Source organism: Streptomyces herbicida (assembly GCF_032656585.1).
GTDB classification, from domain to species: Bacteria; Actinomycetota; Actinomycetes; order Streptomycetales; family Streptomycetaceae; genus Streptomyces; species Streptomyces herbicida.
In genome coordinates this window covers 1-113,883 of record NZ_JAUYWJ010000011.1, presented here as the reverse complement: position 1 = coordinate 113,883, position 113,883 = coordinate 1, and the positions used below count along the sequence as shown (strand labels likewise).

Genomic DNA, 113,883 nt, shown 5'->3' with positions numbered 1-113,883 from the left:
TGACCCTGTCGCTGCTGCCGCTGTTCGGACCGCAGCTGATCTCGGTCGAGGGCGTGAAGATGGGCGTGAACTACGGGACGAACAAGGTCCGCTTCCCCTCGCCCGTCCCGGTCGGCTCCCGGCTGCGCGCCACCGCGAAGATCACCGGCGTCGAGGACGTCACCGGCGGCGTCCAGGTGACCGTCGCCTTCAGTGTGGAACGCGAGGGCGGTGACAAGCCGGTCTGCGTCGCGGAGTCGGTCGCCCGCTACTACGTCTGACCCCGGGCGCCCGGCGGGCCGGGGCCTACTTCGCCCCGACCATCCGCAGGACGAGGTCGGCGTAGAGCGCGCCGACCTCCTCGGGCGTCCGGGGGCCGTCCACGTTGAACCAGCGGGCCACGTCGATGCACAGCGACAGCACCGCGAGGGTGGTGCCGTGGATGTCCAGCACCTCGAACTCGCCGGACTCGACGCCCTCGTTGATGATGCCGCGCACCTCGGCGTCGACCTGGCGGCGCAGCGCGAGGATCTCGGCGCGGGCGTCCGGCCCGAGCGCCTCCAGCTCGTACTGCACCACACGGGCGGTGGTGCGGCGCCCGGCGTGCCAGCGGACGAAGGAGCTCACGGCGTCGGCGAGCCGCTCCGTCGCAGTGCCCTCGCGCTGGGCCGCCGTACGGAGGATGTCCAGGGCCTTGTCGTGGCCGATCCGGCTGATCCGGTGGAGCAGCTCCTCCTTGGTCTTGTAATGGATGTAGAGCGCGGCCGGGCTCATGCCGGCGCGGCCCGCGATGTCCCGGGTCGTCGTCGCGTGGTAGCCGCGCTCGGCGAAGGCCTCCACGGCGGCGACGAGCAGCCGCCGGGCCGCGTCAGGGGTGACCTCTTCCCACGGCTCGACCTCGCCGCCGGTCGTCTCCTCCGCCGTACTCATCGCTCGTTCGCCCCTCTCGCCGACAGGAGCTACACCATACCGCCGAAGGTGAGCGGTCGCTTAGAGTGCCTGCTCAGATCTTCTCGAAGGGGTCGTGCTCGGCGAGGAGCTTCTCCAGCCGCGCCTGGTCGACCCGGCTCACGATCTGCCCGGCCTCCTGGCGGTCCCTGATCACCTTGGCCAGGGTGAAGGCGGAGGTCACGAGGTACAGGACCGCGATGGCCAGGAAGGCCCGGACCCAGGCGTCGGTGTCCAGCCGGTAGATGCCGATGGACGTGGCCGCCATCGCGATGGCGAAGGAGGCGACGGCCTGCCCGTAGAACGCGGCCGTACTCTGCTGCTTGACCGGTGTGTCACTCATGGGGAGAGCCTCGTCGGGCGTGGGCCCCGGCACATCCGCCGACGTACTCAGAGACGTACTCAGAAGGCCGAAACCCCGGTCAGCGCCCGCCCGATGAGCAGCTTCTGGATCTGACTGGTGCCCTCGTAGAGGGTCATCACCCGGGCGTCGCGCAGCAGTTTGCCCGCCGGGTACTCGTCGATGTAGCCATAGCCGCCGAAGACCTGGAGGGCGTTGTTCGCGGCGCGGACAGCCGCCTCGGAGGCGAAGAGCTTGGCCTTGGAGGACTCCACGGCGAAGGGCAGACCGCGGTCGATCAGATCGGCGACCCGCCAGGTCAGCAGCCGCGCCGCGTCCACGTCGACCGCGATGTCGCTGATCAGCTCCTGCACCAGCTGATGACGGGCGATGGGCTTGCCGAACTGCTCGCGCTCGCCGGCGTACCGCACGGCCGCGTCGAGGGCGGCCTGCGCTATGCCGACGCTGCCCGCGGCGACCGACATACGCCCCTTGGCGAGCGCGGACATGGCGACCGTGAAGCCCTTGCCCTCCTCGCCCAGCATCGCCGAGGCCGGGACCCGTACGTCCGACAGGACCAGTTCCGCGGTGGTCTGGCCGCGCAGGCCGAGCTTGCCATGGATGGTGTGCCGGGTCAGGCCCGGCGTGTCGGTGGGCACCAGGAAGGCCGAGACGCCCTTGTGGCCGGGGGCGTCCGTGGAGCGGGCGAAGAGCAGCACGACGTCGGCCCAGGTGCCGTTCGTGATGAACATCTTGGTGCCGTTGATGACGTATTCCTCGCCGTCGCGGACGGCCCGGGTGGAGAGGTTGCCCGCGTCGGATCCGGTGCCGGGTTCGGTCAGGCCGAAGCAGCCGACGTACTCGCCGGACGTCAGGCCGGGCAGCCAGCGGCGCTTCTGCTCCTCGCTCCCCCAGGCCGCCACGGACTTCGCGACGAGGCCGAGGGAGACGGACACGATCCCCCGCGCCGAGGAGTCGCCCCGGCCCAGCTCCTCCGTGACCAGGCAGTACGCCAGGTGGTCGCCGCCCGAGCCACCGTACTCCTCGTCGATGGTCAGCCCGAGGAAGCCGACCTCGCCGAGCTTCTTCACGATGCCCCGGTCGACCTCCTCGGCCCGGTCCCAGGCCACCACATGGGGGGCGATCTCCCGCTCGACGAAGTCCCGGGCGAGCTGCCGGACGGCGGTCTGCTCCTCGCTGAGTTCCAGGTTCACGACGAGATCACCCCACGGTTGAAGGAACGCACGGCGACCTTGAAAGCCGTACATTTAAATTAGCACTGCTAGTTTCCAGCTGCAGCCCTACTATGTGCGCCATGGCCCGACCGCGCAAGCCCCTCCTCAGCCCCGACCGGATCATCGAGACGGCACGCGAGCTCGTGGACGCGGAGGGCCTGGCGGCCGTCTCCACGCGCCGGCTCGCCGCCGAGCTGGGGGTGAGCGGGCCCTCGCTCTACAACCACTTCCGCACGAAGGACGAGATCCTGGAGGCAGTCGCGGACTCGGTGAGCTCCCAGGTCGATCTGTCGATGTTCGAGGACGGCCGGGACTGGCGGACCGCGCTGCACGACTGGGCCGTCTCCTACCGGTCCGCCCTGCGCGACCACCCGAACATCGTCCCGGTCCTCGCCACCGGGCCCGGCCGCCGCCCCGCCGGGCTGCGGCTCGCCGACGCCGTCTACGGCGGGATGGTCGGCGCCGGCTGGCCGCCCGCGCAGGCCACCTCCATCGGCGCGCTGATGCGGTACTTCATCATGGGCTCGGCGCTCGGCTCGTTCGCCGGGGGCTTCGTGGACGACGAGAGCGCCTACGACCCCGCCGACTACCCCCACCTCGGGCAGGCCCACCTCCTCGCCGAGCAGCAGGAGAAGATCGACGAGCGCGCCTTCGAGACGGGGCTGACGGCACTGCTGGACGGGCTGGCCCAGCAGTACGCGCAGGTCGGACCGGCCTCGTAAGGACACTTCGGCGGCTGCCGAAGTGTCGGTGCCGCATCCTGGGGCGCATGACCACCAAGGACCCCCGGGCGCGCGGACTCGCGGCGCTGGCCGCGCTCATCGCGGACGAGACGCGGGCGGCGTGTCTGCTGGCGCTGCTGGACGGGCGGGCCTGGACGGCCGGTGAGCTGGCCCGGCACGCGGGCGTCGCCGCGTCCACGCTGAGCGAGCACCTGGGCAGGCTGGTCGCGGGCGGACTGCTCGCCGAGGAGCGGCAGGGGCGGCACCGGTACGTACGGCTGGCCGACGCCCGGGCCGCGCAGCTGATCGAGGACTTGGCCGCGCATGTCGCGCCCGTGGCCCGGCGCCCGCGCACGTTGCGGGAGTCCACCGCGGGGTCCGCCATGGCCCGTGGCCGCACCTGCTACGACCACCTCGCCGGGCGGCTGGGCATCGCGCTCACGGACGCGCTGACCGAGCGCGGGCTGCTCCGGCAGGACACGGGGTTCGCGCTCACGGAAGCCGGCCTCGACTGGTTCGGCTCGGCGGGTATCGCCCTCGACCGCGCCGGGCGACGCCCCCTGGCCCGGGCCTGCCTCGACTGGACGGAACGCCGGCCCCACCTCGCGGGGGTCGCGGGCGCGGCCCTGTGCCGCCATGCCCTGGACGCGGGGTGGTGCGTACGGATCGGCTCCGAGCGGGCGGTGAAGGTGACTCCGTCGGGGGAGCGGGCGATGGCCGAGTTGCTGGGGATCGAGCGGGGGGCGTTGTGCTGAGTCCGGCTACGGGGGTGGGGATTGTGTGGTGTGCCGGGTGCGGCTCCGTTCTGGCCGGTCGCGCCCACGCGGCGGAGCCGCATATCGGACGGCCCCGCGCCCCTGGGGGATTGGCCGTCCGAAATTCGCGAGCCCCCGACTCACCCCCCTCCTAGCCTCTGGAGCATGATGAACGCCTCCTCAACCCGCCCCCAGCTGCTCGCCACCGGTGCGGCAACCGTCAGCGTCGTGCTGTGGGCCTCCGCGTTCGTGTCGATCCGCAGCGCGGGGGACGCGTACTCGCCGGGCGCCCTGGCGCTCGGGCGGCTGCTCGCCGGGGCGCTGGCGCTCGGCGTGTTCTGCCTCGTACGGCGGGAGGGGTGGCCGCCGAGATCGGCCTGGCGCGGGATCGCGATATCCGGGCTGCTGTGGTTCGGCTTCTACATGGTGGTCCTGAACTGGGGCGAGCAGCAGGTGGACGCCGGCACCGCGGCCCTGGTGGTGAACGTCGGCCCGCTGCTCATCGCCCTGCTCGGGGCCCGGCTGCTCGGCGATCCGATGCCGCCGCGGCTGCTGGCGGGGATGGCCGTGTCGTTCGGCGGCGCGGTGACGGTGGGGCTGTCGATGTCGGGCGGCGACGGTTCCTCGCTGCTGGGCGTGGTGCTGTGCCTGCTCGCGGCGGTGGCGTACGCCGCCGGTGTGGTCGCCCAGAAGCCCTCCCTCGCCCGGGCGAGCGCGCTCCAGGTGACGGCCTTCGGGTGTCTGGTCGGAGCCCTGGTGTGCCTGCCGTTCGCCGGGCAGCTGGTGCACGACGCCACCGACGCACCGCTCTCCGCGACGCTCAACATGGTGTATCTGGGCGTCTTTCCGACCGCGCTGGCCTTCACCACCTGGGCCTACGCCCTCGCCCGGACGACCGCCAGCCGGATGGGCGCGACCACCTACGCCGTTCCCGCAGTGGTCGTGCTGATGTCCTGGCTGGCGCTCGGCGAGGTGCCGGGGCTGCTCACCCTGGCGGGCGGTGTGCTGTGTCTGGCGGGTGTGGCCGTGTCGCGGTCCCGGCCTCGCGCCCGGACGTCCCGGGCCGCGGCCGCGGAGCCACGGCCCGAGAGCGTCTCCTGACCGCCTCGTCGGAACACGGCCGGCCGGCCGCCCCGTCAGAACACGACCAGCGCCCGTCCGCCCTTCCCGGCCAGCATGTTCTCGAACGCGGCCGGGATTCCCTCCAGCCCGATCCGCTCCGTCACGAGCGCACCCAGGTCCAGACGGCCCGCCCGTACGTGCTCGGCGAGCACGGGGAGGTCCCGGGCCGGGTCGGAGTTGCCGTACACACAGCCGGACAGGGTCCGGCCCCAGTGGAAGATCTCCAGGGCGTTGAAGGTGACCTGCTGGTCCTTGCCGCCGATGCCGACGACGGTCGTGCGGCCGCCGCGGCGTGTGGAATCCCAGGCGGCCCGGATGCTGACCGCGCGGCCCACGCACTCCACGGAGACGTCGACGCCCTGCTTGCCGGTGAGGGCACGGACCTCGCGGGGCGTGTTCTCGGAGGCGAGAACGAAGTCGGTGGCACCGGCCGCGCGGGCCAGTTCCTCCTTCGCCGGGGAGACGTCGACCGCGACGATCCTCGTGGCACCCGCGATCCGGGCCGCCTGGAGAGTGGCGAGGCCGACTCCGCCCACGCCGAACACCGCGACCGTCTCGCCGGGCTGGACCCGCGCCGAGTGGTGGACGGCGCCGTAGCCGGTGAGGACGGCGCAGCCGAGGAGGGCGGCGTCCGCGAGCGGCACGCCCTCCGGCAGGGGCAGCACGCAGGAGGCGGCGACCACCGTCTCCTCGGCGAACGCGGCGACGTTGAGGCCGGGGTGGAGGTCCATGCCGTCGACGGTGCGGGCGTAGACGTCGGCGGCCCCGCCCAGCGCATTCCCGCACAGCCAGACCTCACCGAGCGAGCAGGCGTGACAACTGCCGCAGGATGGAGCCCAGTTGAGGACGACCGGGGAGCCGGGCGTCACATGGGTGACCCCTTCGCCCACGGCGACGACGGTGCCCGCGCCCTCGTGCCCGAGGACGGCCGGGACCGGCACCCGCATGGTGCCGTCGGACAGGGACAGGTCGGAGTGGCAGACCCCGGCGGCGGCCAGGCGGACCTGGACCTGTCCGGGGCCCGGGTCGGGCAGCTCGACCTCGGTGATCTCCAGCGGGGCGCCGATGGCGGGCAGGACGGCGGCACGTACGGCCATGACTCGGGACTCCCTTAGAACTGGAGGGACTTGGTCTGGAGGTACTCGGCGAGGCCGTGCGCGCCGAGTTCCCGGCCCACACCGGACTGCTTGTAGCCGCCGAAGGGGGCGGAGGGGTTGAAGCGGCCGCCGTTGATGTCGACCTGGCCGGTGTCCATGCGGCGCGCAAAGGCCACCGCCTCCGCCTCCTCACCGGCCCAGACGGCCCCCGCGAGGCCGTAGACCGTGCCGTTGGCGATCCGCAGGGCGTCCTCCTCGTCCTCGTAGCGGAGGATCGTGAGGACCGGGCCGAAGATCTCCTCCTGCGCGATCGTCATCTCCGGGGTGACGTCCGCGAACACGGTGGGGCTGACGAAGTAGCCGGTCTCGCGCGGGGACTCGGCGCCGCCCGCGACCAGACGCGCACCCTCGGCCAGGCCCTGCCCGATGTACCCGCGCACCCGGGCCCGCTGCTTGTCGCTGACGACCGGGCCGATGCGGTCGCCGTACTTGGCGGCGGCCGCCGCGGCGAGCTCCACCGCCTCCTCGTACCGGTCGGTGTGCACCAGCATGCGCGTCCAGGCGCTGCACGTCTGGCCGGAGTTGGACATGACGTTGGCGACGCCGACGTTCACCGCCTTGGCGAGGTCGGCGCTGGGCAGGATGACGTTGGCGGACTTGCCGCCGAGTTCCAGCGCGACCTTCTTGACGGCGGCGCCCGCCACCGCGCCGATCTTCCGGCCGACCGCCGTGGAGCCGGTGAAGGAGACCAGGTCGACGTCCGGGTGCTCGGCGAGGGCCTGTCCGGCGACCGGGCCGAGGCCGGTGACCAGGTTGAACACCCCCGCGGGGAGGCCCGCTTCATCGACCGCCTCCGCGAAGAGCTGGGCGGTGAGCGGGGTGTCCTCGGCCGGCTTCAGCACAATGGTGCAGCCCGCGGCCAGGGCCGGGGCGACCTTGGCGACGATCTGGTGGAGGGGGTAGTTCCAGGGGGTGATCGCGCCGACCACGCCGATGGGTTCGTGGTGGACGGTCGAGTTGCCGACCTTCTCCTCGAAGGCGTGGGTCGCGGCGAGTTCGGCGTAGGAGCCCGCGACCGCGATCGGCACGCCCGCGTGGACCATCTGCGAGAACGGGAGCGGTGAGCCCAGCTCCGCGGTGACCGTCTCGGCGATCTCGTCCTTGCGGGCCACGAGCACGTCCCGCAGGGCGGTCAGCCGTGCGGCCCGCTCGGCCGGCGCGGTCGCGGCCCAGGCCGGGAGGGCGGCGCGGGCGGCCCGTACGGCGGTGTCGACGTCCTCGGCGGTACCGGCCGGGACCCGGCCGATGACCTGCTCGTCGACCGGGTTCACGACCTCGATCACGTCCCGGCCGGCGGCGGGGCGCCAGGCGCCGTCGATGTACAGGCCGTCGTGTGACTTCATGCTGCTTCCTCCCGGCGGGGCTGCGTCGTCCGACCCACAAACTAGCGATGTTAGTTTTCCCGCGCCAGAGGGGACCGGACGTTCCGGAGTGGCGGACGCTCCGGAACATCAGAAGTCGGCCTGGGCCTCTTCGTCCACCCGGCCCACCGACTCCTGACCGAAAGCCTTCTCGTAGGCCCGCCGGATCTCCTCGATGCTCCGGTCGTTCGCGTCGGCCCGCCCCACCGGATACAGCAGAACCAGTTCGTACGACCGCTCCCGCTCGATCGTGCCGTGCGCGTCCCGCCACTGCCCGCGCACGTCCCGCACGGTGAGCCCGTCCGGGAAGTCCGGGGTGACCTCCTTGTCCACGAAGGCCATGAACTGCTGGTCGGTGACGGCCGGGCCGCCGTCCGGGCGCACGGTGCCGAAGAGGAGCCGGGACTCGACGTACGGCTTTCCGCGCACCGGAGCGGGGGCATCGGCTTCGGCGAGGGTGGCGTAGGCGGTCGGGGCGGCGGCCAGCAGAAGGCCGGCCGTGGCGAGGGCGGCCCGGGTGGGGGTGAATCGCTTGCGCATCCCCCATCCCTAGTGGGCCCACTCCTCCAGGTCGGGCAGCCGCGCCGGGGACGGGCAGATGCGTTCGCCGTGCTGGTCGAAGACGAAGAGGTGGGCGATGTCGACGAGGAGGGGGACCTGCATGCCGTGGCGGAGCCTGATGTCGGGGGTGGTGCGCACGACGAGGTCGCCGGGCAGCCGGCCCTCCGCGGGCGCCGGTTCGGGTTCGGCGTCCGCCGGGTGTTCCAGGACCACCACCGGCCCGGCGCGCAGCGCGCCGGCCCGCTCCCTGAGCCGTTCCAGAACCGTCGGGCCCTCACGACGGCGGCGCCGCGAAGGACGGGCGGCCGGGCGCGGGGCCTCCAACTCCGGTACGACGGCCGGGCGCGAACCGGTGCTGAAGTGGACGAGGACCTCGTGCCCCTGGAACTCCACGTGCTCCACCAGCCCGCTGATGGGCACCTCGCCGGGCCGGGCGGAGGCGGGCTTGGCGATGCGGACGGCCTCCGAACGCAGGCCCACGATCACCTCGCGGCCCTGCTGCACCCGCAGCAACCGGTGGTCCGCGCTGAGCGGTTCGGGCAGCCGCAGGGCCTGCTTGCCGAGGCTGATCGTCATCGCCCCGTCCAGCGGCGCTCGGACGAGTCCCTGCAGCAGATTGATGCGCGGGATGCCGATGAAGGCGGCGACGAAGACATTGCGCGGAAGCGCGTACACCGAGCGCGGGTCGCCGACCTGCTGAAGCACTCCGCCGCGCAGTACGGCGACCCGGTCGCCGAGCGACATGGCCTCGGCCTGGTCGTGCGTGACGTACACCGTGGTGACCCCCAGCTCCCGGGTGAGCTGGGAGATTTCGGCCCTCAGATGGTTGCGGAGCTTGGCGTCGATGTTGGACAGCGGCTCGTCCATCAGAAAGGCGGAAGGATGGCGGGCGATGGCCCGGCCCATGGCGACCCGCTGCCGTTCGCCGCCCGAGAGCTGGCTGGGGTAGCGGTCGAGGAGGTCCTCGATGCCCAGCAGCCGGGCGGTGGCGTCCACCCGGGGGCGCGGGTCCGCGCCGGGGGCCTCGATGCGCAGCGGGAAGCCGATGTTGTCCCGGCTGGTCATGCTGGGGTAGAGGGCGAAGTTCTGGAAGACCATCGCGATGTCCCGGGCGGACGGCTGCAGATCGTTGGCGTACTCGCCGTCCAGCAGCAGTTCGCCCTCGTCGATCTCCTCCAGTCCGGCGATCATGCGCAGGACGGTGGACTTGCCGCAGCCGGAGGGTCCGAGCAGGACGAGGAACTCCCCCGGCGCGATGTCCAGCGACAGCCGGTCGACGACGCGGACGCCCCGCGTGTAGGACTTGCTCACGTCGTGCAGGGAGATGGCGCGTGTCATGGCTGCTGCCCCCGGGGGCTGTCCAGAGCGCTGGTGCCGGTGCTCCGTGGTGGAAGGCCTCGTGCGGGTCGAACGGGGCCTGTGAGTCACGGAAGTTAACGGAATGTGTGCGGCCGGGGGAAGACACGTACCCGAATACCCGGATTGCAGCCAGGTGGGGAGGAAAACGGATGGTGCGATTCAGCGGGTGCCGGCCGTCGAGTGCGGCTCACGGGCGCGGCGACGGAGCCTGAACCAGGCCACCCCGCCGACCGCGGCCAGCCCCACGGCGGCGGAACCCGCGACCGGGCTGAAGGCGTTGTCGCGGGCCGGTCCGGAGCCGTCGGCGGGCGAGCCGCCGTTCGAGCCGCCGTCGCCGCCCCCCGGTCCGCCACCGCCCGATGCGGCGTTCGGGCTGCCGCTGGGAGCGCCGCCGGGCTCGTTGGGGCAGTCGACCTCGAAGACCTTGTGCTCGCCCGCACCCTTGTCATGGACGACGGTCCAGCTCACCTTGTACCGCGCGGCGGGCAGCAGCAGGTTGTCCGAGGTTGCGGCACCGTCGACGAGTGCCAGGGAACTGGAGAGCGTGACGGCCCCCCGCCGCGCGGGCTGTGGCTCGATGGTCCAGTCGATCCCCTGGGCACGGTCGAAGCCGACCGCGTCGAGATAGAGGCTGCAGATCTTCGGCCCGTCGAGGTGCGGGGCGACGGCCGTGCCCATCACATGGATCTCGACGTCCCCGCCGTCACCGGGAGCGGCGTCGGCCGGCGCGCCGAGGAGGAAGGTCGCCGCAACGGTGAGCACTGTCCATGCGGCGGCTCTGCGGGGCAGGGACGAAGTCGACATGGCCGGCCCTCCGTCAGATGCTTTCCTACACCTCTCGTCATCCGATTCCCTTTCACATCCGCCCCGGGCCGCACGGGAACGGCGCCGCACACCTCCTCGGACATCACCCCGCCGGCTCAAGGAGCGCCGGGACCGCCGCCCTGCCGCGGAGGTCTCCGGGTGGTTGCCGGTCAGCCGCAGGGCGAGCGCGGTGGAGCGGGCGTGAGAGGACGACCGCAGCAGAGCCGACGCCGTCGAGCGACACGATCGGGTCGACGCTCCGAACGGCCTCAACAAGACGTTGACGCGCCAGCAATGAGCGCAAAGCTCCAGATCACGGCGTTGCGGTGAGTTCGACCGGTACTCCGTTGAGGACCGCGTTGCCCGACAGCGGATCCAGCAGGCTGCCGTCGAGGAGCTGGTTGACGTTGACTCCGGGCGCCAGGACCGCGTGGTTCATCCGGGTGCCGGGACGGTCGTGGCCCCAGCCGTGCGGCAGGCTCACCACGCCCGGCCGCACGCCGTCGGTTACCTCGGCGGGGGCGACCACCTCTCCCCCGGCCCCCTTCACCCGTACGTCCGCCCCGTCGCGCACGCCCAGGCGGTCCGCGTCCTCGGGGTGGATGTGCAGGGTGCAGCGGTTGGTGCCGCCGGTGAGGGCGGGCACGTTGTGCATCCAGCTGTTGTTGGAGCGGAGGTGACGGCGGCCGACGAGGACGAGCCCGTCGGGGCGCCGAGCCAGCGCCTCCCGCAGCCGGGGCAGGTCGTCCGCGATCGGCTGCGCCAGCAGCTCGACCTTCCCGCTCCGGGTCTTCAGCGGCTGCGGCAGCCGCGGACGCAGCGGGCCCAGGTCGATGCCGTGCGGGTGGTCGAGCAGCTTCTGCAGCGTCAGCCCGTCGGGCCGTACGCCGAAGCCGTCGCCGTAGGGGCCGAGGCGCAGCATCATGTCGAGCCGCCGCTCGGGGCCGGTCTCTCCGGTGAGTTGGGCGGCGAGCTCCTTCGGGTCCCGGCCGTGCACGGGCGAGTGCTCCTCGCGGACCGCCTTGCCGAGGGTCTGGTCGATCACCATCGCGTCGACGGCGGACGGGTCGGCGCCGCTCATACCGCTCGCGGCCAGGATCAGCCGGGCCAGGATCTCGGACTCGGCCATCCGGCCCGGCTCCAGCGGGACGGCGGGGCGGGTGTAGCGGACCTGGTTGCGCACGGCGAGGGTGTTGAAGGCGAAGTCGTGGTGCGGGCTCTGCGAGGGCGGCGGCGGGGGCAGCACGACGTGTGCGTGGCGCGAGGTCTCGTTCAGATACGGGTCGACGCTCACCATGAAGTCGAGGGAGTCCAGGGCCTTGTCGAGCCGGTCGCCGTCGGGGGCGGAGAGGACGGGGTTGGCGGCGACCGCGATGAGGGCGCGGACCGGCTCGCCCTCCTCGGTGGCGGTGTCGATCTCCTCGGCGAGCGCGGAGAGCGGCAACTCGCCCTTCGCCTCGGGGTGCCGGCGCACCCGGGAGTGCCAGCGGCCCAGGGCGAAGCCGTGTCCGGGTCCGGCGGGCCGGGGGGTCCTGTCGGTGGCGGCCTGCGGGAAGAGGGCGCCACCGGGCCGGTCGAGGTTTCCGGTGAGGATGTTGAGGACGTCGACGAGCCAGCTGGCGAGGGTGCCGTGCGGGACCGTGCAGCTGCCTATGCGGGCGTACACGGCGGCGGTGGGCGCGGCGGCTAGTTCGCGGGCGAGGGCGCGGATCGTGTCCGCGTCGACGTCACAGGCCTCCGCCGCGGCCTCGGGGGTGAAGTCCCGCATCGCGTCCCGGAGTTCGTCCAGCCCTTGCAGGTGCGGGGCCAACGCGCCGAGCTCGACGAGTCCTTCCTCGAAGAGCACGTACGCCATTGCCGCGAGGAGCAGCGCGTCGGTGCCGGGGCGGATCGCGATGTGCCGGTCGGCGAGTTTGGCGGTGCGGGTGCGGCGCGGGTCGATGACGGTGAGCGTGCCGCCGCGGGCCCTGAGCGCCTTGAGCCTGCCCGGGAAGTCGGGGGCGGTGCACAGACTCCCGTTGGACTCCAGGGGGTTGGCGCCGATGAGGAGCAGATGGTCGGTGTGGTCCAGGTCGGGCACCGGGATGGCGTTGGCGTCGCCGTACAGGAGCCCGCTGGAGACGTGCTTGGGCATCTGGTCGACGGTGGAGGCGGTGAACAGGCTGCGGGTGCGCAGGGCGCCGAGCAGGACCGTCGGGTAGAGGGCGCCGGCCATGGTGTGCACATTGGGGTTGCCCAGGACGACTCCCACCGCGTCGGGCCCGTACCGCTCGACGACCGGCCGCAGGCCCGCGGCCACCGCGTCGAAGGCCTCCTCCCAGGTGGCCTCGCGCAGCTCGCCGTCCTTGCGGACGAGGGGTGCGCGCAGCCGGTCGGGGTCGCCGTCGACGGCACCGAAGGAGGCACCCTTGGGGCAGATGAACCCCTTGCTGAAGACGTCGTCGCGGTCGCCGCGGGCCCCGGTGACACGGGTGCCCTCGACGGTGAGCGTCAGCCCGCAGGTGGCCTCGCACAGGGGGCAGATTCGCAGGGCGGTGCGGGACACGGGTCCTCCCGGGGACGGCGGCGCGGCTGCGGTGCCGCACGGACAGGCCGAGCATACCGACCGGTATGCCCAATGGGGAGGCCTCCCGGGAAGGGGTCCGGAATGGGACGGTTCAGTCCAGCACGCGCGCCAAATAGGCCCGCAGCAGCTCCCGGGTCTCCGCGATGATCGTCTCGTCCCCCTGCGGGTCCACCCGGAAGGCGAGGTGGACGAGCGTGTCGGCGGTCTCCACGGCGATCAGGAAGGTGCGGCGCAGATCGTCGTCGGGGGTGCGGCCGAGATAGCCGGAGAGCAGGTCGGTGAGGCGGTCGGCGACACGGTGGTTGGGCTCGGCGTGCCGGGCGCCGACCGGGATCTGATTGCCGAAGTCGACGAGGGAGAAGCCGGGTGCGGTGCGCTTCATGGCCAGGTACTCGTCGAGCACGGCGTCCATTGCCGCCCGCCAGTCACCGTTCCCCGCGCCCCCGAGTCGCTGGGTGACGCGCTCGGTGTACCGCTCCAGGTTGCGCTGGGCGAGCGCGTCCGCCATCTGCCGTTTGTTGCCGAAGAAGCGGTAGACGGAGCCGATGGGCACGCCTGCGCGCAGCGCCACGGCCCGGGTGCTCAGGGCGTCGTAGCCGACCTCGTCGAGGAGGTCGGCGCAGGCGTCGAGGATCCTGGTCAGCCGTTCGGCACTGCGCCGCTGGACGGGCGCTCGGCGAAGCGATGTCGCATGGGGCACGGACTTCATGATGCCTTTCCGCCGGGGTCCGGTGAACCTCGCCCCTGAGTACGGAGGAAGGTGGCCGTTGCACTCATCGCGCCGGCGTCCCGGTGCCGGCCGGGGTGCCCGCGCCGACCGGCGTGCCCGCCCCGACCGGGGTGCCGGTCGCACCGCTCGCGGTCGGCGTCGTCTCCGTCTCCGTCTCCGCCCCCGACGCCGTGATGTCGGCCGTACTCTCCACCGGCTTGCCGCGCACGGCCCACACCGTGCCGTCGTCGGCGTAGAGGCGGGCCGTGACGTGGTGGGTGCCGTGCGGGACGAGGCGCGGGGCAAGGCGGTACTCGGGGGCGTGCAGCCGGGTGACCAGGCCGCCGTCCACGAAGAGGTAGGCGAGGCCGCGTCCGGCCGCCGGCTCGGCCTTCGTGCCGACCGGTGAGAAGCGGAAGTGCCGGACGGTCAGCCGGACGTCCCAGTTGCCGGCGGCGTCGGGGGCCACCTCGACGTCGACGTCGGGCGCCCCTTTCTTGCCGACCTCGCGGTAGTGCCGCCCTGCGTCGTCCGTCTCGTCGAGAAGTCTGCCCACCGGTGAGGGCGACCCCCCACCCTTCCGTTCGTGCGCCTCGCCCGTTCCGCAACCCGCCGTTCCGACTAGCAGCAGGACGCAGACCGCGAGGGCGGCCCAAAGTCCACGCGTCCATGACATGCCCGGGAGACTAGAACACCGTTCGGGCCACCGGATCCCCCTGAGGTCTGGTTCCGGTCGGTCCCAGGGTGGAGGACCAAGACCCTCTTGCGCCGACGAAATCGCAATCCTACGGTGTTGCATAGGAATCGGGTTCGCAAGGGAGCGATCATGAGCGGGGACGCACGGAAAATCGCCGAGGGACTGACCTACCTCTCCGGATTCGGCAACGAGCACGCCTCGGAGGCGGTGCCGGGCGCCCTGCCGGAGGGCCGAAACTCGCCACAGCGGGCACCGCTCGGGCTGTACGCGGAACAGCTCAGCGGTACGGCGTTCACCGAGCCCAGGGCGCACAACCGCCGCTCCTGGCTGTACCGCATCCGCCCCTCGGCCGCGCACCCCGCGTTCACCCGCACCGACAACGGCGCGATCCGCACGGGCCCCTTCGCGGAGACCGAGCCGGACCCGAACCGCCTGCGCTGGAACCCGCTGCCCGAGCCGCCGGCCGGGACGGACTTCCTCGCGGGCCTGTGGACCCTGGGCGGCAACGGCGACGCGACCCAGCGCGCCGGCATGGCCGTGCACCTGTTCCACGCCAACGCCTCGATGGAGCGCGTCTTCAGCAACGCCGACGGGGAGCTGCTCATCGTCCCGGAGCGCGGCGGGCTGCTGCTGCACACGGAGTTCGGGCTGCTGCACGCGGAACCGGGGCATGTGGCACTGATCCCGCGCGGGGTGCGCTTCCGTGTGGAGCTGCTCGACACTGCATCCGACGGCGGGCAGAGCCCGACCGCCCGGGGGTATGTGTGCGAGAACTACGGCGCGGCCTTCCGGCTGCCCGACCTCGGCCCGATCGGCGCCAACGGGCTCGCCAACGCCCGGGACTTCCGGGCACCGGTGGCCGCCTACGAGGACGTCGAGGGCCCGGTGGAGGTGGTGAACAAGTTCTGCGGCAACCTCTGGACGGCCACCTACGACCACTCGCCGCTCGACGTGGTCGCCTGGCACGGGAACTACGTCCCGTACGTGTACGACCTGCGCCGTTTCAATGTGATCGGAACGATCTCGTACGACCACCCCGACCCGTCCATCTTCACGGTCCTCACGTCCCCGTCCGACACCCCGGGCCTGGCCGGCGTCGACTTCGTGGTCTTCGCGCCGCGCTGGCTGGTGGGCGAGGACACCTTCCGGCCGCCGTACTTCCACCGGAACGTGATGAGCGAGTACATGGGGCTCATCGAGGGCGCGTACGACGCGAAGACGGCCGGAGAGGGCGGTTTCGTCCCGGGCGGGGGCTCGCTGCACAACATGATGTCCGCGCACGGTCCGGACCGGGAGACCTTCGACCGGGCGAGCGCGGCCGAGCTGCGTCCGCAGAAGGTCGACGACGGGCTCGCGTTCATGTTCGAGACGCGCTGGCCGGTGACGCTCACGCCCCACGCGGCACGGGCGGACCACCTCCAGCAGCGGTACGACGACGTGTGGCAGGGCCTCGAGCGGCACTTCCGCCCCTTGCACTGAAGATTCCCTCCAGGTACGGATGACCCCGTGACCTCCTTCGCTCCGGACTCGATCGTCCTGAACCGCAAGCTGCCGCTCTGGTATCAGGTGTCGCAGTCGCTGCGCGCCTCGATACTCGGCCGCTCGCCCCGGGACCCGCTGCGCCTGCCCACCGAGGAGCAGTTGGCGGAGCACTACGGCGTCAGCGTGCTGACCATGCGGCAGGCGCTGAAGGAGCTGGAGGACGAGGGGCTGATCAGCCGCCACCGGCGGCGCGGCACGTTCATCGAGCCCGGTGTCCAGCGGGGCGCACCCGTGCGGCTGCTGGGCTCGGTGGACGCGATCGTGGCCCAGCAGTCCGGTATGACGACCGAGCTGCTGGAGCACGGAAAGGCACCCGTGCCGGCCGAACTCGCCGAGTACTTCCCGGACCTGGCCGAGGTGGCGACGTACCACCGGCTGCGCAGCGACGAGAAGACCGGCGAGCCGACCAACCACGCCCGCAACCACATCCGTCCCGAACTGGCCGCGCACATCGATCTGGACGACCTGGTCCGCTGGCCGATGACCAAGGTGCTGCGGGATGTCGTCGGGGTGGACATCAGCCGCATCACGGACACGGTCGAGGCCCGCCTTGCCGACCCGGACACCGCGCGGCTGCTCCAAGTCCCGCTGCTCAGCCCGATCCTGCACTACACGGGTGTGACGTACGACACCGACGGCCGGGTCCTCGACGTGGCGGTCATCCACTACCGGGGAGACCGCTTCTCCTTCACGGTGACCTTGGACGCCACCTGACCCGCCCCGGGTCGGCAAGTCGTACCATGCCCAGCGTGACGCACGACGACGCTCCGCTGCTCGCGGACCTCATGCCGTGGTCCGTCGCACCCCTGCGGCCGGGCCGCGCCTGGCCGACGGCGCCCGACGCGGCCTGTCTGAAGGCCCGCTGGGACGCCCTGCTCAAGGCCGACGGCCCCGACCGGGAAGCCCTGTTCGAGCCCACGCGCTCGCGCACGCTCCACTCGGCGGTGGGTCAGCTGCCGGGTCAGTCCAGCGGCACGGAGAAGCTGGTGCGGGCGACGGGGCCGTCCCCGGAGCCGGTACGCGTCCTTGCGGCCCCCTTCGACGAGCAGTGGTTGATCCCGGACCACCGGCTGCTGGACACGGCCCGCCCGGAGCTGTGGCGGGTCGCGGACGAGCACCAGGTGTTCATCGTGGAGTCGCCCGCCGACACCCCGGGCCCGCCGCTGCTGGCGACGTCGCTGCTGCCCGTCCTGCGCCCCGGCCGCATCCGCCCGCTGTACCGCCGCCCCGGCGGCACCGAACCCAATCTCGCGCCGGGCCTGCTGGACCAGCTGGGATCCCGGCTCGGCCTGTCCCCGACCCCGCTGGACTTCCTCGCGTGGATCATGGCGACGGTACGCGCGGACCTCACGGTCCCCCTCACCGAGGACGCCGGACTCTGGGCGCGGGGAGTGGAGTCGGGCCGACGACTGCTCTGGCTGATGCGGCGGGACGGCGAGCGCCCCAAACTCCCCGGCGGCCGCCGCCCGTACGTCCGCGCACCGCTCCCCTCCCTCCCCCTCGCCCTGCACTACGACCGCGACGAGGAGACCCTCCACCTCGACGAGGGCCGCATCTCCCCCGTGCCGCCCGAGGCCTGGGACTTCGAGGCGGCCGGGGTCCGGGTCCTGGAACAGTGGTTCACCACCCGCACCACGGCCCCCGAACCGGGCACCCTGGCCGCGATCCGCCCGGCGACCTGGCCACAGACGTGGACGTCGGAACTGCTGGAGCTCATCACGGTCCTGGCACTGCTCGCGGAACACCGCTCCCAACAGGCCGAACTGCGCATGACGGCCCCGCTCACCGCCACGGAGCTGCACAAGGCGGGCATACTCCCGGTCCCGGCGACCTCCCGCGGACCCGCCTCGGTCCTGGACCACCACGAGGAGGGCCCGGAGGGCCAGTTCGCGCTGCTCTAGTCGCCGGGTCGCTCGCCCGGTGTGCCGTGCCGACCGTGGGTCTCCTGCCGCTCGCGGTCCGTCGCCGCGCGCGGCGGGCACTGAGCACCAGGTCACATGCGGTGGACGCCTACTGACAAAGGCCTCGCGGCCGGGTCATGATCCACCTCATGGACCGACTCCCCCTGCCCTTGGAGGGCATCACCGTCGTCGCCGTCGAACAGGCCGTGGCCGCGCCCTTCGCGACCCGGCAGCTCGCCGACCTGGGCGCCCGCGTCATCAAGGTCGAGCGGATCGACGGGGGCGACTTCGCGCGCGGCTACGACACCGCCGCCGGCGGTCTCGCCTCGCACTTCGTGTGGTGCAACCGGGGCAAGGAGTCCATCGCCCTCGACCTCAAGGACCCGCGCGGCCTGGACGTCGTACGGCGGCTGGTCGCGGACGCGGACGTGTTCGTGCAGAACCTCGCGCAGGGGGCCGCCGCCCGGCTCGGGCTCGACGCGGCCACGCTGTGCGCCGCGCACCCGCGGCTGATCGCCGTGGACATCTCGGGGTACGGGGCGTCCGGGCCGTACGCGGACAAGCGGGCCTACGACATGCTCGTGCAGTGCGAGGCGGGGCTGGTCTCGGTGACCGGGACGCCGGAGCAACCGGTCAAGGCGGGGATCCCGGCGGCGGACATCGCGGCGGCCATGTACGCCTTCTCCGGCGTACTGGCCGCGCTGGTGCGGCGCGGGACGACCGGGCGGGGCGGGCCGGTCGAGGTGTCGATGCTGGAGTCCCTCGCCGAGTGGATGGGCCACCCCCTGCACCATGCGATGCACGGGGGAACTCCCCCGGCGCGCACCGGCCTCGCGCACGCCGTCATCGCGCCGTACGACGCCTATCCGACGGCGGACGGCGGGCGGGTGCTGCTGTCGGTGCAGAACGACCGCGAGTGGCGGCGGCTGGCGGAGCAAGTCATGCGCCGGCCCGAGCTGGGGACGGACCCGGCGTTCGCGACGAACGCGGCGCGGGTCGAGAACCGGCAGCGCACCGACGAACTGGTCGCGAAGGCGCTGGGTGTGCTGGACACCGACGAGGCGCTGGCCCGGCTGGAGGGCGCGGGCATCGCCTGCGCGCGGCTGCGGGATCTGCACGAGGTGGCGGAGCATCCGCAGCTGGCGGCCCGGGAGCGGTGGCGGCAGGTGGGATCGCCGGTGGGGCCGCTGCGTGCGCTGCTGCCCCCCATCACCATGCCGGGCGGGGACGAGGCACGGATGGGGGACGTGCCCGCGCTCGGTCAGCACACCGAGGCGCTGCTGCGTGCCGTGGGGATGACGGACGACCAGATCGCAGCCCTGCGCCGGGACGGTGTGACGGCCTGAGCGCGGGCCCTCAGTGCCTGTTGCCGCCGAACAGCGAGCGACGCAGCCGACGCAGCGGCGCGAACAGGGAGACGTGGCGCATCCGCGCGCCCCGGTCACTGCGCTGTGCGGGTTCACGTGCGGTCAGCTCAAGCATCAGCGAGGTCGCCTCGGCCGTCTTCTGCTGCGGTATGGCGGGACCCGCCAGTACCGAGAGATGGCGGTCGAGGCGCGAACTGGTCGCGCTGCTCCCGCAGGTGATCGCAGGGACCCTCGCCCTGCTGCGCACTGTTATCTGCTCCATGTCACTCCCCACCCGTACGAGTCCACCCGGCCCGGGCAGGCTAACCCTATCGCTCCATCCGGGCACGCGTGTATCGCGGTCACAGGATTCACCTTCCCTGTAAAGGGGTTGACGATTACTCTCCGAATCCAACTGATTTCAGGGCGAGTTGGACAACTGGCTGAGTTGTGGGCTGAGCTGACCCTCCGTCGGGTTCGACGGTTACGGCGAGTGACGTCGAGGACTTGCCGAGGCCGGCCGCCACCAAGGGCGTGTCACCCTCGAAGAGCCCGAGGGAGCGCGGTTGCACATGGGGGCGCATGAGCCAGAGCTGGTGCACATGTCCGCCGGGCGGCTCTCCGTATCCGCTGAGCGTGACGACGGCCCGCCCCTCGGATGCGGAGGCAATCACTCCGATACTTCGGCCCTGCGCATCCTTGCTGGTGGCCGCGCGGGCGTCGGAGGCCGCCAGAACGTGGGCGATCTCACGCGCCTGGGCCCGCTCGGCGTCGAGCTTGCCCTGGGTCCGGTCGGCCTGGACCGCGAACAGCCCGGCGACGACGAGGGCCGCCGCGGCGGTCGCCGTGGCGAACGGAACGAAGAAGGGGCGCGCCCTGGGCGTACGGGAGCGTGCCGGCGGGGGCTGCGTGCCCCAGACGTGCGGCGGCAGTTGAGGGGCGCGCTCGCGCGCGGGGCCGGGCTCCTGCGGAGTCGTCCGTACGGCGGCCAGGACCCGGTCGCGCATGGCCGGCGGCGGCGGCGCGGCGGTGGACCAGGCGAGGCGCACGGCGTCCTCGGACAGGGCCCGTACCTCGGCGGCACAGCGGTCGCAGTCCGCGAGATGTTTCTCGAAGCGGCGCCGCTCCCCGGGTTCGAGGGCGTCCAGCGCATAGGGGGCGGCGAGCGAGTGCAGATCCTCGCGGTGGAAAAGCTTGTCGAGGACGCTCATGCGACACCTCCCAGGCACTTGCGCAGCTGGGTGAGTCCGTCGCGCATACGGGTCTTGACCGTGCCCAGCGGCAGGGAGAGCCGCTCGGCCACTTCGCGGTACGTATAGCCGTCGTAATAGGCGAGGGTGACGGACTGACGCTGGAGTGCGGTGAGCCGGTCCAGGCAGCGGCGCACCCACTCGCGCTCCAGTCCGGCCTCGACCTCCTCGGTCACCTGGTCGAAGGCGGGGAACCCCGCGCGCATCGCCTCGCGCTGCTCCCGCTCGCCCGCGGCGCGGGCGCTGCGGACCCGGTCGACCGCGCGGCGGTGGGCGAGGGTGAGGATCCAGGAGAGAGCGCTGCCCCGGCCGGGGTCGAACCGGGCGGCGGAGCGCCAGAGTTCGAGCAGCACCTCCTGCGCCACCTCCTCCGACTGGGCGGGGTCGCGCACCACACGGCGTACGAGCCCGAACACCGGCCCGGACACCAGTCCGTACAGGTCCTCGAATGCCTTCTGGTCGCCGCCTGCCACGAGCACCAGTAGCTCGTCAGCCTCCACTCGGGCCCCCTCTCCCCCGCCGCACCCGGATCGTCCTTTCACCCCAGGCATTCGCAACGAACGCACCTCCGGATGGGGTACGGATGAGAGGGCCGAAAACGCGGGTCGGACAAGAAGAAAAGATTTTTTGCGTCGGACCAATCCGATCCGGGTCCTCGCTCCGTATACCCGTCCGTCAAGCAAGTTGGGACTGAGGACGGACGGCATGACACCTCTATTCTCCAGGAGCGGCACGGGACGCAAGGGCCTCGTCACGCTCATCTGTGGTGCGCTGGCCGCCGGGGGGCTCGCAGCCGCCGGCGTGGCCACGCTGGAACCGGGGGCGGCCTCCGCCTCCTCCCACAGGGAGGCCCCGCTCATCTCGGGCACCCCGCAGTACGACAACACCGACCTGTACGCGTTCGTCAGCCCGGACAAGCCGGACACGACGACGATCGTGGCGAACTGGATCCCGTTCGAGGAACCGGCCGGCGGCCCGAACTTCTACACGTTCGCGGACGACGCGCAGTACGACATCCACATCGACAACAACGGTGACGCGCAGGGCGAGTTGCTCTTCCGCTACACGTTCAAGACGCACACCAAGAACAAGAACACCTTCCTCTACAACACGGGCCCGGTCACCAGCCTCGACGACCCGGACCTCAACATCACGCAGACGTACGACATCGACCTCATCAAGCTGAAGAACCAGCACGTGGTGTCGAAGACCAAGCTGGCGGACGACGTGCCGGTGGCGCCGTCGAACGTCGGCAAGGCGTCGATGCCGGACTACGGCAAGCTGCGCTCGCAGGCCGTCTACAAGACGGCGGGCGGGGCCGCGACCTTCGCCGGCCAGGCCGACGACCCCTTCTTCGCGGACCTGCGGGTCTTCGACCTGCTCTACGGCGGCAACCTGACCGAGGTCGGCCGGGACACGCTCAAGGGCTACAACGTCAACACCATCGCGCTCCAGGTCCCGAACGACGTGATCCGCGAGTCGTCGAAGCAGCCGATCGTCGGCATCTGGTCGACGACGGAGCGCAGGAACGCGCAGGGCTACTACTCGCAGGTCTCGCGCCTCGGCAACCCGCTGGTCAACGAGGTCGTCAACCCGCAGAAGGACAAGGACAAGTTCAACGCGTCCGCGCCGTGGGACGACGCGCAGTTCCTGAAGAACGTGACCAACCCCGAGCTGCCGAAGCTCATCGAGGGGATCTACAAGATCAAGGCGCCGGCCGAGCCGCGCAACGACCTGGTCGACGTGTTCCTCAAGGGCGTCAAGGGCCTCAACCAGCCCCCGTATGTGAAGCCCTCGGAGGAGCTGCGCCTGAACACCTCCATCAAGCCGAGCATGCACCCCAAGCGTCTGGGTGTCCTCGACGGCGACAACGCGGGCTTCCCCAACGGCCGCCGGCTGACGGACGACGTGATCGACGCCTCCCTGCAGGTGGTCGAGGGTGAACTGGTCGGTTCCAAGAACGACCTGGGTGACGCGGTCGACAAGAACGACAAGAACTTCGAGAAGTACTTCCCGTACGTGGCCCAGCCGACCTCCGGTTCGCGCGGTGCGCTCGCCAAGGGCACGACCAGCGGCACGGACGTGAAGAGCCAGCTCGGAGACGCGCTGCAGCCGGCGGGTTCGTCGTCCGGCGGCTCCGGCAACACGACGCTGATCGCCGCCTCCGCGGCCTCGGGCGCGGCCGGGATCCTGCTGATCGGCACCGCCCTCGCGTGGTGGCGCCGGCGTATGCAGCGCCCGTACTGATCGATCCGCACCCCACCGACTGGCGCGGCCCGCGTACCACATCCCCCACGGCGCGGGCCGCGCCACCCCACGACCTCCACCAGCAGTGACCAGGCGACCTAGGAGAGGGCATGTCCCCGCGTACGAACGACAACGAGCCCGCCGCGCGGCCGGACGCCGACGACGACACGGGGGACGCCGAAGCGGCGCGGACCACGGGCGGGGACGAGGCGCCGGGCACCGGAGCGAGGGGTGCTGCCGAGGGCGAGGCGGCCGCCGAGGCACAGACCGACGAGCGGGTCGCGGCCGTGCGGCGGGTCGGGGCTGCCGGGCGTCGCCGGCGGGCCGCTCGACTCGCCACATGCGCCGCCCTGTTGGCCGTGGCCATGACCGGTGGGGCGATCGCCCTCGGGACCGCCCGGGACGGGGCGCCGGCATCCGTGGCGGCCGCCTCCAGTGCCGTGGACCCCGCGTTGCTGACCAGCGGGAGCCTCGACGCGAGCATTGCCGCCCTGCAGAACCATCTCCGGTCGCAGCCGAAGGACTACGGCAGCTGGGCCACCCTCGGCCTCGCCTATGTCGAACAGGCGCGGACCAAGGGTGACCCGTCCCGCTATCCGCAGGCGGACAAGGCACTGCGGCGCTCCCTGACACTGTCGCCCGACAACGAACAGGCCCTCTGCGGCCGCGCCGCCCTTGCCGCCGCGCGGCACGACTTCAAGGGCGCACTGACCTACGCGGACAAGGTTCTCAAGGAGAACCCCTACAGCGAACGCGCCCTGTCCTCCCGTATCGACGCCCTCGTCGAACTCGGCCGGTACGACGACGCCTCGAAGGCCGCCGACACCGCCGACGAGCGCCGCCCGGGAGTCCCCGTCTTCACGCGCTACGCCTATGTGCGCGAACTGCGCGGCGAAGTCGGAGCGGCCCGGCAGGTACTGGAGCAGGCCCTGGCCGGCTCCACCTCGAAGGGCGACATCGCCTACGTCGCCGCCCAGCTCGGCCAGCTCGCCTGGAACCAGGGCGACTACAAGACGGCGCTCACCTACTACGCCCGGGCCCTTGCCGCCGACGAGAACTACCTCCCCGCCCTCGAGGGCCGCGCCCGCGCGCAGGCCGCGAGCGGCGACCGGGCCGACGCCGTCAAGGGCATGGAGGTCGTCGTCTCCCGCTATCCGCTGCCCGGCCCCCTCGTCGAACTCGGCGAGCTGTACGAGGCCCGCGGCGCCGAAGGAGACAAGGCCAAGGCCGGCGACCAGTACGCCCTGGTCGACGCCTGGATCGCGCTCGCCCGTGCCAACGGCGTCAACGCGGACCTCGACACCGCCCTGGCCGCAGCCGACCACGGCGACAAGGCCGAGTCCCTGCGCGCCGCACGCGCGGAATGGGCCCGCCGCCACACCGTGCACACCGCGGACGCCCTGGCCTGGGCCCTGCACGTCAACGGCCACGACCAGCAGGCCCTCCCGTACGCCCGCCGGGCCACCGCCACCGGCTATCGCAACGCCTCCTTCCTCTACCACCGCGGCATGATCGAACTCGCCACGGGCCACAAGAAGGACGCCCGCGCCACTCTCGCGGCGGCCCTGAGGCTGAACCCCGGCTTCTCCCCCTTGGGCGCGGCCAAGGCCCGTGCGGCACTGCAGAGCCTGGAGGCGGCCAAGTGAAGCCCCGTCGCCGACTGTTCGCCTCCGCCACGGCCGTGCTCACGGCCGCCTGCGCGCTCGCGCTCGCCCCTTCCACGAGCGCGAGCGCGCACCCCCTCGGCAACTTCACCGTCAACCGCTACGACGGTCTGGTCGCCGCACCCGGCCGGCTCCGCGTCGACCATGTCGAGGACCTCGCCGAGATCCCGGCCACCCAGGCCAAGCCCGACATCAAGCGGCTGGGCATGACCGAGTGGGCCCGGCAGCGGTGCGCCAAGGCGGCCGAGGACAGCAAGGTCACCGTCGACGGTCGTACCACCGCACTGTCCGCCGACAGCAGCCGCGCCCGGCTGCGGCCCGGGCAGGCCGGGCTCAACACCCTGCGCGTGGAGTGCCGGCTCACCGCCCGGCTCCCCAAAGGCGGCACGGTCACCCTCGGCTTCCACAGCGCGGGGGCGTCCACCGGACCTGGCTGGCGGGAGATCACCGCGCGCGGCGACCGGATGACCCTCGCCGCGTCGGACGTTCCGAAGAAGTCCGTCTCGCACGAACTCACCAACTATCCCAAGGAGTTGCTCTCCTCCCCCGCCGACACCGCCACCGCCTCGCTGCGGGTGCGCCCCGGCGGGCCCGCCCTCACCGAGGAGCGGCAGGACGCACCGGCCGCCTCCGTACTGCCCCGCGGCGCCGACCGCTGGACCCGGGCCCTGGACAATCTGGTCGCCCGTCACGATCTCACCGTCGGCTTCGCCTCCCTCGCCCTGCTCATCGCGATCGGCCTCGGCGCGATGCACGCCCTGGCCCCGGGCCACGGCAAGACCCTGATGGCCGCAACGGCCGCGGCCCGCGGCGGCCGGGCCCGGCTGAAGGACGTCCTGCCCCTGGCCGCCTCGGTCACGGTGACCCACACCCTCGGCGTCGTTGCCCTGGGCCTGCTCGTCACCGCCGGGTCGGCCGCCACCCCCTCGGTGATCGCCTGGCTGGGCATCGCCAGCGGCGTCCTGGTGACCCTGGCGGGCGTGAACCTCGTACGACGCGCCTGGCGCACCCGCGCCCGCGCGCACCACCACGATGCGCACGGGCACACCCACACGCACAGCCACGAGGAGGCGCCGGAGCGCCCGTTGGCACTGGTCGGCGCACACGACGAAGCGACGTCCACCGCGCACGCCCACGGACACGATCACGGGCACACGCACGACCACGATCATGAACACGGGCACACCCACGGGCACACGCACGACGACGGGCACGCTGAGGATCACGGGCACCACCATCAACACGATCACGACCACGACCACGGCCACGCCCACCCCCACGCGGTGGAACACACCCACGGCGGCTTCACCCACACGCACCCCACCGCCCCCACCCTGCGCGGCACGATCCTGCTCGGCTTCGCGGGCGGGCTCGTGCCCAGTCCGTCCGCCGTGGTGGTTCTCGTCGGCGCGGCGGCCCTCGGCCAGGCCTGGTTCGGTCTGCTGCTCGTCGTCGCTTACGGGGTCGGGCTCGCCCTGACCCTCACCGCGGCCGGGTTCGCGGTCGTCAAGCTGGGTACGGGAATCAACCGGGTGATGGACGGGCGCCCCCGCTGGACCACCCACCCGCTGACCGCCCTGGTGCGCCGGACCATGCCCTTGGCGTCGGCGTTCGTCGTCCTGGCTCTCGGGGCCGGATTGGTGCTCAAGGGGGCGGCATCCGCACTCGGCTGAGCTACTTTTGTGGAGATATCACGCGAGATGCCGTGGGGGGCGCCGGTGTCCGAAGAACCGGGCAGTGAACGTGTCATCGCGGGCCGCTACCGGCTCCTGTCCCCGCTCGGCGAGGGCGGCATGGGAACCGTGTGGCGGGCCCGCGACGAGGTGCTGTACCGCGAGGTCGCCGTCAAGGAGGTGCGGGCCCCGGCCGGGCTGCCCGGCCCCGACGTCGAGCGGATGTACGCCCGGCTGGAGCGCGAGGCATGGGCGGCGGCCAGGGTCGCGAACCGCAACGTGGTGACGGTGTACGACGTGGCGATGGAGGGCGGCCGGCCCTGGATCGTCATGGAGCTGATCCGCGGTGTGTCGCTCGCCGACCAGTTGGAGGCACAGGGCCCGCTGTCCCCGCAGAGTGCCGCGCACATCGGCGCGGAGGTGCTGGCCGCGCTGCGCGCCGCGCACGACGCCGGAGTGCTGCACCGGGACGTGAAGCCGGGCAATGTGCTGATGGCGAACGACGGCCGCGTGGTGCTGACCGACTTCGGCATCGCCACGGTGGAGGGCAGCTCCGCGCTGACCATGACCGGCGAGGTGATCGGCTCACCCGAGTTCCTCGCTCCGGAGCGGGCGTTGGGCCGTACGCCCGGCCCCGAGTCCGATCTGTGGTCCCTCGGCGTGCTGTTGTACTCGGCCGTCGAGGGCAGCTCGCCGTTCCGCCAGGACACCCCGCTCAGCACTCTGCGGGCCGTCGTCGACGAGGAGCTGCCGCCGGCCCGGAGAGCGGGGCCGCTCGCCCCCGTCATCGAGGGCCTGCTGCGCAAGGATCCCGCCGACCGGTTGCCGGCCGATGTCGCCGAGCGGGATCTGCGGCTGATCGCGGCGGGCGGCACCCTGCGCACCGACACGGTGCCCGTGTCGCCGTATCCGCAGACTGTCGCGGCCCAGCCGCAACGGCAGTTCCCCACACCACCGATGCCGGTGCCGACCCGGCCCGCGCCGACCGAGACGACCACGGCCACGCGGCCCGACCGCAACCGGCGGGCCGCGGTCTTCCTGGTCGCGGGGCTGGTCGCCGTCGTGCTGGCGCTGGCGGGGCTGACGTATGCACTGCTCAACCGCGACAACGGCGGTGACAAGGGGAACACCGGAGGGAGCACCAGCCGGTCGGGCAGCAACCTCAGCTCCCCCGCCCCGAGTCGCACCACCGACTCTGACACGGGTGCCCCGCCGCCCTCCCCGAGCAGCACCCCGCCCAGCAGTCGGCCGGCCCAGTCCGTGCACGTCACGGTGAGCGGTGCGAACACGGACTACTCCGGGGCCTGTCCGCCCCCGACCGAGCAGGCGCCCGCCTTCACGGCGACGTTCACGGTGGGGCGGCTGCCGGCGCAGGTGGAATACCGGTGGGTGCTCAAGGACGGATCGGTCTCCGACCCGGGGTGGAAGACGCTGTCGTTCCCCTCGGGCGGCGGGAAGTCCCAGCAGGACAAGGTGATCGTGACGACGTATTCCGAGAGCGGGACGATCCGGAACGCGATCAGCGTCGAGGTGCGCGGTCCGGTGCGTACGACGTCGAATTCGGTGCCGTTCTCGGTGACCTGCGCGACGACGGAGACCCCGACGGACGGGGCCTCCTCGCCTTCGGCCTCGCCCTGACGGGTCAGGCCACGCTGGTCAGCACGGGCAGATAGCCGCCCGACTGGCCGGCGGCGGTGGGGTGGTAGGACACGCCGATGTCGAACCATTCGAGGCTGTGCAGCCAGGAGTTGGCGGAGCAGATCTCATGGCCGCTGAAGGTGGTGCGGACGTCGGCGAACGCGAAGCCGTGGTCGGCGGCGCGCTTGGCGATCGCGGCGTCCAGGTAGTCGGCCGCGTTGTTGATCGCGGCGCGCTTGGTCTCGGAGAGGCCGATGCACGACGTGCCCAGCTTGTAGAAGCGGGGATAGCCGAGCACGACCACACGGGCGGACGGGGCTCTGGCACTGATCGCGTTGTAGACGTTGTCGAGCTTGCCCGGCAGCGTCGAGTCGACGTAGGCCTTCGCGGTGTTGATCCGGGACAGGCAGGTGCTGTCGGAGTTGAGCACACAGGTCGTCATGACATCGGCGAAGCCTGCGTCGTTGCCGCCGATGGTGAGGGAGACGAGAGCGGTCGAGGAGTTGAGCGAGCCGAGCTGATTGGCGAGCACGTCGTCCGTCCGGGCGCCCGAGCAGGCGTTGAAGGCGAACGACGACGGGGCGTGGGCTGCGTTCCACAGATACGGATACGCCTTGGTGCTGCGGTCGCAGCTCCCACTCGAACTGATGTAGCTGCCCGCTCCGACTCCGGAGGAGTAGGAGTCACCGAGCGCCACATAGCCCCCGGCCGCGGCGAGTTGGGGGGACGCCTGCGCCACCGCTGCCCCGGTGAGGGCGAAGCCGGCGGCGAGGAGGAGTGAGGACACGTATGCCGTAAGTCGGAAACGTCTCATGGAACCTCCCTTTAGCAGGATCTCTGCCACAACTGTCGTAGCAACTACGCGTGTTGACGGGAAGTGTCCATGCCAAGACTTTTGAGGCCTCAACTGGATTCGGTTACGACCGTTCATATGCCCTGCAAGATCGCCTGGCCCCTCAATGGCCACGCCCTTGACGGCCCCCGTTGGGCTGCGCGACATTGAAGCCCGGCATCCGGCGCGTCGGGGGGCAAAGTCGCCAATGCAGACCTTCCGTGTCAAGACATCTTCAACGGACGGTGCCGAGCGGGCGCGGACAGGACCGGGGAGGGACCTGTCACCGCTGCTCGCCGGGGCCGCGACAGCCGTCGGCGCGACCGGCGCACTGCTCGCGCTCACCGACGCGGGCTCACCGCTGCGCGGGCCGTTCACGCTGTTCTTCCTGCTCGCGGCGCCGGCGGCCGCCATCGCGGCGGCGCTGCGCGGGCTGGATACGTTCGGCCGGACGCTCGCGTCATCGGCCGGTGCCGTGGTCGTGAACATGCTGGTGGCGCAGGGAATGCTGGCCGTACACCGGTGGTCGGTCCGCGGTGGGGTCGTCGTCGTGACCGTGCTCAGCGTTCTTCTGTTCCTGGGGGTGCTGCTGCGGCCGGCGGATCGAATTCTCAAGCGGATCAGAGAGATCCGTTCGAGACGTTGAACAACGAGCGCCAAAGTTGTGTAACGGCCAAACCAACAAAAACGTGAGGCCTCGTTCCAGGTCTTGCCATACAGGTTCAATCGTCAATACCGTCGTACATCTCACCCGCATCGGTCCGTCATACGCGGCTCTAGGGGAGGGCTCAAGGACCGCGACGTTCCGGCGCGGGGCGCGGTAGGGGGGTGCCGTGCTCGGTGACCGCACTTGTGACCGAGTCGTGCCGCGCGACCGGCTGCCGTTTTTCCCCGGCAGCCCGGCCAGCTTTGCCAGCTCACCCGCGTGCACGGAGATCTGTTCGCCGTGCCGCACGTGAGAACCCCCCTTTCGAACCGGATACAGAGCCGGGCCGCCCAGGGGCGGGCGGTCCACCGGACGAGAGGGACAAGACTCATGAGTTCTGTTGTGCGCCCGCCCACTTCGGGCCAAGATCCGTTAATGACGGGCAAATACCGGCCGATCTCCTCTCACCTGGCCATTGCGCCGCCGGTGAGCGTGGTGATCCCCGCCATGAATGAGGCGGAGAATCTCCCCTACGTCTTCAAGACGCTTCCGGACTGGATACACGAAGTCGTTCTTGTGGACGGCAATTCCACGGACGACACCGTCGAAGTGGCCCGTGAACTGTGGCCGAAGGTCAAGGTCGTCGAACAGCGTGGCAAGGGCAAGGGGGATGCCCTGATCACCGGGTTCGAGGAGTGCACCGGCGACATCATCGTGATGGTCGACGCGGACGGCTCGGCCGACGGCAACGAGATCGTGTCGTATGTCTCCGCCCTGGTCTCGGGCGCCGACTTCGCCAAGGGCTCGCGGTTCGCCAACGGCGGCGGCACGGACGACATGACCTTCATCCGCAAGCTCGGCAACTGGGCGCTGTGCACCACCGTCAACCGCAAGTTCGGCGCCCGCTACACCGATCTCTGCTACGGATACAACGCGTTCTGGCGGCACTGCCTCGACAAGATCGACCTCGACTGCACGGGCTTCGAGGTGGAGACCCTGATGAACATCCGGGTGGTCAAGGCGGGGCTGAAGGTGCAGGAGATTCCCAGCCACGAGTATCTCCGCATCCACGGCACGAGCAATCTGCGGGCCGTGCGGGACGGGTTCCGGGTGCTCAAGGTCATCCTGAAGGAGCGGTCCAACCGGCGTGCGCTGCGGCGCCGTGAGCACCAGTCCCGGATGCTGAACACGGGCCGGGGAGAGCTGTCTTGAGCGATCCCGACATCTCCGTCGTGATCTGCGTCTACACCGAGGACCGCTGGGAGGACATCCTCGCGGCGGTCTCCTCGGTGCGCGCGCAGACCCGGGCCGCCCTGGAGACGCTGCTGGTCGTCGACCACAACCGGGCGCTCCTGGAGCGGCTCACCAAGGAGTACAAGGAGGCCGACGAGGTACGGGTGCTCGCCAACGCAGGTCCCCGCGGCCTGTCCGCTGGTCGCAACACCGGCATCGCCGCCTCGTACGGCGAGGTGATCGCCTTCCTCGACGACGACGCCGTGGCCGAGCGGGACTGGCTGCGCCGCTTCGCCGAGGGGTACGCCGACCCGCGCGTGATGGCCGTCGGCGGCCGTACGATGCCGATCTGGGCGTCGGGCCGCCGCCCCGCCTGGTTCCCGGAGGAGTTCGACTGGGTGGTGGGCTGCACCTACAAGGGGCTGCCGCCCGGCCGGGTCCGGGTCCGCAACGTCCTGGGCGGAAACGCTTCTTTCCGTCGAACGGCGTTCGACGCGGCGGGCGGCTTCGCCACCGGCATCGGCCGCGACGGCGACAAACGGCCCCTGGGCTGCGAGGAGACGGAACTGTGCATCCGCCTCACCCGCGCCCGGCCGGACGCGATCCTGCTGATCGACGACCGGGCGGTGATCCACCACCGGGTGCCCGAAATACGTGAGCACTTCCGGTACTTCCGCACCCGCACCTACGCCGAGGGCCTGTCGAAGGCCCTGGTGGCCCGGAGCGTGGGCGCGGACAAGGGGCTCGAGTCGGAACGCCGGTACACCACGCGTGTGCTGCCCCTCGGGGTCGCTCGTGGCCTGCGGGACGCACTGCTGGCCCGGCCGGGTGGCGCGGGTCGGGCGGGGGCGATCGTGGCCGGCGTGCTCACCGCGGCGGGCGGGTACGTGGTGGGGAGCGTACGGGCGCGCACAGGTGAGACCACGTTCTCCGTCGTGGAGATCGAAGGGGGGACCGGATGAGCGACACCCGCGTGCCGATTCTCATGTACCACTCGGTCGCGACGGCGCCGAACGACGCCACCCGCGCCCTGTCGGTCGCCCCGGAGGCCTTCGCGGAGCAGATGGCGCTGATCGGCGAACTGGGTCTCACCCCCGTCGGCACGGCCGAACTGGCGGCGAACTGGCGCTCTGGCGGCCCGCTGCCGGAGCGCCCGGTGCTGATCACCTTCGACGACGGCTACGAGGGCGTGCACCGGCACGCCCTGCCCGTCCTCGCCAAGCACGGCTTCACGGCGACGCTGTTCGTCTCGACCGGCTGGATCAGGGGCGCATACGACACCGGGGGCGGCCTGGACACCATGCTCGACTGGCACCAGGTGCGCGAGCTCGCGGGCGCCGGGGTCGAGATCGGCGGGCACAGCCATACGCATCCGCAGCTCGACCAGCTCGACGACGACACACTGCGGTCGGAGCTGACCCGCTGCAAGGAGATCGTCGCCGGCGAACTGGGCACGGTGCCGGCGTCGTTCGCCTACCCCTACGGCTACTCCAGCCGCCGGGTGCGCCGGGCCGTGCGGGAGGCCGGGTTCGCGCAGGCGCTCGCCGTCGGCAACGGGCTGGCCCGCCGCGGCCAGGGGCCGTACGCCCTGCAGCGGGTCACCGTGCGCCGCAGCACCGACGCCGAGGAGTTCGAGCGACTGGTCGAAGGACGTTCGATCGGCCGCAACTTCGCCCGGGACCGTGCCCTCACCAAGGGGTACGCCGTCCTCCGCAGAGCACGCCAGGTCCGCCGGAAGGCCATCCGTTCCCGTGTCTGACACGACGACCACAACCGAGGCCGCATCGCCCGGGACACAGGCGCCCGAGCAGTCGGGGCGCCGGCTCCGTCTGCCCGGCAAGGGCCGGTCGCCCGGCGGCAACCCACTGTTCCGCAACGCCTATGCCCTGATGCTCAACACCGGCATCTCCGCCGTCCTCGGGCTCGGCTTCTGGCTGGCCGCGGCCCGCTACTACACCGAGTCGGCGGTCGGCCAGGGCTCGGCCGCGATCGCCGCGATGAAGCTCCTCGCGGGCCTGACCGCGGTGACCCTGACCGGCGCCCTGGCCCGCTTCATCCCGGTCGCCGGGCGCGGCACCGGACGGCTGATCTTCCGTACGTACGCGGGCAGTTCGCTGATCGTGGCGCTCGGCGCGGGCGTCTTCCTGATGACGCTGGGCGTGTGGGGGCCGTCGTACCGCTTTCTGCACGGGCCGCTCAACGGGCTCGGCTTCATCGTGGCCGTCGTCGCCTGGAACCTGCTCACCCTCCAGGACGGCGTGCTGACCGGACTGCGCAGCGCGCCCTGGGTGCCGGTCGGCAACACCGTTTTCTCGGCCGTCAAACTGGGCCTGCTGGTCGCCTTCGCGGTGGCGATCCCCACGACCGGTGTCTTCGTCTCCTGGGTCGCCGCGATCGCCACCTCGGTGGTGCCGCTCGGCTGGCTGGTGTTCCGGCGCCTGGTGCCCCGGCACGTCAAGGCGACCGCGGAGCACACGAATCCGCCCACGCTGAAGGAGATCGGCAGATTCCTCGCCGGGGACTACACCGGCTCGCTGTTCTCGCTCGCCGTGGTCTACCTCGTCCCGGTGATCATCGCCTCGCAGGTCAGCTCCGAGGACAACGCGTACTTCTACATCACCACCACGATCGGCGGCACGGTCAATCTGCTCGCCATCAACATGGGCGCCTCCTTGACCGTCGAGGGCTCGCACGAGCCCGCCCGGCTGGCCGCCAACACCCGGGCGGCGCTACGGCGGATGGCCCGGATCATGCTGCCGATCTGCGGACTGCTGTTCGTCGGGGCACCGTGGATCCTCGGCGTGTTCGGCACGGGCTACGCGGACGCGGCGACACCGCTGCTGCGCTGGTTCGCGGTCGGCGCGCTTCTGCGGGTCGTCATGGAGACGTACTTCGCCGTGCTGCGCGCCCAGAGCCGCACCGCCGGACTCGCCTGGCTGCAGGGGCTGCTGTGCGTACTGGTCCTCGGCCTGACCCTGCTGCTGCTCCCCCGCATGGGGCTGACGGGCGCGGGCGTGGCCGAGATCTCCAGCCTGGCGGTGATCGTGACGATCGCCGCGCCCCGGCTGTGGAAGACGCTCCGGGCGGCACCGGCCGAGATCCCCGAGAGCGCGGCACCGGACGGCGACCTCGCCGACCTGGGGGCACCCGAGGTCCCGGCCGCCGCCCAGCCGCGCCGACGGGGTCCGGCCTGGGCGCTGGACTCCGACACCCTCGCGCTGGGCATCCACGTCGACTTCGACCACCTGGAGCGCCGCCCCGACGTGCGCCCCGGACCGGGCACCCCGCCCACGGGCACGCCCGTGCCGCACTCCGACGACCGGCCGACCTGGGCACTGCGGCCCCGGCCGGCCGAGGCCGTGGGACTGCCCGTCGAGACGGGGGTCCCCCCGCTCGAGCGAATCCGAGAGTGGGGGCGCGAGCCGGGCTCGGAGGCCTCGCTGGGCCCGGCCGAGGCCTCGCTGCTGAGGGAGGCCGAGGTCGACGCGCCGTTCGAGGAAGCCGTCGCACCGGAGACTCCCGCAGCGCCGGAGGACACCACGACACCACCGGACGAGGACCCGCCCGAGACAGCGGTTCCCTCGCAGCGCGACCGGCTGATGCCCACCCGCTCCGGAGTCGTCCTCGGCTGTCTGCTGATCGCCGCGCTCCTGCTCTACTGGGTGCCCGCGCTGCGGCTCGACGAGTCCGACCTGGACGAGATGGGCGGGCTCGGCCTGATCTCCGTACTGCCGCTGCCCACGCTGGTCGGGGCGGCGCTGCTGATCGCGGTGTTCGCCTCGCTGCTCTGGCTGCGCCGTGAACACCGGGCGCTGCTGCTGGTCACCCTCCTTGCGACCGTGGTGTCGCTGCACGCCCTGCCCGCCGTCATCGAGACGGAACCCCGGTTCGCGACGGCCTGGCAGCACCTCGGGTTCATCGACTACATCGACCGCACCGGGTCCGCCGTGCCGGACCTGGACGCGCGCTGGAGCTGGCCGGGCTTCTTCGCGGTGGCCGCGTTCGTCGCCAAGGCGTGCGGGATCACGGACTTCACGGAGATCATCCGCTGGTGGCCGCTCGCCGTCCAGCTCGCCTATCTGGCCCCGATGTTCCTGCTCGTGCGCCATATGCGGGCGAGCTGGCGGGCCAAGTGGACCGGCATCTGGATCTTCGTGCTCAGCGGCTGGGTCGGCCAGGACTACTTCTCCCCGCAGGGCTTCACCTATCTGCTCTACCTCGTCTTCGTGGCGATCCTCCTCGTCTGGTTCCGCGCCCCGCGCGTGATCTGGACGAAGTACCGCCCCGGTGAGGCCGAGGTGGAGCCGACGGACCGGCGTCAGCGGGCCGTGCTGCTCATGGTGCTGATCGGTCTGTACGCGGCGAGCGTCCCGGCGCACCAGCTCACCCCGTTCGTGATGCTGGGCGTGCTGGCGGTGCTCGTCCTGATCGGCAGGTCGGAGCTGCGCGGTCTGCCGATCCTGTTCGGGGTGCTGGCAGCGGTGTGGCTCGGCTTCATGGCGGAGCCGTACTGGTCCGGGCACTTCAACGACCTGTTCGGCGGGGTGGGCGGGGTCGGCAGCAATGTGTCGACCTCCGTCTCGGGACGTATCCAGGGCGGCAGTTCGACACACAAGCTGGTCCTGTACACCCGGGTGCTGCTGGCCGGCGGGGTGATGGCGTTCGCCTGCTGGGGCTGGTGGCGGCGGCGCGACCACAAGTACCGCGAGCGGTCGCTGCTGGTGCTCACCTTCGTCCCGTTCCTGGGCTTCGGCATGCAGTCGTACGGCGGTGAGATGGCGCTGCGCGTCTTCATGTTCGCGCTGCCGGGGGCCGCCCTGCTCGGTGCGCTCGCCCTGTTCCCGCGCACCGGGGTCACCGCGAAGGAACGCGACAGGGACCGGGTCAGCCTGGCTCCGCTGGCCGCGCTCATGGCGGGCCTGCTGCTCATGGGCGGCTTCCTGGTGGCCCGCTGGGGCAACGAGCCGTTCGAGCGCATCCGGCCGGGCGAGGTCGCGGCCATGGACTATGTGTACGCCCATGACAAGCCGACGGTGCGGCTGCTGTGGCTGAGCAACGACACGGTCAACAACGTGACGCCGGCGATGCCGTGGGGCACGCGGGACATGGAGCGGGTCAACTATGTGCCGACCCTGGCCCCGACCGACCCGGTCCTGGTGTCGGGCCTGGTCAAGGCGCTCAAGGACGCGGGCCCGAACTCGTACCTGATGCTCAACAGGAGCCAGATCACCTACCTCCAGATGGACGTGGGCTACTCGGCGACCTGGGAGTCCCGGCTGATCCAGAACCTCGACAACCGGCAGGAGCTGACGAAGGTCCTGGTCAACGACGACGTCACCATGTACGCGATGCGCAAGCGGCCCGCGGGCAAGGTGCCTCAGCCGGATCCCGGCCCGATCGGGCCGCAGGTGACCTGGACGCCGTGGTCGGTGGTCGGCGGGCTCGCGACGGTCGCGCTGATCCTGCTGCTCGGCGCGCGTGAGGTGGTCCGGGTCGCGGTGCGGCCCGGGGTGCGTCAACTGCGCTGGCTGCAGAGCAGTTTCTGGTTCTCGCTGCCCTTGCTGGCGGTCCTGCTGGCCTCGTTGGTGCAGCGGTTCCTGACCATGAAGTGAGGCCCGACGTGGCTCGCCGGATTACCGGGCGAGCCACTTCACCTCGTACGCGTGCATGTCGAACCGTTTCCCGTCGACCTGCGCGCTGATCGTCCGGTCGAGCGTGTTGACCACGAGGACGGCCTTGTCGCTGGCCAGCACGCGCACATGGGGCACGTCGTCCTTGGCGACGGACACGGACTCGAACCGGGTGCCGGGCCCGAACGCCTTGCCGAACCTCGCCACCAGGTCGTACATGGGCAGCTGCTTGCCCCCGTCCGCGCCGTCGGTCGGCGTCCACAGGCAGCCGGCGCAGTCGGTGCCCTTCTCCTCCTCCGGGTTCCAGTAGAAGCCGGAGGAGGCGCCGCCCTTGACCATGGCGATCATTCCGGTGGCCTGGACGGCGACGCGATGGGTCTCGGACCAGCCCTTGCGGTCGTCGTTGCCGTCGGCGGGCTCGACGTAGTACTCGGCCCACCACAGGGGCAGGTCGTGGGTCTGCCGGCGCGCCCACTCGCTCACCGCCGTGAGCTTGTCGGTGGCCGCGAACTCGTCGGGCAGCATGTCGTCGTCATTGGTGTAGCTGGAGCCGTCGACGACCACGAAGTCGGCGCCGGCCTTGTGCGTGTTCCAGTAGTCGAAGGCGTCGAGGACCCGCTGGTCCATGGCTCCCCAGGCACCCCGGAGGGTGGTGGAGGCGTCCTGTGTCTGGCGCGGGTCGACGCTGTCCATGACCAGGTACGGCCCGCCGACCATGATGTCCTTGTTCACCTTCTTCAGCGCCTTGTACACGAGGTTGTACATCGTGGTGTAGCCCTCGTAGTCCCAGCGCCCCTTGCCGTTGTTCCAGAAGCCCTTGAACTCGTTCCAGACGATGAAGTGGCGTACGTCCGGGTAGCGCCTGGCGACGGTCGCGGCGAGGTCGGCGAAGTCCTGGTAGTGGCCGGGGGTCGGCGCGGTCTCCAGGGCGGCCTGGCTCCAGTTGGTGTTGTCGACGCCCGCCTTGCCGCCCTTCATCCAGTCCGGAGAGCAGCACAGCGTGATGACCGGCGTGGCGCCCGAGTCGCGCATGAAGTCGATACGGCGGTCCATCGCGCCGAAGTCGTAGCGCCCCTTCACCGGCTCGGGGTTGTCCGCGCCCCAGCCCATGATGTGCTGGTTCTGCGGCAGCCCGCCGTTCTTGGCCAGCAGTTCCTCGACCCGCCGGGTGGCGGAGTCACTGCCCTCGTCGGCGCTGTACTGGGTGTGGGTGAAGCCCCAGCCGGCATACGGGTCGGTCGGGTGGGCCGGGGTGGCCGGTGTGCCGTGCACCTTGTCGCCGTCGCGGGTGGTGCCCGCGGTGCTTGCGCCTCCCCCGGGGAGCGTGTTGATGAGGGTCACCACGAGGGCCAGCGCGGCCATTCCCACGCCGAGCAGAGCGGTGAGCCGCCACCGCCGATTCCCCGAATTCCACCCATGACGTCCCATCAAGGACAACAGTAATGGCGAATTTCGTGTCCGGGGGAGGTGTTGGGAACACCCGGAACAAGCGGCGGAAATGCGATGCACGGAGCGCGTCGGTGCCGGATCATGGCGGCATGTCTGCGAACCCACACGACGCTCTGCCGATCCGGCTCAACGTCGACGACTCCGACTCGCCGTCCGACGTCGTCGACGCGCTGTTCCTCGGCCGCTTCGCGACGGGCGAGCAACCCTACTCGCACGCGGTCAACATCGACCGGGTGCGCTCCGGCGCGAGCCTGCTGCCGCAGGACGCCCGGGTGCTGCGTGTGGCCCGTGACGACGACCGCAGCGCGACGCTGGCCGAGGGGGACGGCTGGACGCTGCTCGTCTCCCGGTGGAACCGGGGCGCGGACGTCACGGTGACGGCGACCAGCGCCGAGCTGGCGGAGAAGGTCGTCGACCAGGCCACGGACGGCGCGGCGGACGAGCCCGAGCCACAGCCGGAGAACGTGACGATGGGCTTTTGGTACGTGTCGCCGAGACGCGGCCCGCACCGCACGACCCGCCAGATCTCCGCGGGCACCTGGGACGAGGTGCGGCCCAACTACACCACGCCGGTGGCGGAGGCCATGGACCGCCTGATGAAGACGACCCCGGAGGACATCGCGGGCCGCCTGCTGCTGCTGCACGGTCCGCCGGGCACCGGCAAGACCTCGGCCCTGCGCACGCTGGCCCGCTCCTGGCGGGACTGGTGTCAGGTGGACTGTGTGCTGGACCCCGAGCGTCTGTTCTCCGACGTCGGCTATCTGATGGACATCGCGATCGGCGAGGAGGACGCGGCGGGCAAGGGGCGCTGGCGGCTGCTTCTGCTGGAGGACTGCGACGAGCTGATCCGCGGCGAGGCCAAGCACACGGCGGGACAGGCGCTGTCGCGGCTGCTGAACCTGACCGACGGCCTGCTGGGCCAGGGCCGCAATGTGCTGGTCGGGGTCACCACCAACGAGGACCTGGAGCGTCTCCACCCGGCCGTGGTCCGTCCCGGCCGCTGCCTGGCCCGTATCGAGGTGGGCCCGCTGACCCGCCGGGAGGCGGTGGCCTGGCTGGGCAGGGAGGACGGCGTGGGCCGGGAGGGCGCGACGCTCGCGGAGCTGTTCGCGCTGCGCAGGGGCACGTCGCCGACGTCGGTGCCGGGGGCGCGGGACGGGGCGGACGCGGGGCTGTATCTGTAGGGGGCCGCCGCTGCCGGCCGGTGCTTTGATGGACGTATGACCCTGTACGTCGGCACGTCCGGGTGGCAGTACAAGGACTGGCGGGGCGTCCTGTACCCCGCCGAGGTGCCGGTGCGGCTGTGGCTGGAAGAGTACGCGCAGCGCTTCGCCACGGTGGAGATCAACAACGCGTTCTACCGGCTGCCGACGCGGGAGAACTTCGAGGCCTGGCGGGACCGGTTGCCGGACGACTTCGTGGTGGCGGTGAAGGCGAGCCGGTACCTCACGCACATCAAGCGGCTGAAGGACCCGGCGGAACCGGTGGACCGTCTGATGTCGCATGCGGCCGGCCTGGGCGCCCGCCTCGGCCCGGTCCTCCTGCAGCTGCCGCCGACCCTGCGCTTCGACCCCGGTCTGCTGGACGCCTGCCTCGCCTGCTTCCCGTCCGGCACACGGGTCGCGGTGGAACCCCGGCACGATTCATGGTGGACGGCCGACACCCGCAAGGTTCTCGAGTCGCGGGGCGCCGCCCTGTGCTGGGCCGATGTGCAGGCCCACCCGGTGACCCCGCTGTGGCGCACCACGGACTGGGGCTACGTCCGCTTCCACGAGGGCCGCGCCCGGCCGTGGCCGCGCTACGGCCGCCGCTCGCTGGAGACCTGGGTCGACCGCGTCGCGACGACCTGGTCCGACGGCCACGACGTCTACACGTACTTCAACAACGACCCCGGCGGGGCGGCGGTGGAGGACGCGAAGGTCTTCGGCAGACTGGCGGCGGGGGCAGACCTCACGGTGACCCGCACACCGCAACTGAGCTCACGCCGCTGAACGCCCGCCGCTGATCACGGCCGATACCAACGGTGCCGAACCCGCCTCACCCCTCCCCATAGACCGCCCGCAAGGCATCCCGCACGGCGGCGAGCGCCGACTCCTCATCAAGGCCGAGCCTGCGCACACGCTCGACGTAAGCCTCCGCGGCCACGCAGACCTCACGCAGACCCGCACACCGCAACCAAGCCCACGCCGCTGAACACCCGCCGCTGAACACGGCCGATACCAACGGTGCCGAACCCGCCTCACCCCTCCCCATAGACCGCCCGCAAGGCATCCCGCACGGCGGCGAGCGCCGACTCCTCATCAAGGCCGAGCCTGCGCACACGCTCGACGTAAGCCTGCGCGGCGGACGCCGCCTCACGCACCGCTGCCGAGCCGGCGGCAGCCACGAACGTGCCGTTGCGCCCCCGGGTCTCGATCACCCCGTCCGTCTCCAGCGCCCGGTACGCCTTGGCCACCGTGTTCACCGCGAGCCCCAGCGACTCGGCCAGCCCCCGCACGGTCGGCAGCCGATACCCCACGGGCAGCGCCCCCGACCGCGCCTGCTCGGAAATCTGCGCCCTTACCTGCTCGTACGGCGGCGCGCTGTCGTCGATGTGGATCTTCAAGGTCACGGGGCCGATTGTCCCGCACCCACCGGAAAATGAGAGGCATCCCGACACGGGTCCGGCCTAGCGTGCACCCTCATGACAGTGATCGTGCGCGACCTGAACCCAGACGTCCCGGCCGACGCCGAGGGCTTTGCCAGAGTTCGCCATCTCGCCCTTCCGTACATCCTGTTCACCCCCGACTCGGTCCGTCACCTCCTCACCCGCAGCCATCCCGACGCCCACTTCCGCTCGCTCGTCGCGGTCGAGGACGGCGAGGTGATCGGCACGGCCCAGGTCGCTGTCGCGCACGACAGCCCCGATCGGGGCCAGGGGTATCTCAACGTCTACGTGCGCCCGGACCGGACCCGCCGCGGTGCCGGCCGACTCCTCGTGCGGGCGGGCGAGGAGCACTGCGCCGCCGTCGGCGTGACCAAGGTGTTCAGCTGGATCCTGGACGAGCCGGCCAACCGTGCCTTCGCCGAGCGGCGCGGCTATACGAGGGGCCGTCCCGCCCATTTCCTCCGCCTCGACCTGGCGAACGGCACTCTTCCGCCGCTCCCCGGCGTCCCCCAGGGCGTCGAGCTGCGCACGGCCGCCGACTTCGCGGACGATCCGCGGCCGTTGTTCGACCTGGACGCGGAGACGGTCACGGACGAACCCGGTGAGGTCGCCATCGAGTTCACGGACTACGACGCCTGGCTCGAGCAGACCTGGAAGCATCCGCTGCTGAGCCGCGAGCTGACCCTGGCCGCGGTCGTCGACGGCCGTCCGGTCGCCTTCAGCGTCGCCTACACCGACGGCGCCACCCGCTACGCCACCGCGATGACCGGTACCGTCCGTGCTCACCGCGGCCGTGGCCTGGCCAAGCTCGCCAAGATCCACTCCCTGTACCGGGCCCGCGCCGCCGGCGTCACCGAGGCCTTTACGGGCAACGACGCCGGCAACGACCCGATGATCGCGATCAACAAATGGCTCGGTTACGAGATCTGCGCGACGGAGGTGCGCTATGTCCGCGAACTCGGCTGAGCGGGCGACCGCCGTGGCCGTCGTGCTCGTCAAGGGCGGCCGTACGAAGATCCGTTACCCGGCGGAGCTGCTCGGCGACGACGGAGTGCGCGTGTCCGTTCGGGCCCCCTTTGCGGGCGAGGGCGTGCGCGACTTCGGCTTTGTGCGCTTCGAGCCGGGCGATGTGTTCACCGAGCACTACTGGCGCGACCGCTGGTACTCCGTGAAGGAGGTCCGCGCCGGCGACGGCACGCTCAAGGGCTGGTACTGCGACATCACCCGGCCCGCGACGCGCTCCGGCACGGAGCTGGTCGTCGAGGACCTCGACCTGGACCTGTGGCGCTCCGCCGACGGAACGGACGTACGGCGCCTGGACGAGGACGAGTTCGCCGAGAGCGGTCTGGCAAAGACGGACCCGAGGGCCGCCGCTGCCGCCCTGGCCGCCCTCGACGAGCTGGAGTCACTGGCCCGTGAGGGCGGCATCGAGGCGCTGACGGCCTGACGCGGCGCCACCGGCCCGACGCAGCGCCGGGCGGCTCACATCGTCGCCACCACGGCGTACCGCTCGTCGTCCACCCGTCTTCCCCACAGCCGTGCGTCCTCCGACAGCCGCTCCACGCGCACGTGCCCGGCGAGCGGTTCCAGGAGGCCGACGAGCCGGTCGGCGGGTATGCCGACCGGAGTGACCGTCCCCCACACGCCCTCGACCAGCACGAGCCGCCCTCCCCCACTGCCGAAAGCGTGGGAGGTACCCCCAGGCCGCAGCAGTCCCCACCAGTGCCGCAGGACGCGGGCTGGGTCGGGCAGCGTCCACAGCACGTGCCGTACCAACAGGACGTCGTAGCGCTCCTCCCCCACCGGAGGTGCCGCCGCGTCGCCGACGAGGAACACCGCGTCACGCCCGGCGAGCTTGGCGCGGGCCTGCTCCACCATCGGCGGGGACAGGTCGACGCCGGTCACACGGTGTCCCCGCTCGGCGGCGAGGAGCGACAGGCTGCCCGTGCCGCAGCCGAGGTCGAGGACGTCGGCTGGGTGTCCGGGGAGCCAGTCGGTGAGCCTTTCCGCCCAGGCCGCGCGCACCTCGGGGTCGCGCAGGCCGTGGTCCGGCTCGTCGTCGAAGGCGGCCGCCTCGGTGTCCCAGTCGATCGCGTCCGCACCCACCGCAGCCAATCGGTCACTCTCGTTCGTCATGGCCCCAGAGTGACACCCGCCACTGACAGTCCAATCGTGACAGCGGCCACTGACAGACCGGGACCGATGAGGAACTCTCGCCGAAAGCGTCTACCTCCGTGAGGCAGCGGAACCCGGTAGGCACCAAGGAGGCAGCCATGCGCCGCACGACCGTGCAGAAGCCCCTGAAGAGGACCGACAACAGCCGACGGTGCCGCGACGAGGTCGACGAGCGCCCCGCGGGACGCCCCGAGGTGCGCAAGGACGTCGCACGCGTCTGGTGGCCCGACGGCTGACGCCAACGGCGCGTCACTCCAGTCGCTTGCGGTAGTGGAAGCGGTCGTACGGACCGTCGAGGCGGCGCTCCACCACCTCGTATCCGAACTTCGGATAGATCTTCTGGTTCTCCCACATCATCGCGTTCGTACAGAGCCTGACCTCGGGCAGGCCGAGGGCACGCGCGCGTGCGTCCACGAACTCCAGCAGCCGCCGTCCCACTCCCCTGCCGTGCGCATCGGGGTGGACGGCGATGCTGTCGAGAAACAGATGGTCCTCGTGCGCCTCGACCACGACGAGGCCGACCACGGGCTCGCCCGTCACGAACACCCGCCCCGCGGCCACGTTTGCCGCGTGGTCCGCCCGCATGGGCGCGGGAACCACTCCGATGCGCTCGATGTAGTGGTGGTACGCCGCGTCGGTCACGGACTTCACAGCCGCCACATCGGCGGCCGCGGCCGGCCGGATCTCGTCGTTCTCCATGCCACGCACGCTACCTACCTCAGTACAGCCTGAGCACTCCCTTAACGGCACCATAAGGATCTCCATCACCCGCCTCCAGCAGGCGATTTCGCGGTTTCTTGCGGCTAGTTTCTGATCGCCCCCACGGGATCCCCCACCCGGGATCCGCCCGCACGAGGACCGTTCCGAGGAGTTCCCCATGCCCGCACGCCGCAAGGCCGCCGCCGTCGCCGCCCTCGGACTGACCCCGCTCGCGCTGACCTCACTCGCCGCCGCGCCCGCCTTTGCGCACGGTTCGATGGGCGGCCCGGTCAGCCGGGTGTCGCAGTGCTACGCGGAGGGTCCGGAGAGTCCGAAGTCGGCGGCCTGCAAGGCGGCGGTCGCGGCCGGCGGCACCCAGGCTCTCTACGACTGGAACGGCATCCGGATCGGCGACGCGAACGGGCGCCACCAGCAGCTGATCCCGGACGGCAAGCTGTGCAGCGCGAACAACACCGAGTTCAAGGGGCTCGACCTGGCCCGCGCCGACTGGCCGGCGACGAGCGTGCGCAGTGGTTCGTACACCTTCAAGTACCGCGTGACCGCCCCGCACAAGGGCACCTTCAAGGTCTATGTCACCAAGCCCGGCTACACCCCGTCGAAGCCGCTCGGCTGGGGCGATCTGGATCTGGCGCACCCGGTGGCGACGGCCACGAACCCGGTCGCCTCGGGCGGTTTCTACACGTTCTCCGGCAAGCTCCCCGAGCGCTCCGGCCGGCAGCTTCTGTATGCGATCTGGCAGCGGTCGGACAGCCCGGAGGCGTTCTACTCCTGCTCGGACGTGGCCTTCGGCGGCACGAAGGGCGGTGGGAGCAACGGTGGCGGTACGGCCGGCGGCAGCACCCCGGCGCCGGGCGCCTCCGCGCCCTCGGACGAGCAGATCGAGGCCGGTGCCGACAAGTCGACGATCGAGCACCACGGTCACGGGGACGACGACGCCAGTACGTCGGCGGAGCCGACGACCCGCGCCGAGGCCGGCCCGGCCAACGCGCCCGAGGCCGCCGGTACCTCCAGGAAACTCGCCGAGACCGGCGCGGACGGCAGCACGCCGTACCTGGCGATCGGGGGTGCGGCCGCCCTGGCGCTCGGCTCCGCCGCCGCGTTCGCCTCGGTCCGGCGGCGTGCGATCAGCGGTGGCCGCGACGGCCACTGAACAAGGCTCCGGGGCCTGACCGGCGGCTCAGGCCGGACAGGCCCCGGCGAACGTCAGCTGAACACCGACGCGCAGGTGGTGGCGGTGGCGTGTGCCGGGTCGAGCGCGTTGGCCACTTCGTGGAAGGCGATGCGGTCGAGGAGCCCGATCGCCACGTGTTCGGAGAGGTCGAGCGGACACAGGTCCTGGAGCAGGACGTTGTTGACGTCCGAGCCGCTCAGGTACTGGCTGCGCCACGGCGTGGCCACCTCGTCGTACTTGGTGGCGATGACCGTGTAGTGCACTCCGGGGACGGTGTCGCCGCCCGCGTTGAGCTTGGTGAGGAAGTCGGATCCGGCGATCTGGTCGGCGAGGCCGGGGATGGTGGCCTTGATCAGGTCTTCGGCGCCCGGGAAGTACGGCAGCAGGTTGGTGAGGCCGTTCAGGTTCGTCCCGTGGTTGTCGGGGGCGAGGCCGACGAGGGCGTTCACCTTGGCGGCTCCGCCGAGGAACTTCAGGTAGTAGCGGGGCATCATGCCGCCCTGCGAGTGCCCGACGAGGTCGGCCTTGGCGGCTCCGGTGGCGGAGAGCACCCTGTCGACGTAGTCGGACAGCTGCTGTGCCGACTTGTCGATGGGGCCGAGGCCGTAGAAGAGCGGGACGCCGGACAGTTGTCCGTAGTCGAGGGAGAAGACGCAGTACCCGCGGTCCTTCAGGTACGGCGCGAGGGACAGCCAGTTGTCGATGGAGTTCCCCAGGGTGCCGTGGACCAGCACGACGGGGCGGGGGTGGCTCGCGGACGGCTTGCACGAGTAGTCGTTCCAACCGCTGCTGGGGGCGGTGGAGGCGTGGGCGGTGGCGGCGGGGACGGTGGCCACGACTGCGGCCAGGAGCAGCGCGGCGAGGGGTCTGGCGACTCTCTTCCAGGGCAGCATCGTGTGATCTCCTTGCGGCTCAAGGGAGTTGCGACGGCCTTACGCCCTGTGATCCGGATCACGAAGGATGCTGTTCACTCGTCAAGTTACGGGCGAGTAGTGCAAGTGTGAAGTTACGCGTCAGTAAAAACTTCCAGTGATAACCAGCGACCCGCTGGACCACTGCCGGACCGTCACCAAGCAGGCCTGACAGGACCGTAGGGCGCGATACGCGCCAGCCGGTCCCGCAACACGCGCACTTCACCTTCGCCCAGGAGTTCGACCCACGCCCCCACCGCCTCGGCGGCCGCTTCCTCCGCGGCCCGGGTGCAGGCCCACCCACGCTCGGTGAGCACGATCAGCCGGGCCCGCGCGTCCTCGGGATGCGGGCGCCGCTCGGCGTACCCCTTGCGCACGATCTCGTCGACGAGCTGGCTGGCCGCCTGCTTGGTGACCCCGAGATGCGCGGCCAGGTCCGTCACCGTGGCCCCGTCCGGGGCGAGCCGCGCGAAGGCGAAGCCGTGCGCGGGCCGCACCCCCTCGAAGCCACGGGCGACGACCCCGTCGTTGATGCGTTGCGTGAGCTCACCGGCGACGGCGAGCAGGGCGGCGGACAGGGCCATGGCTTCGGAGTTCTGCACGGAGGCATTGAAACACCCTTGACGGATTGGTCAAGCAGCTTGACCATAGAGGGCGTACGGTCAAGCTGCTTGACCACTTTCGCTTGGCCGCTTTCCGCATCGGAGAACCGCAGAACCGGAGGTCGCACCATGCCCGTCGTCCGTTCGTCCGAAGCCGTGACCCACGAGATCCACGGCGCCCGCTTCGTCTCGTACGCCACCCCCCTCGCCGGCAGCAAGGAACTGTGCGCCTGGCGGGGCGAGATCCCGGCGGGGACCGAGGCCCCCGCCCACACCGTCACCCGTGAGGAGATATTCCATCTGCTCGTCGGCGACCTTCTGATCACCCTCGACGGCCGCAGCGAGCGGATCGGTGCCGGCGACACGGTGATCATCAACCCGGGCACGGCCTTCGCCGTCGAGAACCCGACCGATCACACCGCGATCTCCTGGGTCACCACCTCCATCGGCCTGGAGGCGGAGCTGGCCGACGGCACCCGCATCACGCCGCCGTGGGCCAACTGACGCCCGGCTGACGCCCGGCCGAAGGGGTCACGCCGCCAGCGTCCCCGGCATCACCGCCCGCGGTCCGAACTTCGCTCGCGCGCGGTCCGCGACCTCCTCGATACGGCGGACCCTCTCGTCCACGGGATCGAAGGTGAGCTGGTGGGAGGCCTGTGTGGCAGGAGCGAGGCCCTCCGCACGGAGGACGAGCGCGCGGACCCGGGCGCGCTGGAGGCCGAGCGCCTCGTACATGCCGTACGCGGATTTCGTCAGCGCGGCGGAGTGCGCGGTCGGTTCCCGAAGGGTGCGGCTGCGGGTCGTCGAAGACCGGTCGGCATAGCGCACGGTGAGGGTCAGGGTGCGGCAGACCTTCTCCAGGGCGCGCAGCCGGGCGCCCAGTTCCTCGGCGGCCGAGAGCAGTGCGCGGCGGTGCCTGTCGGGGTCCAGCTCGTCGAGGGGGAAGGGGCGTTCGGCGGCGAGGGAGCGCGAGACGGCGTTCGGCACGACCCGGCCGCGGTCGATGCCGTTCGCCTTCTCGTGCAGCTCGCGGCCCGCCTTCGCGCCGAGCAGGCGCTGGAGCGTGGACAGCGGTGCGGCGGCGACCCGGCCCAGGGAGTCGAGGCCGTACTCGCACAGGGTGCGGGCGGTGGCCGTGCCGACGCCGGGCAGCGCGGACACGGGGCGGTCCGCGAGGAACTCCGCGACGGCGTCGGGGCCCTCGGGAACCGCGCAGGTCACGCCCGGCCGCGCGTCGCGCAGCGCCATGCGGGCCGACATCGGGCCCGGCCCGGCGCCGATCGTGCAGTCGACGCCGTGCAGCGCGAGCGCACGGACCCGGATCACCGCCGCCAGCTCGACGGCGCTGCGGCCGAAGTAGCGCTCGGCGCCGCGCAGATCGGCCAGCGCCCCGTCCGGTGGCAGCGCCTCCACGACCGGGGTGAACTCCTCCAGCAATCCGAGCAGCCCCGGCAGGGCCGCCTCGTACATCGGAGGCAGCTGGAAACGTACGCAGAGGATGGTCATCCCGCACTCCCCGGACTCTGGTGCCACAACTTCCGTATCTGTGAAGGCTCTTGACCCGCGGGGCGCAGATCGGCCCATGGGTGCATCTCGTATCCGGTGGGCAGCTGGATCCGGCGGCCGTGTGTCGGATCGCCGCCCGCCCCGTCCGGCACCGGCTCCGCAAGGCGCGCCGCCACCTCGTCGAGCCCGCCCTCGGCGCGCAGTTCGACGAGTTCGGCGAGGTTCCAGGCGGCGGCGCCCACCACGCTGAGGCTGCGCGGGCCGCGCCGCTGCACCACCCCGCGCACCAGCAGCAGCCAGGAGTGGAAGACCGTGTGCGCGCAGGCGTCGTGGGAGTCGTCGAAGAAGGCGAGGTCGACCAGTCCGGTGCCGTCGTCCAGCGTGGTGAAGATGACCCGCTTGCCGGACCGGATCGGCGGGGTCTGGGTGGCCGCCTTGGCGCCCGCGACCAGCACCGTCTCGCCGTGTGCGACCTCGCGCAGCCGGCGTGCCGACACCACGCCCAGCTCCGTCAGGAACTCCCGGTGGTCGTCCATCAGATTGCGCGAGGCGTCCATGGACAGCACGCCGAGTTCGGCGCTGAGCTTCTCCGCCGAGGTGAGGTCGGGCAGCCCTGCCGGGGCCGTCTTGCGGCCGCCGGCCAGCGGGAGCTGACCGCCACCGGCGCCTCGGGCACCCCGGTGCAGCTCGGTCAGGTGCAGTTGCAGATCGCGGCGGTTGGCACCGAAGGCGTCCAGCGCGCCGACCTGGGCGAGCCGCCCGGCCAGTGGCCGGCTCGGCCGTGCCCGCTCCCAGAAGTCCAGCAGGGAGGCGTACGGCTGTCCGTCCGCGATCCGTGCCGCCTCCGCCTCGCTGATGCCGTGTACGTCGCAGAGGGCGAGCCGGAGGCCCCACACGACAGGCGATTCAGACACCAGTTCGATACGGTGGGCGACCGCCGACCGGTTCACGTCCAACGGCAGGATCGGCACCCCGCGCCGGCGCGCGTCCGCCAGCAGCAGCCGCTTCGGGTACATCCCGGGGTCGTGCGTGAGCAGCCCCGCGTAGAAGGCGGCCGGGTGATGCGCCTTCAGCCAGGCCGACTGGTACGTCGGTACGGCGAAGGCGACCGCGTGCGCCTTGCAGAAGCCGTACGAGCCGAAGGCCTCGATGATCTCCCAGGTCCGCTGAATCGTTTCCGCGTCATATCCGTGCGCCGCCGCGTGCTGCGCGAACCAGAACCGGATCCGCCCCTGCGACTCCGGGTCGGACAGTCCGCGCCGCACCCGGTCCGCCTCGCCGCGCCCGCAGCCGGTCATGATGTCGACGATGTCGATGATCTGCTCGTGGAAGACCACGACCCCGTAGGTGTCCCGCAGCGGCTCCGCCAGGTCCGGGTGCGGGAAACGGACCGGCGCCCGCCCGTGCCGTGCCTCGATGAACGGCCGCACCATGTCGGCGGCGACCGGACCGGGCCGGAAGAGGGAGATGTCGACGACCAGGTCGTGGAAGGTGGCCGGCTGCAGGCGTCCCACCAGGTCCCGCTGACCGGGCGACTCGATCTGGAAGCAGCCCAGCGTCTCGGTGGACCGGATGAGCGCATACGTCGCCGGGTCGCCCGGCGCCACCGCGTCCAGGTCGATCCGCTCTCCGGTCGCCCGCTCCACCTCGGCGACCGCGTGCGCCATCGCCGACTGCATCCGCACCCCGAGCACATCGAGCTTGAGCAGCCCGAGGTCCTCCACGTCCTCCTTGTCGAACTGCGACATGGGGAACCCCTCGCCGCTGGTCGGTACGACCGGCGTACGGGAGAGGAGGGAGGCGTCGGAGAGCAGCACCCCGCACGGGTGCATGGCGATGCCGCGCGGGAGGGCGTCGAGGGACTCGACCAGTTCCCAGAGCCGCTCGTACCGCTCCCCCTCCCCCGCCAGTTGCCTGAGTTCGGGCAGCTCCTCCAGTGCCGCGCGGGCGTCGCGGGCGCGGATGTGCGGGAAGGACTTGGCGATGCGGTCGATCTCGGCCGGGTCCATGGACAGGGCCGCGCCCACGTCACGGATCGCATGGCGGACCCGGTACGTCTCCGGCATGGAGACGGTCGCGACCCGGTCGGTGCCGAAGCGGTCGATGATCGCGCGGTAGACCTCCAGCCGACGCGCCGACTCCACGTCGATGTCGATGTCGGGCAGCACGACCCGCTCCTTCGACAGGAAGCGCTCCATCAGCAGCCCGTGCTCGATCGGATCGGCGTGTGCGATGCCGAGGAGGTGGTTGACGAGGGAGCCCGCGCCGGAGCCGCGCGCGGCGACCCGGATGCCCATCTCCCGTACGTCGTCCACCACCTGGGCGACGGTGAGGAAGTAGGAGGCGAAGCCGTGGTGGGCGATGATGTCCAGCTCCTGGTGCATCCGCTCCCAGTAGGCACGGTTTCCGGCGTGGCCGCGCAGCACCATCCCCGCCGCCGCCCGTGAGGCCAGCGCCCGCTGGGCGGTGCGGCGGCCGGCGCCGACGAGGTGCGGCTCGGGGAAGTGGACGGTGCCGATGCCGAGGTCGTCCTCGGGGTCGACCAGGCACTCGGCGGCCGTCGCCCGTGTCTGCTCCAGGAGGCGTTGGGCGGTGTCGCGCCGGTAGCCCGCGGCCTCCACGATCCGCTCGGCCGCCCCGAGCATGGCGCCCGCGTCCTTGAGCCAGGCCTCGCCGGAGTCCAGTTCCTTGGCCGGGTCGATCGGGACGAGTCGGCGGGCGGCGTCCAGGACGTCGGCGACCGGGCCCTGGCCGGGGTCGGCGTACCGGACGGCATTGCTGAGCACCGGCCGGATCCGCTGTTCGGCGGCGAAGCCGACGGTACGGGCGGCCAGGCGCAGGGAGCCGGGGCCGGTGCCCTGGCGGCCGTGCCAGACGGTCTCCAGACGCAGGGCGTCGCCGTAGATCTCGCGCCAGGGGGCGAGCAGCCGGGCCGCGCGGTCCGGGCGCCCGGCGGCGAGAGCACGGCCGACGTCGGAGGCGGGGCCGAGCAGGACGGTCAGGCCGTCGGCCTGGTTGGCGGACCAGGGCAGGAGGGGGGTGCCCTCGGTGTCGGTGGCGTGGGCGGCGGTGACCAGGCGGCACAGGTCGGCCCAGCCGCGGGCGCCGTCCCGGGCGAGGAAGGTCGCACGGCGGGTCGACTCGTCGACGAAGGCACCGCCGCGTACGGGGGTGCGGCGCCTTTCCCGTCGTACGGAGTCGTCCTCGCGCAGCCGCGCGGGCTCCTCCACGGCCAGTTCCACCCCGAACAACGGGCGGACGCCGACCTTCGCGCAGGCCTTGGCGAAGCGGACCGTGCCGGAGAGGGTGTCGCGGTCGGTGAGGGCGAGGGCGTCCATGCCCCGCTCGGAGGCGCGCTCGGCGAGGCGCTCCGGGTGTGAGGCTCCGTACCTCAGGGAGAACCCGGAGACGGTGTGCAGATGCGTGAAGCCCGGCACACGCACCTCCCGCACTCGTGAGCCCCTACCGACTCTCGAACATCAGTTCCCTACTCCCCCACCCACCATACCCTCAATTCCGAACACCTGTGCGACATCCACTCCGACACGCCTCACCTGCGCAAACGTCGGCCGACTGGGACGCGGAGGGACGACGGAGACCGGGGGCCGGTGCGCTGGGCGCCGCGCGGCCCCGGGCGCCGCACGGCCGACGTCGGGGGCGGGGTCGAGCGGGGGTGGGTTCGGTGGCGGTGACGGTGGGGCGTGGCGGGGGTGACCGGACGGCAGAGGTCGGCACCCGCCGCGATCTCCGTCCCGTCAGCGACGGCGCTGCGCGAGGTGCGGGCCGGGGTGACCTGTACGGCTCCCGAGACCACCGCGAAGCTCCCCGTGGCCACGCCGCCCGGCGTCGCCACGGCCACGCCCGCCCCCTGTGCGGCTCCGCCAAGGCCCACCTCATCGGCCGTCGCCGTCGCCGCACCCGGTCCGCCTGCGCATCTGGCCGCCCCAGCCGCGCCGCCGGCCCATACCTCGGGCGCACCGCGCGGCCCTTCGGGCCGACCCCCGGCGTCGCCCCGTACGGGTACGGCAGCACGGCGGGCACCGTCCAACCGGCCCTCCAGGGGACCGCACACGGAAGTCCCGCCCCTCGCGTGTGGGGCGGGACCTCGTGGGAATTTGCCGCGTGGGTCAGCCGATCTGGGTGCCCGTCGCGGACAGTGCCTCCGTGACCGGCTGGAAGAAGGTCTCCCCGCCGGAGGTGCAGTCGCCGCTGCCGCCGGAGGTCAGGCCGATCGCGTTGCTGCCCGAGAAGAGCGAGCCGCCGCTGTCGCCGGGCTCGGCACAGACGTCGGTCTGGATGAGACCGCTGACCGTACCCTCCGAGTAGTTCACGGTGGCGTTCAGACCGGTGACCTTGCCCTCGTGCACCTTGGTCGTCGAGCCGCTGCGCGTGACCTGCATGCCGACCGTGGCCTCGGCCGCGCCCGTGATCTTCTGGGTGGAGCCGTTGTAGAGGTCGACCTCGCTCGGGTGCGCGGTATTCGAGGTGTACTTGACCAGGCCGAAGTCGTCGCCCGGGAAGTTGGACTTCTCGTTCTTCCCGATCTCCTTGCCGGACGAGTCCGACCAGGTGGAGATGGACGCGGTGCAGTGCCCGGCGGTCAGGAAGTACGGCTGCCCGTCCTTGACCACGTTGAAGCCGAGCGAGCAGCGCCCGCCCGAGCCGGTGATCGCGTCGCCGCCCGCGATGAAGGGCTTGAACTCCCCCTTCGACCGCTGGAGTTCCACCGTGCCACCGAGCCCGTCGACCACCTTGGCGAGCTTGGCCCACTCGGTCTTCGAGACGGTCCTGTCCGCCCTGACGACGACCTTGTTGGTGACCGGGTCGGTCGCCCACGAGGTGCCGGGGATGGTCGCGTCCTTCTTCAGCGTCGTACGGGCGCCGTCGAGTTCGGCGAGGGAGTTGGCGACGACTCTGGCCTTGGCCCCGGCCTCCTCGACGGTCTTGGCCGCGGCCTCGTCGAGCACGTTGACGACCAGGTTCTTCGTCTGCGCGTCGTAGTACGTACCCGCCGCGTCCGAACCGAGGTCGTCGAGGAGCGTGGAGGCGAGTTTTCCGGCCGCCGGGGCCGAAAGGGTCTCCGGCGTGGCGGCCTTGGCCGGCTCACTGGCGTTCGCACTCTGGAAAGTGATGCCCGCGGCGACCAGCGCGGCGACTCCCGCACCCGCCATGGCGATCCGGCGCCTGGGTATGCGTCGGTGCTTCAACTCATGTCCTCCTGTGGGGGGACGGCCCGGGAGGTTGTGGGGACCTCGCGAACCGGAAGGCTGGTTGACGGGCGCCTACTCTTCCGAACCGTACAGGGAGCGCACAAGGTCGAGTTCAGGACGCGCGTAGACGGGTGCTTCGCGCCCCTTAGCCTTTGACCCCCTGCGGTCACCACAGGAAAATTCGCACTGCAAACACTACGCGCGAGTAACTGATGAGCGGTCAGTGACATCAACCCTGGCTGGAATTCGACCCTCCGGATGTCGGAGGCAGTTGCTGCTGCGCCTTCTCCAGGAACCTCAGCAGCTCCACCGGGAACGGCAGCACCAGTGTGGAGTTCTTCTCGGCCGCCACCGCCACCACCGTCTGCAGCAGCCGCAGTTGCAGTGCGGCGGGCGTCTCCTGCATCTGCTGGGCCGCCTCGGCCAGCTTCTTCGACGCCTGCAACTCGGCGTCGGCGTTGATGACCCGCGCCCGGCGCTCACGGTCGGCCTCGGCCTGCCGGGCCATGGACCGCTTCATGGTCTCGGGCAGCGACACGTCCTTGATCTCGACGCGGTCGATGGTGACACCCCACTCCACGGCGGGACTGTCGATCATCAACTCAAGCCCCTGGTTGAGCTTTTCACGGTTGGACAGCAGATCGTCCAGCTCGCTCTTGCCGATGATCGAGCGCAGGGAGGTCTGCGCCATCTGCGAGACCGCGAACCGGTAGTCCTCTACCCGGACCACCGCCTCGGCCGGCCCGGTCACCTTGAAGTAGACCACCGCGTCCACCCGTACGGTCACATTGTCCCGGGTGATGCCCTCCTGGGCGGGCACCGGCATCGTCACGACCTGCATGTTGACCTTCTGGAGCCGGTCCACGACGGGGACGATGAGGGTGAACCCCGGCCCGCGGACCTCGGGGCGGAGTCTGCCGAGCCGGAACACCACACCGCGCTCGTACTGTTTGACGACGCGGGCCGCGGCCATCACATACACCGCTCCGGCGGCCACAAGGGTCGCTCCCGCCGCCACCAGCTCCTCGACCATGCCGGCCCCCAGGGGTCCGAAGTGGGAGTGTTCAGGAGAGCACTTCCTGTCCTTCGAAGGTAACTCCGCGACCCGGACAAGAGGGAGCCCCCGCACGCCGGTTGCGTGCGGGGGCCAACGGAGCCGACCCGTCAGGGAAGCGTCACGCCGTAGTAGCTCAGCGCCTCGGTGACCGGCTGGAAGAAGGTCGTACCGCCGGAGGTGCAGTTGCCGCTGCCGCCGGAGGTCAGACCGTAGGCCACGCTGCCCGCGTAGAGCGGACCGCCGCTGTCGCCGCCCTCGGCGCACACCGTGGTCTGGATCAGACCGTAGACGATGTCACCGCTGCCGTAGTTGACCGTGGCGTTCAGCGCTGTGACCCGGCCGCTGTGGGTACCGGTGGTGGAGCCGCGCCGGTAGACGGTCGTGCCCACGGACGGGGTGGCCGCGCTGCTGATGGTCTGGCTGCCGACCGCGCTCGGGTGCGCGATCGAGGAGTTGGTGTAGCGCACCAGCGCGAAGTCGTTGCCCGGGAAGCTGTAACCGCTGTTCGTGCCCAGCACCGTGGTGTGGGACGAGTTGCTGTACCAGGTGGAGGCGACCTCACCGCAGTGACCGGCGGTCAGGAAGTAGTAGGTGCTGCCCCGGTGCACGTTGAAGCCGAGCGAGCAGCGGTAGGAACCGCCGTAGATGGCGTCGCCGCCGGTGATGAGCTTGTTGAACCTGCCGGGGGTGTGCTTGATGGCGAGAGCCCCGGATTCGGCCCCGGCCTGCCGCCTGATCTTGGCGATCTCGGCCTTGGAGACGGTGCTGTCGACGGTGACGACGACACGGTTGGACCGGCTGTCCACCGCCCAGGCCGTGCCGGCCACGTCGGCCTTCAGGACGGAGTCGCTCGCCTTGGTGAGCTGGGTCGCGCTGAACGTGTGGGTGTCGTTCGCGCTCGCCGTGGGGGCGGCGAACGCGGCCGCGGCCACGAATCCGGAGACCAGGGCGACGAGCCGGGTCCGTCTCGTGATACCGCTGTGGGGAGTGGTGCGCTTGATCCTCACTTTTCGTTCCCTCCCAGGGGAAGTCGGGGGCCCGCGTGGGGTCGGGGCCCGTGAGGCGCAGCCAGGGAGAGCGCCGGGTTTCGAACACACAGTGCCCTGACAAGCGCTGAGGGGGAGTATTTGGTTGAACGCCTGATCGACGCAAGGGCTCCTTTCGGCCGTGCGACTGTGTGGGATCCGCGCGAACTTTGTGCGATCTCGGGGTGGTCTGGGGGGAGATGGCAGACCGTCACCCTACCGGCGCACGAGCGTGTCACCGAGGAGCGACCAGCGGCCGGGGATGTCCGGAAGTCAACCGTCCGGATGGTCGTACGGTCATGACCCTCCCCTGCAGCGCCACGGTGCCGTTGACGAGCCGCTCCAGGTCGCGGCGCGGTTCGAGGGGGACGAGGTGGAAGCCGTCGACGCTGCCGTGCCGGTCGGCGATGAGTCGGCGAGGTCGGACCGCCGCGGTAGAGCGGCCCTTGGCGGTCTGCCGGGGGCCGCCTCCGCCGTGGCCCGGATCGGCCGGGTGTTCTCCGTCGCCGAGGTCTACCTTCAGACTCACCAGGACCCGCAGACCCACTGCGCACCCCGCCCCCGGCGGGCGCCTTTCGCGTTCTCCCTTTCGCGTGCTCCCCTTTCACGCCTTCACACGCGCACCCCGCCCCTCGCGCCCCCCTCGCGCCCCCGTCACAACCCGCAGTCGCAGCAAGAGCAGCACTCACAGCATTCGCAGCACTGACACGCCTCGCAGCACGAGCAGTCACAGTCGCAGTTGCCGCACCAGCCCTCACGCTTCTTGCGCGACCAGGGACCCTCGTACTCGTCGGCGCAGCACACCTTGCAGGTGCAGCACAGTCCGATGGCGGCCGCACACCCGGCCCAGAAGCCCCGCTTGTCCGGGCGCGGCGGCTCGCCGCCGAAGGGGTTGCCATAGGGGTTGCCCGGCACCTGGGGCGCGTAGGGGCCCTGCGGCGGCCCGAAGGCGGCCTCGGGCGCGTGCCCGCAGGACGTGGTTCCGAACGCCCGGTCCACCGAGCGCCCCAACTCGTGCACGAGCAGCAGGTGCGCCAGCTTGCCGTCGACGAACTCCACCTCGCGCAGGGCGAGCCGGATGCCGTGCAACGCGTCGTCGGCAAGTCGGCGGGCCTCGGTGAGGGAAGTACCGGTCGCTGCGAGCGGGTTCCAGGCGCCGGACGCGGAGTCGGCCTCCCGGTCCTCCACGGCGTCCAGGAGATGCGCCAGACGTCCGAAGAGACGCCCGGCCTCGGCGAGCGGCACGGCGTTGCCCGGCCGCCCGGCCAGCACCGCGGTGTGCGCGAAGGCGGCGGCGGTCGCGGTCTCGGTCGGCTCGGTCACCGTCAGGACCGGCGTTCCCGGCCCCGCCAGGGCCTCGATGCCGACCTGCCGGTCGACGGCGTCGACGAGCAGGGCCGTGTCGAAGCCGACGGCGGACCCGCCGCGCGCGCCGGCCCGCCCCCAGCTCTCGGCCACCCGGCGCGCGGCGAGCGCCACCGGCCTGCGGGCCAGCAGTCCGTCCCGGTCGGCGACGTGATCGCGCACCTTGGCCGAGGCGAGCACCAGCGAGACGGCCGCCGCGAGTCGTGCGCCCTCGCCCTGAGCGACGGAGGCGGTCCGCATACCGCGCAACGGGCAGGGTCCGGCCGTGCGCCGCCACCCTCCGGCCGCCCCCGCCGTCCTGGCGTTCACGGCCTGAGCCTCCGTCAAAACCGATATGAGAAGCCCGTCATAGTTCGTCACGATGCGCGCGAACTGTCCGTGGTCACCACGCAGCGCGAGGCACAGCCCGCACAAGTGGGCCATCCACTGGGTCTTGAGGCTCTCCCCGAGCCGGTGGCTGCAGGGCCTGACGATTCCGAACACAATGATCCCCCGTGGGCTGTACGACGTTGAGCTGCGGCATCGTATCGACCGACTGTCATCTCGCAGCAGCCCCGTGACTCACCCGGACGCGCCATTCGTCACCCGTACGCCACTGACAATAATATTTCACTCTCAGTCAGCAGCCGTGTAGAGAACGACCCTTGGGGCACTTGGGCTCTCGACGGATGCGCTGTGCACCAGTACCGTCACAAACCCCCCGCGCGGCGTCTATCCGCTTGGCGCGCCATCCGCATCATGGACGACCATAGGGATGCGGAAAGCAAGAAGGACCGCTGTGAGAGGAGGCGTCCATGGGATCGGTACGCAAAGCGAGTGCCTGGCTCGGCCTCGTCGACGACAACGACGACGAGCGTTACTACGACGACGACTACTCCGAAGGGACCGAGCAGCCCGGGGATGCCTGGGTCACCGACCCGCGGGTCAAGGTGGCCTCGGACGTCGCCGAGGAGAGGGGCCGCCGCATCGGCACGGTCACCCCGGACAGCTTCCGGGACGCGCGTGCCATCGGCGAGCTGTTCCGGGAGGGGGTCCCGGTCATCATGAACCTCACGGCGATGGAGCCCGCCGACGCCAAGCGTGTGGTCGACTTCGCGGCCGGACTGACCTTCGGCCTGCGCGGCACGATCGAGCGGGTCGCCACCCGGGTCTTCCTGCTGACGCCGGCGAACACGGAGATCGTCAGCGGCGAGGCGTCGGCCCACCGCTCGGACGGCTTCTTCAACCAGAGCTGAGGCAGGGCCGCTCGCCGGCCCTGCCTCGGCCTCTGGGGGGCGGGTCAGCGGAAGGCGTCGAGTCCGGTGAGCGCCTTGCCCAGCACGAGCTGGTGCATCTCGACGGTGCCTTCGTAGGTGAGCACCGATTCGAGGTTGGTCGCGTGCCGCATGACGGGGTATTCGAGCGAGATCCCGTTGGCACCGAGGATCGTCCGTGCCGTACGGCAGATCTCGATGGCCTCCCGTACGTTGTTGAGCTTGCCGAAGCTGACCTGCTCGGGACGCAGGCGGCCGGCGTCCATGCGCCGCCCCAGATGATGCGCGAGCAGGATCCCCTTGTGCAGTTCGACCGCCATGTCGGCGAGTTTGGCCTGGGTGAGCTGGAAGCCACCGATGGGCCGCCCGAACTGCTCCCGCGTCTTCGCGTAGTCGAGGGCCGCCTCGAAAGAGCTGCGGGCCGCGCCCATGGCTCCCCAGACGATGCCGTACCGGGCGTGCGAGAGACAGCTGAGCGGACCGCGCAGTCCCACGACCTCCGGGAGGACGGCGTCGGCGGGCAGCCGCACGTCGTCGAGGACGAGCTCGCTGGTGACGCTGGCCCGCAGGGACCACTTGTGCTTGATCTCTGGCGCGGAGAATCCGGGGGCGTCGGTGGGCACGGCGAACCCGCGGATGCCGTCGTCGGTCTGCGCCCAGACGACGGCGACTCCCGCCACCGACCCGTTGGTGATCCACATCTTGCGCCCGTTGAGCACCCAGTCTCCCCCACTCTCGGCTCCGCTCGAGCGGGAGGTACCCCCAGCGTCGCGCTTGGCGTACGTGCGCATGGAGGCGGGGTCGGAGCCGTGATCGGGCTCGGTGAGTCCGAAGCAGCCGATGATCTCGCCGGCGGCCATGCCGGGCAGCCACTGCTGCTTCTGCTCTTCACTCCCGAACCGGTGAATGGCGTACATGGCGAGGGAGCCCTGTACGGAGACGAGGGACCGGATGCCCGAGTCGGCGGCCTCCAGCTCCAGACAGGCGAGTCCGTACTGCACGGCGGAGGCGCCGGCGCACCCGTATCCGTCGAGGGACATCCCGAGCGCACCGATCCCACCGAGCTCCCGGGCCAGTTCCCTGATGCCGGGCAGCTCGCCCTTCTCGTACCAGTCGGCGACGTACGGCAGGACGCGGTCCGCGGCCCAGCTGCGCACGGTGTCCCGGATGGCGAGGTCCTCCGGGTCCAGCAGGTCGTCGATCCCGAGGGGGTCGGCGGGGTCGAACGGGGGCAACTTCGAGGACGCGGACATGGAACACCCTCCGGACGAGATAAAAACTAGCACCGCTAGTTACGACTCATCCCAGACGTTACGACGCAAGCCACCGCACGTCCAGTCCCACACTCTCCCACCCTCCCACCCGCACGGGTCACGCAAGAAGGGCGCGTTTTTCGGCGAAACGCGACGCGGACACGATTCCCACCTGGGAGCACACAACCCACGCACCGCCGGCCGCAAACGACGAGCAGCCGCGAACCACGGCGGAGCGACTACGCCGAGACGCGCGTCCTCGCCGGCTCCCGAGGCGCCGGCACCTCCACCGCCGCCGTCTCCTCCTCGCACTGCATGACGCGCGGCAACCGCACCGCCATCAACGCGCCGAGCAGCAGCAGCCCCGCGCTCACCAGCAACGTGACATGCAGACCGTGCACAAAGGAGTCCCGCGCCGCCCGGCGCAGAGCCACCCCGGCCGGCCCGCCGAGCCGCGCAGCGACGTCGTACGCCTCCCCCAGCGAATGTCCCGCCGCCGCGGACGCCGATGCCGGAACACCAGGCACGGACGCGAGCCCAGGCGCGTACGCAGCGTTCATCACGCTCCCGAGAAGCGCGATCCCGATCCCCGCCCCCAGCTGGTACGAGGTCTCCCCGATCGCCGCCGCCCCACCGGCCTGCTCCGCGGGCGCCTCGCTCAGCATCGACTCGTACGCCCCGAAGAGCGTCGTCTCGAGCCCGAAGCCGAGCACGACAAAACCGGCCAGCAGCAGACCCGTGTTGTCCTCCCCGCCCATCGCCGTCAGGGTCAGCACACCCGCGGCGGTGAGGAGGAACCCGAAACACACCATCCGCCGGGGCCCGAACCGGCGCAGCATGCGCGCGCCCGCGAGCCCCGACGCCATCGCCGCGATCGTCAGCGGCAGCAGCCGCAGTCCCGTCTCCAGTGGTGACAGCCCGAGCACCAACTGCAGATACTGCGCCGCGATCAGTTCCAGACCCACCAGCGCGAGCATCGCCAGCACGATGCACCCCACCGACGTACTGAACGCCGGCCGCGCGAACATCCGCAGATCCACCAGCGGATGCGTGCGCCGTCGCTGGCGGCGGACGAACAGCGCCATCAGCAGCGCACCCAGAACCAGCGGCACCAGCGTGAACACGCTCGCCGTCGGCTCTCCGCCGCCGAGCCGCTTCACGCCCAGTACCAGTCCGAACAGTCCGGCCGCCGCCATCAGCGCGCCGACCACGTCCCAGGGCCCGTTGCGCTCGCCCGTCGACTCGGGCAGCAGCAGCCGGCCCACCGGCAGGCTGACCAGCATCAGCGGGATGTTCACCAGGAACACCGAGCCCCACCAGAAGTGCTCGAGCAGGAAGCCGCCGAGCAGCGGACCGACCGCCGCGCCGACCGCCGCCACCGCGCTCCAGATGCCGATCGCCAGCGCCCGCTCCCGCCGGTCGGGAAAGACCTGGCGCAGGATCGACAGCGTGGCGGGCATGATCATCGCACCGCCGACACCCAGCAGCGCGCGGGCCAGAATCAGTACATGGGCGCTCGGCGCGACGGCCGCGACCGCGGATGCGACGCCGAACAGGGCGTACCCGAGAAGGAGAATCCGCCTGCGGCCCACCCGGTCGCCGAGCGTGCCGAAGAGGATCAGCAGCGACGCGCAGACCAGTGGATAGGCGTCGACGATCCAGAGCAGTTCTATGGCGCCGGGCTTGAGGTCCTCGGTGACCGCGGGCACGGCCACGTGCAGCACGGTCGCGTCGAGGGCGACCAGGAGCAGGCTGACGCAGAGGACGACGAGGACGACCCAGCGGTTGGCACCGGCCCCGGCCGCCCGACGGCGCAGCCGAGCGGCAGCCGTGGTCGTCCCGGACATGTACGTACCTCCCAGATGAACCCCTCGCGTGCGGCGGATCGGCGGGTGGGGACTCCCCGTCGTACGGCCGGAGAGGAGCGGTGTCTCCGGCCTGCGCATACCAACGCGAGTGACACGTCAGCGTACGCGAGTTCGTTCCGGCAGAGCGTGGCGGACCTCTCACACTCCACACGGAACCCTTGTGGCGTACGCCACTGCCCGCCTCCCTTGACCACGCCCCGGTGAGCTGTCCGGTTCCCCCGCCCGTCGATAATCGAGCCCGTGACCGATCTTGAAACGCGTGTGGCACCCCGGTTCGCGCTTCTGCACCGGGCGGCCCCGGCTCTGCTCGGGTACGCGGCCGTGCGTGCCCTGGGACTGGTCGTGCTGGCGGTGTGGAGCGCGGCGCGCGCCAAGAGCGCGCACACACTGCTGACCGCGCGCTGGGACTCCCTCTGGTACACGCGGGTCGCGGAGCTGGGCTATGGCTATGAGGTGCGTCTGCCGAACGGCGACGTCCACTCCAACCTCGCCTTCTTCCCGCTGCTGCCCTGGCTGGAGCGGCTGGTGCACGCGCTCACCCCGCTGTCGTACGCGGACGCCGGCCTCGTCGTGAGCGTGGTCGCCTCGCTCGCCGCGGCCTGGGGGATCTTCGCGGTCGCGGACCATGTGTACGGGCGGCGGGCCGGGGTGTGCGCCGTGCTGCTGTGGGCGGTGCTGCCGGTCGGGATCGTGCAGTCGATGGCGTACAGCGAGTCGCTGTTCACCGCCCTCGCCGCCTGGTCGCTGTACGCCGTGCTGACCGGCCGCTGGGTGAGTGCCGGTCTGCTGGCCGCGTTCGCCGGGCTGACCCGGCCGGTGGGGCTCGCCGCGGTGGCCGCGGTGTGGGCGGCGGGCGTTGCCTCGTTCGTGCGAGATCGGCGCGCGTCCATGGCGGACGGCGCACGCAGCGAAGAGCACGCCCCCGATGCCGCCAGCGCCGTCCGCGCCCCGCGCGTTGGGACAGCTGACGGCGCACAAGACGCAACACGCGCCCCATCCTTCCCTTCCGGCGCACCCGTCGCGCACCGCGCCCTCGGCATGCTCCTCGCCCCCCTCGGCGCCGCCGCCTACGTCCTGTGGGTCGGCCATCGCACCGGCAAGGGCCCGCTCGGATATCTGGACGTCCAGGCGGGCTGGCGCAACGGCTTCGACGGCGGATACGCCTTCGCCCGCTTTGTCGCCGACAAGTTCACGTCATTTCCGTCGGCCCTCGCCGGGCTGGGACTGATCGTCGGCGTGGGCCTGGTGATCTGGCTGTACGTGATCGGCGTACGGCAGCGCCAGCCGCTTCCGCTGCTGGTGTACACGGGCGTCGTCACCGCGCTCGCGCTGTGTGCGTCGAGTTACTTCGGCTCGAAGCCGCGCCTCCTGCTGCCCGCCTTCCCTCTGCTCCTGCCGCTCACCCTGGCCCTGGCACGGCTGCGCACGTCAAGAGTGGTGCTGGTCACGGCCGGTGTGGCGGTGGCGTCGGCCGTCTACGGCGCCTTCTGGCTCAATGGATCCGGTCCACCATGATCATCTCGGAACGGTCGATGAGCGGACGGAGAAATCCACGCCATGCTCCGGTGAACGAATTCATAAGCACCATAAAACCAACCCCCGGCATGATCAAAGGAATTGAAGGGACCGGCCGACGGAGATTGCGCATTCCTCTGGAATATGGCGCCTGCTGAGAGGTTTCCCACATCACATCGTCATCACAAAGCCGGTGATTCGACCGGGGTCAGAGCTCACTCGCTGTAACGTCCTTTGGGTGCGTACCGAACGAAACCTCACCCGTCTGGACCGGGTGTTCGCCAGGCTGGACCGTGAGCCGGAACGACCGGCCCACATCGATGTGCCGAAGATGAGCCGGCACCGGGTCGTGCTGTTCACCGCGACCCTCGCCTTCTATCTGGCGATCGTGTGGGCCGTCGTGATCACGTCCTGGCTGGTCCGGCTCGACTGGCAGGTCATGTTCTTCCGGCCGTACCAGCAGTGGCCGGAGATCCACGCCTTCCTCGACTACTACGTGGTGCTCGGCCAGCGCGGCCCCACCGCCGTGATGGTCGCCGCGTGGCTCGGATGGCGCTCCTGGCGGCAGCACACACTCCGCCCGCTGCTCACCCTCGGTGCCTCGCTGCTGCTGCTCAACATCACGGTCGGCGCCGCCAAGCTCGGCATGGGCCGTCTCGGCCCGCACTACGCCACCACGATCGGCTCGAGCGAGATGGGTCTGGGCGGCGATATATTCCCCAGCGGCCACACCGCCAACGCGGTGGTGACCTGGGGAATCCTGGCGTATCTGGCCTCCACCCCGAGAGCGCGCCGCTGGCTGTCCGCGCTGTCGGCGGTCACCTCGCTCGGCGTCGGTCTCACCACCGTCTACCTCGGTACGCACTGGCTGAGCGACGTGCTGCTGGGCTGGGCCGCGGGCCTGCTGATCCTGCTCGCCCTGCCGTGGTGCGAGCCGCTGATCGCCAAGGCCGAGATCGCGATCTTCGACCAGCGCGACCGTTGGCGCGCCCGTCCCGGCCGTACGGTGCCCGCACCGGCCCTTCCGGTCGCTCCCGTGGTGCTCAAGCCGCGGACCGTGTCTGCCGAGGAGCCGGCCCCGGAGCGCGAACCGGCGGCCTCGGTCCGCTCGCCCCGGGCGCCGATCCATCTGGCGCCGGGCCCGCACACGGCCCGCTCCGAGCGCACTCCCGTCACCCCGGCCGGCAGCCGCCGTCCGCCGCACTCGGACCGCGTGCCGCGCGGCGCCGCCCCGGCGGCCCGCCCGGTGACGGGCGGCTGACCACCACAGGCACACAGCGGGGTCCGGTACGCACGCCCAACCCCCGCCATGGCGAAGGCCCCTGTTCCCGGATCCGGGAACAGGGGCCTTCGCCATGGCGGTTCAGCCCTTCCAGGCTCGCGCCACCCGGCCGTCCCGCACCTCGAAGTTCAGCCGCCCGACCCGGTACTCCATGGTGATGATCGCGCCCGGCGGCAGCGACCGCACGGCCGACCACCCCCGCTCGCGCGCGAGCCGCTCGGCGCTCGGCGCGTCGAGGCCGACGTACCCTTCCGGACTGTCCTGGGGCTCCGCTGGCGGAGTGGGAATCGGTGCCATGCCGCCACGCTAGGCCAGGTCCGGCGACCGCGGAAGTCACGAGCCCGGAGAAGGCGGCCGTCCCTCTCCGGTCACACTTCTGTCACAGGATCACGACACGCGTTTTGGTTCGACCACGTCACACGTCCGAGCGGTTGCGCACACCTTCCCGGCGCATTCGAGCGAAATTCCCGCGTGTCGGGGCAGCCCTTCGAAAAGCCGGATGGAAAGGACCCGAAGTGCGGGTCGGGGACGGTTTCCGGACCTCGTTCCATTCCGAATCCACACGCTGCACGACAGCTGACACCGCATAGGAATTTCACCGCTTCGACACAGATCCCCCGTACCGCGCCGGCCTCGGCACACGGCGACGCGCCCCTCACGCGGATCGCTCCAGAGCACGCGACAACCGGTCCCGGATCGCGCCGATCGACTCGGTGAGCCCGGCCGGCTCCAGCACCTCGAAGTCGAAGCCGGTCATCATCACGTGAATGACCATCACGTCGAGATTCGGGGCGCCTGCGCGCAGGATGCAGGCCTCGGCGCCGTCGGCCTCCAGCATCCCCGCCGAGGGCGAGATCCGCTGGGCGGCGACCTCCAGGGGCACCAGCAGGCGGACGGCGGCGTGCGCGGCGTACACGCGCGTGGAGACGCCCCGGGAGACATAGGCGGCGAGGTCCTCGGCAGGGGGCTCGCGCGGCGTGAAGCGTGGACCGTGCGGTGGCTTCGGCGAGATGCGGTCGGCGCGGAACGTGCGCCAGTCCTCCCGGTCGAGGTCCCAGGCGACCAGGTACCAGCGGTGCTCGGTGCACACCAGGCGGTGCGGTTCGACCGTACGGCGGGTGGAAGCGCCGTCGTGGTCCCGGTACTCGAAGCGCAGGCGCTCCGCGTCCCGGCAGAGGTGGGCCAGTTCCGTGAGCACGGCCGGGTCGACGGTGGAGGGCTGCGGTCCGCGCAGCATCGGCACGGTGAAGGCGTTGAGGGCGCCCACCCGGCGGCGCAGCCGGCCGGGCAGCACCTGCTCCAGCTTCGCCAGGGCCCGTACGGAGCTCTCGCCGATGCCCTCGATACCCTGCCCGGCGGCGGTGCGCAGGCCCACGGCGACGGCGACCGCTTCGTCGTCGTCCAGGAGCAGCGGCGGCAGTTCGGCCCCCGCGCCGAGCTGGTAGCCGCCGCCGGTGCCGGGGCTGGCGTTGACCGGGTAGCCGAGCTCGCGCAGCCGGTCCACGTCACGGCGCACCGTGCGAGGGGTGACCCCGAGCCGTTCGGCCAGCTCGGGGCCGGACCATTCGCGGTGGGCCTGGAGGAGCGAGAGCAGGCGCAGCAGTCGTGCCGAGGTCTCCAACATGGCGCCGAGTCTGCCAGCCGACGCGGACAGCCGCTGTCCGCATTCAGGGCGTGTAGGGCAGTTGCGGAACCTCGAAGCAGGTGCTGTTCATGTCCCCCTGCGACACCCACCCCCTGCCGTCCTTCCAGCGGGCCACCGACAGGCATGCCCTGCGCGTCTTCGGCGGCTCGGGAAGCCGCTCGAACGACACCGGGATCAGCAGGCCGTCCGCGGTGTAGTCCCGCCCGCGGCTCACGAAGTCGTCTACGCACGCGCGCGTGATGCCGTTCGTCGCACAGGCTCTGGCCGCGTCGGTGAACCACATCGCGGCCGCCCACCCCTCCAGTTGCCACTGGGAGTGCGTGCTCAGCCCCTTGGTCGCGTCCCGGAACTCCCTCACGGCCGCGTCGCCGGTGTCCTCGAAATTGCGGCTGGACCCGGTCGCCCACAGGGCGTTGCGGCAGCGCGGGGAGTCCTTGTAGTCCTCGGGGACGCCGGACGTCCAGTTCTGGACGTTGGTCACCTTGGCCACCACCTCGGCGCCGACGTCGTCCATCGCCTTGCACAGCTGGGCGTTGCCGTGCGTGTCGATGGCGTCGAAGACCAGGTCGGCGCCCTGTTCCTTCAGATCGGCGGCGACGGCACGGAAGTTGGGCAGCGCGAAGTCGACCTGTTCGGGCACCACCTTGTAGCCCTCGGCCGTCAGCCCCCGCTCGACGAGCCGCGCGTAGGCGGCGGACGCGGCCTGGTTGTAGGAGACGACCGCGGCCGTGCGGGCGCCCTTCTCCCGCTTGAAGTAGCGGTACACCTCCGTGCCGCCGTACACCTGCCCGCCCCAGCCCGGTGTGCCGTCGCGGGGTGCCGGGCTGCCGTAGATGCCGTACAGGTGCGGCCAGGTGTCGTAGGCGGCGCCGATGGGCTGGCCGCCGATGTCGGGTACGCGCGCACGGGAGACACGGGAGGCGCCCGCGTAGTCCAGGGACGCGGTGGCGACCAGGGCGACGACCTTGTCCTCGTCGATCAGCCGGTGCACGCACGTGTTGTTGCCGACGCCGCTGCCGCCGTCGTCGCACAGGCGCACCTCGACCCGGCGGCCGTCGATGCCCCCGCGCGCGTCGAGACGGTCGAAGTACGCCTTGGCGCCGTCGCGCGGACCGGTGAACGCGTTGCCGCCGACGGGGCTGGTGGCGCTGGTGATGATGCCGACGCGCAGGGGTGCGCCGCCGCTGGGCGCGGGCACCCGCGAGTCGTGCTCGAAGTCGCTCTCGGGCAGCCGGCTGCCGCAGGCCGTGCCCACGAGGAGCAGCAGCACCACGGCAGCGGTCTCAGCAGCCCGGGTGCGCCGACTGCGAGGCATCGCCGCTCAACTGGACCAGCGCGCACAGCGTGTTGTCGGACACCTTCCAGGCGCCGTCCTGCAGGACGGCCGTCCCGGAGGCGTCGGGCAGGGCGGTGGCACCGTTCAGCGTCAGGCTGTACGTCACGGTCGCCTCGGCCGGCCCGGTGAACTCGACCTTGGTCACCTGGGCCGCGACCTGTCCGCCGCGCTTGTCGCCGTTGAAGCTCTTCAGCACGGCGGACATCCGGTCGCCGTTCTCCAGGACGGTCTGCTTGTCCTTCGTGGCGGTGGCCGGGTCGAAGAACTTCGTCCAGTTCTGCCTGATCTCCTTCTCGGCGGCCGCCGGATCGGCGGGCGCGGTCGCCGGGGTGCTGGTCGTCTTCTCCACGGAGGGCGTCGGGGGCGCGCTCTGGCTGCCGCCGCTCTCGTCGCTGCATGCCGTCAGGGCCGGGGCGAGCGTGAGGACCAGGGCGGCCGCCAGTGCCGTAGCCCGTCCCGCCGCCCGTGGGCCGCGCCGTGTCGTCGCGTGTCCCCGCCTGACGTCGCTCCCGAGAACCATGTGGCTCACCACCGGGTGTCCGTCCGGGCCATGTGCACCCGGAGCTTTCAGGGTCAGCTTCCAGAGGGCATAGTGCAGGCCATTGGCCGACATGGACAGATACATGACGTGTGGGAGCCGACGATGCGGACAGTACGACCTCGGACCGTGCACCCCGTCCTCTGGGCCGGGTGGGCCGCGCTGGCCGCGGGCGCCGTACTGTGCGTCATCGGCTGGTACGGCATCTCGGGCGAACGGTACGCGGAACGCCAACTGCCCTATCTCGCCTCCTGCACGATACCCGGCGCGGCTCTGATCATCGCCGGATCGGTGCTGCTCACGCACGGCAGGGGCGCACTCGCCGCCGCGCGCGTGGACGAGTTGTACGGGCTTTTGGTGACCGCCGAACCCGTCGCCGCCGTGGGGGCGGAGCAGGCGGCGGCCGCGCCCGTGGCGGTCAGCGGGGAGACGCTGATGGTGCCGGGCGGCACGCTGTACCACCGCGCGGACTGCCCGTTGGTCGCGGGGAAACCGGGGGCGGTCCCGGTGGACGGCAAGCTGCTGGCGAGCGGTGCGCTCGGTCCGTGCCCGATCTGTGAGCCGGACTCCGCGGAGGACCCGTGTCCTCGCTGACGTACGACCTCACCCTCGCCGGTCTCTCCGTCGGCAGCGCCGCCGCGCTCACCGGGATCGGTCTGGTCGTGACGTACCGCGCGACCGGGGTGCTCAACTTCGCGCACGGGGCGATCGCGATGGTGTGCGCGTACGTGCTGCGGGAGTCGGTGGTGGAGTGGGGGTGGCCGCTGTGGCTCGGGGCGCTGGCGACGCTGCTCCTGCTGGCGCCGGGGATCGGTGTGGTGCTGGAACGTCTCGTCTTCCGCCCGCTGTCGGTGCGGGGCGGCGATCCGGCGCAGACCCTGGTGGCGTCCATCGGGGTGTTCGTGCTGCTGGTGGGCGGGGCGGCGCTGGTGTGGGGGCAGGGGGCCCGGGACGACGCGCCGGAGCTGGTGTCGGCGGATCCGTGGGGGCAGTTGGCGGTGGCGCTGCTGCTCGCGGTGGGCGTCGGGGCCGTCATCCGGTGGACCCGGTTCGGGCGGGAGTTGCGGGCGGTGGTGGACGACCGGCAGCTGGCGGTGCTGGGCGGCATCGACGCGGACCGGGTGGCCGCGGCGGGCTGGGCGTTCGGATCGTTCACCGCGGGCCTGACGGGCGTGCTCCTCGCGCCGTACGTGCGTCTCGATCCGTACGGTCTGCCGCTGCTCGTCATGGAGGTGGTCGCGGTCGCGGTGGCCGCGCGGATGCGCAGCCTGTCCCTCGCGGTACTGGTGGCGCTCGGCATCGCGGTCGGGCAGAGCCAGTTGACGCGGCTGCACCCGCCGGGCTGGGGCGGGCAGCTGCTCCAGGCGGTCGGGGCGAATCTCTTCGTCGTGGCGCTCCTGGTCGCGGCCCTGGTCCTGCCGGGCATCGGCACGCGTGACGCCCTGCCGCGCTCGGCCACCGCGCGCGTGCCGACCCCGCCCGGCGCCCGGATCGTGGCCGTGGTGCTGTTCCTGCTGCCGCTCGGCTTCGCGGGCTCGGACCTGCACACCTCGGTCCAGGTACCGGCGCTCGGCGTGATCCTGCTGTCCCTGGTGGTCGTCACCGGCCGCGGCGGACAGCTCTCCCTGGGACAGGCGGCGTACGCGGGGCTGGGCGCCCTGTTCACCGCGCTGCTCGCGGCGGGCCGCTTCCCGGGCCTGCCGCGGCTGCCCGAACTGGGGGCGCTGGCGGTGGCGGTGGCCCTGGTCGCGCCGCTCGGCCTGCTGACCGGCTGGCCCGCCATCGGCCGCCACGGCCTGGCCCTGGCGCTGGCCACGTTCGCGGTGGGCGTCGGGGTGAGCCGTTTCGTCTTCGCGCAGCCGTACGCCACCTCCGGGCTGTCGCTCGACCGCCCGGCGGGCTTCGACGGGGACCGCGCGTACTACGTCCTGGAACTGGCCCTGCTGGCCGCCGCGCTGCTGGCGACCCACGCGCTGCGCCGGGGCCGCACCGGACGTGCCCTCGCCGCCATGCGGGACCACGAGGCGGGCGCGTCGGCGGCGGGTGTCGGGGTCCCGTCCCTGAAGCTCCTCGCCTTCGTCTCGGGCGCCGCCCTCGCCGCCCTCGGCGGCGGCATGCTCGGCATGGGAGTGCGCGCGTTCGATCCCGGCGCGTACGACCCCGTGCGCGGACTGCTGTGGTTCGCCGCGGTCGTGGTCCTGGGCGCGGACAGCACCCTGGGCGCGCTGGCCGCCGCGGCCCTTCTGGTGGGGCTGGACGCGGGGGCCCGGGGCGGGGTGGCGGCGGCGCTCGTCGGGGTGCTGGCGGTGCTGGTCGGACGGTTCCCCGGTGGGCCGTACGAGGCGTTGCGTGCGGCCGGGCAGCGGCTCCGTCCGATGCGCGGGGCGCGGCTCACGGCGGTGGGGGCGAGGGCGCGCGCGAGACTGCGGCCCCCGGCCGCACGAGCGGCGCCGCACATCCCGCCCCTGGGCCGGCAGCCGTCCCGCACCACCGCCGTGCCGCGCCCGACGGCCGACGCGGCCGCGCTCCCGCCCCCCGCGGTACCGCTCCTCACCGCCCGTCGCCTCCACGCCCGCTACGACGGCTTCACCGCGCTCGACGGTGTCGATCTGGACGTCCGGCCCGGGCGGGTGACCGCCGTCGTCGGGCCCAACGGGGCCGGAAAGAGCACACTGTTCCACTGTCTGGCCGGGACGCTGCGGCCCGCGCGCGGGCACGTCGTGTTCGGTGGGCGGGACATCACCCGGCTGCCGGCCCACGCCCGCACCCGGCTCGGGATCGCGCGAACCTTCCAGCAGCTGGCCGTGTTCCCGTCGCTGACCGTGGCCGAGAACGTCCGGGTGGGTGCCGAGCACGGGCGGCGCGCCGACCCCGGCGCCGTGGCGCGGGCGCTGCGGCTGACCGGGCTCGACGGGCCGGTGCGGGCACTGCCCGCCGCGGGGCTGCCCACCGGCACGCTGCGCCGGGTCGAGCTGGCCCGGGCGCTGGCCGGCGGCCCGTGCGTGCTGCTGCTCGACGAGCCCGCCGCGGGGCTCGACACCGTCGAAGTGGCCGCGCTGGCCCGGGTGCTGGACGCGCTGGCCGCCGACGGCACCGCCCTGCTGGTCGTCGAGCACGATCTCGACCTGGTCGCCGGGATCGCCGACGTCGTGCACGTCATGACGGCGGGCCGTGTCGTCGCGTCCGGCCCGCCCCGCCGGGTGCTCGACTCACTCGGAACGGCGGCCGGGCCGTGACCGTCTCACTGCGTCACGCGCGCGTGCGCTACGGCCCCCTGGAGGCCCTGCACGGTGTCACCCTCGCCGCGCCGGGCCCGGGGTTGACCGTGCTGCTGGGCCGCAACGGCTCCGGTCGCAGCACCGTGCTGCGCGCGCTCGCCGGAATCGTGCCGCTGTCCGGCGGGGCGGTGCTGTGGGACGGCGCCGACGTGACCCGTGTGCCCGCGTACGAACGGGCCCGGCGCGGGCTGTTCCTGGTCCCCGAGCGGCGGGCCGTGTTCGGGGCGCTGACCGTGCGGGAGAACCTGGAACTCGTGGCGCCCGCGTACGACTCGGCGCTCGACGTCTATCCGCAGCTGCGTCCCCTGCTTCCCCGTCGCGCCGGCACCCTGTCCGGCGGTGAGCAGCGGATGCTCGCGCTCTCCCGTGCCCTGCTGGCACGCGCGCGTGTGCTGCTCGTCGACGAGCCCGCGCAGGGCATGTCCCCTTCGGTGGCGACGCGCACGTACGAGCTGCTGAGCGCGCTCGACGCGTGCGTCGTGGTCGCCGAGCAGCGGCTGCCGCCCGTGCTGCACGGGGGACCCGCCTTCGTGTACGAACTGCGCCGCGGGGCTGTCGTGTTCGGCGGCGAGGCGGGCGAGCGGGCCGTCCGCCCCTGAAGCCGCGGTCGACGCAGGACAGCGCCCCACCCGGTCGGTGAACCAGGTGGGGCGTCGTGCCCGGGACAGGGGGAGCGGCTCAGAGCGAGAGGCGCTGCCCGGGCACGATCACATCGGGATCACCGCCGATGACGGACTTGTTGGCGGCGTAGATCCGCTGCCAGGTGGTCCCGTGCCGGGCGGCGATGCCGCTCAGCGTGTCGCCCTTGCGGACGGTGTAGTTGCCGCCGGACGAGTGACGGGACGAGCCGCGGTTGGTGTGGCCGGTCGAACGCTTCGGTGCCTTCGACGGTTTGGCCGGGGCTGCCTTCGTGGTGTTCGTGGTGTTCGTGCTCTTGGTGCCCGACGTACCGGACGAGGCCGCCGCGGGTGCGGCGCCGTACGCTCCGGCCCGGGCCGAGCAGGTCGGCCAGGCGCCCCAGCCCTGGGCGCGCTGGACCTTGGTGGCCACGGCGATCTGCTGGGTCCTGCCGGCCCGGTCGGCGGTCGGCGCATAGGCCCCGCCCCCGTAGGCCCGCCAGGTGCCGGCGGAGAACTGGAGTCCGCCGTAGTAGCCGTTGCCGGTGTTGATGTGCCAGTTGCCGCCGCTCTCGCACTGGGCGATGCGGTCCCACACTCCGCCGTCCGCCGCCGCGGCGTTGCCGGTCGCGGCCAGCAGCCCGAGCGGAGCGAGCAGTGCCGCTCCGGCGAGGACCGCCGTCGTGCGCGCCCTGCGGGCGGTCTCGCCGCGGGTGCTGTCGTCACGGACGTTGTTGCGAGTGGTATCGGCACATTCGGACATGTAATTCCCTCTCCACGGACCCGGGGTCCCCCACAGGCGGGGCGCGGCCGCCGCGCATGGACGCGGTTGCTCGCGCTCGCCCCGTCCGCCTGAGCCGGTGCTGCGATCTTGCTTGCCTGGTGCGCGGCCGGCGGACGTACCCGAGCGGTGCTCGTTGCACACGGCGGAGGAATGTACGGAGCGTGGCCACCCGGTATCAACCAACTCCTTGTCATTCCAGGCCAGTTCGCCGTTACCTCGGGTATCGGCGATTTTCGGCCACCCACTTCATTCGCTGATTTCCTGATTTGTCGACCAGCTCCTCGGGTGATCTGTGACCCACTTCACCGACCCAAAGTCCTTTGGCATCCGAAGAGTTGACTTTGAGTGGGCGATTCCGTACCGAACGTGACCCTGTGCGGTGGATGGTTCGATTCCGTTCCCCGCCGGGCGTGACCCCCGCCACAGATCGCCCGTTGTCTCCTTCATGAGCCCGGATCCCCCCGGGGCTCATGGACCGGGAGCCACCCGGCCCTTCACGCACGCATCCCGAGGGAGCCACCGTGCCGCGCATGCTCGACGTCAGCGACGCTGTACGCGCCGAGATCGGCGACGAAGAAGCCGACCGGCTGCTCGCCGGAGAGAACGCCCCGGGCAGTTACGACTGCACGTCCTGCCGCACCCCGGGCGACTCCGAGCAGGAGCGCACCAGCACCGTCCTGTTCATCGGGGACGAGACCGCCGTCCTCGCCTTCGCCCACGCCACCTGCCTGCCCTCGCAGGTCGTCCAGGTCACCGAGGAGCAGTTGCAGGGCGCGGTCCGCTCCATCAACGGAGACAGCACCCCCGGCGGCGAGGCGCACCGGGCCGTGCCCGAGCAGGCCGTGCTCGGCGTCACCAGCGGACTGGTCCTGATCGCCGGGGAGTTGCACCCGGCGCTCGTCGTGGAGCCGACCACACCGATCGTGCGGCCCGGCACCACGGGCGTCGGCGACGACTTCCTGCCGCTGCTCATCGAGCAGGGGTACATGCCCGTGACCCAGATCAGCGCGGTGCCCCCGGTGCTGCACGGGTGGTCGGTGCTGCTGGCGATGGGTCAGCTGCACGCGGTGCTCCAGCCCGGCGCCCACGGCGGTCAGCCGGTCGCGTGGTGGCAGGCGCACCAACCGCTGCAGGTCACGGACGGCTGGCGGGCGGCGGCGAACAAGCACCAGCAGGTGCTGCTGTTCGCGGCTCCGGTGGGTTCCATCGGCCGTCAGCCCCGCGAGGACCTGCTGCGGGACGCGCTCGACAAGGCGGCGGCCAACGGGAAGCTGGTCGCGGCGGCGCTGCCACTCGCGGGCACCTGACGGCGCAGCGGCCCCGCGCCCCCGAAGGGGTGCCCCACGACCGCATCTCTTCCCCTACACGGTCGTTTGGACATACGTGCACGCATACGACGTTCCTCCCCGCCGTCCGTCCTTCTCCCCGATCCCGTCCGCACGGGCGGCGCAGGAGAACGCGGCCGTGTCATCGCCGACCCCCATCTACGACACGCTCTACGCGGAGTGGGTCAAGACGCTCCGGGCGCTGCCGGGCGACCGCAGCGGCGAGGAGGAGCTGGGGTTCGTCGCCTTCGGGATCGCCCCGCACAGCGTCGGCGCCTACGGCGTGGGGACGTACGGCACGGGGTCGCACGGCTCGAACTCGTACAGCGCGTACAGCGCGGGTGCGTACAGCGCGCGCCACGGCACCGGGCAGCAGCAGGCGCAGTGGCAGCGGGTCGGGACGATCGGGCGGCACGACACCGGGATGCACCATGTTCCGGCGGCGCTGCCACCGGGACCGCGCCGGGGCATGTGACATACGAAAGGGCGGCCCTTCGCCAAGGGCCGCCCTTTCGCGTGCCGTCACTTCTTCTTCGTACCGCGCTTCTCGCGCACCCGCACCGAGATATGGATGGGCGTGCCCTCGAAGCCGAACTCCTCGCGCAGCCGGCGCTCGATGAAGCGGCGGTAGCCCGCCTCGATGAAGCCGGAGGCGAACAGCACGAACCGCGGGGGCTTGGTGCCGGCCTGGGTGCCGAACAGGATGCGCGGCTGCTTACCGCCCCGGACCGGGTGCGGGTGGGCCGAGACCAGTTCGCCGAGGAAGGCGTTGAGGCGGCCGGTGGGCACGCGCGTCTCCCAGCCCGCGAGCGCGGTCTCGATCGCCGGGACCAGCTTCTCCATGTGGCGGCCGGTGTAGGCGGAGACGTTGACCCGCGGCGCCCAGGCGACCTGGCCGAGCTCGGTCTCGATCTCGCGCTCCAGGTAGTAGCGGCGCTCCTCGTCGAGGGTGTCCCACTTGTTGTAGGCGATGACCAACGCGCGGCCCGCCTCGACGGCCATGGTGATGATCCGCTGGTCCTGCACGGAGATGTTCTCGGAGGCGTCGATCAGGACGACCGCCACCTCGGCCTTCTCCACCGCCGCCGCGGTGCGCAGCGAGGCGTAGTAGTCGGCGCCCTGCTGGAGGTGGACGCGCTTGCGGATGCCGGCGGTGTCGACGAACTTCCAGGTCACGCCGCCCAGTTCGATCAGCTCGTCGACCGGGTCACGGGTGGTGCCCGCCAGTTCGTCGACGACGACGCGCTCCTCGCCCGCGACCTTGTTGAGCAGCGAGGACTTGCCCACGTTCGGGCGGCCGATCAGCGCGATGCGGCGCGGGCCGCCGACGGCGGTGCCGAAGGTCTGCTCGGGGGCGTCCGGCAGCACCTCGAGGACGGCGTCCAGCATGTCGCCGGTGCCGCGGCCGTGCAGCGCGGAGACCGGGTGCGGCTCACCGAGCCCGAGGGACCACAGGTACGCCGCGTCTGCCTCGCCGCTCGGGCCGTCGACCTTGTTGGCGGCCAGCACCACGGGCTTGCCGGCCTTGCGCAGCAGACGGACGACGGCCTCGTCGGTGTCGGTCGCCCCGACCTTGGCGTCGACGACGAAGACGACCGCGTCGGCCGCCTCGATCGCGTACTCGGCCTGGGCGGCCACCGAGGCGTCGATGCCGAGGACGTCCTGCTCCCAGCCGCCGGTGTCGACGACCTTGAAGCGGCGGCCCGCCCACTCGGCCTCGTAGGTCACGCGGTCGCGGGTGACGCCGGGCTTGTCCTCGACGACCGCCTCGCGGCGGCCGATGATCCGGTTCACCAGGGTCGACTTGCCGACATTCGGCCGGCCGACGACGGCGAGCACGGGCAGTGGACCGTGGCCCGCCGCCTCGATGGCGCCCTCGACGTCCGCGAGGTCGAAGCCCTCTTCCGCGGCGAGCTCCATGAACTCCGCGTACTCGGCGTCGCCAAGCGCTCCGTGGTCATGCTCTTCGAGCGAACCCTCGGAGTGGATGTCGTCGTTCATGAAGTCAGTACCTCGTTCATCGTGGTGATCGGTGGAGCACCTGTTCAAGGTGATCCACTACTCGGTGTCGCCCTAGGGCCTGCCCGGCGGATCCTGCCGGAGACGCGGGGTCTGACACGCACATCTGAGAGTAATAGGCGCCGGTGCCTTTCTCCGACCTGATCCGCCGGACAGGCCCTAGCGGCCGGTCAGGCGCCTGGCGTTTTCCAGGTGCTCGGTGAGCTGCTTCTGGATGCGTTCGGTTGCCTCGTCCAGCGCCCTGCGCGTGCGTCGTCCGCTGCCGTCGCCCGCCTCGAAGGGGTCACCGAAGACGACGTCGACGCGGGAGCGCAGCGGGGGCAGCCCCTTGGTCAACCGGCTCCGCTTCTCGGAACTTCCCAGCACGGCCACCGGCACGATCGGCGCCCCGCTGCGGACCGCGAAGTAGGCGAGTCCCGCGCGCAGCGAGGCGAAGTCGCCCTCGCCCCGGGTGCCCTCCGGGAAGATGCCGAGCACTCCCCCGGCCTCCAATACGCCCAGCGCCCGCGAGATCGCCGTGCGGTCGGTGCTCTCGCGGTCGACCTTCACCTGGCCGATGCCGCTCAGGAACCGGCCGAGCGGGCCGACGAACGCCTCCTTCTTGATCAGGAAGTGCGTCGGCCGGGGCGCCACGCCCATGACCATCGGGCCGTCGATGTTGTGGGAGTGGTTGACGGCGAAGATCACCGGGCCGATCGCGGGCACCTTCCAGGCGCCGAGCACGCGGGGCCTCCACAGCCCGTACATCAGGCCGACGCCGATGCGCCGCCCGACCTCGGCGCCTCTCGCCGAAGCAGCTTCGGTCACTTTCCGGCCCGCTTCTCCTCGACGAGGGTGACGACGCACTCGATGACCTGCGGCAGCGTGAGGTCGGTGGTGTCCACCTCGACCGCGTCGCCCGCCTTCGCGAGCGGCGAGGTCTTGCGGCTGGAGTCGGCCGCGTCACGCTTGATCAGTGCCTCGCGGGTGGCGTTGACGTCCGCGCCCTTGAGCTCACCGCTGCGGCGCGCGGCGCGGGCCTCCGGGGAGGCGGTCAGGAAGATCTTCAGGTCGGCGTCCGGGAGCACGGTGGTGCCGATGTCACGGCCCTCGACCACTATGCCGACCTGCGCGGTGAGGGCCAGCGTGCGCTGCAGCTCGGTGATCCGGGCGCGCACCTCGGGCACCGCGCTGACCGCGCTGACCTTGGAGGTGACGTCCTGGGTACGGATCGGGCCGGCCACGTCGACGCCGTCGACCGTGATCGTGGGGCTGGCCGGGTCGGTGCCCGAGACGATCTCCGGCTTGCCCGCCACGGCGGCGATCGCGGTGGGGTCCTCGAGGTCGATGCCGTTGTTCACCATCCACCAGGTGATCGCCCGGTACTGGGCTCCGGTGTCCAGGTAGCTCAGGCCGAGCTTCGAGGCCACGGCCTTCGACGTGCTCGACTTGCCCGTGCCGGAGGGGCCGTCGATCGCGACGATCACGGGCAGGGCGGTCCGGGCGGCGCCGTTTTCCACGGGCGGACACCTTCCTGGTGCGGTGTGGTGGGTGTGCGGGGCGCGAGGGCGCCCCGCACAAGGTTACTGGGTGCGCGTCACTCGTCCGGACGCGAGAGGTGTGCGACCTCGCAGCATCGTGGCGCACCCCACGGCCGCACCGGCGACGCCGGGCGCCCTACTGCCGGATCGCCCAGCCCCGCTCCCGCAGCGCGGCGGCCAGCGCCACGGCGGCCTTCGGCTCGACCATCAGCTGCACCAGACCGGCCTGCTGCCCCGTCGCATGCTCGATGCGCACGTCCTCGATGTTGACCCCGGCCCGCCCCGCGTCGGCGAAGATGCGGGCCAGCTGGCCGGGCTGGTCGTCGATGAGCACGGCGACCGTCTCGTAGATCCGCGGAGCGGACCCGTGCTTGCCGGGCACCCGGACCTGCCCCGCGTTCCCCCGCCGCAGCACGTCCTCGATCCCGGAGCTGCCCTCCTGCCGCTTGGCCTCGTCGGCCGACTGCAGGGCGCGCAGGGCGCGCACTGTCTCGTCGAGGTCGGCGGAGACGTCGGCGAGCAGATCGGCGACCGGACCGGGGTTGGCGGAGAGGATGTCGATCCACATCCCGGGGTCGGACGCGGCGATCCGGGTCACGTCCCGTATGCCCTGGCCGCACAGCCGTACGGCCGCCTCCTCGGCGTGCTCCAGGCGCGCGGCGACCATGCTGGAGACCAGGTGGGGCATGTGGGAGACCAGGGCGACGGCGCGGTCGTGGGCGTCGGCGTCCATGACGACCGGCACCGCCCGGCAGTGCGAGACCAGCTCCAGGGCGAGGTTCAGCACCTCGGTGTCCGTGTCACGGGTGGGCGTCAGCACCCAGGGGCGGCCTTCGAAGAGGTCTCCACTCGCGGCCAGCGGGCCGGACTTCTCGCGGCCCGACATGGGGTGCGTGCCGATGTACGACGACAGGTCCAGGCCCAGCGACTCCAGCTCGCGGCGCGGACCGCCCTTCACACTGGCCACGTCGAGGTAGCCGCGGGCCACGTTCCGGCGCATGGCGTCGGCGAGGACGGCGGACACGTGTGCGGGCGGGGCGGCGACGACGGCGAGGTCGACGGGACCCTCCGGAGCCTCGTCCGTGCCGGCGCCCAGCGCGGCCGCCGTACGGGCCTGCTCGGGGTTGTAGTCGGCGAGATGGACGGTCACGCCCCGCTGGGACAGGGCGAGCGCGGCGGAGGTACCGATGAGGCCGGTGCCGATGACGAGCGCGGTCCTCACTGGGCGATGTCCTTGCGCAGGGCGGCCGCGGCGCCGAGGTAGACATGGGCGATGTCGGCGCGGGGCCGCTCCGACTCGATGTGGGCGAGGACGCGGACCACGCGCGGCATGGCGCCCTCGATGTCCAGCTCCTGGGCGCAGATCAACGGCACGTCGACGATGCCGAGCTTGCGGGCGGCGGCCGCCGGGAAGTCGCTGTGCAGATCGGGGGTGGCCGTGAACCAGATGCTGATCAGGTCGTCCACACTCAGCCCGTTCCGCTCCAGGACGGCGGTGAGCAGGGCTCCGACCTGCTCGTCCATGTGGCCGGCCTCGTCCCGTTCCAGCTGGACGGCCCCCCGGACCGCTCGTACCGCCACGGCGCTGCTCCTTGCTGAGATGCGTATCGGCTCTTGGTCCGTCCAGCGTAGTCAGGGCGGACCGGTCCGGTGGGCGGCGCCCGCCCGCTGAGACGGTCACCGAGAGCGACGAACCGTCCCAATGTCACTCAGATCGCCCTATCCCGCCACTTGGTGTGAGAACACCTCCGTGCGCCTCTTTACGCCGGGGCCGCCGGTCCGCTCTGATGTCAGGAAGCCCGCCTCGGGGGAGGCCGTCATGAAACGTCCCGGACCTTTGCTGACCCTGCTCGCGGGTCTGCTGCTCGGCCTGTTCCTGCTGACGCTCAACGCGACGACGGGGACGAGGAACACGGCGTCCACGTACAAGGAGCGGTCGCCCGTACCGACGCCGGCCAGATCCGTCGCGTCACCCACCCCCACTCCGACCCCGTCCCGCACCCGGATCCCCGACGCCTCCTACGCGGGCCGCACCGACGACGACTCCTCCTCGGTGGCCGTGTCGATCCGCGACGGCAGGGCGATCGCCTACTTCTGCGACGGCCGTCGCAAGGAGTCGTGGCTGAAGGGTGACGTCGGGGACGACGGCAGCATGCGGCTGACCGGACAGCGCGGCGCCGAGCTGAACGGCCGGCTCCAGGAGGGCCGGCGCATCCGCGGCACGGTGGACCTCGACGGTGGCCACTACGCCTTCACCGCCGACAAGGCGGTCAAGCCGTCCGGGCTCTACCGGGCGACGGCCACCGTGCGCGGCGCGAAGATCGACGGCGGCTGGATCGTGCTGTCCGACGGCCGGCAGGTCGGCATCCTCAGCCGCGCCGGCAAGGCAGACGCCGCGCCCCGCATCGACCCCGCGACCGGCGCGGTCACGGTCGACGGCGAGCGGCTGACGGCACGTCCCGTGACCCCGTGAACCGGAGGGAGCCGACCATGACCGTCGACCCGAACGCCGCCACCCAGAGCTTCCCCTCACCCGAGTCCCGCCCGCACCCGGCCCGCTATCTCGTCCCGGCGCTGGTCGCCGCCGCCGTCGCGGTCGCCCTCGGCGTGTACGGAAAGGTCCACCACCCGGCGGGGACCGCCTTCAACCTCGCCGGGTTCAGCAGCACGGGCGCCGTGAAGTCGTGGCTGGCGACCACCGCGGTCTTCTTCGCGGTGATCCAGCTGGTCTCGGCGCTGATGATGTACGGAAAGCTGCCCGGTCCGGGCTGGGCGCCGGTGCTGCACCGCTGGTCGGGCCGGGTGGCGTTCCTGGTGGCGGTTCCGGTGGCGGTGCACTGTCTGTACGCATTGGGCTATCAGACGTATGAAACACGCGTTTTGTGGCACTCCTTCCTGGGTTGCTTCTTCTTCGGTGCTTTCAGTGCCAAGATGCTGCTGCTCCGCTCGGAGCGACTTCCCGGCTGGCTGCTGCCGGTCGTCGGCGGACTGGTGTTCGCCGCTCTTACGGTCATCTGGCTGACGTCGGCCTTCTGGTTCTTCCGCACCTTCGGAGTGACGACATGACGCACGACTCGACGCGGCGCACGGTTCTGGCGACAGGCGCGGCGGCGCTCGCGGCGGGATCCGTGGGATGCAGCAACTACGGCGAGAAACAGGGCTCCAGCCAGACGAAGGAGTCCGGAAAGAAGGAGTCCGGTTCGCCCTCGGGCGCCGCCACCGGGCAGGCGCTCGCGAAGACCGGCGACATCCCGGTCGGCGGCGGCGCGATCTTCAAGGCACAGAAGGTCGTGGTCACCCAGCCGAACCAGAACGAGTTCAAGGCCTTCTCGGCCATCTGCACCCATCACGGCTGCACCGTGTCCCAGGTCGCGGACCGCACGATCGACTGCCCCTGTCACGGCAGCAAGTTCGACGTCACCGACGGCGCGGTGGCCCACGGCCCGGCTACCGAGCCGCTGCCACCGAAGAACATCAAGGTCGAAGGGGAGACGATCCTGCTGGTGTGACCCCGAGCCGGACGCGCACCACGAAGTCGTGCAGGGCGTCGTGGGCGCTGGGCGCGTCGGGCAGCTCCGAGGCGCTCTGGGCTTCGTCGAGCACGGCGTGCAGGCGTTCCACGTCGGCCTCCACACGCGCGTGGTCGACCTCGGCGGCCCCGTGCTCGCGCTCCGCCTTCGCCGCCATCAGCTCCGGCAGACAGGCGGGCGCGTCCGGTCCCCCGGCGAGCGTGGGCAGATGGGCCTGCACCTGCCCGCTGCGCATGAGATGGATGCCGGTGAGCAGCACCCGGAACGTGTAGAGCAGCGGCTTGAGTTCACCGGTCTTCTCGAACAGCCGCCACTGCGTCACCGCGAACCCCCGGTAGTGGTGGGCGTGATGACGGGTGATGACGCCCGCCGCGAGCTCGGCCAGCTCGCTGTGCGCGTCGGTGGTGTGCACGACCAGGGGTGAGAGCAACTGCTCCAGGACGTAGCCGTTGCGGCGCAGCATCAGTCGTACGAACTTGCGCAGATCGTGGGTGACGAGGTCCATCTCGACGCCGTGGCGCACCCAGGTCCGTGACCGCGTCTCGTCCGGCTCGCGCAGCCCCACCAGGTCGGCGGCGGGCAGCAGATGGACGCCCCGCAGGTCCAGGTCGGAGTCCTGCGAGGGGAAGCCGTACAGATGCGCGCCGGAGACGGTCGCGAACAGCAGAGGGTCCGGCTGTTCGGCGACGACGGGCGTCAGGTCCAGGTCGAGAACGTCGATCATGGGCTAAGCGTCCCAGAGCGCCCCCAGGGTGAGCAGGTCTCCCCGGTATTCGATCCGGTCCGCCCACGCGGTCGGCCAGGCGTCTTCGCCCAGGTGGGCGCCCGCGAAGGCACCGGTCAGACAGGCGATGGAGTCCGAGTCGCCGGAGCTGCACGCGGCCCGGCGCAGGGCGGTGACCGGTTCGTCGACGAAGAGCAGGAAGCACAGCAGGCCGGTCGCCAGGGCCTCTTCGGCGATCCAGCCCGCGCCCGTGGCCAGGCAGGGGTCGGCCTCGGGCGAGGCGGTGCGCACGGCGTCCTGGAGGCGGCCCAGGATCTCCAGGCACTCGTCCCAGCCGCGCGCGATGAAGTGCTCGGGCGAGGGGTCCTGCGAGCGGGTCCACAGGTCGCCGAGCCAGGTGTGGTGATAGCGGGTGCGGTTGTCGAGGGCGTACGAGCGCAGCAGTCCGACCAGGCCGGTGGGCTCGGCGCCCTGGGCGAGCAGCCGTACGGCGCGGGCGGTGAGGTCGGAGGCGGCGAGTGCCGTCGGATGCCCGTGGGTCAGTGCGGACTGCAATTGGGCGGCGCCGGCGCGCTGCTCGTCGCTGAGGCCGGGGGCGAGTCCGACCGGGGCGACGCGCATGTTGGCGCCGCAGCCCTTGGAGCCGATCTGGCTGGCGTCCTGCCAGGGCCGCCCCTCCTCCTTGAGGAGGCTGCACGCCGTCAGGCAGGTGCGCCCGGGAGCCCGGTTGTTCTCGGGCGACTGGTACCAGTCCACGAACTCCTCGCGCACCGGCCGCTCCAGCCGCTTGGGCGCGAGCACCCCGCGGTCCATGGCCGTGCGCAGCCCGCGTCCCAGCGCCAGCGTCATCTGGGTGTCGTCGGAGACGAAGGGGCGCTTCGGCAGCTCCATCTCCCGCCAGGGTCCGCACTTGGCGAGGATCGACGGGACGTCGTTGAACTCGGTGGGGAAGCCGAGCGCGTCCCCGAGGGCGAGGCCCAGCAGGGATCCGGTGGCGGCGCGCTTGGTCACGGTGGTGGTCATGCGGGGCGTCCTTCCCGGGACGGTCGGAGCAGGGGTGGGTGCAGGGCGGTGGCGGTGCCCGCGCGGTAGAGGGCGGCCGGCTTGCCGCGGCCGCCGGTCAGCCGCGCGGCCCCGGGCACGGGCTCGACGAAGCCCGGCGTGGCCAGCACCTTGCGGCGGAAGTTGGGACGGTCGAGCGCCGTCCCCCACACCGTCTCGTAGACCTGCTGCAGCTCGCCGAGGGTGAACTCGGGCGGGCAGAAAGCGGTGGCGAGGCAGGTGTACTCGAGCTTGGCGCCGACCCGTTCGTGGGCGTCGGACAGGATCCGGTCGTGGTCGAAGGCGAGCGGCCGGGCGGCGTCGTACGGCAGCCAGCGGGCCTGGGCCGCGTCGCCGCCGCCGTGCGGCTCGGGCGCGTCGGGCAGCAGCGCGGCGAACGCGACCGACACGACCCGCATCCGGGGGTCGCGGCCGGGCTCGCTGTAGGTCCGCAGCTGTTCCAGGTGCAGTCCGGAGACGTCCGACAGGCCGGTCTCCTCGGCCAGTTCACGCCGGGCGGCCGTCTCGGCGGACTCGTCCGGCAGTACGAAGCCACCGGGCAGCGCCCAGTGGCCGGCGAAGGGCTCCTGGCCCCGCTCGACGAGCAGCACGTGCAACGCGTTCGCGCGCAGGGTGAGGACGGCGAGGTCGACGGTGACGGCGAAGGGTTCGTAGGCGTACTTGTCGTAGCCCTCCACGGTCTCGCCTCCTTTGCGGTCAGGGCGACTAATAGTCACCGCGACTATAAATAGCACGACCTCGGCACCGCAACCCCTCAGCGGCTCCCTGAGCGCCTTGCGCGCACATGCAGGCGGCCGGCACCGGGAAACCCGGTACCGGCCGCCACAGAGCCGCTGAGAGCCCTCCTAGAGGTCGACCTCCTTCATCAGCATGCCGACCTCGGTGTTCGACAGCCGCCGCAGCCAGCCCGACTTCTGGTCGCCCAGGGTGATCGGGCCGAAGGCGGTCCGCACCAGCTTCTCGACCGGGAAGCCGGCCTCGGCGAGCATGCGGCGCACGATGTGCTTGCGGCCCTCGTGGAGGGTCACCTCGACGAGATAGTTCTTGCCGGTCTGCTCGACGACCCGGAAGTGGTCCGCGCGCGCGTAGCCGTCCTCCAGCTGGATGCCGTCCTTCAGACGCTTGCCCAGGTCCCGCGGGATCGGGCCCACGATGGCGGCGAGATAGGTCTTCTTCACGCCGTACTTGGGGTGGGTCAGGCGGTGCGCCAGCTCACCGTGGTTGGTGAGCAGGATGACGCCCTCGGTCTCGGTGTCGAGCCGGCCGACGTGGAAGAGCCGCGTCTCGCGGTTGGTCACGTAGTCGCCGAGGCACTGCCGCCCTTCGGGGTCCTCCATCGTGGAGACGACACCGGCGGGCTTGTTCAGCGAGAAGAACTGGTACGACTGCGTCGCGACCGTCAGGCCGTCGACCTTGACCTCGTCCTTCTCCGGGTCGACGCGGCGGCCCTGCTCCAGGACGATCTCGCCGTTGACCTCGACCCGCGCCTGCTCGATGAGCTCCTCGCAGGCACGCCGGGAGCCGTAGCCCGCGCGCGCGAGGACCTTCTGCAGCCGCTCGCCCTCCTGCTCGGCGCCCGGGAAGGTCTTGGGCAGCTTGACGTCCTTCTTGCCCGCGTACCGCTCGCGGTTGCGCTCCTCCGCGCGGGTCTCGTACTCGCGCGAGCGCCCGGGGGCACTACGGCCGCGCCCGTCGCCCTGCTGGGACTGCCTGGGCCCGCCCTTGGCACCGCCGCGGGCGGCGCCGCCGCGCCCGGACTTGGGGCCGTCCTGGGTGGCGCCGGGGCCGACGTCGTAGCGGCGCTCCTCGGGGCGGGGCTTGCGGGGACGGCCCTGCCCCTGCCGCTCGTCCCTGTTGTTGCCGGCACCGCGGTAGTTCCCGCGCCCGCCGCTCTTGCCGCTGCCGCTGCTTCGCATCAAGTTTCCGTCTTAGTCGTCTGCGTCCTGACCGCCGGACGCGTCGGGCGCGTCCGGGTCGAACGACGGTACGCCCTCCTGGGTCTCGGCCTCGATCGCCTCCGCCTCCGGGAGGAAGGGCGCGAGCTCCGGGAGCTCGTCCAGACCGCGCAGGCCCATCCGCTCCAGGAAGTAGTTCGTCGTCCTGTACAGGATCGCACCTGTTTCGGGTTCCGTGCCCGCCTCCTCGACCAGACCGCGCTGCAGGAGGGTGCGCATAACACCGTCGCAGTTGACTCCGCGTACGGCCGAGACGCGGCTGCGGCTCACCGGCTGGCGGTAGGCGACGACGGCCAGGGTCTCCAGCGCGGCCTGGGTGAGCCGGGCCTGCTGGCCGTCCAGGACGAAGCCCTCGACGGCGGCCGCGTACTCGGGACGGGTGTAGAAACGCCAGCCGCCGGCGATGAGCCGCAGCTCGAATCCCCGCCCCTGGACGGTGTACTCGTCGGCCAGCTCGCGCAGCGCGTCCGCGATCTGGCGCCTCGGCCGCTGGAGGATCTTCGAGAGGTGCTCTTCGGTCGCGGGTTCGTCCACGACCATGAGGACCGCCTCCAGGGCGGGCTTGAGGTCGAGGTCGGCGACGGTGCGCAGTCCGGCCGGGACGTCGGTGATCTCCTCGCTCACGCCTTCTTCTCCTCCTTGGGCTCCTCGGGCGGCCGGTCGAACTCGTCGGTCACCCGCGGTGTCTCGTGGCCGTCCCCGCCGGTCCAGCGGACGATCAGGTCCCCGAGGGCGGTCTCCTGGTCCAGCGCGACGGCCTTCTCGCGGTACAGCTCCAGCAGCGCGAGGAAGCGGGCCACGACGGTCAGGGTGTCGTCGGTGTCCTCGACGAGGACCCGGAAACTGGCCTCTCCCAGCTCCCTGAGCCGTGCGACGACGATCCCGGCCTGCTCCTGCACGCTGACCAGCGGGGCGTGGATGTGGTCGACGTACACCTGGGGCTTGGCCCTGGGCTGCATCGCCTTGACGGCGAGCTTGGCGAAGCCCTCGGGGCCGATGCTGATGACGACCTCGGGCAGCAGCTCGGCGTGGTGCGGTTCGAGGCCGACCGTACGGGGGTAGCGGCGGGCCTCCTGGTCGAGGCGGTGGTTGAAGATGTCGGCGATCTGCTTGTACGCCCGGTACTGCAGCAGCCGCGCGAACAGCAGGTCGCGGGCCTCCAGCAGAGCCAGGTCGGCCTCGTCCTCGACCTCGGCGGCGGGCAGCAGCCGGGCGGCCTTGAGGTCGAGCAGCGTGGCGGCGACGACGAGAAACTCGGTCGTCTGATCCAGGTCCCAGTCCGGCCCCATCGCCCGGATGTGCGCCATGAACTCGTCGGTCACCTTGGACAGAGCGACCTCGGTGACGTCCAGCTTGTGCTTCGAGATCAACTGCAGAAGCAGATCGAAGGGCCCCTCAAAGTTGGCAAGCCGCACCTTGAAGACACCGTCGACGACCGCACCGCCGTCACCGGAGGAGGAAACCGAGGACCGCACGGGCGCCGCCCCGGGAAGGAAGAGGTCCGGCCCGGTCCCGGGGAGGACACCCGCAGGCTCGGCTCCCGAAGGCACAGCCGCAGGCTCGGAGGCGCCCGGCTCGCGCCCCAGCGCCACGGTCTCGGAGATCCCTGGCTCCGACCCGGCGGACCCGGACCGCAAGCCCTGCAGCTCGGGCTCGGAAAGAAGGCCCGCAGGCTCGGACCCCGGAAGCACAGCCTCGGACTCGGGGACCCCCGGCGCCGCCGACAAGCCCTGCGACTCCGGCCCAGGCAGGACGGCCTCGGACTGGGCGAGCCCCGGATCGCTGCCCATGACTACGGCCTCGGACTCCGCGATGCCTGGCTCCGACCCGGCGGAACCAGACCGCGAGCCCTCCGGCTCAGGCTCAGCGAAGGCGACCTCGGGCTCGGGCGCCGGGCCCGGCTGCGGTGCGGTGGTGTCGGGTTCCGTGGCCGGGGTGGGCTGCTCGGGCTTCGGTTCCGGGGCGTTCGTGGGAGCCGCGGGCGCTTCGGCCGGCGACGCGTCCGGCGCCGACGGCGGCGGTGGAGCCGTGCCCGGTCCCCGCCCCAGGGCACGCCTGCGGCCGGCCGAGGGGCCGGGGGCGGGAACGTCGTTCGAGGTCATAGCCGTCGCAGGCTATCGCTTACCGCCCACCGAGCCGACTACCGGCCGCGCAGCCGCCGTACCAGGATGCTCGCGTCTCCCCGGGACTCCAGGTCGGCCAGCACCACCGCGACCGCCTCGCGGACGATGCGTCCGCGGTCGACGGCCAGCCCGTGCTCGCCCCGGAGCACCAGCCGGGCGTGCTCCAGGTCCATCAGTTCCTCGGCCGACACGTACACGGTGATCTTCTCGTCGTGCCGCTCGCGCCCGCTGGGGCGCCGTGCCGCCGCCCGGCCCCCGCGCTTGCGGGGCTGCGCACCGGCGGAAGAGGCGGCAGAACCTTCCTGCGCCGCCTGACGGCGTGCCGGGCGCTCCGCCGAGGCGCCCCGGCTGCGGGACTCGCCCGCGTCGGTCGGCTCCGCCTCCACCGCCACATGTTCCGCGCCGTCGCCGTCGCCGCCCTGCACGGGCACCGACGGCGGCACGTCCTCCGTCGCGGCGGCCGCGTCGCTCTCCCCCGCGGGAGCCGGCACCCGGGCCTCGCCGTTGGCCGGGCGCCGGGGAGTGGACGGCTGGAGCGCCATTCCCCCTGTCGTACGGAACAGTTCGTCGGCCCCCGGCAGACTCACTCGGCGTGACACCGGGCGAGCACCTCCCTGGCGAGCTGGCGATAGGCGGCGGCACCGACGGAGTTGGAGGCGTACGTGGTGATCGGCTCACCGGCGACCGTGGTCTCCGGGAAGCGGACCGTGCGCCCGATGACCGTGTGGTAGACGTGGTCGTCGAACGCCTCGACGACGCGCGCGAGCACCTCACGGCTGTGCACGGTGCGCGAGTCGTACATCGTGGCGAGGATCCCGTCGAGCTCCAGCTCCGGGTTGAGCCGCTCCTGGACCTTCTCGATGGTCTCGGTGAGCAGCGCGACACCACGCAGGGCGAAGAACTCGCACTCCAGCGGCACGATCACCTTGTGCGCGGCCGTCAGGGCGTTGACGGTCAGCAGGCCGAGCGAGGGCTGGCAGTCGATCACGATGTAGTCGTAGTCGTCCATCAGCGGCTTGAGCGCACGCTGGAGCGTGGACTCGCGCGCGACCTCGGAGACCAGCTGGACCTCGGCGGCCGACAGGTCGATGTTGCTGGGCAGCAGGTCCATGTTGGGGACCGCCGTCTTCAGGAGGACCTCGTCCGCGGACATGCCCCGCTCCATGAGCAGGTTGTAGACGGTGAGGTCGAGCTCCATCGGGTTGACACCGAGGCCCACCGACAGCGCGCCCTGCGGGTCGAAGTCCACGAGCAGCACGCGCCGGCCGTACTCCGCGAGCGCGGCACCCAGGTTGATGGTCGACGTCGTCTTGCCGACGCCGCCCTTCTGGTTGCACATCGCGATGATCTTCGCGGGGCCGTGGTCGGTCAGCGGGCCCGGGATCGGGAAGTAGGGCAGCGGGCGGCCGGTCGGGCCGACGCGCTCGCGACGCTGGCGTGCGGCGTCGGGCGCGAGCGTGGCCGCGTACTCCGGGTCCGGCTCGTACTCGGCGTCGGGGTCGTAGAAGTGCCCCTGGGACAATTCGTCGTAGTCGGCGAGTTGGTTGTGGGGCGCGCCACTTCCGTCGCCGGCCATGGCGTTCACGTGATGGCCATCCATGCTCTGGTGTGCTGAGTGAGTCACCCCTGCAGTCCGGTGACTCTGTTGGGCGAAGGTACGCACCGCGACGGAGCCGACAGCCTCGAACCCCTCGGGGCCCTGGCCCCGTACAGGCATTCCTGGTTGACCACCCCCGGGAGAAAATGTCGACTCATTCACAAGTCGTCTTACCTCCTTGGTGACCAGGAAACTTCTAGACAGGTCAGCGTGGCACCATGCCGACGGTTGGCGACTCTATGGCGTGTCGGCGGTCCGCAGCAACACAATCCGCCGGACCCGGCAGGATGTGTCGGCAATGAAACATCCCTCTGTCAAGGGCGTACGGCCGTCGCACGGCAGGTTTCACCGGTGTGCGAATCGGTCGAAGGGTTACGTTCGAGGCGAGTTGACCGAGAGTCGCAAAGTGACCATACACACATCCGGCCGGACCTTGTCGGGCAAGGTCCGGCCGGGTACGCGCGGTTGACGACTCGTGTTGACGTATCGCCTTTACCGTATGGTGACTTAGCGGAGCGGCGCAGCCGGTCGGCTCAGCCGAGCAGGGTCTCCAGGTCCAGGTGCTCCAGGCCGTGGGCCTCGGCGACCTCCTTGTAAACGACCTTGCCGTCATGGGTGTTGAGCCCCTTGGCCAGCGCGGCGTCGCGGCGCAGCGCCTCGACCCAGCCGTTGTTGGCGAGCGAGACGATGTACGGCAGCGTGGCGTTGGTCAGCGCGTAGGTGGAGGTGTTGGGCACCGCGCCGGGCATGTTGGCCACGCAGTAGAAGACCGAGTTGTGGACCTTGAAGGTCGGCTCGGCGTGCGTGGTCGGGTGGGAGTCCTCGAAGCAACCGCCCTGGTCGATCGCGATGTCGACAAGGACACTTCCGGCCTTCATCCGGGACACCAGCTCGTTGGTGACCAGCTTCGGGGCCTTGGCGCCCGGGATCAGGACGGCACCGACGACGAGGTCTGCGTCGAGGCAGGCCTTCTCCAGCTCGAAGGCGTTGGAGACGACGGTCTGGATCTTCGTGCCGAAGATCTTGTCGGCTTCCTTGAGCTTGTTGATGTCCCGGTCGAGCAGGGTGACGTGGAAGCCCAGGCCGATGGCGATCTGCGCGGCGTTCCAGCCGGAGACGCCACCGCCGATGATGACGGCCTTGCCGGCCGGTACGCCCGGAACACCGCCGGGCAGCACACCACGGCCACCGGCCGCGGCCATCAGGTGGTAGGCACCGACCTGCGGGGCGAGCCGGCCCGCGACCTCGGACATCGGGGCGAGCAGCGGGAGCGCGCGGTTCGGCAGCTCGACGGTCTCGTAGGCGATCGCCGTGGTGCCGGACTCCAGGAGCGCGTCCGTGCACTCCTTCGAGGCGGCCAGGTGCAGGTACGTGAAGAGGATCTGGTCCTTGCGGAGGCGGTGGTACTCCTCCGCGATGGGCTCCTTGACCTTCAGCAGCAGGTCGGCGGTGGCCCAGACGTCGTCCGCGGTCTCCAGGATCTCGGCGCCGGCCGCCACGTACTCCTCGTCCGGGATCGAGGAGCCGACGCCGGCGTTCCGCTCGACGACGACCTGGTGGCCGTTGCGCACCAGCTCGTGCACGCCGGCGGGGGTGATGGCCACCCGGAACTCGTTGTTCTTGACCTCGCGGGGGATGCCGACCTTCACGTCGATCACGGTCCTTGGCTCAGAGGGTGTGGGGGCATTGCAAGACATACCCGGCATGCGGGGGCACACCAGGATGCACCGCAGGAGAACGTGCGGCAGAGCCAGTTTAATGAAGGCGTTCCGGCTGTCTAGCCTTTCATTGCATCAATCTTCGACGGATGCGCTGCGGATTTCGCAGGCGTTAGAGCCGGGATCTGCTTCTGCATCGCTCTCGTGGCTCTCCTGGAGTTCCTCTCCCAGCATGCGCTCGGCAGCCCCGCGGTGCAGTCGAGCAGCGGCGGAGTCGCCCAGCCGCTCCAGGGTGTCCGCGAGCCGCAGCTGCAGCGCGGCCTGCAGCCGGACGTCGTCGGCACGGCGCGCCCACTCCACCGCCTCCTGGCAGGTGTGCAGCGACTCCTCGGGCCGCCCCGCGTACTCCTGGACCCGTGCCAGTTCGCTCAACGCCCGTGCCTGAGCGGCGACATCACCGCTCTTGCGGTGCCCGGCAACCGCCGCCCGCCAGTTCCGCAGCGCCTCGCCGTAGCGGCCCGCATAGGTGTGGGCGGTGCCGATACGGCCGTACAGCCGGGCGGCGTCCGCGCGCTCGTCGCGGGCCAGGCGCTGGGCGAGGGCCCGCCCGAACCAGTCCGCGGCCCGGTCGTGGTCCCCCAGCTCCTGATGCGCACCGCCTACGGATTCCATCGCGCGGCCGGTGGCGTAAGGGTCGTTCGCCTCGCGTCCGGCGTCCAGCGCGGCGCGGTAGCGGATCAGCGCCTCGCCGGTCCGGCCGGTCCGGGCGTCCAGGTCGCCCAGGTTCAGCAGGGCGGCGGCCTTCTCGCGGGGCAGTCTGCGGCGCTCGGCCACGTCGAGGACGAGGCGGTGGATACCGTACAGATCGGGTGCGGCCGCCTGGGTTCCGACATGCGCCACCATCGCCCTGACCAGCTGGGACATCAGCCGGCGGGCCAGCGTGTCCAGCTCCCCGTCGGCGACCGCGAGGCGGGCGGCGGCCAGCAGGGCGGGCCTGCGGACGGCGAGCCAGTCGGCGGCCGCCCTGGGGCTGGGGAAGCGCAGCGAGCGGGGCAGGCCCTGGAGCTTCTCGCGCGCCTCGGGGTTGTCCGTCTCGGTGATCGCCCGGCAGGACTGCAGCAGCCGTACGGTCCGCTCCAGCATGCGGGCGCGGGCCAGCTGGAGCTCGCCGGGGCGGTCATGGCTCTCGGCGAGGGCACGCAGCAGGGGGAAGAGGCAGGCGGGGACCTCGTACTGCGGCAGCGGGGAGCCCACGGCGCGCAGCAGGTTGAAGGCGACGAAGTCGTCCAGGGTGGTGCGGGCGGTGCTCACCGAGCAGCCGGCCAGGGCGGAGGCGGTGTGCGGGTCGACCAGGCCGGCGGGGGCCAGCGAGAGCAGTCGCAGTATCCGGGCGGCCGGGCCCGGCAGATGGTCGTGGACGAGCCGGAGGACCCGGCCGAGCGGCGTCCCCTCGTCGGCCTCGGCGTGCAGACGCTTGGCCAGGTCGGAGACGCCCGCCTGGGGCCGTGCGGCGAGCCAGCCGCCGGCCAGGGCCAGCGCGGCCGGCTGCGCCTGGCACACCTCGACGAGGTTCTCGGCGGCGCGCGGGTCCACGGTGATACGGACCGAGCCGGTGTACCGGGTCAGCAGTTCCAGGGCCGACTTGGTGTCGAGGCCGCCCAGGGTGCAGGGCCGGACGTCCGCGATCCCGGTGAGCGGGCCCTCGGACACGGCGACGGCCAGGCAGTCCGGGGTGTCCGGCAGCAGCGCGTCGACCTGCTCGGCACCGGCCGCGTCGTCCAGCAGGAGCAGCATCCGCCGCTCGGCCAGGGCCGCGCGCAGCGCCTCGGTGAGCTCGTCCTCGGCAGCTCCGGGCGGGGTGGGCAGGTCCAGGGCGGTGAGCAGTTCGCGGGCGGCGCGTTCGACCGGCACCGGGGTGCCGTCGGGCTCGCCGAGCCGGACGCGCAGCACTCCGTCGGCGTACCCTTCGGCGACCTGCCTTACGAGCTCCTCGGCGAGCGCCGTACGGCCGGAGCCGGGCCGGCCCGCGATGAGGAGCACGCGCGCGCGTGGGGCCTTGCGGCCGGAGAGGGTGTCGAGGCCCGCTCGCTCGATGTCGGCGCGGAGTTCCTTCAACTCCCTTGTACGGCCCAGGAAATGGCTCTTCTCCACCGCGTCGCCCGACAGCCCCACGCCGTCCGTGTCCACCGCCTGATCCGTCACGGGCCACACTCCCGTCCCACCGAACGCGCAAGCCCGCCGGGACTCCGGTTCGGGCGTGAGTCGAGCCTAGTTCACGCTCTGCGACGATCCGTGCGGAGCACGGCGGGCAGGTCCCTCGATCGGATCAGGCGATCGTCACACCGGCGGCGGGGCGGCCGGGTTCAGGGCTCGAGGTGGCCGGCTTCAGGACTCGAAGGGACGCGCGGGCCAGGGTGCCTCGGCCGGGCGCAAGGCGTCGAGGCCGTCGCCGTCGCGGGCGGCGACCAGGGAAAGGACCCCCACGACGAGGCAGTTGTTGTGCAGCTCGCCGGCGAGCACACCCCGGACGAGTTCCGCCACGGGCACGCGCGCGTGCTCCATGTCGGCCTCCTCGTCCTCGACCTCGAAGCGCTGCCCCTCGGCCTCGGACAGATCACGGGCGAGGAAGATCCGTACGGACTCGTCGCAGCCACCGGGGGTGGTGTACACGTCGGTCAGGACCCGCCAGTCCTCCGCCTTGACGTGCGCCTCCTCGTACAGCTCGCGCTGGGCGGCGTGCAACGGGTTCTCGCCGGGCACGTCGAGCAGACCGGCCGGGATCTCCCACAGCTTGTGCCGGACCGGGTGGCGGTACTGGCGGATGACATGAACGCGGTCCTCTTCGTCGAGGGCGACGACCGCCACCGAACCGGGGTGGACCTGGTAGTCGCGGCGGACCACCGAACCGTCGGGCATGACCACCTCGTCCGTGCGGACGGAGGTCTTGTTCCCCACGAAGGGGGTCTCCGTGGCCCGGATCTCCCACTCCTCGGGAGTGTCCTTGATCGTCATGCCCTGTCCTTCCACACGCTTCACAAAAGACCGGCCGGATGAAACCGGGGTGCTCACCTTTTGAAGGTATGCACCCCGGCAACCGTACAACTGGTGTGTTACTTCGAATTCTCCTGCGCGCCCGCTGCCCGCTGACGCTCGACAGCCGCCTTCACGAGCCCGGCGAACAGCGGGTGCGGACGGGTCGGACGCGAGCGCAGCTCCGGGTGCGCCTGCGTGGCGACCAGGTAGGGGTGGACGTCGCGCGGGTACTCGACATACTCGACGAGCTTGCCGTCCGGGGAGGTGCCCGAGAAGAGGATGCCGGCCTTCTTCTCCAGCTCCGCGCGGTAGGCGTTGTTCACCTCGTAGCGGTGCCGGTGCCGCTCCTCGACGTACTCCTTGCCGTCGTACACCTCACGCACGATGGAGCCCTCGGCCAGCTTGGCCGGGTACATGCCCAGGCGCATCGTTCCGCCCATGTCACCCTCGCCGGCGACGATGTCCAGCTGCTCGGCCATGGTGGAGATGACCGGGTGGCCGGTGGCGGCGTCGAACTCGGTGGAGTTGGCGTCCGCGATGTCGGCCAGGTTGCGCGCGGCCTCGATCACGATGCACTGCAGGCCCAGGCAGAGACCGAGCAGCGGGATCTTGTTCTCGCGGGCGTAGCGGATGGCGCCGACCTTGCCGAGCACACCGCGGTCGCCGAAGCCGCCCGGGATGCAGATGCCGTCCACGTCGCCCAGCTGCGCCTTGGCGCCCGCCGGGGTCTTGCATTCGTCCGAGGTGACCCACTTGATCTTGACGCGGGCCCGGTTGGCGAAGCCGCCGGCGCGCAGCGCCTCGGTGACCGAGAGGTAGGCGTCGGGCAGGTCGATGTACTTGCCGACCAGGGCGAGGGTGATCTCGTGGTCGGGGTTGTGGACGCGGTCGAGCAGGTCGTCCCAGGTCGTCCAGTCCACGTCACGGAACGGGAGGTCGAGCTTGCGGACGACATAGGCGTCCAGGCCCTCTCCGTGCACCGTCTTCGGGATGTCGTAGATCGAGCGGGCGTCGGGGCAGGCCACCACGGCGGCCTCGTCGACGTCGCACATCAGCGAGATCTTGCGCTTGATCGCGGTGGGCACCTCGCGGTCGCAGCGCAGGACGATCGCGTCCGGCTGGATACCGATGTTCCGCAGGGCGGCGACCGAGTGCTGGGTCGGCTTGGTCTTCAGCTCGCCGGAGGGGCCGATGTAGGGCAGCAGCGAGATGTGTACGACGAAGACGTTGTCGCGGCCGACCTCGTGGCGGACCTGGCGTACCGTCTCAAGGAAGGGGAGCGACTCGATGTCGCCGACCGTGCCGCCGACCTCGGTGATCACGACGTCCACCTCGTCGGTGGCCATACGGCGGATGCGGTGCTTGATCTCGTTGGTGATGTGCGGGATGACCTGCACCGTGTCGCCCAGGTACTCACCGCGCCGCTCCTTGGCGATGACGGTCGAGTACACCTGGCCTGTAGTGACGTTGGCGGAGCCGTCCAAGTCACGGTCAAGGAAGCGCTCGTAGTGTCCGATGTCCAGGTCGGTCTCGGCGCCGTCGTTGGTGACGAAAACCTCACCGTGCTGGAACGGGTTCATCGTGCCCGGGTCGACGTTCAGGTACGGATCGAGCTTCTGCATCACGACGCGCAGTCCCCGGGCCTTGAGCAGCATGCCGAGGCTGGAGGCCGTGAGGCCCTTGCCGAGAGAGGAGGCGACACCCCCGGTGACGAAGATGTGCTTGGTCGTCGTGGATTTGGGCGGCATGGCCAAGAGGGGGCTCCCGTGGTCGCTGTCTGTGGTGCGGTACGGCTCCCGGCCCGGAGGTTTCCGGGGGTGCCGTCGCTGCGGTTCGGGGGTTTCGTGCCCACCGGTCCACGGGCTACCAGGGTATCAGCGCCGCGAGGAGATGGCTTCCGGCCACGCTCCGCGCACGGGCCGACACGGGCGCGCGCACCTTACGGTGTTCTCACCCTGTGCTCACTCGTTCGGCCCACACGGGTTGCCCGGAGCGGCACGCAGATCATCTACGTGCGTCGTATCCTGCTCGGACACTCGCTGCCGAGCCCGGCCGGAAGAACACGGCACACCCCCGCTCGTACCAACCGGAACAACGAGAGCTCGTCAGTTCGTTGAGCTATGACTGTCGTTTTGCCTCAGGGCGGGGCGGCTGCTTTGCTTCACCGCTCAACGACGCACAACAACAACCCCTTGACCGCACTAGCGAAAGCCCCCCTTTCCCTGGGGGGCGACGTGGCCGTTCGACTGGAGTTGCACGTGGCCGGGCGCATCGAAGACTACGCACTCATCGGAGACATGCAGACCGCAGCGCTGGTCTGCCGGGACGGCACAGTCGACTGGCTGTGCCTGCCCCGCTTCGACTCGCACGCCATCTTCGCCGGTCTGCTGGGCACCGAGGAGCACGGATTCTGGCGGCTCGGACCCGCCCACGCAGCCGACTCGGAGCCGCCCACGGCGGCGCGGCGCACCTACCGGGGCGACTCGCTGATCCTGGAGTCGGAGTGGGACACCCCGCGCGGCACGGTCCGCGTGACCGACTTCATGCCGCCCCGTGACGGTGCCCCGCAGCTGATCCGGATCGTCGAGGGCGTCACCGGACGGGTGCCGATGCGCTCGGCACTGCGGATGCGGTTCTCGTACGGCCGGGTCGTGCCCTGGGTGCACAAGCACGAGGGCCGGACCGTGGCGGTCGCCGGTCCCGACTCGGTGTGGTTCGACACCGAGGCCGAGACCTACGGCAAGTCGCTGACCACCTACGCCGACTTCACCGTCGCCCCCGGTGACCGGATCGCATTCACGATCTCGTGGCAGCCCTCGCACAAGGAGCCGCCGCCGCTGCCGGAGCCGGAGACCTCGCTGGCGGCGACCGAGGAGTTCTGGCGCGAGTGGGTCGAGCACTGTACGTACCACGGTCCGTACCGCGAGGCCGTGGTCCGCTCCCTGATCACCCTCAAGGCGCTGACGTACGCCCCGACCGGCGGCATCGTCGCCGCGCCCACCACCTCCCTGCCCGAGGACATCGGCGGCGTCCGCAACTGGGACTACCGCTACACGTGGCTGCGCGACGCGGCGATCACCCTGACCTCGCTGCTGCGCACCGGCTACCGCGAGGAGGCCCGCGCCTGGCGTGAGTGGCTGCTGCGGGCGGTCGCCGGCGACCCGGAGAACCTGCAGATCATGTACGGCATCGCGGGCGAGCGCGAGCTGGGCGAGGCCGAGCTGGACTGGCTGCCCGGCTACGAGAACTCGGCCCCGGTCCGGGTCGGCAACGGCGCCGCGCACCAGCTCCAGCTGGATGTGTACGGCGAGGTCACCGAGGCCCTGCACCTGGCCCATATGACGGGTCTGGCCCGCAACGACTACGCCTCGCTGCTCCAGCTGAAGCTGATCCGCTACCTGGAGGACCACTGGGACGAGCCGGACGAGGGCATCTGGGAGGTGCGCGGGCCGCGCCGGCACTTCGTGCACTCCAAGGTCATGGCCTGGGTCGCGGTGGACCGCACCATCAAGCTGATCGAGTCCGGTGACGCGGACGGCCCGCTGGAGCGGTGGCGCGAGCTGCGCGACGACATCCACCGGGACGTGTGCGAGAAGGGCTACGACAAGGAGCGCAACACCTTCACGCAGTCCTACGGCTCCAAGGAGCTGGACGCCTCGCTGCTGCTGATCCCGCAGATGGGCTTCCTGCCGCCGGACGACAAGCGCGTGATCGGCACCATCGAGGCGATCCAGCGCGAGCTGTCCACCCCGGACGGCTTCATCCTGCGCTACCCGACGGAAGGCGAGCACGAGGGCGTCGACGGTCTCCCCGGCGACGAGGGCGCCTTCCTGGCCTGCTCGTTCTGGATGGCGGACGACCTCGCGATGATCGGCCGCGTGGACGAGGCCCGCAAGCTCTTCGAGAAGCTGCTGTCTCTGCGCAACGACCTGGGCCTGCTCGCGGAGGAGTGGGACCCGGGCCGCCAACGCCAGGTCGGCAACTTCCCGCAGGCCTTCAGCCACGTGCCACTGATCGACACGGCACTGCGCCTGACGGCTTCTGGCGCGTACGGCGGCTGAGCCCTGCGGGGGTTCGGCCGAGTGAGCGGGGTTGGCTGAGCGTTCCGGGGGCGCGGTCGAGTGAGTGGGGCCGGCTGGGCGCGGCCCGGGGGCCCGGCCGACTGGACATGGTCGGCTGAGCCCTCCCGGGGCCGTGGTCGGCTGAGCCCTCCGGGGGCGTGGCCGATTCGGCGGGTCGGCCGGGCGGGCTCGGGTGAGTGCGGCGGGCTGGGCGCGGTCGTCCGGTGAGTGCGGCCGACTGGGCACGGACGGCTGAGTACGGTCTACACGGCACCGAGAGCACGGCCGGCAGGGCACGGTCGTCGGTGCGGCACGGCCGGCAGGGCGTGCTCGGGTGACCCGTAGCCGGCAGTGTGCGGCCGTGGGGTGAGCACGGCTGTGGCCTGGGCGCGGTCGGGTGAGCGGCGCGACACGGCACCGCCGCCGGAAGAGCACGGCCGGCCGGGCCCCCACCGACCCAGTGGGCCGACACGGCACCGCGCCGCGAAAACACGGGCGGCCGGGCCCGGCCGGCTCGGCGTGGTCGATTGGGTGGGACGGCTGCGCGACACTGCCCCAGCGTGGCCGACTGCCTGGACGCTCGCACTGGGCTCGGGCCGGCCAGGAGTACGGCCGGCGTCGGGCGCGACCGCGTGGTCCTGCCCGCCTAGGCTGGAAATGGACGGACTGGCCCTCTCCGAAGGGGGCGGCCATGGCTTCCCTCTCCAAGGCGGGCGCGGCCCTTGTCGCGCTGCGCGAGGATCTGGCCGGCGAGGTGTTCGCCCCCGGGGATCCGGGCTACGACGAGGCCCGGACCGTGTTCAGCGGGATGATCGACCTGCGCCCGGCCGTGATCGCGCAGTGCGCGGACGTGGGCGACGTCGTCCGGGCCGTGCGCTTCGCGAGGGACCTGGACCTGCACATCGCCGTACGCGGCGGCGGCCGCGGGTTGGCGGGCACGGCCCCGACCGAGGGCGCGCTCCTGGTGGACCTGCGCCGGATGCACGAGGTGGCCGTCGACCCGGCCGGGGAGGCCGCTCGGGTCGAAGGCGGCGCCACGATGGGGCATCTGCACCGGGCCACGCGGCCGTACGGCCTGGCCGCCAACGGTGTCGCGGCCGCGGCCGTCGGCGTCGGCGGGTTCGTCCTGGGCGGTGGCACCGGCCTGCTGGACCGGGCCTTCGGGCTCGCGGTCGACAGCCTGATCGCGGTCGAGCTGGTCACCGCCGACGCCGAACGCATCCATGCCAGCCCCGACGAGAACCCGGAGCTGTTCTGGGCGCTGCACGGCGGAGGCGGCAACTTCGGCATCGCCACCGCGCTGACCCTGGAGCTGCACGAGCTGCCGGAGTTCTCCGTAGCGCTGCTGCTGTACCTCCCACAATTCGGCCGGGAGGTGGTCCGTACCTTCCGCGAGATCATCCGAACGGGGCCCGACCAGGTGAGCGGAGCCGTGACGTATCCGGCCTCGGGCAGGCCGGTGTACGGCGCGCTGCTGACGTACGCGGGCGGCGAGGCGGACCTGCGCAAGGTCGCCGAGCCGCTGCTGGCGCTGCCGTACGAGGCGGAGCTGCCCGGCGCGGAGGCGCTGCGCCTGCTGGACTGTTTCCCCGGACTGCGCGCCCAGTGGTCGGCGGAGTGCCTGGCCGATCTGCCCGACGAAGTGGTGGACGCCTTCTGCGCCCGCGCGGAGGCCGTTCCCGTGCCGGTGCCCAGCGGATCCCGGTACACGCTCTTCCCGCTCGGCGGCGCCGTCGCCACCGGACCGGCCCGGTACCCGGTTCCGTACCGGGACGCGTCCTGGCTGGCGCATCCCTTCGCCCGCTGGGCCGACCCGGCCGATGACGAGCGGGCCCGCGCCTGGATACGGGACGCCCGCACCGACGTCCGCCCCTGGGCCACCGGTGCCGTCTGCCTCGGCCTCGTCGGTGACGAGGGCCCCGAGCGGGTCAGGGCGGGGCTGGGCGCCGGGAACGTGTTGCGGCTGGAAAAGGTGAAGCGGACGTACGACCCCGACAACGTCTTCCGCTGCAACCACAACATCCGGCCCGTCTAGCCTGCCGCCGGAGCTGACGCCATGGCGTTCCCGCAGGTAGCGTCCGCTGCATGGACAGCGGTACGGACAGCAGAGCGGGCAGCGGATTCGATACGCAGGGCGCGGGGATCACCGTTCAGCGGGCGCTGGAGCTGCCCGGGCTGCGCAGCGGGCTCCCGGAGATCATTGCGGGCGCCGACCGGCTGGGGCGCACCGTGCGCTGGGTGCACGCGGGCGAGGTGCCGAACATCGCATCGCTGCTGAAGGGCGGCGAGCTGCTGCTCACCACCGGCTATGGCCTGGGCACCCGCCCGGCCGACCAGCGGGCGTTCGTGCGCACCCTCGCGGAGCGCGGCATCGCGGCCCTGGTCGTGGAGCTCGGCCCGCGCTTCACCCGGCTCCCCGCCGCCCTCGTCGACACGGCCAGGGCGGCCGGTCTGCCCCTTGTCCAGCTGCACCGCGAGGTGCCGTTCGTGACGGTCACCGAGGAGATCCACACCGAGATCGTCAACGGCCACTACGCCCTGCTCCAGCGGGCCGAGGAGGTGCACCGCCGCTGCACCGAGGCCCTGCTGGGCGGCGGCGGGGTGCCGCAGGTCCTGGGCATCCTGGCGGACTTCAGCGGCAACCCGGTGTTCCTGGAGACGACGGACGGTCAGCTCCTGTACGCCGCCGGGTCCGGGCCCGAGGGGGCGGATCCGCTGCAGGTGTGGGAGGGGCTGCGCGGCCAGCACAAGGACGCGCCGCCGTCGGCCGGGTCGGTGCTGGTGGACGTGCCGGGCGGCGGGCCGGGCACGGGTTCGGTGCGCGCCCGGCTGGTGCTGCTGCCGGTGCGGAATCCGTTGGCTCCCGTGCACCGGATCGCCGCCGAGCGGGCCGCCGGCATCCTGGCCGTCGTGCTGATGCAGGCCCGCCAGGAGGAGGAGCTCGCGGCACGCGGTCGCGGCGACTTCCTGACCGACCTCGCCGAGGGGCGCATCGCGGCCGAGGACGCGCCCGCGCAGGCCCGGGTGCTGGGCTTCAAGCCGGCCAACAGCCCGCTGCTGCCGGTGGTGATGCGGCTGGGCGACGCCCTCTCCCCCGGCGGCGGCTGGGCAGTCCTGGCGCGTGCCGTCGCGGAGGAGCTGGCCTCGGTGGGTGTGCCGGTCCTGCTGGGCGTGCGGCCCGTGGAGGGGCGGGTGCCGCTGTTGCTCGGGCTGCGGTCCGAGTCGGAGCGGTCGGCCGTGGCCGACCGGGTCGCGGCGGCACTGCGGGCCGGGGTGGAGCGGGCCGGGATGCAGCGGCCGGGAGCGCAGCCGCCCGTCGTGGTCGTCGGGGTGGCCGGCGGCTGGGCGGCGGCGTCGGCCGGGCTGCGGCACGCGGCGGAGACCGCGACGGCGGCGCAGGGTCTGTCGGACCGCCCCTGGTACGACGCCCGCCGCCTCGACATCGACCTCCTGCTGTGGCGGTTGCGCGACCACCCGGACCTGGCGGCCTTCGTGGACCGCGCCATCGGCCCGCTGCGGGACCACGACAACCGCTCCAAGCCGCCGCTGCTGCCCACGCTGGAGACCTATCTGGCACACGCGGGCCGTAAGGCCGAGACGGCCCGCGAGCTGCACCTCAATCGGCAGACGCTCTACAACCGCCTTGCCCGCATCGGGGAGTTGCTGGGCACCGACCTCGACGACCCGCAGACGGTAATGGCATTGAGCCTGGCCCTGCGCGCCCGCCGGCACGTGCCCTAGGCGAAGGTGCGCGGCTGGGTCAACTCGTCGTACACGCTGAGGACTTGGGCCACAGTCTCGTCCTCGGTGGGCCAGCCGGCCGCCTGCCGTACGCCCTTCTCCCTGAGCAGTTCGCAGCGTGCGGGGTCGCCGAGCAGCCGTACGACGGCATCGGCGAGCGCCTCCGGGTCGCCGTACGGGACGAGTTCGGCCGCGTCGCCGACGAGGTCCGGGATGCCGCCGACGGCGGTCGCGACGAGCGGCACGCGCGCGTGCAGGGCTTCCTGGGCGAGGACGGAGCGGGACTCCCAACTGCTGGTCAGCAGCGCCAGATCGGCGGCGTCGAGCAGCTCGCGCGCGTCCTCCCGCCGCCCGATGAGCCGGACCGGCAGCTCCTCGTCCTCGATCCGCCGCTGCAGCTCCGCGCGCAACGGCCCCTCCCCCGCGATCACGAGCAGCGGCGGAGGATCGAGGCGGCGCCATGCGCGGGCCGCGTCGAGCAGGACGTCATAGCCGCGGTGCCGGTCGAGGGAGCCGACGGCGATGAGCAACGGGCGTCCGATGGCACCGAGTTCGGCCCGCACCTTGGGGCGATGCCGGTCGGGGTCGTCCGGCTCGGCGGGCGGGCGCGAGCCGGGCAGCGCGACGGCGGCCAGCCGGGCGTCCCGGGCGCCGGTGCGGCGTGCCCGGCCCACGAGGTCCGAGGTGGTGCCGAGCACCACGGCCGCCGTCCGCACGACCCGCCGCTCCAGCAGCCGCAGCAGATGCCCGCGCGCCCCCTCGGCGTGCGCCCGGTTGTGCCAGGTGACGACCAGCGGGGTGTCCCGGCCACTGAGCGCGAGCACGGTACGGAAGGAGGCGTGCAGCCCGTGCGCATGCACCAGGTCGGCGTCCGCGCAGACCGCCCGCAGCGCGGCGACGGAACCCGGGTCGCTGCTGCGCGGAATGTGGACGTGCTCGGCGCCGACACCGGTGAAGTCATAGGCGCGGTCGGCCTCGACGGGGGCGCACACCGTGACGCGCACGCCCCGCGCGACGAGCCCGGCGGCCAGGGAGCGCACGTGCGCGCTGCTGCCGGCGTTGCCTCCGCCCAGCACCTGCACGGTGCGCAGCGGCGACTGACCGTGCGGCGAGTTGCTGCTCACGTGGCTCACGTGGCCGGGGCTCCTGGTTCGGCGTCGGGCGGTCACGAAGAAACGTACAGAAGGTATCGGGCGGAGGGGACGACCGCGCGCGCCTCCTACGCGTACCGCGTTCCCTGCCAAGGATGCCAGGACCGACCGGTGTTCCGGGAACCGTGCGGAGGCGCACGGTGCTCGGGCCCGCCGCGCTGCGCGGGGATCGCGTCACCCACACGAGTGTCGAACATCCCGGGCCGGCCGAACACCCCGGAGTGTCTGTACGAAGGTCAGACCCCGTGATCCGTCACAGCGAGCGGGCCGGCTCGCTCACCCGGTCGCCGCACACGGCCGCGGCCACCACCGCGACGGCGTGCGCGAGCAGTCCGACGCGCCCGTTGCCCGCGACGACGGCAGCGCCGAGAGTCGCGCCCAGGGCGTGCGCCCCCGTGTCACCGATCATCACGCGCTCACCGAGATCCTCGGGCAGCACGGCCGCCGCGGCCCCCATCGCGACCGCGGCCAGCTCGGCCCCCGGCCCCTTCCGCAGCAGGCCCGGCGCCCCGAGCGCGAGCACCGCGCCGGCGGCCCGACCCGGCCGTACGTCCACGAGGTTGACGAAGTGCGCGGCCCCGGCGATCACGACCCCCGCGAGCAACTTGTCGAGGAACCGCTCCTTCAGCACCGCCCCCGCCACCAGCCCGGCGGCCGAGACACCGACCAACTTGACCGCGCCGCTGGTGACTTCCCCCTCGCGCAGCGCGGCCAGATGCGCCCGGAAACCGCTCCGCGGGTCGCCGGCCCCGGCCACGTCGTCGTAGGCCCCGCACGCCCCGGCGGCCAGCACCGCGAACCCGGCGGCGGGGTGGGTGCGTCCGGCCGCCAGGGCGGTGGCACCGGCGGACGCGGCGCCTGCGTACAGCCCGACGGTCCGCCCGGCATGGTTCTTCCGCTCCCAACGCTCCCGTCCGCCCGGCGCTTTGGCGCGCAGGGCGGCGGTCGCGGCGCCGGTGAGCGCGGCGGCGAGTAGGAACGAGCCGGTCCTTCGAGTACGGGTGAGCATCCGGCCAGCCTAAAAGGCGGCCCCGCTAGCCGTCCGCGCGGGCCGCGGCCAGCAGTTCCTCGGCGTGTGCCCGGGCCGTCTGCGAGTCCTCCTGCCCGGCGAGCATCCGGGACAGTTCACGGACCCGCTCCTCGCCCTCGAGGACCTTCACGCCGGACCGGGTGACCGACCCGTCGTTGGTCTTCTCCACGAGCAGCTGCCGGTCCGCGAAGGCGGCGACCTGGGGAAGGTGGGTGACCACGACGACCTGAGCGGTCTTCGCCAGCCGCGCCAGCCGTCGGCCGATCTCGACCGCGGCCTTGCCGCCGACGCCGGCGTCGACCTCGTCGAAGAGATACGTCGGCACCGGGTCGGTCCCCGCGAACACGACCTCCACGGCGAGCATCACGCGCGAGAGCTCACCGCCGGAGGCGCCCTTGGCGATGGGCCGCGGCGGCGCGCCCGGATGCGGCGCGAGCAGCAGCTCGACCTCGTCGGCGCCCGACGGGCCGTACGCGACCGCGCGCCCGCCGACCTCGACGCCCTCGGGGTCCTCGGCCTGCCGGATGTCGAAGGACACGCGCGCGTGCGGCATCGCGAGGGAGGCCAGCTCGGCGGTCACGGCGGCGGCGAACCGCTCCGCCGCCTCCGTGCGCGCGTCCGTCAGCGCCTGGGCGAGACCGCCCAGCTCGGTACGGAGCGCGTCCCGTTCGGCGGTCAGCTCGCCGATCCGTTCGTCGTCGCCGTCGAGTTCGGTCAGCCGCGCGGCGCCCTGCTCGGCCCAGGCCAGCACGGAGTTGATGTCCTCGCCGTACTTGCGGGTGAGCGCGGTGAGCGCGGCCCGCCGCTCCTCCACGGCCGCCAGCCGCAGCGGGTCGGCGTCCAGGTCGTCGGCGTACCCGGCGAGCTCGCCCGCGACGTCGCCCAGCAGGATCCCGATCTCGCCGATGCGGTCGGCGAGCGAGGCCAGCGCCGGGTCGTGGGAGCGCACGGCCTCCAGGGCCCGGTGCGCACCCGCCACGAGGGTCGCCGCGTCGATGCCCTCGGGGTCCTCGGGATTGCCCGCGAGAGCGGCGTGCGCGGCGGTCGCGGCGGACGACAGCGCCTCCGCGTGACCGAGCCGCTCCGCCTCCTCCGCCAGCTCCGCGTCCTCGCCGGCCCGCGGCTCGACGCCCGCGACCTCGTCGAGCCCGTACCGCAGCATGTCGGCTTCCTGCGCGCGCTCACGCGCGCGCGTGACGATCTCCTCCAGCTCGGCGGAGACGGCGCGCAGGCGCCGGTAGGCCTCCGTGTACTTGGCCAGCGGCCCGGCGACCGCCTCGCCCGCGTACCGGTCGAGGGCCTGCCGCTGCCGGGACAGCTTGAGCAGGCCCTGCTGGTCGGTCTGCCCGTGCACGGCGACCAGTTCGTCGGCCAGTTCGGCGAGCACCCCCACGGGCACACTGCGCCCGCCCACATGGGCCCGCGACCGCCCCTCGGCGGAAACGGTACGGCTGATCAGCAGGGCCCCGTCGTCCAGCTCGGCGCCGGCCTCCTCCGCCCGTACGACGACGGCGGCACCCGAGGGCACGGTGATCCGTCCCTCGACGACCGCCTTGCCGGCGCCGATCCGTACGAGCGCCGGGTCCGCGCGCCCGCCCAGCAGCAGCCCCAGGCTGGTGACCACCATGGTCTTGCCCGCACCCGTCTCACCGGTGACGGCAGTGAACCCGGGCGACAGCTCGACGACGGCATCGTCGATGACTCCGAGCGACCGTATCCGCATCTCTTCCAGCACGGACAAGACCTTACGAGGTCGGGGCGGGGAAGTGCGACGGCCCCCGCCTCCATCGTGTGAAGGTGCAGGTGACGATTGCGCATCGAGCAGGCGGTGTCACCCGCGCGAGCTAGGGCCTGTCCGGCGGATCCTGCCACAGACGCGGGGCTTGGCACGCCACCGGCGCCTATGAGTCACCGCTCGTGCCCTGCGGCCTGATCCGCCGGACAGGCGCTAGTGAGGCGCGCCCCGCCACCCGGAGACCGGCAGTGCGAACTTCGCCACCAACCGGTCCGTGAACGAGGCGTGGTGCAGTCGGGCCAGCCGCACCGGCACCGCGCCCCGCCGCACCTCGACCCGTGCCCCCGGCGGCAGCTCGACGGTGCGCCGGCCGTCGCACCACAGCACGCCCGGCGGAATGTGCGGCAGCACCTCCACGGCGAGCACCGACTCCGGCGAGGTGACGAGCGGCTTCGCGAACAGCGCGTGGGCCGAGATCGGCACCATCAGCAGGGCTTCGACCTCGGGCCACACCACGGGCCCGCCCGCGGAGAAGGCGTAGGCCGTCGACCCGGTCGGCGTCGACAGCACGATCCCGTCGCACCCGAAGCCGGTCACCGGCCGCCCGTCGATCTCCAGCACGACCTCGAGGAGCTTCTCGGCGCCCGCCTTCTGCACCGCGGCCTCGTTCAGCGCCCAGTCGGTGTGCACGATGTCGCCGTTGCGGTGCACGACGACATCGACGGTCATCCGCTCCTCGACCTCGTAGGCCCTGCTGACCACCCGGTCGACGACCTTGTCGAGGTCGTCGCGCTCGGCCTCCGCGAGGAACCCGACGCTGCCGAGGTTGACGCCGAGCATCGGCACGCCGGACGCGCGGGCGAACTCGGCGCCGCGCAGCAGCGTGCCGTCACCGCCGAGCACGATCAGCAGCTCGCAGCCGTCGAGGCTCTGCGGGGTCGCCTCCTCGACGAGCTCCACCTCGTCCGGCAGCGGCAGATCGCGCGCCTCGTACTCCAGGACCCGTACGCCGACGCCGGACCGCAGCAGCCCCTTGACCACGAGCTCGGCGCTGCGGATGGCCGCGGGCCGCCCGGTGTGGGCGAGCAGGAAAACAGTACGAGCTCGATTCTGTGTCAACGCGGCCCCTCCGCCACTGCACGGTCAACATCGGCCGGGTCCAGTTCCGGTGCTCCGGCCCGCAGCCACAGAAAGTATTCGACATTGCCGGACGGTCCGGGCAGCGGGCTGGCGGTGACCCCCCGCACACCGAGCCCCAGTTCCCACGCCTTCTCGGCCACGCCCCGTACGGCCTCCGCCCGCAGCTGCGGACTCCGTACGACTCCCCCGCTCCCCAGTCGTTCCCTCCCCACCTCGAACTGCGGCTTGACCATCATCACCAGGTCGGCGTCCGGCTGCACGCACCGCTTCAGGGCGGGCAGCACCAGGCCGAGCGGGATGAAGGACAGATCACCCACGACAAGATCCACAGGTTCCCCATCGATCGCTTCAAGCGTCAACTCGCGTACGTTCGTACGGTCCTTGACGGTGACGCGTTCATCATTCTGCAGAGACCAGGCGAGTTGGCCGTAGCCGACGTCGACGGCGACGACGTGCGCGGCGCCCGCCCGCAGCAGGACGTCGGTGAAGCCGCCGGTGGACGCGCCGGCGTCGAGCGCCCTCCGCCCCTGGACGACAAGCCCCCGGGGCACGAATGCCGCCAGCGCGCCGGCCAGCTTGTGGCCGCCCCGGGACACGTACTCCGGGTCGCTGTCGTCGTTCTGGACCACGATCGCGGCCGCGGTCTCCACCTGTGTGGCCGGCTTCGTCGCGACGGTCTTGCCGACGGTGACCCGTCCGGCGGCGATCAGCTGGCTGGCGTGCTCGCGCGAGCGCGCGAGCTTCCGGCGGACCAGCTCCGCGTCCAGACGACGGCGTGCGACTCCTGCCACGTTCGGTTCAGCTCCTGCTCTGGAACGACGACGGGGGCGCCGGAGGTCCCGGGCGGGCGTCGAGCGCGGTGAGCGCGTCGCGCAGCCCCCGATGTACATCCTCGTACACCTCGATGTGACCGTCGGTGGCGAGGTGGTCGGCGTCGGCCAGCCGCTCCAGTTGGGCGTCGACCTCGGCGTTGCCGGTGGGGGTGCACGGGACCTCCAGCGGGGCGGGCGCGGCGGGGTCGTACTCGGAGTCGTACTCGGGTTCGACCCCCGCTTCCTGCGGGCCCTCGGTCTCCGGCACTGTGTCGTTCATGCCCAGACGCTACCTCGAACCGCTGAGGTAACGTCGATCGCGATGGCCACGATCGAGGAGTGCCGCGACGCACTCGAAAAGCTTTCGGACAACATGCAGGACGCCGAGGGCGGCGCCCGCGAGGCCGCCGCCCTGGACCGCTCTGTGAGCTGCTACGTCACCGACCTGGACGTCACCTTCGTCGGTCGGATGACCGACGGCCGGATCGTGGTCGACGAGACCCTTCCGGGACCGCCCCCCAGGAAGGCCCAGATCCGGCTCACCATGGCCGGCGACGACATGGTGGCCCTGGTCGACGGCGGACTGAACTTCGCCAAGGCCTGGGGCTCGGGCCGGGTGAAGCTGGAGGCGAGCCTGCTCGACCTGTTCCGCCTCAGGAAGCTTCTGTAGCGGCGACCTTTGCGGCGGCGACCTTCACTTCCGTGCGGGCCCTGCGCGCCGACGGCACCACCAGGGGCGTTCCCGTCTCCGGGTCGTCGATGACCTGGCAGCGCAGTCCGAAGACCTCCTCGACCAGCTCCGCGGTGACGATGTCGTTCGGCGCGCCCTCGGCGATCACCGTGCCGCCGCGCAGGGCGATGAGGTGGGTGGCGTACCGGGCGGCGTGGTTGAGGTCGTGCAGCACGGCGACCAGGGTGCGGCCCTGGTCCTCGTGCAGCTCGGCGCACAGGTCGAGGACGTCGATCTGGTGCTGGATGTCCAGATAGGTGGTCGGCTCGTCGAGCAGCAGCAGCGGGGTCTGCTGGGCGAGCGCCATGGCGATCCACACGCGCTGGCGCTGACCGCCGGACAGCTCGTCGACGTACCGCTCGGCGAGTTCGGCGACGCCGGTCTGCGCCATGGACTCCTGCACGACGCGCTCGTCCTCGGCGGACCACTGGCGCAGGATGCCCTGGTGCGGGTAGCGGCCGCGGCCGACCAGGTCGCCGACGGTGATTCCGTCGGGCGCGATGGACGACTGCGGCAGCAGACCGAGCGTCCGCGCGACCTTCTTCGCGGGCATCGACTGGATGACCTGGCCGTCGAGCAGCACCCGGCCCCGGCTGGGCTTGAGCATCCGGGACAGCGCCCGCAGGAGCGTCGACTTGCCGCACGCGTTCGGGCCGACGATCACCGTGAACGAGTTGTCGGGGATCTCCACCGACAGCTGCTCGGCGATGACGCGCTGGTCATAGGCGAGGGTGACCCTCTCGGCGGACAGGCGGTTCACAGTGCTCCTTCGGTTGTTCGTCTCGCCGGTGGCGGTCATATCCGGCCTGCCTTGCGCTCGGTGACAAGGAGCCACAGCAGATAGACACCGCCCAGGACACCGGTGACCACGCCCACGGGCAGCTGGTCGGCGCCGAAGGCTCGCTGCGAGACCCAGTCGGCGGTCACCAGCAGGGCGGCCCCCATGCACAGGGAGGGCACCAGGTTCGGGCCCGGCGAGCGGGTCATGCGCCGGGCGAGCTGCGGCGCGGTGAGCGCCACGAAGCTGACGGGGCCCGCGGCGGCGGTGGCGGCCGCGGTGAGCAGGACGGCCGAGACCATCATCAGCAGCCGTACGCGCTCCACGCGCACCCCGAGGGCGTACGAGACGTCGTCGCCCATCTCCAGCATCCTGAGGCCGCGCGCGTTCGCGAGGACGAGCGGTACGAGAACGGCGCACAGCGCGAGGAGCGGCCAGACCTGGCTCCAGTCGCGGCCGTTGAGGGACCCCGTCATCCACACGACCGCGCGGGCCGCGTCGACGAGGTCGGCCTTGGTGAGCAGATAGCCGTTGACGGCGGTGACGACGGCGGAGACACCGATGCCGACCAGGACCAGCCGGTATCCGTGCACGCCCTGCTTCCAGGCGAGCAGATGGATGGCGAGCCCGGTGACCAGGCCCCCGATCAGCGCGCCGATGGTGACCTCGTCGGCGGACCCGGACGTCAGCACGATCACGACGAGCGCGCCGGCCGTCGAGCCCTGGGAGAGACCGAGCACGTCGGGGCTGCCCAGCGGGTTGCGCGAGACGGACTGGAACAGGGCGCCGCCGAGGCCGAGCGAGGCGCCGGCCAGGAGGCCGACCAGGACGCGCGGCAGCCGCAGCTCGTTGACGATGAAGTCCTGGAACGCCGTACCGTTCCCGGCCAGTGTCCTGAGGACGTCGACGGCCGGGATCTCGGCGTCGCCGGTGCCGATCAGCAGCACGCTCGCGGTGAGCGCGGCCACCAGCAGCAGGACGACGACGATCAGCGCGCGGACGTCCAGCCGGACGGAGAGCCCGCCGGGCGTGCGCAGGGCGCGGCCCGCGCGGCTCGTCTGGTGGGTCTTCACAGCTGCGCCGTCCTCCGCCGTCGTACGAGAAAGATGAAGACCGGACCGCCGATGATCGCGGTGACGATGCCGACCTGGAGTTCCGAGGGCCGGGCGACGATCCGGCCGACGACGTCGGCGCCGAGCAGCAGCACCGGCGACAGGACGGCCGCGTAGGGCAGGATCCAGCGCAGGTCGGGGCCGGTGAAGGAGCGCACGACGTGCGGGACCATCAGGCCGACGAACACGATGGGCCCACAGGCCGCGGTCGCGGCGCCGCACAGTACGGTGGCGGCGAGCATGGCCAGGGCCCGGGTGCGGTTGAGGTTGGCGCCGAGGGCGCGGGCGGTGTCGTCGCCCATCGCCACGGCGTTCAGCGGCCGGGCGAGCCCGAGGGCGAGGAGGGTGCCGACCGCGAGGAACGGCAGCACCTGCAGGATGGTCGAGTCCGTCGCCGAGGCCAGTGAACCGACCGTCCAGAAGCGCATCTTGCCCAGCGCCGAGTCGTCCATGATCATCACGGCCTGGAGATAGCCGTACAGCGCGGCACTGATCGCCGTACCGGCGAGCGCGAGGCGCACCGGTGTGGCGCCCCGGCTGCCGCCGAGGAACCAGACCAGCGCACCGACCGCCGCCGCGCCGGCGAACGCGAACCACACGTACCCGCTCAGGCTCGTGACGCCGAAGTAGGTGATGGCGGTGACGACCGCGGCCGAGGCGCCCGCGTTGATGCCGAGCAGCCCGGGGTCGGCCAGCGGATTGCGCGTGAGCGCCTGCAGCACCGCGCCCGAAAGGCCGAGCGCGGCACCGGCGAGCAGCCCGAGGACGGTGCGCGAAAGCCGCTCGTCGACGACGACGTCGCCGTATGTCCCCGAGTCGTGGAACAGGCCGTGCCAGACCTGGTCCAGCGGGAGCGCCTTCGCGCCGATCGCGATGCTCGCCAGGGCGACGAGCACCAGGATCGCCACGGAGGCGACGAGCCCAACGGCCCGTATCGCCCGACGGGTTGGGGGCGCGGGGGCGGTCTCCGCGCGCTGTTCGGGAGGACTGTCGACCAACACGTGGTTAGGTTAGCCTACCCTCGCATACGATCTCGATGCCGAGGCGCGGGCGCACGGGTTCACGCGCCCGCCGCCCGCACCGGCCCGTGGCACTCACAGGCCGAGCCGCGCCAGCGCCTTCCCGCCGTCCAGCTCGCACGAGCCCTCCCCGGCCGCCGTCCAGGCCGCCGCGCACAGGGCCCGCAGACCGTCGAGGGTTTCGCCGTCGCCCTCCAGCTCCAGCCGCCCCCAAGCTCTCGACTTCGCTCGAGCAGGGGGGACCCCCGTGCTCCCCGCGGTGGCCGTCCATCCGCCGCACCGGAAACCCTCACCCTCCCGGGTGATCTCCGGCTGGCCGGTGAGCAGGCCGCGCAGATCGGCGTCGACGTACGTCGGCCGGTGCTGCGGCGGCGCGGCGAGCAGCTGGGCGCCGTCGGTGACGCCGGTCAGCACGAGCAGCGAGTCGACCTCGCCGTTGAACGCGCCCTCGATGTCCGTGTCCAACCGGTCCCCGACCACCAGCGGCCGCTCCGCACCCGTCCGCAGGATCGTCTCCCGGTGCATGGGCGGCAACGGCTTGCCCGCCACCTGCGGCTCGGCTCCCGTGGCGATCCGTACGACCTCCACCGCCGCGCCGTTGCCCGGCGCGATCCCGCGCCCGCTCGGGATGGTCAGGTCGGTGTTGGAGGCGAACCACGGCACCCCGCGCGCGACCGCGTACGAGGCCTCGGCGAACCGTCCCCAGGTCAGGTCGGGCCCGCCATAGCCCTGCACCACCGCCGCCGGATCGTCCTCCGCCGACTCCACCGGCTCAAGACCGCGCTCGCGCAGCGCCACCCGCAGGCCCTCACCGCCGATCACCAGCACCCGCGCCCCCGCCGGCACCTGCTCGCTGATCAGCCGCGCCACCGCCTGCGCGGAGGTGATGACATCTCCGGCACCCGTCGGTATCCCCAGCTCGCTCAGGTGCTCGGCCACCGCGTCGGGAGTCCGCAGCGCGTTGTTGGTGACGTAGGCCAGATGCATACCGCCCGCACGCGCCACGGCCAGCGACTCGACCGCGTGCACGATCGCGTTCCCGCCCGCGTACACCACCCCGTCGAGATCGAGCAGCGCCGTGTCGTACGCCTCGCTCAGGGGCTGGCCACTGCCCTCGGGCCTCGTCCTGACGCCCTGGCTCATTCCACATCGCTCCTCGTTCGCTCGCTTACCCACCGATCATCCCGCACGCCACCGGCACACGTACGATGCCGGGATGAACACTGCAGGTCACTCGGAAGCAACGGCGCGCCGAGGCCTGGAACTGACCCCGTTCCGAGGCCTTCGCTACGACCCCGACCGGGTCGGCAGCCTGGCCGCCGTGACATCCCCGCCCTACGACGTCGTCGTCCGCCCCGACGGCCTGCACCACCTCCAATCGGCCGATCCGCACAACATCGTCCGGCTGATCCTTCCGCAGGCCGGCACCCCCAGCGCAGGCAACGAACAGGCGGCCGACACCCTGCGCCGCTGGCTCGACGAGGGCGTCCTGACCACCGACCCCGAGCCGGGTCTGTACATCTACGAGCAGAGCGACGGCGACGGCATGCTGCAGCGCGGCATCATCGGTGCCCTGCGCGTCTCGGAGCCCTCGGAAGGTGTGGTCCTGCCGCACGAGGACGTCATGCCGCCCATCGTCGCCGACCGCGCCGCCCTGATGCGCGCCACCTGCGCGAATCTGGAGCCCCTGCTCCTGACCTACCGCGGCAACGGCTCCGCGTCCGACGTCGTCGAACGCACCGCCGAACGACCCCCGCTGCTCTCGACGACCACCGAGGACGGCTTCCACCACCGTCTGTGGTCGGTCACCGACCCCGCCGAAGTGGCCCTCGTCCAGTCGGACCTGTCCCAGCGTCAGGCCCTGATCGCCGACGGACACCACCGCTGGGCCACCTATCTGCGTCTACGCGCGGAGCATCCCTCCCCCAGCCCCTGGGACTACGGCCTGGTCCTCCTGGTGGACACGGTCCGCTACCCGCTCCGGGTCCGGGCCATCCACCGTCTGCTGCACGGCCTGCCGGTCACGGACGCGCTCGCGTCCCTGGACGGCCTGTTCCGGGTACGGCACCTCGACGTGCCGTTGCCCGAGGCCCTGGAGGTCCTGGCGGACGCGGCCTGCGCCGACAACGCCTTCCTGCTGGCCGGCGACGGCGCCTTCCATCTGATCGACCGTCCGGACCCGGACCTCCTGGACCGCACGGTCCCGGCGGACCGTCCCGTCGCCTGGCGCACCCTGGACGCCACGGTCCTGCACGCCGCGCTCCTCGAGCACGTCTGGCACATCCCCGAGGACTCCTCCGCACACATCGCCTACATCCACGACGCGGCCGCCACGGTCGAGAAGGCGGAGCGCAACGGCGGTACGGCGGTCCTGCTCCACCCGGTCCACGAGGAGGTCGTACTCGATCTGGCCCGCGAGGGCGTGACGATGCCCCGCAAGTCGACGTCGTTCGGCCCGAAGCCGGCTTCGGGGCTGGTGCTGCGCGCGCTGGACCTCTGACACGACGACGGTCGAACGACGACCCGTGACACGAAAAGGGCGGGATCCCGGTTGCCCGGGATCCCGCCCTCTCTCACTGACGGACGTCAGTCCTTGTCGCCGTCCTCATCGGCGGCGTCCTGCGACTCGTCGCTGTCGCTGTCGCTGTCGCTGTCGCCGTCGCTGTCGTGCTCGCCGTCGTTCTCGCCCTCGTCCAAGGCGTCGACGAACTCCACACCGTCCAGCTCGGCCAGCCGGTCGGAGGCGTCCGTGCTGCCGTCGCGGTCGGCCTCGACGGCCTTCGCGAACCACTCACGGGCCTCGCTCTCACGCCCGGCGGCCAGCAGCGCGTCAGCGTAGGCGTACCGCAGACGGGCGGTCCAGGGCTGCACGGAGTTGGAGGCCAGCTCGGGGCTCTGCAGCGTCACGATCGCCGCGTCCAGCTGCCCCATGTCACGCCGGGCGCCGGCGGCGACGAGCCGCATCTCGACCTGGCCGGCCTTGTCCAGCTTGTGCACCTCGGGGGCGCCCGCCATGTCCAGCGCCTTCTCCGGCCGCCCGAGCCCGCGCTCGCAGTCGGCCATGACCGGCCACAGGTCCATGTTGCCGGTCATACGCCGCGCGGCCCGGAACTCGGCGAGCGCCTCGCTGTACTTCTGGTTCGCGTAGGCCGCGAACCCGGCCGCCTCGCGGACGGCGGCGACACGCGACGCCAGGCGCAGGGCCACCTTGGAGTACCCGTACGCGCGCTCGGGGTCCTCGTCGATGAGCCGCGCGACCATCACCAGGTTCTTGGCGACGTCCTCCGCGAGCGTCTTCGGGAGGCTCTGCAGCTCCTGCCGTACGTCCTTGTCGATCTCGTCGCCCGTGACGTCCTCGTGGATCGGCAGCCGCTTGATCGGCTCACGGTCGCGGTCCCGCTCGCGCTCCTCGCGGAAGCGGCCACCACCGCGCCGGTCGTCACCGGGCCGGCCACGGAAGCCACCGGGGCGACCGCCCCGGTCGTCACGACGGCCGCCGCCGTATCCACCGCGGTCGCCGCGATCGCCGCCGCGGTCGTCACGGCGGAAGCCACTGCGCTCACCCCGGTCGTCACGGCGGCCGTAGCCACCACCGCGGCTGTCGTCACGCCGGAATCCGGCGCGGTCGCCACGGTCCTCACCGCGCCGGTCGTCCCGACGGTCATCGCGACGGCCGTAGCCACCGCGGTCCCCGCGATCGCCGCGGTCGTCACGACGGAAGCCACGGTCACCGCGGTCGTCGCGGCGGTAACCGCCCCGGTCGCCGTCACGACGCTCGCCACGGTCGTCGCGACGGTAACCGCCCCGGTCGCCGTCACGACGGTCATCACGGTCGTCGCGACGGTAACCGCCCCGGTCGCCGTCACGACGCTCGCCACGGTCGTCACGGCGGTAACCGCCCCGGTCGCCGTCACGACGCTCGCCACGGTCGTCACGGCGGTAACCGCCCCGGTCGCCGTCACGGCGGTCATCACGGTCGTCACGGCGACCGTAACCACCGCGATGGTCGCGATGGTCGTCACGGCGGTGGCCACCACGGTCGTCGTCACGGCGCTCGCCACGGTCATCGCGACGGTAGGAGGGACGGTCACCGCGGTCGTTGTCCCGGCGGAAGCCACCGCGGTCACCACGGTCGTCCCGACGCGGCCCACCGGTACGGTCGTCTCGGCGGTGGGCGGGACGAGGTCCACGGTCGCCTTCCCGCCGGTCGTCACGGCGGTCGTCACGGCGGCCGTACCCACCGCCGCGGCTGTCGTCGCGACGGAAGCCACCGCGGTCGTCACCACGCCGGTCGTCCCGGCGGTCGTCACCACGCCGGTCGTCGCGACGGCCGTAGCCACCGCGGTCGTTGTCCCGGCGGAAGCCACCGCGGTCACCACGGTCACTGCGGTCGCCTCGGTACCCGCCACGGTCACCGCGGTCACCACTGTCCCGTCGCCGCTGGTCGCGCTCCGGTCGGTCGTCGGGAGAGTTGGTGGACATGATGACTCCTGTCTTCGGTACCGCAAGTCATTCTAAAAACAAAAGGACCCCTGGTCCCAGCTGAACGCTGGGACCAGGGGTCCTCCAAAGATTGTTCGGCGGCGTCCTACTCTCCCACAGGGTCCCCCCTGCAGTACCATCGGCGCTGTGAGGCTTAGCTTCCGGGTTCGGAATGTAACCGGGCGTTTCCCTCACGCTATGACCACCGAAACCCTAATGGTTTCGAGCGAACAAGCACACTTTTTACTTGTCTGTTCAGCTCTGAAGCCGGCAACAGTTCGTTGCCTCAGAACATACACAGTGGACGCGAGCAACTGAGGACAAGCCCTCGGCCTATTAGTACCGGTCAACTCCACCAGTTACCTGGCTTCCATATCCGGCCTATCAACCCAGTCGTCTACTGGGAGCCTTACCCCATCAAG

The 113,883-nt window shown here is 71.7% G+C and carries 102 protein-coding genes, 2 rRNA genes and 2 pseudogenes (1 of these 106 only partly in view); 40 read left to right on the top strand and 66 right to left on the bottom strand.

Annotation, left to right across the window (positions count from 1 at the left end; genetic code table 11):
• Window positions 1–260: the 3' portion of a MaoC family dehydratase gene (locus Q8A52_RS23460; protein WP_316754818.1), read on the top strand. Its footprint begins 202 nt before the window's first position; 260 of the gene's 462 nt are visible here — the last part of the coding sequence; the start codon falls outside the window, past its left edge; it ends in the stop codon at window positions 258–260.
• A 25-nt stretch (window positions 261–285) separates the two neighbouring features.
• Here Q8A52_RS23460 and Q8A52_RS23455 read toward each other — a convergent pair whose 3' ends face one another.
• From Q8A52_RS23455 to Q8A52_RS23445, 3 genes are all read right to left on the bottom strand, one after another.
• Window positions 286–909 (bottom strand): TetR/AcrR family transcriptional regulator, encoded by a 624-nt coding sequence (locus Q8A52_RS23455; protein ID WP_316754816.1) that lies wholly within the window; start codon window positions 907–909, stop codon window positions 286–288.
• A gap of 73 nt (window positions 910–982) precedes the next feature.
• On the bottom strand, window positions 983–1,270 hold the full coding sequence (locus tag Q8A52_RS23450; RefSeq protein WP_263206983.1) for a YiaA/YiaB family inner membrane protein: 288 nt from the start codon (window positions 1,268–1,270) through the stop codon (window positions 983–985).
• Between the two features lie 59 nt (window positions 1,271–1,329).
• Entirely contained in the window at window positions 1,330–2,481 is a 1,152-nt protein-coding gene (locus Q8A52_RS23445) for an acyl-CoA dehydrogenase family protein (RefSeq protein WP_316754813.1), read from the bottom strand.
• A gap of 101 nt (window positions 2,482–2,582) precedes the next feature.
• Between Q8A52_RS23445 and Q8A52_RS23440 the strand changes: the two genes are divergently transcribed.
• The 3 genes from Q8A52_RS23440 (at window position 2,583) to Q8A52_RS23430 (ending at window position 5,080) form a co-directional block, all read left to right on the top strand.
• Complete coding sequence (locus tag Q8A52_RS23440) at window positions 2,583–3,224, top strand: TetR/AcrR family transcriptional regulator (RefSeq protein ID WP_316754811.1); 642 nt, start codon at window positions 2,583–2,585, stop codon at window positions 3,222–3,224.
• 47 nt (window positions 3,225–3,271) lie between these two features.
• Window positions 3,272–3,979, top strand: coding sequence for an ArsR/SmtB family transcription factor (locus Q8A52_RS23435; RefSeq protein WP_316754809.1), 708 nt, complete (start codon window positions 3,272–3,274; stop codon window positions 3,977–3,979).
• A gap of 165 nt (window positions 3,980–4,144) precedes the next feature.
• A complete protein-coding gene (locus tag Q8A52_RS23430) occupies window positions 4,145–5,080 on the top strand; it encodes a DMT family transporter (protein WP_408649236.1) in 936 nt (311 codons plus the stop codon).
• Between the two features lie 35 nt (window positions 5,081–5,115).
• Here the strand turns inward: Q8A52_RS23430 and Q8A52_RS23425 are convergent, their stop codons facing one another.
• The 8 genes from Q8A52_RS23425 to Q8A52_RS23390 form a co-directional block, all read right to left on the bottom strand.
• Complete coding sequence (locus Q8A52_RS23425; RefSeq protein ID WP_316754807.1) at window positions 5,116–6,198, bottom strand: Zn-dependent alcohol dehydrogenase; 1,083 nt, start codon at window positions 6,196–6,198, stop codon at window positions 5,116–5,118.
• A gap of 14 nt (window positions 6,199–6,212) precedes the next feature.
• Complete coding sequence (locus Q8A52_RS23420; RefSeq protein ID WP_316754805.1) at window positions 6,213–7,601, bottom strand: aldehyde dehydrogenase family protein; 1,389 nt, start codon at window positions 7,599–7,601, stop codon at window positions 6,213–6,215.
• Window positions 7,602–7,709: 108 nt separating this feature from the next.
• Window positions 7,710–8,159, bottom strand: a complete 450-nt coding sequence (locus Q8A52_RS23415; protein ID WP_316754803.1) for a DUF3574 domain-containing protein — start codon at window positions 8,157–8,159, stop codon at window positions 7,710–7,712.
• A gap of 9 nt (window positions 8,160–8,168) precedes the next feature.
• Window positions 8,169–9,518 carry an ABC transporter ATP-binding protein gene (locus Q8A52_RS23410; RefSeq protein ID WP_316754801.1) on the bottom strand — a complete coding sequence of 450 codons (1,350 nt, stop codon included), beginning with the start codon at window positions 9,516–9,518 and terminating at the stop codon, window positions 8,169–8,171.
• Window positions 9,519–9,698: 180 nt separating this feature from the next.
• Window positions 9,699–10,343, bottom strand: a complete 645-nt coding sequence (locus Q8A52_RS23405; protein WP_316754799.1) for a hypothetical protein — start codon at window positions 10,341–10,343, stop codon at window positions 9,699–9,701.
• Between the two features lie 313 nt (window positions 10,344–10,656).
• Window positions 10,657–12,888, bottom strand: coding sequence for a molybdopterin oxidoreductase family protein (locus tag Q8A52_RS23400; protein WP_316754797.1), 2,232 nt, complete (start codon window positions 12,886–12,888; stop codon window positions 10,657–10,659).
• A 112-nt stretch (window positions 12,889–13,000) separates the two neighbouring features.
• A complete protein-coding gene (locus Q8A52_RS23395; RefSeq protein WP_316754795.1) occupies window positions 13,001–13,618 on the bottom strand; it encodes a TetR/AcrR family transcriptional regulator in 618 nt (205 codons plus the stop codon).
• 64 nt (window positions 13,619–13,682) lie between these two features.
• The gene (locus Q8A52_RS23390) at window positions 13,683–14,174 is read right to left on the bottom strand and encodes a hypothetical protein (RefSeq protein ID WP_316754793.1); all 492 of its coding nucleotides are present in this window, start codon (window positions 14,172–14,174) and stop codon (window positions 13,683–13,685) included.
• 270 nt (window positions 14,175–14,444) lie between these two features.
• Here Q8A52_RS23390 and hmgA point away from each other — a divergent pair, with 270 nt between their 5' ends.
• The 4 genes from hmgA to Q8A52_RS23370 all read left to right on the top strand — a co-directional run bounded on the left by hmgA (window position 14,445) and on the right by Q8A52_RS23370 (window position 19,104).
• Window positions 14,445–15,794, top strand: a complete 1,350-nt coding sequence (gene hmgA, locus Q8A52_RS23385; protein WP_316754792.1) for a homogentisate 1,2-dioxygenase — start codon at window positions 14,445–14,447, stop codon at window positions 15,792–15,794.
• Between the two features lie 27 nt (window positions 15,795–15,821).
• Window positions 15,822–16,571 carry a GntR family transcriptional regulator gene (locus Q8A52_RS23380; protein ID WP_316754790.1) on the top strand — a complete coding sequence of 250 codons (750 nt, stop codon included), beginning with the start codon at window positions 15,822–15,824 and terminating at the stop codon, window positions 16,569–16,571.
• Between the two features lie 26 nt (window positions 16,572–16,597).
• A complete protein-coding gene (locus Q8A52_RS23375; protein WP_316754788.1) occupies window positions 16,598–17,758 on the top strand; it encodes a type ISP restriction/modification enzyme in 1,161 nt (386 codons plus the stop codon).
• A 149-nt stretch (window positions 17,759–17,907) separates the two neighbouring features.
• A complete protein-coding gene (locus Q8A52_RS23370) occupies window positions 17,908–19,104 on the top strand; it encodes a CaiB/BaiF CoA transferase family protein (protein ID WP_316754786.1) in 1,197 nt (398 codons plus the stop codon).
• A 10-nt stretch (window positions 19,105–19,114) separates the two neighbouring features.
• On the opposite strand, the gene Q8A52_RS23365 is transcribed toward Q8A52_RS23370, so the two are convergent.
• The 3 genes from Q8A52_RS23365 to Q8A52_RS23355 all read right to left on the bottom strand — a co-directional run bounded on the left by Q8A52_RS23365 (window position 19,115) and on the right by Q8A52_RS23355 (window position 20,854).
• Window positions 19,115–19,387 carry a hypothetical protein gene (locus Q8A52_RS23365; RefSeq protein ID WP_316754784.1) on the bottom strand — a complete coding sequence of 91 codons (273 nt, stop codon included), beginning with the start codon at window positions 19,385–19,387 and terminating at the stop codon, window positions 19,115–19,117.
• A gap of 115 nt (window positions 19,388–19,502) precedes the next feature.
• Window positions 19,503–20,315 (bottom strand): anti-sigma factor, encoded by an 813-nt coding sequence (locus tag Q8A52_RS23360; RefSeq protein ID WP_316754782.1) that lies wholly within the window; start codon window positions 20,313–20,315, stop codon window positions 19,503–19,505.
• Window positions 20,312–20,854, bottom strand: coding sequence for a sigma-70 family RNA polymerase sigma factor (locus Q8A52_RS23355; RefSeq protein ID WP_316754780.1), 543 nt, complete (start codon window positions 20,852–20,854; stop codon window positions 20,312–20,314). The genes Q8A52_RS23360 and Q8A52_RS23355 overlap by 4 nt, the downstream gene beginning before the upstream one ends.
• A 205-nt stretch (window positions 20,855–21,059) precedes the next feature.
• On the opposite strand from Q8A52_RS23355, the gene Q8A52_RS23350 reads away from it, so the two are divergent.
• The 4 genes from Q8A52_RS23350 to Q8A52_RS23335 all read left to right on the top strand — a co-directional run bounded on the left by Q8A52_RS23350 (window position 21,060) and on the right by Q8A52_RS23335 (window position 27,576).
• The gene (locus tag Q8A52_RS23350) at window positions 21,060–22,601 is read left to right on the top strand and encodes a DUF4331 domain-containing protein (RefSeq protein ID WP_316754778.1); all 1,542 of its coding nucleotides are present in this window, start codon (window positions 21,060–21,062) and stop codon (window positions 22,599–22,601) included.
• A 110-nt stretch (window positions 22,602–22,711) separates the two neighbouring features.
• On the top strand, window positions 22,712–24,247 hold the full coding sequence (locus tag Q8A52_RS23345) for a tetratricopeptide repeat protein (RefSeq protein WP_316754776.1): 1,536 nt from the start codon (window positions 22,712–22,714) through the stop codon (window positions 24,245–24,247).
• Window positions 24,244–25,938 (top strand): urease accessory protein UreH domain-containing protein, encoded by a 1,695-nt coding sequence (locus Q8A52_RS23340; protein WP_316754775.1) that lies wholly within the window; start codon window positions 24,244–24,246, stop codon window positions 25,936–25,938. Before Q8A52_RS23345 ends, Q8A52_RS23340 begins: the two co-directional genes overlap by 4 nt.
• Before the next feature lie 27 nt (window positions 25,939–25,965).
• Window positions 25,966–27,576: a serine/threonine-protein kinase gene (locus tag Q8A52_RS23335; protein WP_316755243.1), complete on the top strand. Its 1,611-nt coding sequence runs from the start codon at window positions 25,966–25,968 to the stop codon at window positions 27,574–27,576.
• Between the two features lie 4 nt (window positions 27,577–27,580).
• Here Q8A52_RS23335 and Q8A52_RS23330 read toward each other — a convergent pair whose 3' ends face one another.
• Window positions 27,581–28,390, bottom strand: coding sequence for an SGNH/GDSL hydrolase family protein (locus Q8A52_RS23330; RefSeq protein WP_316754773.1), 810 nt, complete (start codon window positions 28,388–28,390; stop codon window positions 27,581–27,583).
• A 226-nt stretch (window positions 28,391–28,616) separates the two neighbouring features.
• On the opposite strand from Q8A52_RS23330, the gene Q8A52_RS23325 reads away from it, so the two are divergent.
• From Q8A52_RS23325 to Q8A52_RS23305, 5 genes are all read left to right on the top strand, one after another.
• Entirely contained in the window at window positions 28,617–29,054 is a 438-nt protein-coding gene (locus tag Q8A52_RS23325; RefSeq protein WP_316754771.1) for a hypothetical protein, read from the top strand.
• Between the two features lie 390 nt (window positions 29,055–29,444).
• The gene (locus tag Q8A52_RS23320) at window positions 29,445–30,266 is read left to right on the top strand and encodes a glycosyltransferase family 2 protein (protein WP_316754769.1); all 822 of its coding nucleotides are present in this window, start codon (window positions 29,445–29,447) and stop codon (window positions 30,264–30,266) included.
• The gene (locus Q8A52_RS23315) at window positions 30,263–31,249 is read left to right on the top strand and encodes a glycosyltransferase family 2 protein (protein ID WP_316754768.1); all 987 of its coding nucleotides are present in this window, start codon (window positions 30,263–30,265) and stop codon (window positions 31,247–31,249) included. Before Q8A52_RS23320 ends, Q8A52_RS23315 begins: the two co-directional genes overlap by 4 nt.
• A complete protein-coding gene (locus Q8A52_RS23310; RefSeq protein ID WP_316754767.1) occupies window positions 31,246–32,046 on the top strand; it encodes a polysaccharide deacetylase family protein in 801 nt (266 codons plus the stop codon). Before Q8A52_RS23315 ends, Q8A52_RS23310 begins: the two co-directional genes overlap by 4 nt.
• Window positions 32,039–35,899: a lipopolysaccharide biosynthesis protein gene (locus Q8A52_RS23305; protein ID WP_316754765.1), complete on the top strand. Its 3,861-nt coding sequence runs from the start codon at window positions 32,039–32,041 to the stop codon at window positions 35,897–35,899. Before Q8A52_RS23310 ends, Q8A52_RS23305 begins: the two co-directional genes overlap by 8 nt.
• Window positions 35,900–35,920: 21 nt before the next feature.
• On the opposite strand, the gene Q8A52_RS23300 is transcribed toward Q8A52_RS23305, so the two are convergent.
• Window positions 35,921–37,345 carry a GH39 family glycosyl hydrolase gene (locus tag Q8A52_RS23300; RefSeq protein ID WP_316754763.1) on the bottom strand — a complete coding sequence of 475 codons (1,425 nt, stop codon included), beginning with the start codon at window positions 37,343–37,345 and terminating at the stop codon, window positions 35,921–35,923.
• Window positions 37,346–37,455: 110 nt separating this feature from the next.
• Here Q8A52_RS23300 and Q8A52_RS23295 point away from each other — a divergent pair, with 110 nt between their 5' ends.
• Window positions 37,456–38,550 carry a DUF5925 domain-containing protein gene (locus Q8A52_RS23295; RefSeq protein WP_316754761.1) on the top strand — a complete coding sequence of 365 codons (1,095 nt, stop codon included), beginning with the start codon at window positions 37,456–37,458 and terminating at the stop codon, window positions 38,548–38,550.
• 36 nt (window positions 38,551–38,586) lie between these two features.
• Window positions 38,587–39,357, top strand: coding sequence for a DUF72 domain-containing protein (locus tag Q8A52_RS23290; protein ID WP_316754759.1), 771 nt, complete (start codon window positions 38,587–38,589; stop codon window positions 39,355–39,357).
• A 248-nt stretch (window positions 39,358–39,605) separates the two neighbouring features.
• Here Q8A52_RS23290 and Q8A52_RS23280 read toward each other — a convergent pair whose 3' ends face one another.
• Entirely contained in the window at window positions 39,606–39,977 is a 372-nt protein-coding gene (locus Q8A52_RS23280; RefSeq protein WP_316754757.1) for a GntR family transcriptional regulator, read from the bottom strand.
• 72 nt (window positions 39,978–40,049) lie between these two features.
• On the opposite strand from Q8A52_RS23280, the gene Q8A52_RS23275 reads away from it, so the two are divergent.
• Both Q8A52_RS23275 and Q8A52_RS23270 read left to right on the top strand, forming a co-directional pair.
• Complete coding sequence (locus Q8A52_RS23275) at window positions 40,050–40,979, top strand: GNAT family N-acetyltransferase (protein WP_316754755.1); 930 nt, start codon at window positions 40,050–40,052, stop codon at window positions 40,977–40,979.
• Complete coding sequence (locus Q8A52_RS23270) at window positions 40,960–41,460, top strand: DUF402 domain-containing protein (protein WP_316754753.1); 501 nt, start codon at window positions 40,960–40,962, stop codon at window positions 41,458–41,460. The genes Q8A52_RS23275 and Q8A52_RS23270 overlap by 20 nt, the downstream gene beginning before the upstream one ends.
• A gap of 35 nt (window positions 41,461–41,495) precedes the next feature.
• Here Q8A52_RS23270 and Q8A52_RS23265 read toward each other — a convergent pair whose 3' ends face one another.
• Window positions 41,496–42,149, bottom strand: coding sequence for a class I SAM-dependent methyltransferase (locus Q8A52_RS23265; RefSeq protein ID WP_316754751.1), 654 nt, complete (start codon window positions 42,147–42,149; stop codon window positions 41,496–41,498).
• 137 nt (window positions 42,150–42,286) lie between these two features.
• Between Q8A52_RS23265 and Q8A52_RS23260 the strand changes: the two genes are divergently transcribed.
• A complete protein-coding gene (locus Q8A52_RS23260; protein ID WP_316754749.1) occupies window positions 42,287–42,424 on the top strand; it encodes a hypothetical protein in 138 nt (45 codons plus the stop codon).
• A gap of 13 nt (window positions 42,425–42,437) precedes the next feature.
• Here Q8A52_RS23260 and Q8A52_RS23255 read toward each other — a convergent pair whose 3' ends face one another.
• The gene (locus Q8A52_RS23255; RefSeq protein ID WP_316754747.1) at window positions 42,438–42,887 is read right to left on the bottom strand and encodes a GNAT family N-acetyltransferase; all 450 of its coding nucleotides are present in this window, start codon (window positions 42,885–42,887) and stop codon (window positions 42,438–42,440) included.
• Between the two features lie 178 nt (window positions 42,888–43,065).
• Between Q8A52_RS23255 and Q8A52_RS23250 the strand changes: the two genes are divergently transcribed.
• Window positions 43,066–44,058: a lytic polysaccharide monooxygenase auxiliary activity family 9 protein gene (locus tag Q8A52_RS23250; RefSeq protein ID WP_316754745.1), complete on the top strand. Its 993-nt coding sequence runs from the start codon at window positions 43,066–43,068 to the stop codon at window positions 44,056–44,058.
• 53 nt (window positions 44,059–44,111) lie between these two features.
• Here Q8A52_RS23250 and Q8A52_RS23245 read toward each other — a convergent pair whose 3' ends face one another.
• Together Q8A52_RS23245 and Q8A52_RS23240 are read right to left on the bottom strand one after the other, a co-directional pair.
• Window positions 44,112–44,972, bottom strand: a complete 861-nt coding sequence (locus Q8A52_RS23245; protein WP_316754743.1) for an esterase/lipase family protein — start codon at window positions 44,970–44,972, stop codon at window positions 44,112–44,114.
• Between the two features lie 173 nt (window positions 44,973–45,145).
• On the bottom strand, window positions 45,146–45,592 hold the full coding sequence (locus Q8A52_RS23240) for a MarR family winged helix-turn-helix transcriptional regulator (protein WP_316754741.1): 447 nt from the start codon (window positions 45,590–45,592) through the stop codon (window positions 45,146–45,148).
• Window positions 45,593–45,721: 129 nt separating this feature from the next.
• On the opposite strand from Q8A52_RS23240, the gene Q8A52_RS23235 reads away from it, so the two are divergent.
• Window positions 45,722–46,096: a cupin domain-containing protein gene (locus Q8A52_RS23235; RefSeq protein ID WP_316754740.1), complete on the top strand. Its 375-nt coding sequence runs from the start codon at window positions 45,722–45,724 to the stop codon at window positions 46,094–46,096.
• Window positions 46,097–46,123: 27 nt separating this feature from the next.
• Here Q8A52_RS23235 and Q8A52_RS23230 read toward each other — a convergent pair whose 3' ends face one another.
• From Q8A52_RS23230 to Q8A52_RS23200, 7 genes and pseudogenes are all read right to left on the bottom strand, one after another.
• A complete protein-coding gene (locus tag Q8A52_RS23230; protein WP_316754738.1) occupies window positions 46,124–47,098 on the bottom strand; it encodes a DNA polymerase Y family protein in 975 nt (324 codons plus the stop codon).
• Complete coding sequence (locus tag Q8A52_RS23225; protein WP_316755241.1) at window positions 47,095–50,535, bottom strand: DNA polymerase III subunit alpha; 3,441 nt, start codon at window positions 50,533–50,535, stop codon at window positions 47,095–47,097. Before Q8A52_RS23225 ends, Q8A52_RS23230 begins: the two co-directional genes overlap by 4 nt.
• Window positions 50,536–51,225: 690 nt before the next feature.
• Window positions 51,226–52,305 carry a S1 family peptidase gene (locus Q8A52_RS23220; RefSeq protein ID WP_316754737.1) on the bottom strand — a complete coding sequence of 360 codons (1,080 nt, stop codon included), beginning with the start codon at window positions 52,303–52,305 and terminating at the stop codon, window positions 51,226–51,228.
• 232 nt (window positions 52,306–52,537) lie between these two features.
• Window positions 52,538–53,341 carry a slipin family protein gene (locus Q8A52_RS23215; RefSeq protein ID WP_316754735.1) on the bottom strand — a complete coding sequence of 268 codons (804 nt, stop codon included), beginning with the start codon at window positions 53,339–53,341 and terminating at the stop codon, window positions 52,538–52,540.
• A gap of 131 nt (window positions 53,342–53,472) precedes the next feature.
• Window positions 53,473–54,372 (bottom strand): S1 family peptidase, encoded by a 900-nt coding sequence (locus tag Q8A52_RS23210; RefSeq protein ID WP_316754733.1) that lies wholly within the window; start codon window positions 54,370–54,372, stop codon window positions 53,473–53,475.
• A 253-nt stretch (window positions 54,373–54,625) separates the two neighbouring features.
• Window positions 54,626–54,931 (bottom strand): annotated as a pseudogene (locus Q8A52_RS23205) (LLM class flavin-dependent oxidoreductase); the annotation flags it as partial.
• Window positions 54,932–55,044: 113 nt separating this feature from the next.
• A complete protein-coding gene (locus tag Q8A52_RS23200; protein ID WP_316754729.1) occupies window positions 55,045–56,238 on the bottom strand; it encodes a DUF5685 family protein in 1,194 nt (397 codons plus the stop codon).
• Between the two features lie 311 nt (window positions 56,239–56,549).
• Between Q8A52_RS23200 and Q8A52_RS23195 the strand changes: the two genes are divergently transcribed.
• Window positions 56,550–56,990, top strand: coding sequence for a cell division protein SepF (locus Q8A52_RS23195; protein ID WP_263207075.1), 441 nt, complete (start codon window positions 56,550–56,552; stop codon window positions 56,988–56,990).
• 44 nt (window positions 56,991–57,034) lie between these two features.
• On the opposite strand, the gene Q8A52_RS23190 is transcribed toward Q8A52_RS23195, so the two are convergent.
• Both Q8A52_RS23190 and Q8A52_RS23185 read right to left on the bottom strand, forming a co-directional pair.
• Window positions 57,035–58,261 carry an acyl-CoA dehydrogenase family protein gene (locus tag Q8A52_RS23190; RefSeq protein WP_316754726.1) on the bottom strand — a complete coding sequence of 409 codons (1,227 nt, stop codon included), beginning with the start codon at window positions 58,259–58,261 and terminating at the stop codon, window positions 57,035–57,037.
• Between the two features lie 239 nt (window positions 58,262–58,500).
• Entirely contained in the window at window positions 58,501–60,108 is a 1,608-nt protein-coding gene (locus Q8A52_RS23185; protein WP_316754724.1) for an MFS transporter, read from the bottom strand.
• Window positions 60,109–60,369: 261 nt separating this feature from the next.
• Between Q8A52_RS23185 and Q8A52_RS23180 the strand changes: the two genes are divergently transcribed.
• Both Q8A52_RS23180 and Q8A52_RS23175 read left to right on the top strand, forming a co-directional pair.
• Complete coding sequence (locus Q8A52_RS23180) at window positions 60,370–61,644, top strand: mannosyltransferase family protein (RefSeq protein WP_316754722.1); 1,275 nt, start codon at window positions 60,370–60,372, stop codon at window positions 61,642–61,644.
• A 238-nt stretch (window positions 61,645–61,882) separates the two neighbouring features.
• Window positions 61,883–62,905: a phosphatase PAP2 family protein gene (locus Q8A52_RS23175; protein ID WP_316754720.1), complete on the top strand. Its 1,023-nt coding sequence runs from the start codon at window positions 61,883–61,885 to the stop codon at window positions 62,903–62,905.
• A gap of 102 nt (window positions 62,906–63,007) precedes the next feature.
• Here the strand turns inward: Q8A52_RS23175 and Q8A52_RS23170 are convergent, their stop codons facing one another.
• The 4 genes from Q8A52_RS23170 to Q8A52_RS23155 form a co-directional block, all read right to left on the bottom strand.
• Window positions 63,008–63,223, bottom strand: coding sequence for an I78 family peptidase inhibitor (locus tag Q8A52_RS23170; RefSeq protein ID WP_316754719.1), 216 nt, complete (start codon window positions 63,221–63,223; stop codon window positions 63,008–63,010).
• A 358-nt stretch (window positions 63,224–63,581) separates the two neighbouring features.
• Window positions 63,582–64,550: a helix-turn-helix transcriptional regulator gene (locus Q8A52_RS23165; RefSeq protein WP_316754717.1), complete on the bottom strand. Its 969-nt coding sequence runs from the start codon at window positions 64,548–64,550 to the stop codon at window positions 63,582–63,584.
• 43 nt (window positions 64,551–64,593) lie between these two features.
• Window positions 64,594–65,886 (bottom strand): ABC transporter substrate-binding protein, encoded by a 1,293-nt coding sequence (locus tag Q8A52_RS23160; RefSeq protein WP_316754715.1) that lies wholly within the window; start codon window positions 65,884–65,886, stop codon window positions 64,594–64,596.
• Window positions 65,855–66,427: a hypothetical protein gene (locus tag Q8A52_RS23155; RefSeq protein WP_316754713.1), complete on the bottom strand. Its 573-nt coding sequence runs from the start codon at window positions 66,425–66,427 to the stop codon at window positions 65,855–65,857. The genes Q8A52_RS23160 and Q8A52_RS23155 overlap by 32 nt, the downstream gene beginning before the upstream one ends.
• Before the next feature lie 123 nt (window positions 66,428–66,550).
• Between Q8A52_RS23155 and Q8A52_RS23150 the strand changes: the two genes are divergently transcribed.
• Genes Q8A52_RS23150 through Q8A52_RS23140 form a run of 3 tightly spaced genes read left to right on the top strand, consistent with a single transcriptional unit; the run spans window position 66,551 to window position 70,322 of the window.
• The gene (locus Q8A52_RS23150) at window positions 66,551–67,039 is read left to right on the top strand and encodes a hypothetical protein (protein WP_316754710.1); all 489 of its coding nucleotides are present in this window, start codon (window positions 66,551–66,553) and stop codon (window positions 67,037–67,039) included.
• Window positions 67,027–69,681, top strand: coding sequence for a branched-chain amino acid ABC transporter permease/ATP-binding protein (locus tag Q8A52_RS23145; RefSeq protein WP_316754708.1), 2,655 nt, complete (start codon window positions 67,027–67,029; stop codon window positions 69,679–69,681). The genes Q8A52_RS23150 and Q8A52_RS23145 overlap by 13 nt, the downstream gene beginning before the upstream one ends.
• Window positions 69,678–70,322, top strand: coding sequence for an ATP-binding cassette domain-containing protein (locus Q8A52_RS23140; RefSeq protein ID WP_316754706.1), 645 nt, complete (start codon window positions 69,678–69,680; stop codon window positions 70,320–70,322). The genes Q8A52_RS23145 and Q8A52_RS23140 overlap by 4 nt, the downstream gene beginning before the upstream one ends.
• A gap of 79 nt (window positions 70,323–70,401) precedes the next feature.
• Here Q8A52_RS23140 and Q8A52_RS23135 read toward each other — a convergent pair whose 3' ends face one another.
• Entirely contained in the window at window positions 70,402–71,103 is a 702-nt protein-coding gene (locus tag Q8A52_RS23135) for a LysM peptidoglycan-binding domain-containing protein (RefSeq protein ID WP_316754704.1), read from the bottom strand.
• Between the two features lie 542 nt (window positions 71,104–71,645).
• Here Q8A52_RS23135 and Q8A52_RS23130 point away from each other — a divergent pair.
• Window positions 71,646–72,431 carry a hypothetical protein gene (locus Q8A52_RS23130; RefSeq protein ID WP_316754702.1) on the top strand — a complete coding sequence of 262 codons (786 nt, stop codon included), beginning with the start codon at window positions 71,646–71,648 and terminating at the stop codon, window positions 72,429–72,431.
• Between the two features lie 76 nt (window positions 72,432–72,507).
• Window positions 72,508–72,924, top strand: a complete 417-nt coding sequence (locus Q8A52_RS23125; RefSeq protein ID WP_316754700.1) for a hypothetical protein — start codon at window positions 72,508–72,510, stop codon at window positions 72,922–72,924.
• Window positions 72,925–72,971: 47 nt separating this feature from the next.
• On the opposite strand, the gene der is transcribed toward Q8A52_RS23125, so the two are convergent.
• From der to aroH, 5 genes are all read right to left on the bottom strand, one after another.
• Complete coding sequence (gene der, locus Q8A52_RS23120; RefSeq protein ID WP_316754698.1) at window positions 72,972–74,450, bottom strand: ribosome biogenesis GTPase Der; 1,479 nt, start codon at window positions 74,448–74,450, stop codon at window positions 72,972–72,974.
• A 177-nt stretch (window positions 74,451–74,627) separates the two neighbouring features.
• Entirely contained in the window at window positions 74,628–75,275 is a 648-nt protein-coding gene (locus Q8A52_RS23115) for a lysophospholipid acyltransferase family protein (RefSeq protein ID WP_316754696.1), read from the bottom strand.
• Complete coding sequence (gene cmk, locus Q8A52_RS23110) at window positions 75,272–75,967, bottom strand: (d)CMP kinase (RefSeq protein WP_316754695.1); 696 nt, start codon at window positions 75,965–75,967, stop codon at window positions 75,272–75,274. Before cmk ends, Q8A52_RS23115 begins: the two co-directional genes overlap by 4 nt.
• Before the next feature lie 157 nt (window positions 75,968–76,124).
• Window positions 76,125–77,210, bottom strand: coding sequence for a prephenate dehydrogenase (locus tag Q8A52_RS23105; RefSeq protein ID WP_316754693.1), 1,086 nt, complete (start codon window positions 77,208–77,210; stop codon window positions 76,125–76,127).
• Complete coding sequence (aroH, locus tag Q8A52_RS23100) at window positions 77,207–77,569, bottom strand: chorismate mutase (protein ID WP_263207106.1); 363 nt, start codon at window positions 77,567–77,569, stop codon at window positions 77,207–77,209. Before aroH ends, Q8A52_RS23105 begins: the two co-directional genes overlap by 4 nt.
• Before the next feature lie 238 nt (window positions 77,570–77,807).
• Between aroH and Q8A52_RS23095 the strand changes: the two genes are divergently transcribed.
• From Q8A52_RS23095 to Q8A52_RS23085, 3 genes are read left to right on the top strand one after another with little or no spacing between them, the layout of a single operon-like run.
• Window positions 77,808–78,461, top strand: coding sequence for a hypothetical protein (locus Q8A52_RS23095; protein ID WP_316754688.1), 654 nt, complete (start codon window positions 77,808–77,810; stop codon window positions 78,459–78,461).
• A gap of 17 nt (window positions 78,462–78,478) precedes the next feature.
• Window positions 78,479–79,054, top strand: coding sequence for a DUF6529 family protein (locus tag Q8A52_RS23090; protein ID WP_316754686.1), 576 nt, complete (start codon window positions 78,479–78,481; stop codon window positions 79,052–79,054).
• Window positions 79,051–79,497 (top strand): QcrA and Rieske domain-containing protein, encoded by a 447-nt coding sequence (locus tag Q8A52_RS23085; RefSeq protein ID WP_316754684.1) that lies wholly within the window; start codon window positions 79,051–79,053, stop codon window positions 79,495–79,497. Before Q8A52_RS23090 ends, Q8A52_RS23085 begins: the two co-directional genes overlap by 4 nt.
• Here Q8A52_RS23085 and Q8A52_RS23080 read toward each other — a convergent pair.
• The 12 genes from Q8A52_RS23080 to Q8A52_RS23025 form a co-directional block, all read right to left on the bottom strand.
• Window positions 79,463–80,242 (bottom strand): nucleotidyltransferase domain-containing protein, encoded by a 780-nt coding sequence (locus tag Q8A52_RS23080; RefSeq protein ID WP_316754682.1) that lies wholly within the window; start codon window positions 80,240–80,242, stop codon window positions 79,463–79,465. The two genes, Q8A52_RS23085 and Q8A52_RS23080, sit on opposite strands and share 35 nt — an antisense overlap.
• Window positions 80,243–80,245: 3 nt before the next feature.
• Window positions 80,246–81,265 carry an ADP-ribosylglycohydrolase family protein gene (locus Q8A52_RS23075; protein ID WP_316754680.1) on the bottom strand — a complete coding sequence of 340 codons (1,020 nt, stop codon included), beginning with the start codon at window positions 81,263–81,265 and terminating at the stop codon, window positions 80,246–80,248.
• Window positions 81,262–81,981 carry an NUDIX hydrolase gene (locus Q8A52_RS23070; RefSeq protein WP_316754679.1) on the bottom strand — a complete coding sequence of 240 codons (720 nt, stop codon included), beginning with the start codon at window positions 81,979–81,981 and terminating at the stop codon, window positions 81,262–81,264. Before Q8A52_RS23070 ends, Q8A52_RS23075 begins: the two co-directional genes overlap by 4 nt.
• A gap of 168 nt (window positions 81,982–82,149) precedes the next feature.
• Window positions 82,150–83,220: a pseudouridine synthase gene (locus tag Q8A52_RS23065; protein WP_316754677.1), complete on the bottom strand. Its 1,071-nt coding sequence runs from the start codon at window positions 83,218–83,220 to the stop codon at window positions 82,150–82,152.
• Between the two features lie 12 nt (window positions 83,221–83,232).
• Window positions 83,233–83,883, bottom strand: coding sequence for an SMC-Scp complex subunit ScpB (gene scpB, locus Q8A52_RS23060; RefSeq protein ID WP_316754675.1), 651 nt, complete (start codon window positions 83,881–83,883; stop codon window positions 83,233–83,235).
• Window positions 83,880–84,734: a segregation and condensation protein A gene (locus Q8A52_RS23055; RefSeq protein ID WP_316754673.1), complete on the bottom strand. Its 855-nt coding sequence runs from the start codon at window positions 84,732–84,734 to the stop codon at window positions 83,880–83,882. The genes scpB and Q8A52_RS23055 overlap by 4 nt, the downstream gene beginning before the upstream one ends.
• Before the next feature lie 665 nt (window positions 84,735–85,399).
• Window positions 85,400–85,981 carry a hypothetical protein gene (locus Q8A52_RS23050; protein ID WP_316754672.1) on the bottom strand — a complete coding sequence of 194 codons (582 nt, stop codon included), beginning with the start codon at window positions 85,979–85,981 and terminating at the stop codon, window positions 85,400–85,402.
• Window positions 85,966–87,099, bottom strand: a complete 1,134-nt coding sequence (locus tag Q8A52_RS23045) for a ParA family protein (protein ID WP_316754670.1) — start codon at window positions 87,097–87,099, stop codon at window positions 85,966–85,968. The genes Q8A52_RS23050 and Q8A52_RS23045 overlap by 16 nt, the downstream gene beginning before the upstream one ends.
• A 413-nt stretch (window positions 87,100–87,512) precedes the next feature.
• On the bottom strand, window positions 87,513–88,637 hold the full coding sequence (gene ald / locus Q8A52_RS23040; protein WP_316754668.1) for an alanine dehydrogenase: 1,125 nt from the start codon (window positions 88,635–88,637) through the stop codon (window positions 87,513–87,515).
• A 135-nt stretch (window positions 88,638–88,772) separates the two neighbouring features.
• Complete coding sequence (locus tag Q8A52_RS23035; protein WP_316754666.1) at window positions 88,773–90,839, bottom strand: tetratricopeptide repeat protein; 2,067 nt, start codon at window positions 90,837–90,839, stop codon at window positions 88,773–88,775.
• Window positions 90,840–91,022: 183 nt separating this feature from the next.
• Window positions 91,023–91,649, bottom strand: coding sequence for an NUDIX hydrolase (locus Q8A52_RS23030; RefSeq protein ID WP_316754664.1), 627 nt, complete (start codon window positions 91,647–91,649; stop codon window positions 91,023–91,025).
• 98 nt (window positions 91,650–91,747) lie between these two features.
• Window positions 91,748–93,418 (bottom strand): CTP synthase, encoded by a 1,671-nt coding sequence (locus tag Q8A52_RS23025; protein ID WP_316754662.1) that lies wholly within the window; start codon window positions 93,416–93,418, stop codon window positions 91,748–91,750.
• 510 nt (window positions 93,419–93,928) lie between these two features.
• Between Q8A52_RS23025 and Q8A52_RS23020 the strand changes: the two genes are divergently transcribed.
• From Q8A52_RS23020 to Q8A52_RS23010, 3 genes are all read left to right on the top strand, one after another.
• On the top strand, window positions 93,929–95,731 hold the full coding sequence (locus Q8A52_RS23020) for a glycoside hydrolase family 15 protein (RefSeq protein ID WP_316755239.1): 1,803 nt from the start codon (window positions 93,929–93,931) through the stop codon (window positions 95,729–95,731).
• A gap of 691 nt (window positions 95,732–96,422) precedes the next feature.
• Window positions 96,423–97,766 carry an FAD-binding oxidoreductase gene (locus tag Q8A52_RS23015; protein ID WP_316754660.1) on the top strand — a complete coding sequence of 448 codons (1,344 nt, stop codon included), beginning with the start codon at window positions 96,423–96,425 and terminating at the stop codon, window positions 97,764–97,766.
• A 50-nt stretch (window positions 97,767–97,816) separates the two neighbouring features.
• Window positions 97,817–99,472 (top strand): PucR family transcriptional regulator, encoded by a 1,656-nt coding sequence (locus tag Q8A52_RS23010; protein WP_316754659.1) that lies wholly within the window; start codon window positions 97,817–97,819, stop codon window positions 99,470–99,472.
• Here Q8A52_RS23010 and Q8A52_RS23005 read toward each other — a convergent pair.
• From Q8A52_RS23005 to Q8A52_RS22980, 6 genes are all read right to left on the bottom strand, one after another.
• Window positions 99,469–100,605 carry a glycosyltransferase family 4 protein gene (locus tag Q8A52_RS23005; protein WP_316754657.1) on the bottom strand — a complete coding sequence of 379 codons (1,137 nt, stop codon included), beginning with the start codon at window positions 100,603–100,605 and terminating at the stop codon, window positions 99,469–99,471. The two genes, Q8A52_RS23010 and Q8A52_RS23005, sit on opposite strands and share 4 nt — an antisense overlap.
• Window positions 100,606–100,876: 271 nt before the next feature.
• Window positions 100,877–101,632 (bottom strand): hypothetical protein, encoded by a 756-nt coding sequence (locus Q8A52_RS23000; protein ID WP_316754656.1) that lies wholly within the window; start codon window positions 101,630–101,632, stop codon window positions 100,877–100,879.
• 25 nt (window positions 101,633–101,657) lie between these two features.
• The gene (gene recN, locus Q8A52_RS22995; protein ID WP_316755238.1) at window positions 101,658–103,376 is read right to left on the bottom strand and encodes a DNA repair protein RecN; all 1,719 of its coding nucleotides are present in this window, start codon (window positions 103,374–103,376) and stop codon (window positions 101,658–101,660) included.
• Window positions 103,377–103,601: 225 nt separating this feature from the next.
• Entirely contained in the window at window positions 103,602–104,507 is a 906-nt protein-coding gene (locus Q8A52_RS22990; protein WP_316754654.1) for an NAD kinase, read from the bottom strand.
• Entirely contained in the window at window positions 104,504–105,319 is an 816-nt protein-coding gene (locus Q8A52_RS22985; protein ID WP_316754652.1) for a TlyA family RNA methyltransferase, read from the bottom strand. Before Q8A52_RS22985 ends, Q8A52_RS22990 begins: the two co-directional genes overlap by 4 nt.
• A gap of 7 nt (window positions 105,320–105,326) precedes the next feature.
• On the bottom strand, window positions 105,327–105,620 hold the full coding sequence (locus tag Q8A52_RS22980; RefSeq protein ID WP_316754650.1) for a hypothetical protein: 294 nt from the start codon (window positions 105,618–105,620) through the stop codon (window positions 105,327–105,329).
• 42 nt (window positions 105,621–105,662) lie between these two features.
• Between Q8A52_RS22980 and Q8A52_RS22975 the strand changes: the two genes are divergently transcribed.
• Window positions 105,663–106,010 carry an SCP2 sterol-binding domain-containing protein gene (locus Q8A52_RS22975; RefSeq protein WP_316754648.1) on the top strand — a complete coding sequence of 116 codons (348 nt, stop codon included), beginning with the start codon at window positions 105,663–105,665 and terminating at the stop codon, window positions 106,008–106,010.
• Here the strand turns inward: Q8A52_RS22975 and Q8A52_RS22970 are convergent.
• The 4 genes from Q8A52_RS22970 to Q8A52_RS22955 all read right to left on the bottom strand — a co-directional run bounded on the left by Q8A52_RS22970 (window position 105,994) and on the right by Q8A52_RS22955 (window position 110,122).
• Window positions 105,994–106,869, bottom strand: coding sequence for an ABC transporter ATP-binding protein (locus Q8A52_RS22970; RefSeq protein WP_316754646.1), 876 nt, complete (start codon window positions 106,867–106,869; stop codon window positions 105,994–105,996). The genes Q8A52_RS22975 and Q8A52_RS22970 overlap by 17 nt on opposite strands.
• Complete coding sequence (locus tag Q8A52_RS22965) at window positions 106,866–107,921, bottom strand: FecCD family ABC transporter permease (RefSeq protein WP_316754644.1); 1,056 nt, start codon at window positions 107,919–107,921, stop codon at window positions 106,866–106,868. Before Q8A52_RS22965 ends, Q8A52_RS22970 begins: the two co-directional genes overlap by 4 nt.
• Window positions 107,918–108,961: a FecCD family ABC transporter permease gene (locus Q8A52_RS22960; RefSeq protein WP_316754641.1), complete on the bottom strand. Its 1,044-nt coding sequence runs from the start codon at window positions 108,959–108,961 to the stop codon at window positions 107,918–107,920. Before Q8A52_RS22960 ends, Q8A52_RS22965 begins: the two co-directional genes overlap by 4 nt.
• A 93-nt stretch (window positions 108,962–109,054) precedes the next feature.
• On the bottom strand, window positions 109,055–110,122 hold the full coding sequence (locus Q8A52_RS22955) for an HAD hydrolase-like protein (protein ID WP_316754639.1): 1,068 nt from the start codon (window positions 110,120–110,122) through the stop codon (window positions 109,055–109,057).
• 73 nt (window positions 110,123–110,195) lie between these two features.
• On the opposite strand from Q8A52_RS22955, the gene Q8A52_RS22950 reads away from it, so the two are divergent.
• Entirely contained in the window at window positions 110,196–111,479 is a 1,284-nt protein-coding gene (locus tag Q8A52_RS22950; protein ID WP_316754637.1) for a DUF1015 domain-containing protein, read from the top strand.
• Window positions 111,480–111,565: 86 nt separating this feature from the next.
• Here the strand turns inward: Q8A52_RS22950 and Q8A52_RS22945 are convergent, their stop codons facing one another.
• The 4 genes and pseudogenes from Q8A52_RS22945 to Q8A52_RS22930 form a co-directional block, all read right to left on the bottom strand.
• A complete protein-coding gene (locus Q8A52_RS22945) occupies window positions 111,566–112,348 on the bottom strand; it encodes a tetratricopeptide repeat protein (RefSeq protein ID WP_316755236.1) in 783 nt (260 codons plus the stop codon).
• A gap of 93 nt (window positions 112,349–112,441) precedes the next feature.
• Window positions 112,442–113,035 (bottom strand): annotated as a pseudogene (locus Q8A52_RS49430) (hypothetical protein); the annotation flags it as partial.
• 519 nt (window positions 113,036–113,554) lie between these two features.
• Window positions 113,555–113,671: ribosomal RNA gene (gene rrf, locus Q8A52_RS22935) — 5S ribosomal RNA — on the bottom strand.
• Window positions 113,672–113,777: 106 nt separating this feature from the next.
• Window positions 113,778–113,883, bottom strand: a 23S ribosomal RNA gene (locus tag Q8A52_RS22930); the annotation flags it as partial.

Bases quoted from the DNA above. Each gene is read 5' to 3' on its own strand.
- Q8A52_RS23455 (WP_316754816.1), bottom strand. From the start codon at position 909: ATGAGTACGGCGGAGGAGACGACCGGCGGCGAGGTCGAGCCGTGGGAA.
- Q8A52_RS23450 (WP_263206983.1), bottom strand. From the start codon at position 1,270: ATGAGTGACACACCGGTCAAGCAGCAGAGTACGGCCGCGTTCTACGGG.
- Q8A52_RS23440 (WP_316754811.1), top strand. From the start codon at position 2,583: ATGGCCCGACCGCGCAAGCCCCTCCTCAGCCCCGACCGGATCATCGAG.
- Q8A52_RS23435 (WP_316754809.1), top strand. From the start codon at position 3,272: ATGACCACCAAGGACCCCCGGGCGCGCGGACTCGCGGCGCTGGCCGCG.
- Q8A52_RS23430 (WP_408649236.1), top strand. From the start codon at position 4,145: ATGATGAACGCCTCCTCAACCCGCCCCCAGCTGCTCGCCACCGGTGCG.
- Q8A52_RS23425 (WP_316754807.1), bottom strand. From the start codon at position 6,198: ATGGCCGTACGTGCCGCCGTCCTGCCCGCCATCGGCGCCCCGCTGGAG.
- Q8A52_RS23420 (WP_316754805.1), bottom strand. From the start codon at position 7,601: ATGAAGTCACACGACGGCCTGTACATCGACGGCGCCTGGCGCCCCGCC.
- Q8A52_RS23415 (WP_316754803.1), bottom strand. From the start codon at position 8,159: ATGCGCAAGCGATTCACCCCCACCCGGGCCGCCCTCGCCACGGCCGGC.
- Q8A52_RS23410 (WP_316754801.1), bottom strand. From the start codon at position 9,518: ATGACACGCGCCATCTCCCTGCACGACGTGAGCAAGTCCTACACGCGG.
- Q8A52_RS23405 (WP_316754799.1), bottom strand. From the start codon at position 10,343: ATGTCGACTTCGTCCCTGCCCCGCAGAGCCGCCGCATGGACAGTGCTC.
- Q8A52_RS23395 (WP_316754795.1), bottom strand. From the start codon at position 13,618: ATGAAGTCCGTGCCCCATGCGACATCGCTTCGCCGAGCGCCCGTCCAG.
- hmgA (WP_316754792.1), top strand. From the start codon at position 14,445: ATGAGCGGGGACGCACGGAAAATCGCCGAGGGACTGACCTACCTCTCC.
- Q8A52_RS23375 (WP_316754788.1), top strand. From the start codon at position 16,598: ATGCCCAGCGTGACGCACGACGACGCTCCGCTGCTCGCGGACCTCATG.
- Q8A52_RS23370 (WP_316754786.1), top strand. From the start codon at position 17,908: ATGGACCGACTCCCCCTGCCCTTGGAGGGCATCACCGTCGTCGCCGTC.
- Q8A52_RS23365 (WP_316754784.1), bottom strand. From the start codon at position 19,387: ATGGAGCAGATAACAGTGCGCAGCAGGGCGAGGGTCCCTGCGATCACC.
- Q8A52_RS23360 (WP_316754782.1), bottom strand. From the start codon at position 20,315: ATGAGCGTCCTCGACAAGCTTTTCCACCGCGAGGATCTGCACTCGCTC.
- Q8A52_RS23350 (WP_316754778.1), top strand. From the start codon at position 21,060: ATGACACCTCTATTCTCCAGGAGCGGCACGGGACGCAAGGGCCTCGTC.
- Q8A52_RS23345 (WP_316754776.1), top strand. From the start codon at position 22,712: ATGTCCCCGCGTACGAACGACAACGAGCCCGCCGCGCGGCCGGACGCC.
- Q8A52_RS23335 (WP_316755243.1), top strand. From the start codon at position 25,966: ATGCCGTGGGGGGCGCCGGTGTCCGAAGAACCGGGCAGTGAACGTGTC.
- Q8A52_RS23330 (WP_316754773.1), bottom strand. From the start codon at position 28,390: ATGAGACGTTTCCGACTTACGGCATACGTGTCCTCACTCCTCCTCGCC.
- Q8A52_RS23325 (WP_316754771.1), top strand. From the start codon at position 28,617: ATGCAGACCTTCCGTGTCAAGACATCTTCAACGGACGGTGCCGAGCGG.
- Q8A52_RS23320 (WP_316754769.1), top strand. From the start codon at position 29,445: ATGAGTTCTGTTGTGCGCCCGCCCACTTCGGGCCAAGATCCGTTAATG.
- Q8A52_RS23310 (WP_316754767.1), top strand. From the start codon at position 31,246: ATGAGCGACACCCGCGTGCCGATTCTCATGTACCACTCGGTCGCGACG.
- Q8A52_RS23300 (WP_316754763.1), bottom strand. From the start codon at position 37,345: ATGGGACGTCATGGGTGGAATTCGGGGAATCGGCGGTGGCGGCTCACC.
- Q8A52_RS23295 (WP_316754761.1), top strand. From the start codon at position 37,456: ATGTCTGCGAACCCACACGACGCTCTGCCGATCCGGCTCAACGTCGAC.
- Q8A52_RS23290 (WP_316754759.1), top strand. From the start codon at position 38,587: ATGACCCTGTACGTCGGCACGTCCGGGTGGCAGTACAAGGACTGGCGG.
- Q8A52_RS23275 (WP_316754755.1), top strand. From the start codon at position 40,050: ATGACAGTGATCGTGCGCGACCTGAACCCAGACGTCCCGGCCGACGCC.
- Q8A52_RS23270 (WP_316754753.1), top strand. From the start codon at position 40,960: ATGTCCGCGAACTCGGCTGAGCGGGCGACCGCCGTGGCCGTCGTGCTC.
- Q8A52_RS23265 (WP_316754751.1), bottom strand. From the start codon at position 42,149: ATGACGAACGAGAGTGACCGATTGGCTGCGGTGGGTGCGGACGCGATC.
- Q8A52_RS23260 (WP_316754749.1), top strand. From the start codon at position 42,287: ATGCGCCGCACGACCGTGCAGAAGCCCCTGAAGAGGACCGACAACAGC.
- Q8A52_RS23255 (WP_316754747.1), bottom strand. From the start codon at position 42,887: ATGGAGAACGACGAGATCCGGCCGGCCGCGGCCGCCGATGTGGCGGCT.
- Q8A52_RS23250 (WP_316754745.1), top strand. From the start codon at position 43,066: ATGCCCGCACGCCGCAAGGCCGCCGCCGTCGCCGCCCTCGGACTGACC.
- Q8A52_RS23245 (WP_316754743.1), bottom strand. From the start codon at position 44,972: ATGCTGCCCTGGAAGAGAGTCGCCAGACCCCTCGCCGCGCTGCTCCTG.
- Q8A52_RS23235 (WP_316754740.1), top strand. From the start codon at position 45,722: ATGCCCGTCGTCCGTTCGTCCGAAGCCGTGACCCACGAGATCCACGGC.
- Q8A52_RS23230 (WP_316754738.1), bottom strand. From the start codon at position 47,098: ATGACCATCCTCTGCGTACGTTTCCAGCTGCCTCCGATGTACGAGGCG.
- Q8A52_RS23215 (WP_316754735.1), bottom strand. From the start codon at position 53,341: ATGGTCGAGGAGCTGGTGGCGGCGGGAGCGACCCTTGTGGCCGCCGGA.
- Q8A52_RS23195 (WP_263207075.1), top strand. From the start codon at position 56,550: ATGGGATCGGTACGCAAAGCGAGTGCCTGGCTCGGCCTCGTCGACGAC.
- Q8A52_RS23190 (WP_316754726.1), bottom strand. From the start codon at position 58,261: ATGTCCGCGTCCTCGAAGTTGCCCCCGTTCGACCCCGCCGACCCCCTC.
- Q8A52_RS23185 (WP_316754724.1), bottom strand. From the start codon at position 60,108: ATGTCCGGGACGACCACGGCTGCCGCTCGGCTGCGCCGTCGGGCGGCC.
- Q8A52_RS23170 (WP_316754719.1), bottom strand. From the start codon at position 63,223: ATGGCACCGATTCCCACTCCGCCAGCGGAGCCCCAGGACAGTCCGGAA.
- Q8A52_RS23165 (WP_316754717.1), bottom strand. From the start codon at position 64,550: ATGTTGGAGACCTCGGCACGACTGCTGCGCCTGCTCTCGCTCCTCCAG.
- Q8A52_RS23160 (WP_316754715.1), bottom strand. From the start codon at position 65,886: ATGCCTCGCAGTCGGCGCACCCGGGCTGCTGAGACCGCTGCCGTGGTG.
- Q8A52_RS23155 (WP_316754713.1), bottom strand. From the start codon at position 66,427: ATGGTTCTCGGGAGCGACGTCAGGCGGGGACACGCGACGACACGGCGC.
- Q8A52_RS23150 (WP_316754710.1), top strand. From the start codon at position 66,551: ATGCGGACAGTACGACCTCGGACCGTGCACCCCGTCCTCTGGGCCGGG.
- Q8A52_RS23135 (WP_316754704.1), bottom strand. From the start codon at position 71,103: ATGTCCGAATGTGCCGATACCACTCGCAACAACGTCCGTGACGACAGC.
- der (WP_316754698.1), bottom strand. From the start codon at position 74,450: ATGAACGACGACATCCACTCCGAGGGTTCGCTCGAAGAGCATGACCAC.
- Q8A52_RS23095 (WP_316754688.1), top strand. From the start codon at position 77,808: ATGAAACGTCCCGGACCTTTGCTGACCCTGCTCGCGGGTCTGCTGCTC.
- Q8A52_RS23090 (WP_316754686.1), top strand. From the start codon at position 78,479: ATGACCGTCGACCCGAACGCCGCCACCCAGAGCTTCCCCTCACCCGAG.
- Q8A52_RS23085 (WP_316754684.1), top strand. From the start codon at position 79,051: ATGACGCACGACTCGACGCGGCGCACGGTTCTGGCGACAGGCGCGGCG.
- Q8A52_RS23080 (WP_316754682.1), bottom strand. From the start codon at position 80,242: ATGATCGACGTTCTCGACCTGGACCTGACGCCCGTCGTCGCCGAACAG.
- Q8A52_RS23075 (WP_316754680.1), bottom strand. From the start codon at position 81,265: ATGACCACCACCGTGACCAAGCGCGCCGCCACCGGATCCCTGCTGGGC.
- Q8A52_RS23065 (WP_316754677.1), bottom strand. From the start codon at position 83,220: ATGCGAAGCAGCGGCAGCGGCAAGAGCGGCGGGCGCGGGAACTACCGC.
- Q8A52_RS23045 (WP_316754670.1), bottom strand. From the start codon at position 87,099: ATGCCTGTACGGGGCCAGGGCCCCGAGGGGTTCGAGGCTGTCGGCTCC.
- Q8A52_RS23030 (WP_316754664.1), bottom strand. From the start codon at position 91,649: ATGACGATCAAGGACACTCCCGAGGAGTGGGAGATCCGGGCCACGGAG.
- Q8A52_RS23025 (WP_316754662.1), bottom strand. From the start codon at position 93,418: ATGCCGCCCAAATCCACGACGACCAAGCACATCTTCGTCACCGGGGGT.
- Q8A52_RS23015 (WP_316754660.1), top strand. From the start codon at position 96,423: ATGGCTTCCCTCTCCAAGGCGGGCGCGGCCCTTGTCGCGCTGCGCGAG.
- Q8A52_RS23010 (WP_316754659.1), top strand. From the start codon at position 97,817: ATGGACAGCGGTACGGACAGCAGAGCGGGCAGCGGATTCGATACGCAG.
- Q8A52_RS23000 (WP_316754656.1), bottom strand. From the start codon at position 101,632: ATGCTCACCCGTACTCGAAGGACCGGCTCGTTCCTACTCGCCGCCGCG.
- recN (WP_316755238.1), bottom strand. From the start codon at position 103,376: ATGCGGATACGGTCGCTCGGAGTCATCGACGATGCCGTCGTCGAGCTG.
- Q8A52_RS22980 (WP_316754650.1), bottom strand. From the start codon at position 105,620: ATGAACGACACAGTGCCGGAGACCGAGGGCCCGCAGGAAGCGGGGGTC.
- Q8A52_RS22975 (WP_316754648.1), top strand. From the start codon at position 105,663: ATGGCCACGATCGAGGAGTGCCGCGACGCACTCGAAAAGCTTTCGGAC.
- Q8A52_RS22970 (WP_316754646.1), bottom strand. From the start codon at position 106,869: ATGACCGCCACCGGCGAGACGAACAACCGAAGGAGCACTGTGAACCGC.
- Q8A52_RS22955 (WP_316754639.1), bottom strand. From the start codon at position 110,122: ATGAGCCAGGGCGTCAGGACGAGGCCCGAGGGCAGTGGCCAGCCCCTG.
- Q8A52_RS22950 (WP_316754637.1), top strand. From the start codon at position 110,196: ATGAACACTGCAGGTCACTCGGAAGCAACGGCGCGCCGAGGCCTGGAA.